General features: G+C 49.2%; 95 protein-coding genes, 1 rRNA gene and 1 pseudogene (2 of these 97 running past the window's edge). 16 read left to right on the top strand and 81 right to left on the bottom strand.

Going from position 1 to position 115,343, the window contains the following annotated elements:
• A protein-coding gene (locus M1L66_RS15390) for a bifunctional diguanylate cyclase/phosphodiesterase (protein ID WP_434693941.1) crosses the window boundary here: on the bottom strand, positions 1–969 show its start. 1,287 nt of this gene lie to the left of the window's left edge; only the first 969 of its 2,256 coding nucleotides appear in the window; it begins with the start codon at positions 967–969; its stop codon lies off the left edge, out of view.
• 270 nt (positions 970–1,239) lie between these two features.
• On the opposite strand from M1L66_RS15390, the gene M1L66_RS15385 reads away from it, so the two are divergent.
• Positions 1,240–2,412 carry an SH3 domain-containing protein gene (locus M1L66_RS15385; protein WP_187024527.1) on the top strand — a complete coding sequence of 391 codons (1,173 nt, stop codon included), beginning with the start codon at positions 1,240–1,242 and terminating at the stop codon, positions 2,410–2,412.
• A gap of 149 nt (positions 2,413–2,561) precedes the next feature.
• Here M1L66_RS15385 and M1L66_RS15380 read toward each other — a convergent pair whose 3' ends face one another.
• From M1L66_RS15380 to M1L66_RS15300, 17 genes are all read right to left on the bottom strand, one after another.
• A complete protein-coding gene (locus M1L66_RS15380) occupies positions 2,562–2,888 on the bottom strand; it encodes a hypothetical protein (protein ID WP_002604356.1) in 327 nt (108 codons plus the stop codon).
• A 145-nt stretch (positions 2,889–3,033) separates the two neighbouring features.
• Positions 3,034–4,380: an MATE family efflux transporter gene (locus tag M1L66_RS15375; RefSeq protein ID WP_434693938.1), complete on the bottom strand. Its 1,347-nt coding sequence runs from the start codon at positions 4,378–4,380 to the stop codon at positions 3,034–3,036.
• Between the two features lie 260 nt (positions 4,381–4,640).
• Entirely contained in the window at positions 4,641–5,684 is a 1,044-nt protein-coding gene (locus tag M1L66_RS15370) for a LacI family DNA-binding transcriptional regulator (RefSeq protein ID WP_187024530.1), read from the bottom strand.
• 164 nt (positions 5,685–5,848) lie between these two features.
• On the bottom strand, positions 5,849–7,366 hold the full coding sequence (locus M1L66_RS15365; RefSeq protein WP_434693936.1) for a sulfatase-like hydrolase/transferase: 1,518 nt from the start codon (positions 7,364–7,366) through the stop codon (positions 5,849–5,851).
• Positions 7,338–8,870: a sulfatase-like hydrolase/transferase gene (locus tag M1L66_RS15360; protein WP_187024532.1), complete on the bottom strand. Its 1,533-nt coding sequence runs from the start codon at positions 8,868–8,870 to the stop codon at positions 7,338–7,340. The genes M1L66_RS15365 and M1L66_RS15360 overlap by 29 nt, the downstream gene beginning before the upstream one ends.
• Before the next feature lie 26 nt (positions 8,871–8,896).
• Positions 8,897–9,739 carry a carbohydrate ABC transporter permease gene (locus M1L66_RS15355; protein WP_187024533.1) on the bottom strand — a complete coding sequence of 281 codons (843 nt, stop codon included), beginning with the start codon at positions 9,737–9,739 and terminating at the stop codon, positions 8,897–8,899.
• A 27-nt stretch (positions 9,740–9,766) separates the two neighbouring features.
• Positions 9,767–10,624: a carbohydrate ABC transporter permease gene (locus M1L66_RS15350; protein WP_187024534.1), complete on the bottom strand. Its 858-nt coding sequence runs from the start codon at positions 10,622–10,624 to the stop codon at positions 9,767–9,769.
• An 80-nt stretch (positions 10,625–10,704) separates the two neighbouring features.
• Positions 10,705–12,129, bottom strand: coding sequence for an ABC transporter substrate-binding protein (locus M1L66_RS15345; protein WP_187024535.1), 1,425 nt, complete (start codon positions 12,127–12,129; stop codon positions 10,705–10,707).
• Between the two features lie 410 nt (positions 12,130–12,539).
• Positions 12,540–12,824: a 4Fe-4S dicluster domain-containing protein gene (locus M1L66_RS15340; protein ID WP_187024402.1), complete on the bottom strand. Its 285-nt coding sequence runs from the start codon at positions 12,822–12,824 to the stop codon at positions 12,540–12,542.
• Entirely contained in the window at positions 12,811–14,763 is a 1,953-nt protein-coding gene (locus M1L66_RS15335; protein ID WP_434693933.1) for an FAD-dependent oxidoreductase, read from the bottom strand. Before M1L66_RS15335 ends, M1L66_RS15340 begins: the two co-directional genes overlap by 14 nt.
• Position 14,764: 1 nt before the next feature.
• Positions 14,765–15,733, bottom strand: a complete 969-nt coding sequence (locus tag M1L66_RS15330) for an ABC transporter ATP-binding protein (RefSeq protein ID WP_434693930.1) — start codon at positions 15,731–15,733, stop codon at positions 14,765–14,767.
• Positions 15,733–16,722 (bottom strand): ABC transporter ATP-binding protein, encoded by a 990-nt coding sequence (locus tag M1L66_RS15325; RefSeq protein ID WP_434693928.1) that lies wholly within the window; start codon positions 16,720–16,722, stop codon positions 15,733–15,735. Before M1L66_RS15325 ends, M1L66_RS15330 begins: the two co-directional genes overlap by 1 nt.
• Positions 16,723–16,734: 12 nt before the next feature.
• Positions 16,735–17,601: an ABC transporter permease gene (locus M1L66_RS15320; protein WP_434693926.1), complete on the bottom strand. Its 867-nt coding sequence runs from the start codon at positions 17,599–17,601 to the stop codon at positions 16,735–16,737.
• Positions 17,594–18,544, bottom strand: coding sequence for an ABC transporter permease (locus tag M1L66_RS15315; protein WP_434693924.1), 951 nt, complete (start codon positions 18,542–18,544; stop codon positions 17,594–17,596). The genes M1L66_RS15320 and M1L66_RS15315 overlap by 8 nt, the downstream gene beginning before the upstream one ends.
• Positions 18,545–18,576: 32 nt before the next feature.
• Positions 18,577–20,133, bottom strand: a complete 1,557-nt coding sequence (locus M1L66_RS15310) for an ABC transporter substrate-binding protein (RefSeq protein ID WP_187024407.1) — start codon at positions 20,131–20,133, stop codon at positions 18,577–18,579.
• Positions 20,134–20,151: 18 nt separating this feature from the next.
• Positions 20,152–21,468 (bottom strand): amidohydrolase family protein, encoded by a 1,317-nt coding sequence (locus M1L66_RS15305; RefSeq protein ID WP_434693922.1) that lies wholly within the window; start codon positions 21,466–21,468, stop codon positions 20,152–20,154.
• 19 nt (positions 21,469–21,487) lie between these two features.
• Positions 21,488–22,501, bottom strand: coding sequence for a M42 family metallopeptidase (locus tag M1L66_RS15300; RefSeq protein WP_187024409.1), 1,014 nt, complete (start codon positions 22,499–22,501; stop codon positions 21,488–21,490).
• A 196-nt stretch (positions 22,502–22,697) separates the two neighbouring features.
• Between M1L66_RS15300 and M1L66_RS15295 the strand changes: the two genes are divergently transcribed.
• Positions 22,698–23,375, top strand: coding sequence for a GntR family transcriptional regulator (locus M1L66_RS15295; RefSeq protein WP_434693919.1), 678 nt, complete (start codon positions 22,698–22,700; stop codon positions 23,373–23,375).
• Positions 23,376–23,449: 74 nt separating this feature from the next.
• Here M1L66_RS15295 and M1L66_RS15290 read toward each other — a convergent pair whose 3' ends face one another.
• Together M1L66_RS15290 and M1L66_RS15285 are read right to left on the bottom strand one after the other, a co-directional pair.
• Positions 23,450–24,955, bottom strand: a complete 1,506-nt coding sequence (locus M1L66_RS15290) for a sulfatase-like hydrolase/transferase (protein ID WP_434693917.1) — start codon at positions 24,953–24,955, stop codon at positions 23,450–23,452.
• A gap of 21 nt (positions 24,956–24,976) precedes the next feature.
• The gene (locus M1L66_RS15285; RefSeq protein ID WP_187024412.1) at positions 24,977–26,422 is read right to left on the bottom strand and encodes an arylsulfatase; all 1,446 of its coding nucleotides are present in this window, start codon (positions 26,420–26,422) and stop codon (positions 24,977–24,979) included.
• 261 nt (positions 26,423–26,683) lie between these two features.
• Between M1L66_RS15285 and M1L66_RS15280 the strand changes: the two genes are divergently transcribed.
• The 4 genes from M1L66_RS15280 (at position 26,684) to gnpA (ending at position 32,113) form a co-directional block, all read left to right on the top strand.
• On the top strand, positions 26,684–28,018 hold the full coding sequence (locus M1L66_RS15280) for an ABC transporter substrate-binding protein (protein WP_187024413.1): 1,335 nt from the start codon (positions 26,684–26,686) through the stop codon (positions 28,016–28,018).
• A 68-nt stretch (positions 28,019–28,086) separates the two neighbouring features.
• Positions 28,087–28,980, top strand: a complete 894-nt coding sequence (locus tag M1L66_RS15275; protein ID WP_187024414.1) for a carbohydrate ABC transporter permease — start codon at positions 28,087–28,089, stop codon at positions 28,978–28,980.
• Positions 28,981–29,042: 62 nt separating this feature from the next.
• Positions 29,043–29,918, top strand: coding sequence for a carbohydrate ABC transporter permease (locus tag M1L66_RS15270; protein ID WP_054356312.1), 876 nt, complete (start codon positions 29,043–29,045; stop codon positions 29,916–29,918).
• 32 nt (positions 29,919–29,950) lie between these two features.
• Positions 29,951–32,113 carry a 1,3-beta-galactosyl-N-acetylhexosamine phosphorylase gene (gene gnpA, locus M1L66_RS15265; RefSeq protein ID WP_434693913.1) on the top strand — a complete coding sequence of 721 codons (2,163 nt, stop codon included), beginning with the start codon at positions 29,951–29,953 and terminating at the stop codon, positions 32,111–32,113.
• Between the two features lie 95 nt (positions 32,114–32,208).
• Here gnpA and M1L66_RS15260 read toward each other — a convergent pair whose 3' ends face one another.
• The 5 genes from M1L66_RS15260 to M1L66_RS15240 all read right to left on the bottom strand — a co-directional run bounded on the left by M1L66_RS15260 (position 32,209) and on the right by M1L66_RS15240 (position 37,222).
• A complete protein-coding gene (locus tag M1L66_RS15260) occupies positions 32,209–32,490 on the bottom strand; it encodes a hypothetical protein (RefSeq protein ID WP_434693911.1) in 282 nt (93 codons plus the stop codon).
• Between the two features lie 8 nt (positions 32,491–32,498).
• Positions 32,499–32,933 (bottom strand): RbsD/FucU family protein, encoded by a 435-nt coding sequence (locus M1L66_RS15255; RefSeq protein WP_187024416.1) that lies wholly within the window; start codon positions 32,931–32,933, stop codon positions 32,499–32,501.
• A 13-nt stretch (positions 32,934–32,946) separates the two neighbouring features.
• Positions 32,947–33,633: a class II aldolase/adducin family protein gene (locus M1L66_RS15250; protein ID WP_434693908.1), complete on the bottom strand. Its 687-nt coding sequence runs from the start codon at positions 33,631–33,633 to the stop codon at positions 32,947–32,949.
• A 316-nt stretch (positions 33,634–33,949) separates the two neighbouring features.
• The gene (locus M1L66_RS15245; RefSeq protein WP_434693906.1) at positions 33,950–35,416 is read right to left on the bottom strand and encodes a rhamnulokinase; all 1,467 of its coding nucleotides are present in this window, start codon (positions 35,414–35,416) and stop codon (positions 33,950–33,952) included.
• A gap of 12 nt (positions 35,417–35,428) precedes the next feature.
• Positions 35,429–37,222: an L-fucose isomerase gene (locus tag M1L66_RS15240; RefSeq protein WP_434693904.1), complete on the bottom strand. Its 1,794-nt coding sequence runs from the start codon at positions 37,220–37,222 to the stop codon at positions 35,429–35,431.
• A 191-nt stretch (positions 37,223–37,413) separates the two neighbouring features.
• Here M1L66_RS15240 and M1L66_RS15235 point away from each other — a divergent pair, with 191 nt between their 5' ends.
• Positions 37,414–38,268: a helix-turn-helix transcriptional regulator gene (locus M1L66_RS15235; protein ID WP_187024420.1), complete on the top strand. Its 855-nt coding sequence runs from the start codon at positions 37,414–37,416 to the stop codon at positions 38,266–38,268.
• Positions 38,269–38,273: 5 nt separating this feature from the next.
• On the opposite strand, the gene M1L66_RS15230 is transcribed toward M1L66_RS15235, so the two are convergent.
• Complete coding sequence (locus M1L66_RS15230; RefSeq protein WP_434693901.1) at positions 38,274–39,470, bottom strand: MFS transporter; 1,197 nt, start codon at positions 39,468–39,470, stop codon at positions 38,274–38,276.
• Between the two features lie 42 nt (positions 39,471–39,512).
• The gene (locus M1L66_RS15225) at positions 39,513–42,947 is read right to left on the bottom strand and encodes a diguanylate cyclase domain-containing protein (protein ID WP_434693898.1); all 3,435 of its coding nucleotides are present in this window, start codon (positions 42,945–42,947) and stop codon (positions 39,513–39,515) included.
• Between the two features lie 232 nt (positions 42,948–43,179).
• Here M1L66_RS15225 and M1L66_RS15220 point away from each other — a divergent pair, with 232 nt between their 5' ends.
• Positions 43,180–43,803: a hypothetical protein gene (locus M1L66_RS15220; protein ID WP_434693897.1), complete on the top strand. Its 624-nt coding sequence runs from the start codon at positions 43,180–43,182 to the stop codon at positions 43,801–43,803.
• A gap of 209 nt (positions 43,804–44,012) precedes the next feature.
• Here the strand turns inward: M1L66_RS15220 and M1L66_RS15215 are convergent, their stop codons facing one another.
• From M1L66_RS15215 to M1L66_RS15100, 24 genes are all read right to left on the bottom strand, one after another.
• Positions 44,013–44,603: a GNAT family N-acetyltransferase gene (locus M1L66_RS15215; protein ID WP_434693894.1), complete on the bottom strand. Its 591-nt coding sequence runs from the start codon at positions 44,601–44,603 to the stop codon at positions 44,013–44,015.
• 1 nt (position 44,604) lies between these two features.
• Positions 44,605–45,195, bottom strand: coding sequence for a TetR/AcrR family transcriptional regulator (locus M1L66_RS15210; protein WP_187024425.1), 591 nt, complete (start codon positions 45,193–45,195; stop codon positions 44,605–44,607).
• Between the two features lie 126 nt (positions 45,196–45,321).
• The gene (locus M1L66_RS15205; RefSeq protein ID WP_187024426.1) at positions 45,322–46,545 is read right to left on the bottom strand and encodes an MFS transporter; all 1,224 of its coding nucleotides are present in this window, start codon (positions 46,543–46,545) and stop codon (positions 45,322–45,324) included.
• Positions 46,546–46,970: 425 nt separating this feature from the next.
• A complete protein-coding gene (locus tag M1L66_RS15200; protein WP_434693890.1) occupies positions 46,971–47,735 on the bottom strand; it encodes a DUF2310 family Zn-ribbon-containing protein in 765 nt (254 codons plus the stop codon).
• A gap of 474 nt (positions 47,736–48,209) precedes the next feature.
• Positions 48,210–48,584, bottom strand: a complete 375-nt coding sequence (locus M1L66_RS15195; protein WP_434693887.1) for a hypothetical protein — start codon at positions 48,582–48,584, stop codon at positions 48,210–48,212.
• An 87-nt stretch (positions 48,585–48,671) separates the two neighbouring features.
• The gene (locus M1L66_RS15190; RefSeq protein ID WP_434693885.1) at positions 48,672–49,322 is read right to left on the bottom strand and encodes a hypothetical protein; all 651 of its coding nucleotides are present in this window, start codon (positions 49,320–49,322) and stop codon (positions 48,672–48,674) included.
• 97 nt (positions 49,323–49,419) lie between these two features.
• Positions 49,420–50,850 carry an alpha-L-fucosidase gene (locus M1L66_RS15185; protein WP_434693883.1) on the bottom strand — a complete coding sequence of 477 codons (1,431 nt, stop codon included), beginning with the start codon at positions 50,848–50,850 and terminating at the stop codon, positions 49,420–49,422.
• Positions 50,832–52,076 (bottom strand): glycoside hydrolase family 88 protein, encoded by a 1,245-nt coding sequence (locus tag M1L66_RS15180; RefSeq protein ID WP_187024430.1) that lies wholly within the window; start codon positions 52,074–52,076, stop codon positions 50,832–50,834. Before M1L66_RS15180 ends, M1L66_RS15185 begins: the two co-directional genes overlap by 19 nt.
• An 86-nt stretch (positions 52,077–52,162) precedes the next feature.
• Positions 52,163–53,170, bottom strand: coding sequence for a PHP domain-containing protein (locus tag M1L66_RS15175; RefSeq protein ID WP_434693880.1), 1,008 nt, complete (start codon positions 53,168–53,170; stop codon positions 52,163–52,165).
• 29 nt (positions 53,171–53,199) lie between these two features.
• The gene (locus tag M1L66_RS15170) at positions 53,200–53,538 is read right to left on the bottom strand and encodes a hypothetical protein (protein WP_434693878.1); all 339 of its coding nucleotides are present in this window, start codon (positions 53,536–53,538) and stop codon (positions 53,200–53,202) included.
• The gene (locus M1L66_RS15165; protein WP_434693876.1) at positions 53,538–54,434 is read right to left on the bottom strand and encodes an MFS transporter; all 897 of its coding nucleotides are present in this window, start codon (positions 54,432–54,434) and stop codon (positions 53,538–53,540) included. The genes M1L66_RS15170 and M1L66_RS15165 overlap by 1 nt, the downstream gene beginning before the upstream one ends.
• Before the next feature lie 5 nt (positions 54,435–54,439).
• Positions 54,440–55,273: a carbohydrate ABC transporter permease gene (locus M1L66_RS15160; protein WP_002604406.1), complete on the bottom strand. Its 834-nt coding sequence runs from the start codon at positions 55,271–55,273 to the stop codon at positions 54,440–54,442.
• A 12-nt stretch (positions 55,274–55,285) separates the two neighbouring features.
• Positions 55,286–56,206 (bottom strand): carbohydrate ABC transporter permease, encoded by a 921-nt coding sequence (locus M1L66_RS15155; RefSeq protein WP_029466216.1) that lies wholly within the window; start codon positions 56,204–56,206, stop codon positions 55,286–55,288.
• Positions 56,207–56,290: 84 nt separating this feature from the next.
• Positions 56,291–57,721: an ABC transporter substrate-binding protein gene (locus M1L66_RS15150; RefSeq protein ID WP_434693873.1), complete on the bottom strand. Its 1,431-nt coding sequence runs from the start codon at positions 57,719–57,721 to the stop codon at positions 56,291–56,293.
• An 84-nt stretch (positions 57,722–57,805) separates the two neighbouring features.
• On the bottom strand, positions 57,806–59,668 hold the full coding sequence (locus M1L66_RS15145; protein ID WP_434693871.1) for a cache domain-containing sensor histidine kinase: 1,863 nt from the start codon (positions 59,666–59,668) through the stop codon (positions 57,806–57,808).
• 23 nt (positions 59,669–59,691) lie between these two features.
• Entirely contained in the window at positions 59,692–60,927 is a 1,236-nt protein-coding gene (locus M1L66_RS15140; protein WP_434693869.1) for a response regulator transcription factor, read from the bottom strand.
• Between the two features lie 233 nt (positions 60,928–61,160).
• On the bottom strand, positions 61,161–62,798 hold the full coding sequence (locus M1L66_RS15135) for a M56 family metallopeptidase (protein ID WP_434693866.1): 1,638 nt from the start codon (positions 62,796–62,798) through the stop codon (positions 61,161–61,163).
• Positions 62,795–63,166: a BlaI/MecI/CopY family transcriptional regulator gene (locus M1L66_RS15130; protein ID WP_002604418.1), complete on the bottom strand. Its 372-nt coding sequence runs from the start codon at positions 63,164–63,166 to the stop codon at positions 62,795–62,797. Before M1L66_RS15130 ends, M1L66_RS15135 begins: the two co-directional genes overlap by 4 nt.
• A gap of 210 nt (positions 63,167–63,376) precedes the next feature.
• Positions 63,377–63,898 carry a methyltransferase family protein gene (locus M1L66_RS15125; RefSeq protein WP_434693864.1) on the bottom strand — a complete coding sequence of 174 codons (522 nt, stop codon included), beginning with the start codon at positions 63,896–63,898 and terminating at the stop codon, positions 63,377–63,379.
• A 54-nt stretch (positions 63,899–63,952) separates the two neighbouring features.
• Complete coding sequence (locus M1L66_RS15120; RefSeq protein ID WP_434693861.1) at positions 63,953–64,513, bottom strand: YdeI/OmpD-associated family protein; 561 nt, start codon at positions 64,511–64,513, stop codon at positions 63,953–63,955.
• 34 nt (positions 64,514–64,547) lie between these two features.
• Entirely contained in the window at positions 64,548–64,910 is a 363-nt protein-coding gene (locus M1L66_RS15115; RefSeq protein WP_187024439.1) for a VOC family protein, read from the bottom strand.
• A gap of 155 nt (positions 64,911–65,065) precedes the next feature.
• Positions 65,066–68,254 (bottom strand): ATP-binding protein, encoded by a 3,189-nt coding sequence (locus M1L66_RS15110; protein WP_434693858.1) that lies wholly within the window; start codon positions 68,252–68,254, stop codon positions 65,066–65,068.
• Between the two features lie 489 nt (positions 68,255–68,743).
• Complete coding sequence (locus M1L66_RS15105; protein ID WP_434693856.1) at positions 68,744–70,639, bottom strand: heavy metal translocating P-type ATPase; 1,896 nt, start codon at positions 70,637–70,639, stop codon at positions 68,744–68,746.
• A gap of 92 nt (positions 70,640–70,731) precedes the next feature.
• The gene (locus M1L66_RS15100; protein ID WP_002604426.1) at positions 70,732–70,953 is read right to left on the bottom strand and encodes a cation transporter; all 222 of its coding nucleotides are present in this window, start codon (positions 70,951–70,953) and stop codon (positions 70,732–70,734) included.
• Positions 70,954–71,122: 169 nt separating this feature from the next.
• On the opposite strand from M1L66_RS15100, the gene M1L66_RS15095 reads away from it, so the two are divergent.
• Both M1L66_RS15095 and M1L66_RS15090 read left to right on the top strand, forming a co-directional pair.
• On the top strand, positions 71,123–71,422 hold the full coding sequence (locus tag M1L66_RS15095; protein ID WP_434694378.1) for a hypothetical protein: 300 nt from the start codon (positions 71,123–71,125) through the stop codon (positions 71,420–71,422).
• Positions 71,415–72,395 (top strand): helix-turn-helix domain-containing protein, encoded by a 981-nt coding sequence (locus M1L66_RS15090; protein WP_434693853.1) that lies wholly within the window; start codon positions 71,415–71,417, stop codon positions 72,393–72,395. The genes M1L66_RS15095 and M1L66_RS15090 overlap by 8 nt, the downstream gene beginning before the upstream one ends.
• Position 72,396: 1 nt before the next feature.
• Here M1L66_RS15090 and M1L66_RS15085 read toward each other — a convergent pair whose 3' ends face one another.
• From M1L66_RS15085 to M1L66_RS15040, 10 genes and pseudogenes are all read right to left on the bottom strand, one after another.
• Positions 72,397–74,955, bottom strand: coding sequence for a beta-galactosidase (locus M1L66_RS15085; RefSeq protein WP_434693850.1), 2,559 nt, complete (start codon positions 74,953–74,955; stop codon positions 72,397–72,399).
• Positions 74,956–74,963: 8 nt separating this feature from the next.
• Complete coding sequence (locus M1L66_RS15080; RefSeq protein WP_434693847.1) at positions 74,964–75,788, bottom strand: carbohydrate ABC transporter permease; 825 nt, start codon at positions 75,786–75,788, stop codon at positions 74,964–74,966.
• Positions 75,789–75,802: 14 nt separating this feature from the next.
• Positions 75,803–76,690: a carbohydrate ABC transporter permease gene (locus M1L66_RS15075; protein WP_434693845.1), complete on the bottom strand. Its 888-nt coding sequence runs from the start codon at positions 76,688–76,690 to the stop codon at positions 75,803–75,805.
• 18 nt (positions 76,691–76,708) lie between these two features.
• The gene (locus tag M1L66_RS15070) at positions 76,709–78,037 is read right to left on the bottom strand and encodes an ABC transporter substrate-binding protein (RefSeq protein WP_434693843.1); all 1,329 of its coding nucleotides are present in this window, start codon (positions 78,035–78,037) and stop codon (positions 76,709–76,711) included.
• Positions 78,038–78,230: 193 nt separating this feature from the next.
• On the bottom strand, positions 78,231–78,953 hold the full coding sequence (locus M1L66_RS15065) for a response regulator (protein ID WP_434693842.1): 723 nt from the start codon (positions 78,951–78,953) through the stop codon (positions 78,231–78,233).
• 11 nt (positions 78,954–78,964) lie between these two features.
• On the bottom strand, positions 78,965–80,407 hold the full coding sequence (locus M1L66_RS15060; protein ID WP_434693840.1) for a sensor histidine kinase: 1,443 nt from the start codon (positions 80,405–80,407) through the stop codon (positions 78,965–78,967).
• Positions 80,408–80,603: 196 nt separating this feature from the next.
• Positions 80,604–81,977, bottom strand: coding sequence for a putative bifunctional diguanylate cyclase/phosphodiesterase (locus M1L66_RS15055; protein WP_434693838.1), 1,374 nt, complete (start codon positions 81,975–81,977; stop codon positions 80,604–80,606).
• Positions 81,978–82,001: 24 nt separating this feature from the next.
• Positions 82,002–82,427 carry a hypothetical protein gene (locus M1L66_RS15050; protein ID WP_434693836.1) on the bottom strand — a complete coding sequence of 142 codons (426 nt, stop codon included), beginning with the start codon at positions 82,425–82,427 and terminating at the stop codon, positions 82,002–82,004.
• A 268-nt stretch (positions 82,428–82,695) separates the two neighbouring features.
• A pseudogene (locus tag M1L66_RS15045) lies at positions 82,696–83,575 on the bottom strand (tyrosine-type recombinase/integrase).
• 454 nt (positions 83,576–84,029) lie between these two features.
• Positions 84,030–84,482 (bottom strand): DUF3788 family protein, encoded by a 453-nt coding sequence (locus M1L66_RS15040; protein ID WP_187024447.1) that lies wholly within the window; start codon positions 84,480–84,482, stop codon positions 84,030–84,032.
• A gap of 185 nt (positions 84,483–84,667) precedes the next feature.
• On the opposite strand from M1L66_RS15040, the gene M1L66_RS15035 reads away from it, so the two are divergent.
• On the top strand, positions 84,668–85,351 hold the full coding sequence (locus M1L66_RS15035; protein WP_434693832.1) for a dihydrofolate reductase family protein: 684 nt from the start codon (positions 84,668–84,670) through the stop codon (positions 85,349–85,351).
• A gap of 93 nt (positions 85,352–85,444) precedes the next feature.
• Here the strand turns inward: M1L66_RS15035 and M1L66_RS15030 are convergent, their stop codons facing one another.
• From M1L66_RS15030 to M1L66_RS15020, 3 genes are read right to left on the bottom strand one after another with little or no spacing between them, the layout of a single operon-like run.
• On the bottom strand, positions 85,445–87,061 hold the full coding sequence (locus tag M1L66_RS15030) for an extracellular solute-binding protein (protein ID WP_434693829.1): 1,617 nt from the start codon (positions 87,059–87,061) through the stop codon (positions 85,445–85,447).
• A gap of 36 nt (positions 87,062–87,097) precedes the next feature.
• Positions 87,098–88,027 (bottom strand): carbohydrate ABC transporter permease, encoded by a 930-nt coding sequence (locus M1L66_RS15025; RefSeq protein ID WP_434693828.1) that lies wholly within the window; start codon positions 88,025–88,027, stop codon positions 87,098–87,100.
• A 37-nt stretch (positions 88,028–88,064) separates the two neighbouring features.
• Entirely contained in the window at positions 88,065–88,991 is a 927-nt protein-coding gene (locus tag M1L66_RS15020) for an ABC transporter permease (protein WP_187024451.1), read from the bottom strand.
• 195 nt (positions 88,992–89,186) lie between these two features.
• Between M1L66_RS15020 and M1L66_RS15015 the strand changes: the two genes are divergently transcribed.
• From M1L66_RS15015 to M1L66_RS15005, 3 genes are read left to right on the top strand one after another with little or no spacing between them, the layout of a single operon-like run.
• Positions 89,187–90,233, top strand: a complete 1,047-nt coding sequence (locus M1L66_RS15015; RefSeq protein WP_434693824.1) for a response regulator transcription factor — start codon at positions 89,187–89,189, stop codon at positions 90,231–90,233.
• Between the two features lie 15 nt (positions 90,234–90,248).
• Entirely contained in the window at positions 90,249–92,063 is a 1,815-nt protein-coding gene (locus M1L66_RS15010) for a histidine kinase (protein ID WP_434693821.1), read from the top strand.
• 18 nt (positions 92,064–92,081) lie between these two features.
• The gene (locus tag M1L66_RS15005; protein ID WP_434693819.1) at positions 92,082–93,464 is read left to right on the top strand and encodes an alpha-L-fucosidase; all 1,383 of its coding nucleotides are present in this window, start codon (positions 92,082–92,084) and stop codon (positions 93,462–93,464) included.
• Between the two features lie 86 nt (positions 93,465–93,550).
• On the opposite strand, the gene M1L66_RS15000 is transcribed toward M1L66_RS15005, so the two are convergent.
• The 10 genes from M1L66_RS15000 to M1L66_RS14955 all read right to left on the bottom strand — a co-directional run bounded on the left by M1L66_RS15000 (position 93,551) and on the right by M1L66_RS14955 (position 106,875).
• Positions 93,551–95,254: a phospho-sugar mutase gene (locus M1L66_RS15000; RefSeq protein ID WP_434693816.1), complete on the bottom strand. Its 1,704-nt coding sequence runs from the start codon at positions 95,252–95,254 to the stop codon at positions 93,551–93,553.
• Between the two features lie 23 nt (positions 95,255–95,277).
• Positions 95,278–97,758 carry a beta-mannosidase gene (locus M1L66_RS14995; protein ID WP_434693815.1) on the bottom strand — a complete coding sequence of 827 codons (2,481 nt, stop codon included), beginning with the start codon at positions 97,756–97,758 and terminating at the stop codon, positions 95,278–95,280.
• 11 nt (positions 97,759–97,769) lie between these two features.
• A complete protein-coding gene (locus M1L66_RS14990) occupies positions 97,770–99,335 on the bottom strand; it encodes an alpha-amylase family glycosyl hydrolase (RefSeq protein ID WP_434693813.1) in 1,566 nt (521 codons plus the stop codon).
• Between the two features lie 11 nt (positions 99,336–99,346).
• A complete protein-coding gene (locus M1L66_RS14985; protein WP_187024458.1) occupies positions 99,347–100,384 on the bottom strand; it encodes a LacI family DNA-binding transcriptional regulator in 1,038 nt (345 codons plus the stop codon).
• A 22-nt stretch (positions 100,385–100,406) separates the two neighbouring features.
• Complete coding sequence (locus M1L66_RS14980; protein ID WP_187024459.1) at positions 100,407–101,486, bottom strand: glycoside hydrolase family 130 protein; 1,080 nt, start codon at positions 101,484–101,486, stop codon at positions 100,407–100,409.
• Positions 101,487–101,507: 21 nt separating this feature from the next.
• Positions 101,508–102,338, bottom strand: coding sequence for a carbohydrate ABC transporter permease (locus M1L66_RS14975; RefSeq protein ID WP_002604455.1), 831 nt, complete (start codon positions 102,336–102,338; stop codon positions 101,508–101,510).
• A gap of 25 nt (positions 102,339–102,363) precedes the next feature.
• Positions 102,364–103,263 carry a carbohydrate ABC transporter permease gene (locus M1L66_RS14970; protein ID WP_187024460.1) on the bottom strand — a complete coding sequence of 300 codons (900 nt, stop codon included), beginning with the start codon at positions 103,261–103,263 and terminating at the stop codon, positions 102,364–102,366.
• Positions 103,264–103,319: 56 nt separating this feature from the next.
• Positions 103,320–104,726 (bottom strand): ABC transporter substrate-binding protein, encoded by a 1,407-nt coding sequence (locus M1L66_RS14965; protein ID WP_434693808.1) that lies wholly within the window; start codon positions 104,724–104,726, stop codon positions 103,320–103,322.
• A gap of 15 nt (positions 104,727–104,741) precedes the next feature.
• Complete coding sequence (locus M1L66_RS14960) at positions 104,742–105,689, bottom strand: DUF1861 family protein (protein WP_187024462.1); 948 nt, start codon at positions 105,687–105,689, stop codon at positions 104,742–104,744.
• A gap of 265 nt (positions 105,690–105,954) precedes the next feature.
• A complete protein-coding gene (locus tag M1L66_RS14955) occupies positions 105,955–106,875 on the bottom strand; it encodes an AraC family transcriptional regulator (RefSeq protein ID WP_434693805.1) in 921 nt (306 codons plus the stop codon).
• 171 nt (positions 106,876–107,046) lie between these two features.
• Here M1L66_RS14955 and M1L66_RS14950 point away from each other — a divergent pair, with 171 nt between their 5' ends.
• Positions 107,047–108,516: an alpha-glucosidase/alpha-galactosidase gene (locus M1L66_RS14950; protein ID WP_434693802.1), complete on the top strand. Its 1,470-nt coding sequence runs from the start codon at positions 107,047–107,049 to the stop codon at positions 108,514–108,516.
• 15 nt (positions 108,517–108,531) lie between these two features.
• Here the strand turns inward: M1L66_RS14950 and M1L66_RS14945 are convergent, their stop codons facing one another.
• From M1L66_RS14945 to M1L66_RS14925, 5 genes are all read right to left on the bottom strand, one after another.
• The gene (locus M1L66_RS14945; RefSeq protein ID WP_434693801.1) at positions 108,532–109,713 is read right to left on the bottom strand and encodes a MalY/PatB family protein; all 1,182 of its coding nucleotides are present in this window, start codon (positions 109,711–109,713) and stop codon (positions 108,532–108,534) included.
• A gap of 1 nt (position 109,714) precedes the next feature.
• Positions 109,715–110,569 carry a DUF3737 family protein gene (locus tag M1L66_RS14940; protein ID WP_434693798.1) on the bottom strand — a complete coding sequence of 285 codons (855 nt, stop codon included), beginning with the start codon at positions 110,567–110,569 and terminating at the stop codon, positions 109,715–109,717.
• Positions 110,570–110,635: 66 nt separating this feature from the next.
• On the bottom strand, positions 110,636–111,463 hold the full coding sequence (locus M1L66_RS14935) for a flavodoxin family protein (protein ID WP_434693796.1): 828 nt from the start codon (positions 111,461–111,463) through the stop codon (positions 110,636–110,638).
• On the bottom strand, positions 111,408–112,076 hold the full coding sequence (locus M1L66_RS14930) for a flavodoxin (RefSeq protein ID WP_187024467.1): 669 nt from the start codon (positions 112,074–112,076) through the stop codon (positions 111,408–111,410). The genes M1L66_RS14935 and M1L66_RS14930 overlap by 56 nt, the downstream gene beginning before the upstream one ends.
• Positions 112,073–112,564, bottom strand: a complete 492-nt coding sequence (locus M1L66_RS14925; RefSeq protein ID WP_434693794.1) for a cyclophilin-like fold protein — start codon at positions 112,562–112,564, stop codon at positions 112,073–112,075. The genes M1L66_RS14930 and M1L66_RS14925 overlap by 4 nt, the downstream gene beginning before the upstream one ends.
• A gap of 201 nt (positions 112,565–112,765) precedes the next feature.
• On the opposite strand from M1L66_RS14925, the gene M1L66_RS14920 reads away from it, so the two are divergent.
• Positions 112,766–113,653, top strand: coding sequence for a LysR family transcriptional regulator (locus M1L66_RS14920; protein WP_187024468.1), 888 nt, complete (start codon positions 112,766–112,768; stop codon positions 113,651–113,653).
• Positions 113,654–113,725: 72 nt separating this feature from the next.
• Here M1L66_RS14920 and M1L66_RS14915 read toward each other — a convergent pair whose 3' ends face one another.
• Positions 113,726–114,286, bottom strand: coding sequence for a hypothetical protein (locus M1L66_RS14915; RefSeq protein ID WP_434693791.1), 561 nt, complete (start codon positions 114,284–114,286; stop codon positions 113,726–113,728).
• A 259-nt stretch (positions 114,287–114,545) separates the two neighbouring features.
• A 23S ribosomal RNA gene (locus tag M1L66_RS14910) occupies positions 114,546–115,343 on the bottom strand (it continues 2,093 nt past the right edge of the window).

Below are 115,343 nucleotides of genomic sequence, written 5' to 3'. Positions count from 1 at the left end.
ACCGGTCAGGGAATCGCTGTAAGCCAGCTTCATCAAGGTCTTCTGATTCTCAGCCGCCATACGCCTCTGTGAGCTGATCAGCCAAATAAACAGCACACAGGCCGCCAGAATAATCGCCATGATGCCTCTTGCAGTCTCAATATAGCTGGAACGAAGCACCGCCACCGGAACCGTACTGACCTGGTACCACTGTCCTTCAATCAGAGGAAGGACAGTCACCATGTATTTTCTTCCTTTTTCGTCCTTTACAGTGAAGCTCCCGCTGTCTTCCTCCCGGATTCTTTCCGTGATCGCCTCCTGATTTGACGACAAAGCCGTCTCAGCCATGGAAGGTTTGCTGATTATTACAAAATCACCGGATTCATTCAGGATATCAGAATAGCCGGAATTTTTCAAAAGAGGCATATCGATAATCGCCCTTAATACATTCGTTGCATGGACTGCGCAGAGGACGCCTTCCGTCTCTCCGTCGCTGTTTAACACTCTTGTCGCGAAATAATTGACGTATCCTCCTGCCGCATTGGAATCCTCGAAGGTTGTGGATATACTCTTTTCCCCAGCCATCGCCCTTTGAAAAAAAGCTTCTCCCGCTATGGATATCACCTCAATATTTCCAGCCAGATCAACCATTTCCCCTTGTCCTGAGGCATCCGCATATCCCATGCGGATAAAGGCATTCTTATCGTTTACATCCGTCAAAATCTCCATAAGCTCATCCGTCCGGATATTCGCCAGGCTCTGCAGACTCACGGACAGTCCCTCCAGTGTCTGCCAGTCACCTTCTATCTGTTTTAAAAGGGCGGTTCTGGTCTGGTTCGCCGCGTTATACAAATCCGTAATGTTCTCTTCCTCACCCTTAACAATCATCTGAACAAGAAATAAAAGGCTGCTGGCAATAAAAAAAACACACACAATTACTGGCAGCAGCATCCCCTGCATTTCCTTCTTACCGCGTTCTGACCATCTCATCTCCTGTTACCTCTTCTGTAGTGTTACTCAAATCATAATATATTTGCGAAAATTTATCAAGCAGTATGTCTCCTTTATCCTTGTACTGTCAAAAGGAGACAGCGGCTGGCGATAGGCCGGTCCGGGGATCTGTAATAGGTGCAGCCACAGAGAAAGCTTGCAAATAGTGTCGAAACTTGACAAGTATGCAAAAAATTGTTATAGTATTTTTTGTAATATTTTTGTAACATTTATGAGAATAAATAATTTTACAGAAAATCAGAGGTTTTTATGAAGCATTCATGGAAAAATACCCGGAGAAACCGCACCGTAACGATCACTCGCACGCGCTGCGCACGAGTCACCGTGGCAATCACTGCGGCAGCCATTGCAGCAGCCTTTACTCTTACTGCGTTTTCATCACCGGGACACTTGACCCAGTCTCTGCCGGAAACGGCAAAGGAAGGTATTATCACCGACGGCGGTTCCGTAAACGTCAAAGCGGTTGCTGCGGTTCCCCAGGTCGGTATTGAGCGAAAAGAAGTTCCGGTAACCCACGCTCCTGCTGCCTCCGAATATGATAACAAGGCTGTCGCCAATGTCACCGACGTCCTCAATCTGCGTGCTGAGCCTTCACTCGACAGCAAGGTTCTCGGCAAATGCTACCGGGGAGCCGGAGGCACCGTTTTAGAAAAGAAAGACGGCTGGACAAAGATCCGCTCCGGCGGTCTGGAAGGCTGGCTGAAAAACGATTATCTCGTATTCGGCCAGGATATCAAGCCGCTGGCCAAAGAGCTTGGACTGTTCACAGCCAGGGTAACGACTCAGACGCTGCATGTGAGGGAGACGCCTTCCACCGACGCGGCGATCATCGGGCTTGCCGCGGCAGACGATTACTATCCGGTTCTCGAAGAGTCCGACGGCTGGATCAAGGTTCAGCTGTCCTCCGATACATCCGGCTATGTCTCCAGCCAGTACACGAAGGTGAGTCTCACTCCCGGCAAGGCAGTCAGCATAGAAGCAGAGCAGGCCGCTCTAAAGGCCTCGGAAAATAAAGAGCAGAAAAAGAAAGAGGAAGAAAAGCCGAAGTATGTGATCAATGCTTCCTCCGACGAAATCTATCTGATGGCGGCCTGTGTGATGATGGAATCAGGCAGCTACTCCTACGACGGCCAGCTGGCCGTGGCCAGCGTCATCGTCAACCGGGTGAAATCCGGACGCTGGGGAAGTTCCATAACAGATGTCATCTACGCCGACGGCCAGTTTCCCGGCGCCACGTCGGGCCTTCTGGATAAATACCTGGCAAAGGGACCTTCCTCCGAAGCGTTAAAAGCGACGAAGGCAGCGCTCTCCGGCTCAAACAACATCGGCGATTACCTATTCTTTAATTCTGCAAAACGGGCCGATTATAACAATTACTCCTCCTACACGGTTGTGGGCGGAAACTGTTTTTATAAAAAGTAAACTTTAATAGAGCGCAAAAGTGCCGGACTGCCGGGAAACAACGTGTTTCCCAGGCAGTCCGGCACTTTTCAGTGGTAACGCCGCCATGATTTGCATCGCATGCTTTCTATGCCTGATGCCGGCATTCCGTTTACCGCCTGTCTTCTGCTTCACTGCATGCCGCTCTCATCCTCACAGTAAATCTCTTCATCCAGAAGTTTCTGCAGACGGTGGTCACGCAGCTCCTCATGCAGCTTACTCCCATACCGGAGCCACATGGCGTCTTCCTGAAATATGTATTCACAGCTCTGCAGTTGTTCCATGTCTTCGGACAGGACCGTATAGATCTTCTTTCCCGCGGCGCACAGCTCTTCCGCGGACATCTCCGCTTCTGTCTCAGGCTTAAGCGCCGTTAAGTCCACCGCTCTGATATGGCCATCCGACAGGGCTATCACCAAAGCATCCTTCCGTTCTATCACATCCAGTAATTTTTCCATCTCCAGAATCTCCTCCTTGAAATCTGCTCCCTGACAATCATAGTACTATTATACAGAACACACGTTCTTTTATCAACTACTATTTTTTGCCATATTCTCCCTGGACGGAAAAAGCCTGGATTTTCAGGTTATAACACAATGGATTCTAATCTCTTGTCAGTTTCCTCATCCAGTTTCCATACCTCACTTCCAGGAAGGCCGGAACCACCTTAAATATCTGATCCGCGTTCAGGCAGCAGACTACCGCGACCGGAGATGCCTTTACGACAAACGCCATAAAAAGGGAGACCGGTATGACGATCAGCCAGATACTGATCAAATCCATCTTGACCACGAACATGGGATTTCCCCCACCGCGGATGATTCCGTTGTTGGTGGGCATCTGGTAGGACATTCCCACGCATACGACGCTTAAGATAATCAGGAACGTATTGGCCATATCCCGGGTCTCCGCCGACAAATCGTAGAGGCCCAGCACTGGTATCCGAATAAAGAACAGAATCGCACCGGATACAATCCCGATCAGGACAAAGACTCGCTGAAGGCTCCGCGCGTAGCTTCTGGCCAGTTCCCGGTCCCCTGTTCCCACCGCCTTGCCGATGATGACGGACGTAGCCGCGGCCGATCCCACCGCCATGGACTTCACCATCAGGAACAGGGTCGACGCCACGCTGTTGGCCGCGATGGCATTGGCCGTCATATGCCCCAGAATTACGGTCTGCAGCGCTGTGTTGACGCCCCAGAGCCCCTGCACGGTGAGCATGGGAATCGTAATTTTTAAGTAATCGCCGGTCAGGACACGATCCCATGCGAGATAATCCCGCCATCTCAGGTTGAGCCTCGTCTCTTTTTTCGCTATGTAGAGAATTAAAACAACGCATTCCAGAATCCGCGCGGCCAGTGTGCCGATGGCGGCTCCCTCCACGCCCATCTCCGGTGCTCCGAAATGACCGTTTATAAGCACGTAATTAATTCCGCAGTTGACGAACAGGGTGAGCACCGACAGCTTAAATGCGATCTTCACCGTCTCCACACTGCGGAGCGTAGCCAGCAGAATCTGGGTCACTGCAAAAAACAGATAGGTAAATCGAATGATATTGAGATATCGGGCGCCCTCTTCGATGATTCCGCTGTCGCGCGTGAAGATTCCCATGACGCGGTACGGAATCAGGCTCATGACTGCCAGCAGAACAGCCGAGAGAATCAGCGCGAAACGCATGGCCGACGACGCGAGCTTCTTCATGGGCTCTGTCTGATGCTTTCCCCAGTACTGGCTTCCCACAATCACCACACCGTCTCCCAGTGCGTGCAGGAGCTGCTGGTACACAAACTGAATCTGGTTGACAGCGGCCACCCCGGCCAAAGCCGTCTCGCTGTACGCTCCCAACATTAAATTGTCTGCCAGATTAACGCTCAGTGTCACCACATTCTGCAGCACCAGAACGACCGCCAGCGACAGAAAGCGGCGGTATAGTTCCCAGTCTTTTTTCACAGTCTCTTCCCCCGAATATCAAGAAATGCCGTTTTTCGGCAATAAAGTCCTATCCATTATACATCATCGGGAAAATATTTCCAAGAATAAAGAATCACAATAAAATATCCCTGCCGGGATCTTCATCACAAGATTATCCAATATATGGCAAATCTGTCTCTGCACACTGCCGCGCTGCCGTGATATACTAGGTTCAACTTCTCCTGAGTACCGCTTTTCCCCCAAAATGCGCGGTACTCTTTTATATTTGTCAGAGTGTCTCATTTTTGTGCGGCGGCCCATGCCTTTTTCACCAGTATAGCCGTACTGCTCTCCCTTTTAATCAGCTCTGTCGGAAACTCAATACTGATTGGCGACGTATGCCCTTTATTGATCCGGTCCAAAAGTATCTTCACCGCCATACGGCCCATCTCCCGCATCGGCACATTGATCGTCGTCAGCATCGGCGAGACAATCTGCCCCATCTCAATATTATCAAATCCCACTACGGATATATCTTCCGGCACTCGGATCTTAAGCTCCCGGCATGCCCGGATAATTCCGATCGCTATCATATCGCAGCTGCAAAAGTATGCCGTCGGCAGCAGTTCCCTTTCCGCCTGGAGAAAAGCACACGCCGCTTTATAGTCGATCCCGAAAGCCGACTTATAGATATGGATTATGGACTCATCAATCTTCATGTTATGTTCGGTGAAGAAATCAAAGTACGCGTCATACGCGGAAATGTCCTTTAATCCCGCGTAACCGATCCTGCGGTGGCCTAAATCGTATAAATGGCGGATTGCCTTTCCTGCCGCCTCGTATCCATCGCAGCGAACCCGGTCAAAGGGAACCTCATTCACATCGATTCCAACAACCACCACATTCTTGAATTTTTCCCGCAGCAGCCGGTCTAATTCAGCTCCCGGTTTTCCCAACACGACAACGCCATCTTTTTCCAGCTTGTTGATCCTTTCGCTCTGTATCTCCGAGATGTGCAGCATGGAAAAGGAGTAGCCGAGGGGACAACCCTGAACGAGAGCCTCCTGCTCCACCGCCTGGGCAATCGGTGAAAAGAACTGCTCCGCCACCGAGTTGTCGGTTCTGGCAAACAGGCAGGAGATATTTCTGTTCATAGGCCTTTTGAAGCCGCTCTTTTTCAGTTCCTTTGCCATCAGATTAGGAGTATAGCCCGAAGTCCGAACAATTTCCCAGACCTTCTCTTCTGCCTCCCGGGAGGTGCACTTATAATTTTCTTTATTGATGATTCTGGATACTGTCGAAACAGACAGTCCGGTTTCCCTTGCAATCTCTTTTAATGTCATGACTTCTCCTCTCTGATTAATCTGAGTCCCCCCCGTCGCAAGCAACGGGGGGACCCTCGCGGCAATCGCCAAATGGACGCGCCAGCGTGTCCGTTTGGCTCGTTACTCGCGGGAATAACGGAAAAATCCCCTCACCTGCGTCTGCAGAATCTGGCAAGTCCTGCTCACTTACATTCAGCAAAATCGCTTCCATCGAAAAATAAGATTTCGTCGCCGGTCGCGCTCTGCCATTCTCTTAATTTTTCTTCCATATCCCTCTGAACTGCACCGTAAGCCGGATCATCATACCGGTTTTTCAGTTCATACGGGTCTGCCTTCAAATCATACAGCTCATAGGCCTGTCCCAGAGTGGTGACCAGCTTGTAATTTCCATCCGTAACCGCTCTTGCCTTCACGTATTCCCCGTATCCCAGGCCATACGTCTCACTCACCGCATATTCTGGCGTCTTCTTTCCCATGCATATCGGAATCAGACTTTCTCCGTGCACGCTGTTTTTATACTCTAATCCGGCTGCGTCCATGATCGTCACAGGCACATCCACCGTACAGACCGGAGCGTCGATCTTAAGCCCTGCATCGATCCTGCCTTTCCACTTAATTCCCAGAGGAACCCGTAATACCTCCTGGGATAAATAGGATCCTTTGTCAAAATGGCCTCCATGGCAGGCGAGACCATCGCCGTGGTCAGCAGTCCAGATGATCACCGTGTTTTCTTCCAGTCCCAGCTCTTTCACCTTATTCAGGGTCCTGCCAATAGCTTCGTCGATCATCGTGATTTGAGCCGCACAGCATTTGAGCATTTCTTCGTAATCCTCCCATGCCAGCGCGTTGGGAATGACGATACGGTTGTCTTTCCCGATCGGAACATTCTTCTCTGTAAAATAAACCTCCGGCTTGCCCTCAAGTACGCTGTTAAAGCTGGCGTACGGTGGATAGGACACCGCCTTATACAGATCGTAATACTCCTGAGTCGGAAAATACGGCTGATGAGGTCCCCAGAAATCTACTCGCAGCGAAAATGGGGCATCGTTCCCATCCGTGCTCAATTCTTCCAGCTTCTCACACGCCAGTTCTGACAGGAAAAAGAATTCCAGCGTTTCCTTTGGAGTCACCGTAATTCCGTAAGCAGCTTCACAGCAGTGCCTGGGATCCTGAAGCTTAAAGATTTCTCCATCTCTGGGTATTTCATCGGGCGAACTTTTCTGATACGCCTGCTGGCTCTTGTCCTCCCAGAAAAAGACCCTTTCAATCCGGTGTGCGGCAGCCGGAAGGTTCCGCTTTTTCAAATAGTCTTTATACTCCTTTGTAACATACGGGTTCCCGTACTCCTCCAGTGACAGCCCCTCACAGTGATGGTCCAGCGCAGTTCCCGGACCGGCATGCCATTTACCAAAGAAGTAGTTTCGATAGCCTGCTTCGGCCAGCGAATCCAGATAGACTTCATCAGCATACGGCGGATTTGTCTCATTGTGATACTGCTTATGCGCATGCGGATATAAACCGGTCAGCAGGCTTCTTCTCGACGGCCCGCACAAAGGCGCAGCACAGCAGGCATGTGTAAATTCCGCCCCTTCCCTTACAAACTGTTCATAATACGGCCGATGCGGCTTATTTTCATAAAAAGTCCACTGGTGCAGCGCCTGATGGTCGCTGTTAATCATAATAACATTTGGTTTCTTCATTAGTATCTCCTCTAATTTCTTCCGAACATGATTCTATTCCGAGACGCTTCCACTGTTCCGCCGGCGCCTGGTATTCACGGAGTGCGGCACACAGCTTCCCGATCATCTCTGCCTCCAGCGCCTCATCCTTTAAGGGCCTGTTCTGATGCGGGTCAGACCAGATATCAAACAGAAGATTTTCCCGCACGTAATCCAGCCCTTCCGGGCATTCCGGATAATGGCCCTCCACCCGGAACCGGACCTTGAAGACGGGATAATCCGTGTACGGCAGAAACGCTCCAGCCTCATAATCTCCTGGCTTCACATCCCAATACTGTAAAAATGTGGTTGGCATGGCCCCATAGGTAAAGCACGGCTGATTATCTTCGGATACCGGCGCACGGAAATAGGTATGGGTTCCATCCGTCACATTGACCGCCTTTCCAAACCATCCGTAAATCGCCTGATCACGGACCGGCGTGTCATGGGGGATCACTGGCAGCAGGCTCTTTCCCAGCACCGTCTTCGGCGTCTCTATCTTAAAATGCTCCAGAAACGTCGGCATCAGATCGATATTCTGTGTCAGGCTGCTGATCCGTTTGCCCCCGTACGCAGAGCCGGGCAGGTGAACGAGCAGGGGAATATGAACCAGCTCCTGGTAGGCCGGCATGAAATTCTTCGCTGCAAACCCGTGTTCTCCCAGCATATGGCCGTGATCCGATGTCACGACAATGAGGGATTCCTCATAGATCCCCGTATCCTTAAGCTTCTGAATAAACCTTCCGAACCAGTGGTCCATCATGGTCAGCGTTGCCGAATACTCGTTTCGCAAATGTTCCATTGCCTCCGGAGTCTCCTCATCCAGCGCCCGGTATGACGGCCAGTCAAAATACGGTCCATCATACGTATCTGGATACAGTTCTTTATAATTTTCCGTACAGTCGAAAGGCTCATGAGGATCGAAGGCTTCGACCATCATGAAGTAGTCATCCGCGCCGCGGTTGCTGTCGATCCAGTCACACGCAGACCTAAAAGTTCTCGGCGTCGGGTACTCCTCCTCTTTCGTATAGGCCAGGCGGTTTAACTGGTTCTGGCTATTGACCTTACCATAATGCGGCTCGGGAATATCGCTTCCTTTTACTCTCGAGACCCAGACATCCCCCTCCTGTCCCCGTTCAAAGTTCCACGTATGGAACATCTGGCAGTAGTTTTCCCCGCCGATCTCAAAATAGTGGGGATGGTCGGTCGTAATGTGTGTGAAAATCCCATGCTCTCGGAGTGTACCGATGAGCGTAATATCAAATGGTTCCATGCCGCCCCAATTTCTCTCCAGAAAATTGATTCTTCCTGTAAAGATATCCCGTCTCGCCGGCATGCAGGGAGCGGAAGCCACGTAGTGGGAATCAAAGGTAATGTTTTCCTCTGAAAACCCGGTTAAGTGTTCTGCCGCCACCCTGGAAGCCGGATTATAGCACGGAAGAAAATGGCGGTTTAAACTGTCAATCAGAATTAAAAATGCTTTCATTTCAAGTGTTCCTTTCTATCCTGTCCCTATCCCTTGACAGAACCGGAGACCAGCCCATCGATGAAATAGCGCTGTGTAATCATAAAGAAGATAAGAACCGGGGCAATTAAGATCATGGCTCCGGCCATCATAATTCCGATATCCGACCCGAACTGTCCAGACATGCTGCGAAGCATCAGCGTCGCGGTGAAGTTTTTCTCACCCTGCAGAAAGGTCGATGTAATCAGGAACTCATTCCATGCGTTCAGTCCCACGATTACACTGACGGTCAGAAGGCCCGGAGACACAACGGGGGCCATAACATACCACAAGACGTGCCCCGTATTGGCTCCGTCGATTCTGGCAGCCTCCTCCAGCTCCTTGGGAACGTTTAAGAAAAACGTCCGCATCAGGAACAGCGCCAGCGGTATATTTCTGGCTGCGAGAATAAAGCTGATCGGTACAACCGTGCCCACAAGCTTTAAATAGGACATCACATAATAAAGAGGAAATAAAAACAGCTGAATCGGGATCGTCATAACAATCATGAAATACACAAGTGCCAGATTCACCACTTTTCCTCTTCTGGTGGCAAGCACATAGCCACCCAGAGTCGAGGTAAACAGCACGATGACAATCGTACAGGCTGCCAGAATAATACTGTTTTTAAACCCTATTCCAAACTTGGCATAGCTCCACGCGCTGCTATAGTTGACCGGTGTAAAACTCTCCGGCCAGGACAGCGGATTGGCGACAATCGCCACATGGGGCTTGAAGCTGTTAAGCACGACGAGCGCAATCGGAAACAGCGCCGTGAACACCAGCAGAATCAGGATCGCATGAACCGTAACCAGCGTAACGATCCGCTTTTTCTTACCCATTGCTGCCATATAAACTCCTTTCCGGCACTGCGGCCTCTATGACATGATCTCATTTTGTGACAGGTGGATGTAGACAAAGGAGGCGATCAGCCCGAAAAAACTCATGAAGAGAGCGATAGCCGCCGCCTTTCCAACCTGGAGAGACGCAAATGCGAACGTATACGCGTAGGTGCTCAACATCTCTGTCGAGTGCGCTGGACCTCCCGATGTCATTAAGTAGACGTAGTCATACGTCAGGAAGGAATTGATGACAGACATGATCATCATCAGTTTAAAGGTTGGAAGCATATTGGGGAAATAGACGTACCGAAACAGCTGCCATCCGTTACATCCTTCCACCTTGGCCGCCTCCACCTGATCCTCCGGCGTCTGTCTTAAGGAAGCTAAGTATACCACCATCAAAAATCCCCAATAGTGCCAGATATCTGTGGCGGCCACCGCATATAAAGCGGTCCTCATATCACTGAGCAGCGATGGGATATGAAAGCCCTGGCGGTTTAGATAGCCCACCAGTCCGAAAATCGGGTTATAAATAATATTCTGCCATACGGCCACGTTTGTCACAGGTGCAAGCACATAGGGGAATAAAAACAGCATCTGGTACAGTCCCTTGTGTCTGCGGTTCAGCAAAAGCACGGATGTCACAAGTCCGATCACCACAGGAATCGTCAGAAACAGCGCAACCCATCTCACATTGTCATAGATTGCCCTCCAGAATATCTTATCGCCGAAAAGCTCGGAGAAATTCCGCAGTCCTATGAAATGAAAATTCATGGATACGCCGTTCCAGTCCGTGAAGGACGCAAATATCGTCATCACACCTGGAATAAACACAACGGCCATGCTCAGCACAAAAGCCGGGAGAAGCAATAGATAATCTCGTCTGCGTTTCATTTTACCCTCCTTTGCAGCAGAGCCGGACATATAATACCCGTCCGGCTCTGTCTCCTTCTAAACTGATTTGCCTGCCCGATCTACCGTTCCGGCAGCGGGACTACCAGGCCATTTGCAAGTTCCTTCTCAAATTCTGCATCCGTTCTGTCTAAAACCTCTTCCGCACTCATGGTCTTGAGCCACACACCATCGATATCCTGCAGCGCGACATCCGTGGCCGGCGGACAGAAGCTGGTCGTATAATATCCGTAATTGCCTTCCTCGATCGCCTTTAAGGTATCGATCATAACGTCGCAGAATACCGCGGAGATTCCCGTCATGGTATCTGCCGGTATATCATACTGTTTCAGCGGAATTGCCCAGTATCCTGGCCACTCCTTCGTCAGCTTGACCATAAAATCGTTGGTCATGATCTTATCCAGGATCTCCGCGCACTCATCCTTGTAAGGAGAAAAAGCGTTGATAGACAGGCAGGAGGTAACCCCCAGCGTGTAGGTCGGATACTTTACCTTATCATTGGTGGCCGGGAATGGGAAAAATCCAAAATCGTCTTCCGTGAGTCCACGGAAATACTTTGGCGCCCACTGGAATACATTGGAAGGTCCGACGAAGAAAGGAGCCATGCCCATAGACAGAAGCTGGACACTCTCATCAAAGTTCAGATCCGTATAATTGTCTCCGCCGAGCCAGCCGTTCTGATACCATTCAGCCGATTTATTCAGAGCCTCCACCATATCAGGGTTGTTCCATTTGGCCTCGCCCTTCAGACATTCATATACCTTTTCCGGTCCCGCGATATGGTTTAAAAACAGGCTGGAATAGTTGGCATTGACAGGCTTCCACCCTTTATTGCCCGTTACGCTTCCGTAAAGGCCTTTCTCCTGGGCCGCCTTCATGATTGTCTCCATCTCCTCGATGGTTTCCGGAACCTCCCATCCATTGTCAGCGAGCACCTTCTTGTTATAGAAGACACCCATGACCATCAGGGAGTTTGACAGACCATAGAGCGATCCTTCATAAGTGCCCAGATTGTAGATTGGTTCCAGCAGCCGGTCGTTCCAGCCATACTTCTCCGCGTATCGGTCCAGATTCTCCAGCTTACCGGCCGATGCGTAATTGGTCACATAGGAAGGACCTGAAGTAAAGACGATATCCGGCCCGCCGTTAGCCGCCAGCGCTGTGGCGATATTCTGATCATTTCCCGCGTGGAATTCAATATTTAAAACGTAGTCATCCTGAACCGCATTGATATCATCCTCAATAATCTGTTTTAAGAGAACCTGCTGATCCGCCGGAGCACTCCAGAACCACAGAGAAATCTGCTTTTTCTCCCCTGGTGCTGTCTCTGCCTTCTCAGGAGCTGGTGCCGCTTCCGCCGTTGTGCTGCTTTCCGCAGAGGGTTCTGCAGCAGCCGGTGATGTCTGTTTCTGATCCGCAGACCCGCATCCGCTCAGCAGAGAGGCGGCCATTACCGCCGACATTAAAACTGATAAACACTTTTTCATCTATTTTCCTCCTTCTTTTGTAAACCCCGCAGCTGTCTTTTATGCTGCTTACGTACCATTTCTGCCGTTTCACAGGTTTAAACGCAGTGGTTTTCATACCTTTTGTCTTTTCTTACATAATTTTTACTTATCATGATAAATAATTGGTAATTATTATTGCAAATGTATTTTATCATGATTTTATCTTTTGTTAAAGGATTATATATGAGAACGATTGCACCTTTTCCAGTCTGTATATATCTTATATTTATCAATTGTTTATCTTTTATATACCCCTGCGTTATCAATGCGTTAATTATTCCTGTATATAAAGCAAATGCATTTCATCAGAAAAATAAGGAAGGCAGCAAATACTGATTTTATCAGTGTTCACTGCCTTCCGGCGATTCTAACTATCCTTACATTTGTATTTATATTTTTCGTTCTCTCACAGGCACGAACTTTGCCCGGTTCATCAGCGGATGCTCCAGTCTGACAGCCCCTTTTACCGGACAGGCCATGACGCAGGCGCCGCAGTAGTAGCATTCTCCCGGATACATAACAATGGGCGGTTTTCCCTTCGTTTCTGATGGAAGCAGGATATCGCACTGGCAGACCGATGCACACCGGTTGCATCCGATACAGAGGCTTTCATCGTAAATGATCGGCCTGGCGCTGCTTGCAACCGGCCTCACTGTAAATTCAGGCTTTTTCATGGCTGACCTCCCCCATATAATCCTGGTTGCGCCGTTCGTACTCCTCCTGAAGATTTCCGAAGAAATCGAGAGGAACGCTTCGCTCCCTTACCTGGCCGTCCTCCTGGCGGATGACGATATGACGCCGTTCCCCTTCCTGGTCCATCTGCGGATAATCACTTCTTTGAAAGCACAGCGGCTGCGAACTGGACCGCCGCCGCAGGCAGGCGTGAAGCACCAGCTGGGCCACGGTCAGAATATCCAGGACCTCATGGGTTCTCATGAGGTCGTGAGGGTTGGCGCACGACAGAGTTGGAACCACCTCCCGCTCATAGCTCTCCAGGAGGTCCAGCCCCTCTTTTAGAAGTTCCTCACATTTCACGCCGCCGCAGTAGTTCTGCATTGCCTTGGATATCGCCATGTTCAGTTCTTTCCAGTTGGTTCCATCCTTCACGTAAAGAGGCGCGTACAGCCTCTCTTTTTCCCGATCGGCCTCTTCCCTGCTAAAATCCTCAAACTCATGATCCGATGCGCAGTCTGCTGCCTTTCTTCCCGCGTAATATCCCGTGGCACAGGCAAATCCCGCGCAGTCAGAGGCATACAGCTGGTCTCCGGCCGCATAGACGCCATCGATGTTCGTCATTAAGTCCCAGTCGTGCATGATTCCGCCCGGCGCTCCAAAGAACTGGCGCTCCTGGTCCAGAAAGCTGGCGGACTGCCAGCCGGTGCCGTAGCTCTGGAGCATGTCCTTTTCCGGATCAAATCCCCGTTCGGTATAATTTTCCAGAATCGGAATTCTGGTCTTCGCCTCCTCGCCGACCATCATTCCCCAGATAACGCGGCGTTCATCCTCCGGCATACGGCTCAAATCCGCATAGAACGGGAGCTGGTATCCCCGGCGGATCAGTTCCTCGAAGTCCAGAGTTTCCGGCCCCCGGTATTCATACTTCGGATTGTCGATGACTCCGCCTTTTAGGAAGAATTTCTGGCCCCGGGCCGGATAGTACCGCTCGGATACGGTTTTCAGTTCCTTTCCGTCACGGTCCACGTATGGAATCTCCACGCCTCTGGCATCCACCATGGTGGCCGCGTACCAGGTATTGTGGTTATTGCCGGTTCCGTATGGGGGGAAACTTCTTCCTGCACTCGAAAATTCCGCGCGCACCGATTTCTCCATCATGGTAAATTCCACTCCGGCCCGCCAGCCCATGGCATGGCCGCTTCCGATGCTCTGCATGGGACGAAATTCGCATAAGCCCACCAGATCCGGATTAAACAGCCAGACTCTGGCCGGCCTGGACATGGTGAGAATCGTGGCCTTCGACCGGAAGATATAGAATTTTCCCGTATGGACATCCATTCCGCAGGCCCCGGCTCCCTTCTTCTTTCCGTCCTTTACCGCGGTAAGCAGGGCCGTGGCCTCCGTCCTCTCATACACCTTCACGCCCAGTCTCTTCAGTTCCCGCGCCAGGGCAGGCTTAAAGGTGGTCCCCCAGACGCGCAGGGTAAATTTGTTTTTATAGTCATAGGCAAACATCAGCTTCGTCTTCTCATCCCGAAACTCTGCGCCCTTAAATTCATCTCCGGTATCCCTCACCTTTCCGCCGAAAGACTCCAGGTCCAGGAGCCGGTCGTATCCCTCGCGGCATTCGATGTAGTGGGCGATTCCATTGCTGTACCAGTCCTGTTCATGGACGTAGGCCTCTGCGATCTCTTCGGGCGTCACCCCGGAACAGGGGTTGGTACAGGCTGATTCCCAGTGGTCAAAACCCGTTCCTGCAGAACCGCTTCGTTCCACGGCCCCCTTTTCCACCAGCACCACGGATTTTCCTTTTCTGGCCGCGGCTATGGCCGCAAAGCAGCCCGCCAGCCCGCCGCCCAGGACCAGGACATCGCTGGTTACGGTCTCCTCATCCCCAATCTCATTGGCATAGGGCCAGCTGTATGTTTCTGCACTCATTTTACTCCTCCATTCTGTCCACGCATCCCGGACATGCCGCAAAGTGTCCCGGGCTGACTTCTTCAAGCATAATCTCGCCGGTCCTGCATTCCTCTTTCACAAACGGGCACCGCGCCGCAAACCGGCATCCAGGCCCCGGATTCACCGGACTGGCCACCTCTCCCTGGAGAAGACTCCTCTTCTTGTTCCTCGATTCCGGGCTGGGATCGGGGATCGCCGCCAGAAGGGCTCTCGTATACGGATGGAGCGGCTTCCGGAAAAGCTCGGCCGACGATGCCTGTTCCACGCATTTCCCCCGGTACATGACCATGATCTCATCGGATATGTGTTTGACCACAGACAGATCGTGTGTAATAAACAGATACGTCAAGTTCATGCTGTCCTGAAGGTCCATCAGGAGATTTAAAATCTGAGCCTGAATCGACACGTCGAGGGCCGACACCGGCTCGTCGCATACGACAAAGGCCGGTTCCATAATCAGCGCCCGGCCGATTCCGATTCTCTGGCGCCGTCCTCCGTCCAGCTCGTGCGGATAGGCGCCCGCAAGGCGTCTGGCCAGGCCGACGGTCTCCATCATGGCATCCACCCGCGCCTCGATCTCCTTCTTATCCTTACAGACCTTATTGACGATCAGGGGTTCCGCAATCAGCTGCCGGACATTCATGCGCCCGTTTAAGCTGGAGTAGGGATCCTGAAAAATCATCTGCATTCTGGGGCGTATCCGTTTGAATTCCTTCTTTCCCACACTCTGAAGTTTCGTTCCCTCAAACAGGATCTCGCCGCCCGTGGGCTCGTCAAGGTATAAAAGCGTGGAACCCAGCGTGGATTTTCCGCAGCCGGATTCTCCCACGACTCCCAGCGTCGTTCCCCGCTTAACGGAAAAGCTCACATCATCCACTGCGTGAAGCAGACCGGAGGGCGTGTCAAAATATTTCTTTAAATGTTTTACATCCAACAGCAGATCTTCCATCACTCCTGCCCTCCTTTGTTATCGCGGTACAGATGGCAGCGGATCAGATGGCCGTTTTCCTCATATACGGCCGGTGCTGTCAGACTGCACGGCTCCATACACTTCGTACACCGGGGCGAGAATTTGCAGCCCCTCGGCAGGTTCGTCGGATCCGGCAGAATTCCCTCGATGGGATGAAGGCGCTTCGCCTCCTCCGTAAGGCTGGGAATGGATCCAAACAACCCTTCCGTATAGGGATGGTGCCTGCCGCCGTTAAAGATATCGCTCAGCGTTCCGTACTCCACAATCTCCCCGGCATAGACGATGGCCACCTTATCACACGTCTCCGCAACCACCCCCAAATCATGGGTAATCATGATTACGCTGGTTTCGTATTTTCTCTGAAGGTCACAGATCATCGTCAGTATCTGCGCCTGTATGGTAACGTCAAGGGCGGTCGTCGGTTCAGCCGCGATTAAAAGCTCCGGACTCAGAATCAGGGCCATGGCGATCACCACGCGCTGACGCATGCCGCCGGAGAACTGATGGGGATAATTGGCCTTCCGCTCTTTGGGAATACCCACCATTTCCAGAGTTTCCTCCACCCGCTTTTCAATCTCTTTCTTTGACAGACCGTCGGTGTTGTGAAGCTCTAAGGCCTCGGCGATCTGGCTGCCCACTGTGAGGACCGGATTTAAGGCCGACATAGGATCCTGAAATATCATGGATATTCTGGCTCCCCGGATTTTCTCCATCTCATGGGCGCTCAGTTTCCCAAGCTCCGTCCCCTCAAACCGGATGGTTCCTCCCGTAATCTTTCCTGTCCGTTCCGGCAAAAGACCCAGGATGGTCAGTGCCGTCGTCGTCTTTCCGGCCCCCGTCTCTCCCACCAGCCCCAGAGTCTCCCCTTTTCCCAGGGAGAAGCTGATTCCGTTTACGGCATGCACCGTCTCCATATCCGTCTCGTATACCACGGACAGATTCTCGATCTCCAGTATCGTTTCACTCATTGCGCCACCTCCTTAGTCCTTCAGTTTGGGATCCAGGGCGTCGGTAAGTCCGTCCCCCACCAGATTAAACGCCAGGGAAGCGAGCAGAATAAAGACACCCGGGAAAAACAGCAGATACGGTGAAGTAAACATATACTTCTGAGCACCGGAGAGCAGCGCGCCCCATTCCGGAGACGGCGGCTGGATTCCCATGCCGATAAAGCTCAAGCCTGCGGCCGATAAGATCATGCCGGAAATGCTCATTGTCGTGTTTACAATGATCGGCCCCATGGCGTTGGGCAGCACGTATCTGAAAATAATGCGCGCATTGGAGGTCCCGTAGGACTTTGCCGCCCGGATGTAATCCTGTTCGGCCACAGTCATGACCACCGACCGGATCAGTCTGACATTCCCCGGAATACACGATATGGTAATTGCGATAATCAGATTCTTTAAGTTCGTTCCCAGCGCCGCCACCACGGCCAGAGACATGAGAATCGGCGGCACGCAGATAAACACGTCCATGATGCGGCAGATGGTATTGTCGATCACTCCGCCGAAATATCCCGCGCTGGCTCCCAGCACGGCGCCGATCACCAGCGCCATTAAGCTGGTGGACACGCCGATGAAGAGAGAATACCTGGAACCGTGAACCACACGGGCAAATAAGTCCCGGCCGTATTCGTCCGTCCCGAAGAAATGCGCGGCTCCCGGCATCAGAAGTCTTGCACCCCCGTCCTGTTCGATGCATTTGGAATAGGGGACAATGAGGTCGGCAAACACGGCGATGGCGACGATCACCACCAGGATAACGAGGCCGAGCATGGCCGCCTTATTCTTCTTAAACCGGTACCAGACTTCGTTCCGGATGGTGTTCTTGCGTTTCTTTCCCTTAGCCACGGCTCTTCCCTCCCTCCTGGTATTTGGCCTTGATTCTCGGATCGATGAAGGCGTACAGGACATCGACCAGAAGAATGATAAGGCTGAATAAAAATGCCAGAAACAGGGTGGAGCCCATGACCACGGGAATATCCTTCTGCCGGATAGCCGTCGTGATTAAGGTTCCCATCCCCGGCATGGCAAACACGGTCTCCGCAATGATCGCGCCGCCTAAGGAGGCCCCGAAGCTGGTTCCCAGCGTTGTGACGACCGGCAGGAGGGCATTTCTCAGCGCATGGCGCATGATAATCCGTTTCTCGCCCGCTCCCTTGGCCCGGGCCGTCCGGATATACTCCTGCCTCACCGTCTCAAGCATGGCGGATCTGGTGAGGCGGAGCAGGCTGGCGGCCGACCCTAAGGATATGGTTATGGTAGGCAGAATAAAATGCTTCAGAGTGCCTGCGCCGTAGGATGGCAGCAGCCCCAGATGCAGGGAAAATACCAGCATAAGCATGAGCCCCAGCCAGAAGCCCGGTATGGAGGCAAACACCAGCGCCACAATCACGCACGTATGGTCCAGCACGGAATACTGCCTCACCGCAGAGACAATCCCAAGCAGTATTCCGATAAAAGCGAAAAGGGACATGGAAAATACGGTCAGAAGCAGTGTGTTCGGAAATCTGGCAACAATATCCTGTATGACCGGCTGCCGACTCTGGTAGGATACTCCCAGATTAAAATGGAATACGATATCCCCGATGTAGTTAAAAAAGCGGATCAGAAACGGCTTGTCATACCCGAATTCCGCGTTCAAAGCCGCGATATCCTCTTTCGACGCCGTGATTCCGAGGATAATGGAACCGGGATCTCCCGGCGTCATAGATAAGATGGAAAATACTAAAAATGCGACTCCGAGCAAAACAGGAATCATGTACAGAAGCCGCTTGGCCACGTATTTGGTCATGGAGAATGTCCTCCCTTCCACGGATTAAAGCCTTACCAGGCAAAATCATAGATGTAATACACTGCCTCGTACGGAATTTCCGGGCATTTCAGTGAAGAGCTGTATGCGAACAGCGTAAGCGGATTGGCCAGCGGAACGTAGATGGCTTCCTCCTGCGCTTTCGTAAAGATCTGGTTAAAGAGCTCCGCGCGCTCTTCCTTGTCGTTAGAAACCCGTGTCTTATCAAACAGCGCATCCATCTCCGCGTCCGAATATCTGGCATTGTTGGCAGTTCCGATGTAATCGCTGGCGAAGGCCATCTCCATCATCTGGGTATCTCCCTCCAGCGTCATATTCAGCGCGCTGATGGTATAGCTGCCGCTGGTCAGATCTCCAATATAGGAATTAAATTCCTTTACGGAAATCGTCGTCTCCAGTCCGACTGCCTTTAAATCATTCTGAATTACGGTGGCGAGATTGGAATACTTTTCGGCCACCAGCATTTCTCCCAGCTGATACGGCGTCGTGATCCCTGCCTCGGCCAGAAGGGATTTGGCCTTCTCCGGATCGTACTCGTATTTCGGCTGTTCCTCGGAATAGCCGAACCGGTTGGCGGAACATAAGTTGGAGTTTACCGTGGCCTCTCCGTCATAGCAGATCTGCACCAGATTCTCGCGGTTAATGGCATAGTTTAACGCCTGGCGCACTCTAACGTCATCAAATGGTGCCTTATCCAGGTTCATGCATACATAGGAGAAGCTGGAAGTTGGAATCTCAGCGATGGTGACATTCTTATCCGCCTTCAGCTGCGGAAGGCTGGCCGAGTCGATTTCCGCAAAATCCACCTCGCCTGTCTGAATGGCGATCGCCATGGTAGACTGGTCCGGAATGACCTCGAAGGTCACTTTTTTAATCGCCGCATCCCCGCGGTAGTAGCCGTCATACGCTTCCAGCGTTACACTGCTTCCCTTGCTTCTTCCCGTAAATTTGTACGGGCCGCTGCCCACCGGCTTATTGACAAAGTCGTCGGCCGATTTTTCATAATACGCCTCGGAAGCGATATGGACGGAACAGGCCCCCAGCAGGAACGGGGAGTACGGATTATCCAGATGGCAGACCACGGTGTGGTCATCTGCAGCTTCCGCGCTCGCCAGTCCCGTCACCTGGGAATTCTGGTACTGGGAATCCTTATACAGATTCAGGGAAAATACCGCATCCTTTGCCGTAACCGGCGTGCCGTCGTGGAAGGTGGCGTCCTCCCGCAGATGGAAGGTGTAGGTCTTTCCATCCTCACTCACCTCGTATGATTCCGCGAGACGCGGCTCCGGATCGTGTTCGCCATCCGGATTCATATACATCATCGTGTCATAGAGCTGGTTTAAAACCGTAAGTTCTGCGGTAGTAGAGTAATCCGACGGATGAAGCGTATCAATATCGGCGCCCATGGCCACCACCATATCGGTATTTCCGGAGCTGGACACACCCGCGCCCGTCTCCGATGATTGACTCTGTGTATCGTTCTGTGTATTGCCTGCGGTTCCTGAACCGCCGCAGGCGGTAAGCGACAGCGCCGTCACCGCCGCCAGAATAACTGCCATACCCTTTTTCATAATCTTGCTCCTCTCTCTTTACCAATGGATAAATTCGATCTCTTCTTTCTTCAGGAAACCCGCCTCACTGCCGTAGGCCCTGATGGTCTCCTCATCGTATAAATTCGTACCCTGGAATACCATGCTGACTTTTCTCACATTTCCAATATCGGCCAGTGGATTCCCAGCCAATACCACGATATCGGCATCCATGCCTTCACGGATACTTCCCTTCTTCTCTTCCAGGCCAATATGCGCGGCCGGATTGACCGTGGCCGCCTTCAGAGCCTCGAAAGCCGTGCATCCGTAGAGCTCTACCAGCTTCTCCAGCTCATCTGCCATGGAAAAGCCCGGGATAATTCCCGGATAAGCGCAGTCTGTACCGGCCATGAACCGGTCTGAATATTCCAGAAAGGTTCGTCCTCTGCTGATCACCACACGGATATCGGGGCGAACGCCCTGGCTGCGGTAGCTCTCGATGATTTTCCGGTTTCTGCTCTCCCAGCTCTCCCGCTCACATTCCGGGAGATCTTTAAAATGCTTCAGCTCCGGCAGCATTTTACCGTTCCAGACATAGTCCGGCAGCGTTTCGCATACGGCCTGTGTGGGAGTAAACCACATCCCGGCTTCGGCCAGATAGCGGATATCGGCCTTGTGGGACGGAAGGGAGCTGCTGTGCTCACAGCAGTAATAGCCGGCGTCTGCCAGCACCTTATCATCCAGCTTCTTGCTCATATGGCCGCATACGGGAAGCCCCTGCTGTCTCGCTCGTTTCAGCAGATACCGGTAAAGCTCCGGCTCAATAGACGGATACGTCTTAAGCCATAAGAACCCATTCCGGATCGTATACTCGATCGCCTGCTCCACGTCCGCCTCCGTGCGGATGATTTCATTGGAATTGTCCGGTATACTCGGATCTTCTCCGTCATAGATGGGACCGCTGGAATAGATATAGGGGCCTGTCCGCTTTCCCGCCAGCGTCTCCGCGGCATATTCAGCGTGGCGTTTGTACCCCCGCATGTTTCTGACAGAAGTAACGCCGCACGCCAGGAACATCTTTCCCATATAATCGGCGTCGTAGTGGCAGTGGCTGTCGATCAGCCCGGGGATCACGTACCGGCCGCTTATATCGAGGAACTTTGTTTCACCGTTTAATATATCTGCCTCGCATCTCCAGGCATCCGCTTCACCGTTTAATCCATTCACGAGTCCCGCCGCTTCCTGAGCTGCAAATGCAGTCAGATTCCGGCCGATTTTCTGTATTTTCCCGTCCCTGATCAGGATATCCGTATCGTATTTTATGGTGCGGTCCCTCATCGTCAGGAGGTTTCCATGTGTCAATATGTACTGTTTCACCCGACGCCTCCCATCCCACTCAGAAGCGGAATTCATGCTTTGAAATTGCCGTACATAATCTCGCTCCCGCCTCGATGTCATCCTTTGAGGCTACACAGCTCTGGCAGTGGGGATATCTGGTCACGACGGCGATTCCGCCCGCCCTGGCTCCGACACCGGACATATTCATGCTGGACGCATCCGTTCCGCCCTTGTCGATGACTTCGGGCTGCCATGCAATTCGTTCGCATTCACAGCATTCCTCCATGGCTGCAACCACTTCCTCGTCGCAGATTACCGACGGATCCGCGTATTTGATCGCAACGCCCTTTCCTACGGTATTGCTGCCTTCCAAATCGCAGGGATAATCGTGGGCCGGCGTGATGTCCACCGCAATGCCGATATCAGGACGAATCCGCTCTGCCGTCGGCTTGGAACCTCTGCATCCCACTTCTTCCTGCACAGTAAATACATAATAAATATCGTTTGGATACGTGCCGTCATTCTCCTTCAGCGCCTCCAGAAGCTGGTAACAGCCGATCCGGTCATCCAGGGATTTGGAACACACCAGATTGTTCTGCAGATCCACGTATTCTCCGTAATAGCCGCAGACGGAGCCGACTTTAACGTATTTTAATGCGTCCTCCTTAGATTTTGCTCCGATATCGATATAGAGCTTGCCCACATCGTTATGGGTATCCTCGATGGCTCCCATACAGCCAAAAACGCCGGTTACGCCGTTGCGGAACCGCACTCTGGCGTTGTAAGCCGAGGCCGCCCAGTTCCATCCCACGTTGCAGACACGAAGACGGCCGTCCTCCTCGATCTTCTTCACCATGAAACCGATTTCGTCCATATGGGCCGCAAACATGATCTTCTTCGACTGCGGGCCTCCATGTCCTTTCTTAATTACTATCAGATTACCGATCACATCCGTTATCATATCGTCCGCATAGGCTGCGGCTTCCTTCTCAATCAGCTCTCTCACTTCTTTTTCATAGCCGGCGATTCCCTGGGCCTGGGTCAGCCGTTTCAGTAATTCCTCATTTCTCATATGTCCTTCTCCCGTTCTCTGCTTTTTCGCTTTAACGCGTCACATAATTATTGTTTTAAGAATTGTACCATCTATGATTACATTTTGCAATATGCATTTTGCAAAATGTAAAATTATAAGGTTGACCAACTATTTTTTCTGTTGTAATATGAATATAAATGATGGATATGAGTTTTTTAATGAGGAAGGATACGGCATGGATTTAAATAAAACCACTCTCTCCGGGCAAATCTACGATATTCTCCGTCAGGACATTCTGACACAGAGAATCCGGCTTGGTGAGAAATTAACGCTAAAACACTTACAGGAACGCTTCGGAGTCAGCTCCACCCCGATCCGCGAGGCTCTGACCCGGCTTGCGGAGGAAGAACTGGTCGTCTCCTACTCCAACATCGGCGTCAATGTCATAAGTATCGGGGAACAGGACTTGAAAGAGCTCTATGAATTCATGGGGGATTTAGATGCCCTGGCCATTCTCTATACCTCTCACTATCCTGATCAGGAAAAGGTACAGAAGGCACTGGCGGAAAACATACATTATACGGAAAAGGTTTTAGAGACAGAAAGTCTCACGGAAGAGGAAATCAGGACATGGACAGGCTATTCCGATCATTTTCATCTGATCTTCTACGATTACTGCGCCAACAGCCGCCTGGCCCGCGCCGCCGGGAAACAGAGGAGCCAGCTGACGATCTTCTCCAACATGTATGAGACGTCTCTGCAGCACCAACGGGAAATAGAACGGGGACATTTAAAGATTTACGGGGCGTATTTACAGAAGGATTACCAGCTGGCCGCTTCACTGATGAAGGAACATCTGAATACTTCCCTGTCTTATGCGATGGAATATTTATTTCAATGCCACTGCCTATAATTTTCGACGACGCCTCTCCCAACCTCAACAGGTGGGAGAGGCGTCGTTATTCTTTGCAGAAAAAGACTGCTCTATTATCTCTTTAAATTCCTGGATATCTTCGTCCTCACCGCTTCCGTCATGGGCAGTCCGGTATCGTAGTCCAGCTGTCTTGGCTCATACTCTTCATTTTCCCGCTGTCTGGTATAGCCATCGTTGCTCCAGGTCGGCTCCTTGTCCGTGCGCCAGCTTCTGCAGGCCCACTGATATCCACGATAAGGGTCGCGGGTCCGGTTCATCTGCTCCAGGATTTTGTCATGCAGGGAATTGCGAATTTCGGAATAGTCTTCATCCTGGATCCGGTTGCATATCTCTGCCGGATCCTTTTCCATATCGTACAGCTCATCACTGTCCAGAAGATGGATCACCAGCTTATACCGGTCTGAAATGACGGCACGCATCATCTGCAGTCCGCCGAATCCGTCGTGGTCCGCTTCATACCGGGTGAATTCTGTATAGACCTCATCATTGATCCGGATATCGGTGCAGTTGATCTGAGGCAGCATACTTTTCCCCTCCAACATCTTGGGAATGGGAATGCCCATGTAATCCAGAATCGTGGGAGCCAGATCTATGTGGGAAGCCGGGTAATCCACCACCTTGCCGGCCTCGCCGCCTTTGATGATCAGCGGGATGTTGGCGACCTCTTTGTAGCAGGCAGCATTTTTAGAAGTAAGCCGGTGATTTCCCAGCATGTCTCCATGGTCGGAGGTATAGATAACCATAGCGTCAGGAGCCGTCTCCCGGATTTTGTCAAGGACTTTCCCGATTTCGTAATCTACAAACGAGTTGCATCCTAAAAACAGGGACAATTTTCCGGAAGGACAGTTGATTTCCTCCCTGGTTTTGTGTAAGTTCTCCCCTGCCCATAAGCGCTGCATCAGCGGTTTTTGACTTAAATCGTCCTCATAATTGGGACTGTCCTCAAAGCAGAATCCGTCATACATGGTGTTGTACGGTGCCGGACAGAGCGAAGGGCCGTGAGGCTCATCATAAGAAACGGCCAGGAAAAAGTCCTCATCTTTATACTCTTCCAGAAAGTCTGCCGCCCTTTTGGAACAACGGTGAGCATATGTAAACTCCTCTGTCATATCTTCATCAAAGGAGGTGGTGGATTTTCTGGATTTCAGCCGTTCCTCCTCCGTCAGTTCTTCCAGGTACCGGCGCATATCATACCAGTATGCCTCATCCCATCCCTCCGGGCAGATGCCATTGCCAAAATAGTCACCGCCGTCTAAATGCCATTTGCCGATATAACCGCAGTGAATACCGTTGTCCGTCAGACGCTGGCCTACGGTTTTTATATTATCTCCCATGGCTACACAGTTCGTCACCTCCCCATTAGTATGCGGAAAGGTTCCGGTAAATATGGCGGACCGGGCCGGACCGCAGACCGGCTGGCACGTATAGGCATTCTCGTACCGGATGCCTTCGGCGGACAGCCGGTCCAGATTCGGTGTGATCATTTTAGGATTTCCATAGCAGCCCAGCATATCTTTGCGTGTGGTGTCTGTCATTATAAGGATGATTTGTCTTTTCATATGCTATTCTCCTTTTCCGTTTTATGAAAGAACGGGCGGATAGGGGCGTCCAGGCACCAGTCTCCCATTTTCCACAAAACCTTCCCTGCGGTTTTCCAGGGATTCTATAAGATGTCCGCGAAGCTCCTGAATCCGTATCTTACAGGAATCTTCCTCAATCAGATCCGTGAGTTCATGGGGATCTTTTTCCAGATGGAAGTACTGCTCCTGACCGGTCTGTGAATGCCAGATGTATTTGTCTGTTTCGGTGACGATCCAGTGGTTGGAATACTCATCAAAGGAATGCTCTCCGTGTAGCCAGGGACGCACAGCCCGCGCCGGATCTTCAAGCAGAGGAAGGAGCGATTTGCCGTCCACTGTATCCGGAACAGGGGCGTCTGCCAAATCGAGCAGCGTGGGCATAATATCCCGAAGCTCCACTACACTGCTGCACCGGGAGGAACCGGCTCCTTTCGGCAGAAACTTCTTTCCTCCCGAGATGATAAGCGGGATGTGGCAGCTTCCCTCGTAAGGTCTGGCTTTGCGGAACATGTGGTGGTCACAGAGTTCCTCCCCGTGGTCTGAGGTAAAGATAATAATGGAATTATCGTAAAGCTCCTGCTCCTTCAGAGCCAGAATCAGCCGCCCTATCTGATGGTCTAAATGGGTGATGCAGGCGTAATATCCCACCTGGGCCTGGCGTATCAGCTCTGCATCAATGGGACCCGTCTTCGAATCATAGATCCGTCCGTCCCTTTTTAACAATTCGTCCGTCTCCCAGGTGCCTACATACGGTGGGCGCAGCTCCTGATCCCGGTATAAATCGAAGTAATGCCGGGGTGCGTCAAAAGGGGGATGGGGCCTGAGATAAGAAGCCATAAGGAAAAAAGGCTTCCCAGGATCACGCCGTCTCAAAAAGTCTATGCTTCTCTCAGTAACCCAGTTGGTGGGATGGTATTTCTCCTCATGCATCCAGGGCCTCGCCACATAACTGTTGCATTCAATCCCCGTATCTGTCACATCGGCGGAAATTCCCAGCTCATTTTTCAGCCAGTAGAAATAATCGTCGGCTACCAGCTGGGACTCGCGGTAGGGAATCGTTGCCCGCCTGGAATATCCCAGATATCCGTCATGAAGCTCCACATGATGAAAGCCCAGATAATTTCTTAAAGGATGGACATGCATCTTGCCGACGCACTGAGTGTAATAGCCGGCCTGGCCTAATTCCCCGGCCAGCGTATGCTCATATTCCCAGGGGACGCCATCCAGATAGCCTACACGGCCGTGATGATTCTGCCCCATCCCTGTATGGATGGCGGCTCTGGAAGCGATGCAGCTCGGGCAGGCGCTGTAGGCGCGGTCAAAGGCTGTACCGGTGGAGGCCAGTGTATCAAGATATGGTGTTTTTACATCAGGATGACCTGCATATCCCAGACAGTCCCCGCGAAGCTGGTCGGTCATAAGAAATATAATATTGGGACGGCTCATAAGAAAACTCCTTTGTTTTTTTATCATCATAATATAATAAAAATTAAAAAGCAAGAGTCCGCACGAAAAATTGTAGTGCAAACTGTTGATAAAAGACGGCAAATGTAGTTTTTTATTATAAATATGCTACAAAAAATAGCAAAAAACATAAAAAACAAAACAATATACTGATAGCTAATGAACGCTGGATCAGTATATAATTTACTTATGAATTTAAGATATTTCAAATGGGCAGTGCCCAACAAAAAGGAGGATTTATCTATGAAGAAAAAACCGATTAGCGTTCTGCTGGCTGCTGCCATGACGGCAGGTCTTTTAGCAGGCTGTGGAAGCAACAATGCAAAACCAGCAGAGACACCAGCCGAAACTCCGGCAGCAACAACTGCCAAAGCCGAGACCGGCGAAACAACTGCAGCACCAGCCGCGGCTGAGGGAGACAAGAAGTACGAAGGTGTTGAACTTACATACTGGTCCATGTGGACAAACAATGAGCCTCAGGGACAGGCACTTCAGCAAGCGGCAGAGGCTTTCGAGGCTGAAACCGGAGCCAAGATTAAGTTCGAGTGGAAAGGCCGTGAAACCAAGAACATCCTCTCTTCCGCACTGGAAGCTCAGGAAAAGTTTGATATGTTTGAAGACGACTACACCAGAATCTCCAAGAACTATGTCAATTATGTTGCTGATTTGACAGATATGGCAAAGGAAGCCGGATACGCTGACAAGAGCTACGCTGTATTCAACAATCAGGCGACTGAATGGGCCGGATTCCTTCCATGTGTTACCGAGCAGCCATCTGTAGGCGGCGTGTTCTACAATAAAGATATCTTTGATGACTGCGGCATCACTGCTCCGGCAACATGGGACGAGTTCATGACTGCCTGCCAGACCATGAAGGACAAGGGTTATCAGCCTCTGGCTCTCGACAGTACTTATGCCCCATTCCTGTTTGGTTACCATCTGTCAAGACATATTGGACAGGCGGCTGTTGAAGATCTGGCAACTAACGGCGGCTGGAGCGGCAATCCTGGCGTAGTAAAAGCAGGCCAGGAAATGATCGACTTCGTAAAAGCAGGCTATCTGGCAGACGGCGCTCCTGATGAGTATCCGGCAAGCCAGAACAAGATCGGTCTTACACAGAAAATCGCCATGGTAGTATGTGCAAACTACATCACTGCAGAAGTTAACGCCAATACAGGCACAGAACTCAATTGGGGGCTGTTCGCTTATCCGGCCGTAGAAGGCGGCGTGGACAATACCAGCACATTTGCAGGAGCGAACTCCATCGGTATCACCAAATACAGTGAGAATCCTCAGGCGGCATTTGATTTTGCTGTATTCTTAACCAGCGGCAAGCAGAGCCAAAACATGGCTGATTTGTCCAATAATATCCCAGCGGATCCAAGCAATACTCCACCTGCTGTTCAGAGCGGAACTAACGAGGTATTGATGAATACTACAGCTCCTCTTTCCTGGAATATGGGTCTGAACGCTAACGCAGACAAGATTTCCGTTATTCAGGAAGTAATTGTAAAACTGTATGAAGGAAGCTATGCAACAGGCGAAGATTTTGCAAAGGCTCTGGACGCTTTATATTAAAGAATGCTGGAAAACCGGAGGTGGCGCTTATAGCGTCACCTCATTTGGTCAGAAAGGTGAAATAAGAAATGAAAAAAAACAAATTGTTTATCGTTGGTTTTATAACACCTTGTATACTTGCTTTAATTGTCATGTATTTGTACCCGGTTGTCAGAACCGTAATCATGAGTTTTTTTAAGATTGAAAGCGTGACCTCCAGTGCATCTGAATGGAGTTTTAACGGTCTGGCTAATTATGCAAAGGTATTTTCCAGTCCCACCTTTCAGAGAGCGGCGACAAACATTCTGATTATCTGGTTACTGGGAGGCATTATTATCCTCAGTTTTTCACTGCTGTTTTCTGTTATCATCACCAGTGGAATCCGGTTTAAAAAATTTTTCCGTGCAGCGATTTATCTTCCCAATATTATCAGCGCCGTGGCTCTGGCTACCATGTGGATTCAGTATATCTACAATCAGGATTACGGTCTCATTAACCAGATTTTAAGGACGATGGGGCTGGAGGGGAAGAACTGGCTGGGAACCGACATGAAATTCTGGGCCATGCTGGCTGCCTTCACTTTTGGCGCGGTAGGCTACTATATGCTGATTTTCATCAACGGCATCGAACAGATTCCCTCAGATATCTATGAAGCTGCCACAATTGACGGGGCTAACAAAGTTCAGCAGTTTGGCAGGATTACCATGCCTTTGCTCCGCGGCATTTTTAAAACTAACATCACATTCTGGAGTGTAAACTGTGTTACCTTTTACTTATGGTCCAAGATGTTCTCACCGGTCAGCACAGAAGCTTCCACAATTACACCGGTGGTATACTTATATGACACGGTATTTGGTACAGTCGGCAATGTTCAGCGAGATGCAGGCGCCGGTGCTACCATCGGCGTTGTCATGGCAATCTTTATTGGAATTGTTTATTTCATTATGAACAGGCTGCTTAAAGATGATGATCTTGAATATTAATGTGTGAGAAACGTGGCGCAAGAAAGATACTTATCTGACATGTCCACAGAATGGAGTGAAAAATGAGAAAAAGGAACAAAGAAAACGTGTTTAGGAGCAAGGTGAACTGGAGAAAAGAGCTGACCCTTCTTCCGGGATATCTCATTCTGACCATTTGGGTTGCCTTTACAGCGGCCTTCCTGATCTGGATTCTGGGTGCCAGCCTTTCCACCTCCAGAGAAATCTTCACCGGCACGGTATTTAAGTTTGAATCAGGAGTTCACTTTGAGAACTATGCCAGCGCGTGGAAGGGCAACAATGTTTCTGTTTATTTTGCAAACTCTCTGCTTTATGCGGTATCTTCCTGTATCGTGGTTATATTGATCTCTGCTCCGGCCGCGTATGTGCTTTCGCGCTTTACATTCCTTGGAAATAAAGGAGTCAAGACAGGTTTAATCCTGGCCATGAGTATCCCGGAGGTTATGATTATCATGCCGATCTATTCACTGACGGCCCAGTATCACATCCGGGGAAGAATTTTACTGATTATTCTTTATATCCTTTTACGTGTACCCTTTACCACCACTTACCTGCTGAACTTCTTTGCCAGTTTGTCAAGAAGTTATGAAGAAGCAGCAGCGATTGACGGCTGTACACCCGCCAAGACCTTTTGGAAGATCATGTTCCCACTGATCCAGCCGGCTATCGTTACGGTTACCATCTTTAACTTTATGAGCGTTTGGAACGAGTTCTTCATGGCTCTTATCTTTGCAACGTCTACGGAGACCACTCCTGTCGGCGTAGGACTGCTCCAAATTGTAAATGCTATGAAGTACACCGGAGATTACGGCGGATTGTTTGCGGCAGTAATTATCGTCTTCCTGCCCACCTTCCTGTTGTATGTCATCCTCTCCGAAAAGATTATTGCCGGTGTTACAGGCGGCGGTGTGAAAGGCTAAAAATATTAACTTGACAGCAAAGGAGAACGAAAATGAAAAAGGATTTTATTGGAAGAGTTACAATACCCACAGACGTGGACGTAGTTCCGGAGACGCTGGAACTGCTGAAACGCTGGGGCGCCGACGCCATTCGGGACTGTGATGGTACCGATTATCCGGATGAATTAAAGAATGTGGATGCCAAAGTCTATTCCACCTACTACACCACCAGGAAGGACAATGCCTGGGCTAAGGCCAATCCCGACGAGATTCAGCAGATGTATATTATGACACCGTTCTATACGGCAGTAAAGGATGAGCTGTCTATTCATCTTATGAACCATTTACATACAGATTTATTGAAAGTGAACGACAGGGACGATATCAGGCGTTGGTGGGAAGTCATAGACAGAACCACCGGTCAGCCTGTTCCGGTATCTTCCTGGGAGTACAGCAGCCAGACCGGGGATGTGATTATCCACGGAGCAAAAGAATTCCATGACTATACAGTAAGCTTCCTGGCTTACATCATGTGGGATCCGGTGCACATGTACAATGCAGTCACCAACGGCTGGACTGATTTTGAAAAACAGATCACCTTTGATGTACGTCAGCCTAAGACACACAAGTTTTCCATGGACAGGCTCAGGAAGTATCTGGAGGCCAATCCTCACGTGGATGTAATCCGCTATACCACATTCTTCCATCAGTTCACTCTGATCTTCGATGAACTGGCAAGAGAAAAATACGTAGACTGGTACGGCTATTCGGCATCGGTAAGTCCCTATATCTTAGAACAGTTCGAGAAGGAGGCCGGCTATCCGTTCCGCCCTGAGTTCATCATCGACCAGGGATATATGAACAACAACTACCGGATTCCTTCCAAAGAGTTCCTGGATTTCCAGGCTTTCCAGAGACGTGAGGTAGCCAAGCTGGCTAAGGAAATGGTTGATATCACTCACGAATACGGCAAAGAAGCCATGATGTTTCTCGGTGATCATTGGATCGGGACAGAGCCTTTCATGGATGAGTTTAAGACCATTGGTCTGGATGCCGTGGTCGGCAGCGTAGGAAACGGCTGCACGCTCCGTCTTATCAGCGATATCGAAGGAGTTGACTACACCGAAGGACGCTTACTCCCCTATTTCTTCCCAGACACCTTCCATGAGGGCGGAGATCCTGTGAAGGAAGCAAAGATTAACTGGGTAACTGCCAGAAGGGCCATCTTAAGAAAGCCCATTGACCGGATCGGCTATGGCGGCTATTTAAAGCTGGCCTTACAGTTCCCGGAATTTATCAGCTATGTGGAGGACGTATGCAACGAATTCCGCACCCTGTATGACAATATCAAAGGCACGACCCCTTACTGCATAAAGACAGTAGCCGTGCTGAACTGCTGGGGCAAGGCCCGTGCATGGGGCAATCACATGGTTCATCATGCCATCTATCATAAGCAAAACTATTCCTATGCAGGGATTATCGAGGCTCTGAGCGGAGCGCCATTTGATGTGAAGTTTATTAGCTTTGACGATATCCGGGAGAACCCTGAGATTTTAAATGACATCGACGTGATCCTCAATGTGGGCGATGGCGACACCGCTTACACTGGCGGAGACAATTGGACGGATGAGACCATTATAACCGCAGTAAAAAGATTCATCTACAACGGCGGAGGATTTATCGGAGTCGGTGAACCGGCTGCTCATCAGCATGAGGGCCATTTCTTCCAGCTGGCTACGGTTATGGGCGTGGAAAAGGAAACCGGCTTTACGCTTAACGTGGACAAATACAATTGGGAACAGCATGACCACTTTATCAAAGAGGACTGTACCAGAGACATTGATTTTGGTGAAGGCAAGAAAAACATCTATGCCCTTGACGGAACCCGGATTCTGGTACAGAGAGACAAGGAAGTACAGATGGCAGTGAATGAGTTCGGACAGGGACGATGCGTCTACTTAAGCGGACTTCCCTACAGCTTTGAAAACAGCCGCATTCTGTATCGCTCCATCATCTGGTCCTCCCACGATGAAGACAACCTTTACCGCTGGTTCAGTTCCAACTTTAACGCAGAGGTACACGCCTACGTTAAAAATGGAAAATACTGTGTTGTCAATAACACCTATGAACCGCAGCATACCACGATATATAAAGGTGACGGTTCCAGCTTCGAACTGGACCTCGATGCCAATGAAATTATCTGGTATGAGATCTAACCGTCTGGATCAGACGAAATACGCAGCTTATTTAAGCGAACGAGACCCTCCGGAGCCGGTGCTCTGGGGGGTCTTGTTCTCTTATGATTTGTGATTTATATCTTCTCACGCTCTCCATAAATTGACACATATTCTTTTTTAGAGGTGCTGAGATAGGCAGTTACCTTTTCTTTATCCAGGGAAAAATATCTCTGTAGTTTCTGAATAATGATATCCTCCGGAACCTGTTTTTCCAAATTATCCATGATCAATGGTCGTATTCCTTCTTCGCGGACTTTTAAAAGTCCCTCTTCCCTGCTGATCTCCTTCTCGCTGGCTGCCGCCTCAAAAGAAGAACCAGGAATTATTTTCGGACATTCAATATGTGTCAATACCATGGTATTCTCTAAACCACGCCCTTTTGCAGCAGAATATTCGCATATAACGCCTTCTCTCCCGTAGCGATAACAGCATAGGCCTTCTTCGCTTCCTCATAAAATGCAAAACGCTCGATATGGCCTATTGCACTGCCCTCCAGTCCGCTGCGCCGCTTCACGATTTCCTCATACGTATCCCATATGGGAGTTTCAACCGTATCTCCGCTCATAACTTCCATCAGACTGACCGGCTGGCTGACATAGGAGTCCAATGGGAAGAGCTCCAATACAGCCTCCAGCACTTCCGGGGCGGAGTGTCCATCCATGCGGATCACGATCCCGCCCCTTCCTATGGATTCCGACGGGAAATTACTGTCAGCGATCACGAGGGTGTCACTGTGCCCCATCTCGCATAATACTTTGAGCAGCTGCGGGGACAGGATTGCAGGTATTCCTTTCAGCATAGTTCTACTCTCCTCACTTTCCGTATTTCCTGTAGCCGGGATGTCTTCCAGTCACCTGATAGCCTTCCCGCATGGAAATCAGGCGGTCAATATTCTCCCTTGAAATCTCTTTTGCCCCTCCCAGCAGATAGGCGTTGAGACTGATTTTCGCAAACAGCTCCAGCGTCTCCATCCGGTAATACGCCGTGATTAAGTCCGCTCCGACAGTCAGCGCTCCGTGGTTCTGCAGGAGAAGGGCGTCATGTTCTCCCAGATATGGCGCAATCCGGTCGGGCACTTCGTAGGTAGAAGGCGTTCCGTAAGGCGTCACGGGTATGGAGCCAAGCGCAATTACTGTTTCAATCATGGAATATTCGTCCAGAGGCTTATTGGCTACGGCATACCCGGTTGCAACGGGCGGGTGAGCGTGAAGAACAGCTCCCACATCCTCCCTCTCTTTATAACAGCGCAGATGCATTTTGATCTCCGAGGACGGTTTCAGCCCGGCTGGCGCATCCAGGACCTGACCGTCCTGATCGATGTGTACCAGTTTTTCCGGCGTGATAAAGCTCTTGCTCATCCCGGTCGGTGTTGCCAGAAATGTTCCATCCGGCAGTTTTACCGACACATTGCCGTCATTGGCCGCTACCCAGCCCAGCTGCCACATTTTATGGCAGATATCGCAGATATGTTCTCTCAATTCCATATACGTTAATTCCATGTTCTTACCTCCGGATTTTTAGTTACAATTCACGGCTGCTTTGTCCGTCCCCGCCGTCCGGTCCGCGCTGGTGGTTCGCACTCCGTTTCCTGTGACTTTGCAGGGTATTAGCGGTTCTTAACGCGCAGAATTTTTCGTTCAGGGGAAATGCCCACCTGTTTGAGCGCAGCGAGTTTGGGCATTTTCTCTGGCTTTTAGAAAAATACTGCACGTTTAGAACCGCTTATACCCGAAACCGGAACTGGAAACGGAGTGCGAACCACCAGCGCGGACCGGACGGCGGGGACGGACAAAGCAGCCGTGAATTGTAACGATTTTAAAGTATTTCCCTGTATCTTTCATAGGCCTCTTCCCAGATTTCCCGGTCGCACGGCTCGTAGACAACGGTATGCAGAGTATCCGCCAGCGCGCATCTCGCCTGAGTGAGGCCGTTTAACTCTCCCAGTGCCATGAACTGAGCCATGGTATTTCCATAGACGGTCGCCTCCACCGGTCCTGCCACTACAGGCAGGCCGCAGGCATTGGCAGTCATCTGACACAGCAGGCCGCTCTGGGCACCGCCGCCGATAAGATGAATGACCGGGTACTGCTTTCCCGTACATGCTCTGATCTCGTCCATGGCTTTCCGGTACGCAAGCGCGAGGCTCTGATCGATGCAGCAGACGGTTTCCCCCTCAGACTGTGGAACCGGCTGCCTTGTTTTCCGACAGAACTGCCGGATTCGTTCAGGTATATCACCGGATGGGACAAATTCCGGCGCGTCCGGATTAATCAGGCTTTTTAAAGGTTCCGTGCAGGCGGCCTTCGTCTCCAGTTCTCCAAATCCGTATTCCTTTCCTTCCCGTATCCACTGTCTTCTGCTCTCCTGAATCAGCCACAGACCGATGATATTCTTTAAGAATGCGTATTTGCCTTCCAGTCCGGCCTCGTTGGTGATATTAAATTTCTTTGACATTCCGCTGATGACCGGCTCCGGAAGCTCCGTTCCGAACAGCCCCCACGTTCCACAGCTGATAAACAGGAAATCCTCTTCCCGGGCCGGAATTGCCGCCATGGCGCTCTGGGTATCATGGCCAGCCACAGCGATCACCTCCATGGCCGGCACCCCCAGTTCTTTTTGGATTTCCGGACGCAGGCTTCCCGTTCTGACTGCTCCGGGGAGTATGTCACACATCATTCCTGCCTGGAGTCCAAGGGATTCCAGCAATCCGAAGGCCCACTTTCCCTGCCTCATATCCATCATCTGGGTGGTAGAGGCAATGGATTTTTCACTGATTTTCGCTCCGGATAAGAAATACTGGAACAGGTCCGACATCAGAAGGAGGGCGTCTGCCCTCTCGAGAAGCTCCGGCCTCCGTTCTTTTACAGCCATCAGCTGAAAGAGCGTGTTGATCTCCATCAACTGATTCCCGGTCAGTTCATAGAGAGGGTCTCTGCCGACCATTTTCAGCGTCTTTTCCATCATTCCGGCTGTCCGCCCATCCCGGTAGTGAACCGGATTATCCAGAAGCCTTCCCTCACGGTCCAGCAGACCGAAATCAACGCCCCAGGTATCCACGCCGATACCGGAAATCTCTCCGTAAGCCTTTGACTTTACGATTCCCTGTTTCATCTCGAAGAAGAGACGGAGCACATCCCAGAACATGGTATCTCCCAGTTTCACCGGATCATTGGGGAAACGGTGGAGCTCGGAAATGGTAAAGGAAGCCCCGTCAAACCCGCCCAGCATCACACGACCGCTGGAAGCTCCGTAATCAACTGCCAGTACCTGTTTTTCACTCATACTGCCACCGCCTTACCGGTACACAGGCCCGAACGCGGCGCAAGCGCGGTAATCCTGGCCCTCCGGATCCATGCCAAAGGCATTCCATGCGGCCGGACGGAAGATATTCTCCTCTGGTACATTGTGCATGCTCACAGGTATTCTGAGCATGGAACACATCGTGATCAAATCGGCGCCTATATGGCCGTAGCTGATGGCGCCGTGATTGGCCCCCCAGTGATTCATCACGTCGTATGCGGTGGCAAATGCTCCCTTTCCGGTCACTCTCGGTGCGAACCATGTACACGGCCACGTATAATCGGTTCGTTTCCAGAGCGTATCACTCACTTCTTCCGGCAGCTTTACGGTCCAGCCCTCTGCGATTTGAAGGACAGGTCCCAGCCCCTTCACAAGATTTAAACGAATCATGGTTACCGGCATCTCACAGTCGGTCAAATATCTGGATGAAAATCCGCCTCCCCGGAAATATCCGAAATCTGCTTCATTCCAGGTCGTGGCTGCCATGATGGCCTTCTGATCCTCTTCCGTCACCTCATACCACGGCTTCATCACAGAATTTCCGTCAGCGTCCTTCGCGCCTCCATTGGCATCGAGGCACGCCGCGCCGGAATTAATCAGATGAAGAAACCCATCCGCCTCCTTCGCCCGTCCTTCCAGCTCGTAGCCCGCCGCCCGTTTTACCGCGTCGCCGCTCCAGTAGGTCCGGACATCGGCAAATATCTGTGCTCTGCCTGTCAGCAGTTTCATGAACATCATGCCAAGGCCGTTTAGGACATCATTTTCCGTTGCCAGTATGTAAGGCTCTCTTGCTCCGTTCCAATCGAAGGAGGTATTCAGCATTGCCTCCGGGAAGTCACAGTTAGGGTAGAAATCGGTCCACTGGCGCTGTCCCTGGAAACCGGCGGCAATGGCGTTATGGCCCACCTTTTCCTCCTCACAGCCTTCCGGAAGGTTCGGGTTTCCATTCATCAGATCTTTGATAATGCACATCATTTTCGCCAGGAATTCCCAGTCCTTGTCCTTCTCTTCGCGGCTCTTTCTCACTTCCTCCGGATTCTTGTCAAATCCTTCCATACAATACTTCTTCGTCCAGGCCAGAGCCTTTTCATATTCTGCATGATCGTAGATTTCGTCTGACATTCTGCGGATGATCTCCACCTCATCGACCGACTCCACGCGCATTCCCAAGTATTCTTCTATAAAGGCAGGGTCAATGATGGAACCGCCGATTCCCATACAGATCGATCCGATCTGGAGATACGATTTCCCTCTCATGGTCGCCACCGCCACCGCGGCACGGCCGAAACGAAGCAGCTTCTCCTTCACATCCTCCGGAATCTCCGTATCATCCGCTTCCTGTACGTCGTGGCCGTAGATTCCGAACGCGGGAAGCCCTTTCTGCGCATGGGTGGCCAGGACAGAAGCCAGATAAACCGCGCCCGGACGTTCTGTCCCGTTGAATCCCCAGACGCCTTTGATGGTCATCGGATCCATGTCCATCGTCTCCGCCCCATAGCACCAGCATGGAGTCACTGTCAGGGTGATGTCCACGCCTTCTCTGCGGAACTTATCGGCGCAGGCCGCCGTTTCCCCCACTCTTCCGATGGTCGTATCCGCGATCACCACCTTCACCGGCTCGCCGTTGGAATAGCGTAAATGCTTCTCGAAAAGCTCTGCAGCCGCCTTCGCCATATTCATGGTCTGATCTTCTAAAGACTCCCGCACCTTTAAATACCCTCTTCTCCCGTCAATGGTCGGTCTGATCCCGATCACCGGATAGCTTCCCACTAATCTGCTCTCTGCCATGTTACATTCCTCCTTGGAAAATCGTTTATTCTTATGAGATCATAGTACCATCTCTTCGACGTATTTTCTTGTCTTATCATGGCAAATAGTTGGACAATATTCCGATTCATCCATTGCGCAATCCGCACCTGTACCGTATAATTGGAAATTATATAGAATAAAATTCATGTTTGAAGTTGGTGATTTTAGATATGCATTATATAAAATATAAAGAAATGAAACATCATGGAACTGCAGATTTTCCGGCAGGCTATTACCATGTCACGGAAAGTCATCCGCAGTATGCCATGCCCTACCACTGGCACGAGGAACTGGAGCTGATTCATATCATAAGTGGCACGTTCCACGTGACGATCAATGAAACCACACGGACTGCGGCCGCCGGCGACATTCTGCTTGTCAACAGCGGCGGGCTTCACGGCGGAACGCCCTATGACTGCGTCTACGAATGCCTTGTATTTCCTGTCGGCCTTCTTTTCAGCCAGACCTTTGACTCTGATTTTTTAAAGCGGCTGGACAGACAGGATTTGATCCTGGAGGAATATTTCCCGGCTGGGGAAGATACCGCGATTCACAGTCTGCTTAAGCGCCTCTTTGCGCTCATGCAGAATTCGGAGGAAGGAGGAAAGCTGCAGTGCCTGGGACTGCTCTGCCAACTTATGGGACTGCTCTGCCTGGATAAGCGGTATACCGTCTCTGACAAATCGGACTTATCCAGCCACAGGAATCTCTATCTTCTAAAGAATGTACTGAACTACATCGATGCCCATTATACCGAGAAGATCACCTTAAACGAACTGGCCCGCACGGCCGGGATGTCACCGAAATACTTCTGCCATTTCTTCTCCGAAATGACCGGGCGGACGCCCATCGATTACGTCAATTACTACCGGATTGAGAGGGCCTGCTGCCTGCTGGCGGGCACAGACAGCCAGATCACGGATATCGCCATGCTCTGCGGCTTTAACGATGTCAGTTATTTCACCCGGGCGTTTAAAAAATATAAGGGAAAATCTCCGGGGCAGTATTTAAAGGCTCCTCTGTAATTCTGTTACCGGTTTCTTCTCCTGTCCACTGTCTGGTTTAACTTCTCCGACATAACAAACAGAAGGACCGTCAGGATGAGTATGTAATACGGAAAACTGCTGATATTGATGCTGGAGGCCATAAATCCGAACAGGGGCGGCATAAATGTCGTTCCGATATAGGCGCTGGCCATCTGTACGCCTATAATGGACTGGGAATTTTCCCTTCCGAAATTATAGGGTGTTGCATGGATAATCGCTGGATATACAGGAGCACAGCCGAAACCGACTACAACCAGACCGGCAAGAACCAGCATATTGGTTTTTACCGGAGCCGCAACAAGAATCAGTCCCGCCACGATCATCGCGATACCGATACGGATCAGCCCGCGGTCTCCCAGCCAGTCGGCTACAAAACCGCCTAAAAAACGTCCAAATGTAATACCGAAAAAGAACAGGGCGGAATATCCTGCAGCCAGATTCACGTCGATTCCCCGATACTGCACCATGTAGCTGCTCGCCCAGAGCATCGTCGTCTGCTCCAAAGCGCAGTAAGAAAAGAATGCCGCCATCACCAGCGGAACGCCCTTGATTTTCATGGTCTGAAGGAGGCCGAGAGCCTTTACAGGGCCATTCTCTGTGCCGTCTTCCTGTGTATGGCTTTTCTTTCCCCCATTCACCTGTTTCCAGAGCGGCAGGCTGATGAAAAGTCCGGCCGTCAGAACAAACTGTATGATGGAAACCGTGCGGTACCCGCTGTGCCAGCCATAGCCGCCGGTCAGGCAATATCGCATGATATAGGGACTGGCAGCGGCGCCGAGTCCCCAGAAGCAGTGAAGCCAGCTCATGTGGCGGGAAGCATAGTGCAGAGCCACGTAGTTATTAAGCGCTGCATCGACCGCTCCCGCGCCAAGGCCATAAGGGATGGCCCACAGGCACAACAGGACAAAGGAATCGGATACGGAAAATCCGAATAATGCGGCTGCCGTCATGAATACGCTGACGGCGGTCACCAGACCAGCACCAAACTTCTTCGTGAGACGGTCGGAAAGAAGGCTGGAAACAACGGTGCCAGCCGCAATCACCATGGTAATCATACCTGCATAGGAAACCGGAACATTCAGCTCCGTATGCATCACAGGCCAGGCAGAACCCACCAGTGAGTCCGGCAGTCCCAGACTGATAAAAGCCATATAGATGATAACAAGCAAAAACGAATACATAATCTTCTCCTCCTGAGTAACCGGCAGTATTTCCGCCGCGCCCTATTTCTTCAATCCCATGCATTTTCCCAGAGTCTCCAGCATCTGATCCACCTGGATCGGCTTTGAGAGATGGCTGTTCATGCCGCTGGCCAGCGACTTTCTCGTATCCTCGTCGAATGCGTTGGCCGTCAGGGCGATAATGGGAATTCTGCGGGCATCCGGACGCCCAGAGGTTCGGATACGTCTGGCTGACTCCAGTCCGTCCATGACCGGCATGCGGATATCCATCAGAATCACATCAAACCAGCCGGGCTCTTTCCCGCAGTAGATATCCAACGCTTCCTGACCATCGGCCGCACAGACCACGGCGAAGCCGTTCATCTCCAGAATCGTCTGCGCTATCTCCTGGTTCAGTTCATTATCCTCGGCCAGAAGAACACGACTTCCCTGGAAATCAGGAATGTCCACGTTCTGTTCCTGCACATGGATCTCCTCCGCATCTTCGCAGGCATATTCCAGGCTCAGGGTAAAGAAGAACTCCGATCCCGTTCCCGGTTCGCTGCGTACTTCCAGGGTACCGCCCATCATCTGCACCAGGCGGCTGGATATGGACAGTCCCAGTCCCGTTCCTCCGTGGCGGGAAGCGGTAAGCGCGTCCGCCTGCTCAAAGGCATTGAAGATTCTTCTCATGGCAGCCGGTTCGATGCCGATTCCCGTATCCGTGACAGAAAAACGAATCAACGCTCTCGGCTCTTCCTCCAGTACTTTAACCCGGACCGCAACGCTGCCAAGCTCCGTAAATTTTACGGCATTTCCAATAATATTGACCAGAATCTGGTTAAGCCGCAGGCTGTCTGCCCGGAGCGGCCGTTTTTTCCTGTAGTCATTTTCAAAGGTCAGCTCCAGATGCTTCTCCTCGGCCTGGGCGCGGAATAAGGACTCCAGATTGGAGAGCTGCTGTTCCAAATCTATGGATTCATAGCTTAGCTCCATCTTACCGCTCTCGATCCGCGACATGTCGAGAATATCATTAATCAGCCCCAGCAGATAGGTGTTGGCCGACTCGATCTTCTCTAAACAGTCCAGCGCTTTCTCACGGTCATCCAGCACACTCTTGGCGATAATCGTCATACCGCTGATGGCATTCATCGGAGTACGGATTTCGTGGGACATACGGGACAGGAAATCTGTTTTTGCCTGGCTCACGGCGTCGGCTTTGGATTTCATGATAAAAGAGGGAATAATTTTCACCAGCTCTTTTAAAAGCTTCCTCTGTTCCCGGGTCCACTGATAGTTTTCCTGATCGACTTCAAAGCTCATGGATCCCACGTACTCCCCATAGTTCCAGATCGCGGCATGAAGACAGGAGGCGATATGGGAGATTCCGTCTCTCACATTGTGATCGGCCAGGCCATCCTCATCATACATGTTGGCGCAGATTTCAAAATCCTCCTCCGAGGCATAGAAATCCTGTCCAAGCTGCAGATCCGAATGGTGACGCGCCCACTGGTAGGAAAAATGGTAGGACAAAAAGGCTTTATCCGCCTCAATAATCGATACCCGGTCGAAATGGTAGTTCTTTCCGATACGAGATAGCAGCAGAAACACGGCGTCGTTGATATTCTTCGACCGCCCCAGCAGTTCCAGTGCAAAGGAAACGAGATCCTTCTCCGGATGCAGAATCTCCCGGTCAACCGTATTTACCTGGAACTCATCCGGATACATCTGTGTAAGCAGCACGCCCACCTCCCTGGAGGTATCCAGATAACAGGCGGCGTTACCCCTGCCGTGATCCTTGACGTATTTCAATGTACTCTCGGCACAGCAGTACAGCGCGTTATATTCGTCCGTCACTTCGGTACTGCACATACCGATGCTGGCTGCAATCCGGATATCCTTTTCCGTGTTGAGGATGATATTCTGTATCATGGCAGCGATGCGCGGACCGATGATCCCGGCTTCCTGTTTGTTGCAGTCTTTCAGAAAAAGCATAAACTCATCTCCGCCCAGGCGGGCTTTAATGCTCTCCTTTTCCGTCACCTGCCGCAGAACATCCGCCACCTCCTGCAGAACCGCATCCGCGAAGATATTGCCCTCTTTCTGATTAATATCCTCAAAATCGTCCATATCCAGAAGCATCATGACGCCATGCTCCCCCGGCTCTCTTCCTGAGGCCAGGTACTCCTGAATCAGACGGATCCCGCTCTCCTTATTGTACAGTCCGGTCAGGCTGTCGCGGGATCTGGCTTCTTTCAGCGCCGTCTCCATCTCCTTCTCACGGGTAATGTCTTCCACAATCCCTATGACAAACTGCGGATTTCCTTCTTCATCGCTGAGTATCACAGACATGGTCTGGCGGCTCCAGTAACGGTTGTCCTTCCCGCGGAATTCGCAGGTAGCCGTCCGTTCTCCGCGGTGAATCTGATCGTACATCGCATAGAAGGCTGGATAATACGCTTCATCCACCTGTTCCTCTGCAAAACTGTGCGGCATATTTTCATACCGGCTCCGGCAGTGATATGCCTCGTAAGTCCGCTCCGGAACCTGACACTCACAGGTCTGCGGATAGTAATAAAATTCACAGGTGGTGGTATGCTCAAGAGCCAGATGTATGATTTCATTGCTCGCCTCTACCTGTCTGGTCAGACGCAGTTCATTCAGTTCCGCCCTCTTCCGGGCGTTGATATCGATAAATACGCTCTGGATAATCTGCTCTCCGTCGCTGTCCAGAAGGACTTCCGCGCTGCCGATGATCCAGCATGGGATTCCATCCTTCTGAAGCAGTCGGTATTCAAAATCGGACTTATCACCGGTCTCATGCAGCGTATCGATCTCTTTTAATACAGTCTCCCGGTCTTCCTCCATAATCAGCATCGGCAGATCCCAATCCTTTTTTTGCCAGAACTCCTCCGGTTCATAGCCGAATATACGGATCGCCTCCCGGTTGGCATTTTTAAATTCAACGCCCATACCGGTCAAACGGTACTGCACAATGCCGCAAAGCATGGACTGAAAAAGATGGTCATACTGGTTCGCCTGCCGCTCCCGCTCCAGTTCATACCGGTCCAGCGTGGATTTCGGAAGATACTCGCCTTCTTCCTGCTGTCTTTCGGGTGTCGATGCGTGAATCGATGCGATTCTGCATCCCCCATCCTCTCCCTTGACACAGGCGGCGCTCACCCGAAACCAAAAACCGGGTTCTTCACTCCCCGGCGGATATACATCAGCCGTGAGAAGCACGACGGCACACTGGTCGGAAACAACCGTCTCTTCGAAACTGTCATACTCTATTTTCATCGGTTCCGGCGCCTGGGCAAATTCCGTATGCAGCGCCTGTTCCGTCTGGTCCCGTCCCTTTGACAGTTCAGACTTTCCAGTTCCCACCCAATGCACGGTATCTGTCACACAATCCAGCGTGTCCTTCACATTCCGCCGGATCAGATACGCATCAAAAAAAGAACGGACCGTTTTGCCAGCCTCGCCCGGTTGTATCATAACTCCACCTCTTTCTGTACTTTATCATAAATACAAGATTGTATCACGTTCTGACTGTTCGCTTGTTCTGATTATTCTTAAATTATAAAGCAGATCAGGGAAAAACTCAATCGAATAAGTCAGATAGATTACAACCGCCGCGCAATCTCCTTCATATGTCTCCCATCCGTCTTCGGACAGCCTGTAACCTCACACAGCTTCCCCGCATAATTTATACAGAGGAGGAGACACCATGAAAAAACTACTTTTTTGCAGAAAATGCCTCTGTGCGGCACTCAACAGAATTCCTCTGGTCGATAAATGCCTTCTTGTATTTTTCCTTGTACTGCTGACCCAGTCCGCATACAGCCTGTTTTCCCACAACGGAACCGGTTCGGAAATTGAGCATATCGATGTGATTGTGCGGACATCCTCCGCCGCCATATTCGGCTATATCTTAAGCGCCAACTTTATCCTGCAGGCCGAGGGGAAATCCAGGCAGACCAAAATCAGGCAAGCCCCCCCGGATAATGGAGACGAACACTTTTCTTCACAGAGTGTCCCTTCCTACGATTCCACAGAGGATGCAGGCCCCGGTTTTGAACCGGAAAAGGAACAGTTCGGAACCGGAGACGCGGAAAATGACGATTCAGAATCCCTCCCGGCAAAATTTCTGACCGGCAGGCTGCAAATCCTGATTGCCACATTCATAGGATTATTCTGCCTGATTACCCTGATCCTTCTGCGCAATGTCAACGCCCTTAACTCCGACCTGCTGTCTTCCTCTTCGGTGGCAGCCACAACAGCGCAGTTCAGGGATTTCGTATCGGGATGTGTGGGATTTTTAATCGGATGCCCCACGGAGAAACAGAGTTAAACAGAGCTCATAAGAAAAGGTACGGCCAGCAGACTCATGATAGTCTGCCAGACGTACCTTTTCTTCCGCATACTTATCCGTATTTCGGACTCTGAAGCTCAAGGGTCCTGCGGAGTCAGTGTTCCGCTGTTCAACAGTAAATATTTGTTCCTTTTCCAGTCCCCTTCATCTCTTGCAGGCACTCTGCCTGCGACTGCCGGTCTTATCCATTATCTCAATTTCTTTTTCATAATGTACATCGCCTTTATACCAGCCAGGCGCATTAAGATACTCCTCTTCATGGTCTCTGTTCTGTACCCCATCTTCTCATAGAGTGAGACAGCCGGCAGATTATCCATCAGCACGTCGAGATACAGCTCATCAAAATCCAAACCGGCCTCGGCAAACGTTAAAAGCTGCCCTCCCACTCCTTTCCTCCTGTATTCCGGTGATGTCGCTATAAAATCAACGTATCCGCTTCGTTCCCCTTTCACAGCGGGTATGCTAAGCATTTTGCCCAGCTGCCACGCAAGTATCTTCCCTTTTACCGGACCGAATACAGAGACACACGTCTCCTCATTCATCACGATGGCCCTTCTCCTGGAATCAGAGACTGCGATCAGGCCGGCTACCCGGTCCTCCTTTAAGAGCACGTAAATCAAATCCAGCTGCATACAGGGTGTAAAAAGTCTCTGCAGAAGCTCCCGTTCCTTCGTTATTCCCTTAAACATAGAGAAAAAACTGTCCACTAACAGCGCGGCTGTCTGCTGAACATGTCTTGCCTCCAGCTGGTTTAAGCACCTTATCTCTGCATTTTCCATACTACGCGGTCCCCTCCGTCCCTTTTAATATGCTGACGATCCATTCCGCCTGCGGAAATGGAGTCTGCGGATATACAGCAAGCTGTTCCGCGATTCCCTGGATACTGCACCAGAACGTGCAGGCCAGCGCCTCAGGATTCCCTCTGCGGATATCTCCCGCCTCCTGCCCCTTCCGGATCAGTTCCACGGTTTTAGCATAACGGGTCTCCTGGGACGCCAGAATCTGCGTGATCCGTTCCGGCGTCGTGCTGCTTCTCAGCGCCTGTGCAATCAATACAAAGAATTTCGCCCCCTGCGGATTCATGCGAATCATATCCAGGATCTGATTTGTCACATTCGTAAAAAAGTTCAGCGGCGATCGCTCATCGGTCTCCATCCACGCCTGGGAGGATTCTGTCCCGATGCGGATAAGCTCCTCGTACAGTCTCTCTTTCGTCGCAAAATAATGAAACAAAAGGCCGTCGCTCATATTTACCGCCTTTGCGATATCGCTGGTCTTCGTCGCCGCATACCCCTTTTTTACAAACAGATCCAGGCCTGCAAGTAAAATTTCTTCGCGCCGTTTCTCTTTTTTCTGGTCACGCGTATTCATAAACAGGATCCTCCAGTTCATTCATTAAGCTTCTATTCATTGAGTATTTACTTAATAAGTTTAATAGAAGTCATACCGAATGTCAAGGAAAATCACCGTTTTTACATTCATAGCTTTCGCATACGTTTAAATCGTCTCTGATTTTTCACTTACAGAGTATCCCATCTGGTAAAACGCCAGGCTGAACACCAATATGACGCACAGGACGGCGAACATCATGGAGGCAGTCGCCTCTTTCAGCAAATATCCGCACAGGACCGGTGATATGGATAGTCCCAGAACGATCATATTCTGTGCGCCGAGGTATACCCCTCTCTGCTCTTTTGGAGTAATCTTTATAATAAATAAGTACTCCGCCGGCACAATGGCCACTTCGCCAAAGGACAGCAACACAATCGCCGCAGTAAGCCACAGCATGTCCGACCGAAAGATTAAAATTATCAGGCCTGCCATCATGGACCCGACAGCGAACCGCACCCATCTCATGATTGTTTTCTTCCTGATAACTGCGCTCACAAAGTACTGCAGTCCCATCACAATTGCGGCATTCAGCGCCGAAATATAGGCCACTCTTCGATACGCCTCATCATAGGGCAATACGGAAGAAAAGAACAATGACATAAATGTAACCAGCGCTCCGTATATCATCATGGACAGCACGCCGCCAACTGTAAAATAAAGCAGCCGCTTATCCTGTACCAGCAGCCTCATGGTCTGCCTGATTCCCAAATCTTCCGTTTTGCCCACATCAATTTTCCCATTGACCGGACTGCTCACCAGCGCCTTTGAATAGACAAAGAAAATGAGCGTTATCAAAACCAGGCTTGCAGATGCCACATAAAACGGAAAGCGAAGATCAAGCTTCACCAGTACCGTACCCAGTACAGGCCCCACCATAGCGCCGATGTTCTCCAGAATGTATTTAATGGAAAATGCTTTCGTACTTTCCTCCTCTGACAGCATTATGGAAAACCAGGCATTGGTAACAATAGCCAGGGATGAGGACGCAATGTTAATCACTATTAATACTCCAAGAATAAGGAATCCATTTGACATTCCCGGAAAGATTAAGTAACTGACTGCCATCACAGAGAGTGACAGCGAAAAAATCTTTTTCTTATCACAGCGGTCTATGAGAAATCCGCAAAAAATGCTCATAATCGTCCCCGATAAACTGCCCAGTCCGATCAGATATCCGCTGTTCTCTACGCTGATTCCGAGACGGTTTCCCAGATACATGGGCAAATAGGGCGTCAGCGCCCAGTATGCCACCGCTTTAAAAAATGCACACAAAATAATTACACAGACTGCCTTTGGAAATTTCGGCAGTATTCTTCCAGTTACTTTCATTTTCCCTCTTTCCTGCAGCCTTTCTGTGTATTCTGAATAACAGTGAAACCCATCATTCAGCGCCATGTTTTTAGCATTAAAAAAAGTGCTTTTGACAAATCAAAAGCACCCACTGATCGACTATAAGAGAAAGGCTACAGAAAACTCCCGATCGTAAACAGCATGACTTTTTGATTTATCAATAATCTCTTATTCGTCATGATATTCACCACCCTTCCTGATTTCTTTAAGTGTACCATAAAGGCTGCTGCCTGTAAAGCAATTCTTATTCGCCGCAAACGATTAATTTTGTAATCCCGTTCCGATCCATGTATACTTCCTGGCATCCGCCCAGCATACCTTTGGAATAAAACATTTCCATCTCCGTTCCCCCATTTCTCAACGCCAGATCCCCCTCGTTCTCCGGTCATCACCCGTTATTTTCTTCAGGAGTTAGGATCATCGGCTACGAGTCTGCATTGATGGCAGACAAAATCATACCGTATCTTACGGGATATCACATGATTCTGATTAACCCACGGTTCCCCGCACTTTGGGCAGACCGGTTTATTCTTTTTGTAATAAGTAAACAGAAAATAATAAAATGGCTTTCCCGTCTTTTCTTCCATGATACTGCAGTATTGAAGCGCTTCCTTCGATAAAAGGCTGTTCGGGTCGTGCATCATTTTATAGCCATGCCGCTCTCCGATTCCTTCATAAAATTGCCGGTCACAGGCCCGGTAAGCTTTTTGCCATCCTAACAGGTCGAAATACTCCGTGCCGTCATAGGTTTTCGGAAACTTGTAGAGCGGTACCGGGCATTTACAATCACCGCAGATAATCGGAGATGCAACCCACAGGCACTCCGAAAACAGGATATAATGGCTGGGAACTTCACACGTACAGCTGTCCTCCACATCATAATTTTCTCCGATATAGAGCAGCTCCGGCGGCTTTGCAGAGTCTTTGCATACATCCTCAAAAAACTCCCGGGTATACCGGTTTCCATACTTTTCACTCAGAGAATCCCGTTCCGGCGCTACGATTCTGCAGGCAAAATATTCTGCGCATTTGACTGTATTTTGAAATTCAGACAAAATCTGGCCATTCTTATACAGACAGGATATAAACCACTGCATATTATCAATAAACACATCGAGTTTCTCCGGTTCGAATGACCGGGGATAAAAGCGGTATTCATATGTATACATTGGGATACCTCCCTCTTATATTCCAATTTTCTCATGATCAAAACACGTTTCTGCTCTGCAGAAGTTCCTTCAGAACCACCATCTCACCGGCCGTCACCGTCACGCCTTTTCCATACGCCGTATGGTCCTCGTTCCACGTTCTGATATCATAGACGGGTTCCCGGTCATCCCAGCCTCCCGTTCCATGAAGTACGAAGTAGACAGGGGATTTTTCTAAAGAAAGGTCAATACAAAATGGATCTGCGTTTCTGTCCGCTATGACAAGATAATCTTTTGTGCAAGTTACTCTACTGCATGATCAGAGGCGGCACTGCCAGACAATTTCACTTGGTTCACAGAGAATCTGCAAACAGGCAAGGAAGAATGAACAGAAATCGGTTATAGATTCCCGGCCCAACTTCATTGCCTGCTTAAGTTTTGATTATGAATTTACTGCAATAAGTACACTCATAAGATTCCCCTTTACTGCAGTGATCATCTCAACTCACGTTCTATAGAAAGTAAATATGAGTACGGATTTTCCTGCAAAAGAGTTTTTTTATCTACATTACAGGAAACAATCGAAGCTATCATAGATACTCCCACTCCGGCAAAAATAGAGTTTTTCAGAGGCAATCCTAACAGTGCCATAGGTACTCCCGTCGCACTTGCATTAAATAATGATACTTTGAGAAGATTATCGGTAATCCATTTGATTTTTGAACTCGTCAGAGCCGCTTTGAAACTATTTAATGCTGGTAAGAATTCATTAATATATAAGTCCTTTACCTCTTGCTGCATTATCTCAATTGGCTTTTCTTCAACGAAATTCTGTGTAAACGCCGCAAGTTGTGTTCGAAATCTCCCCAATTCATCTTTGTGATGATTTCTAAAACTGACTAAATCTTTAAGGTTCGTATTTGGTGAAATTGAAATACTGCTTATAATGAGATTTAGTCATAAGCCTTGTTCCAGTTGATGATCTTTTGGGCGCCTGCTACGAAAACGATCTTCAGGCCTCATCCCCGTTCGATGGCCGTATTTAACTGTATTACCTGCTTTAAAGCACGATTCATGATCTGTAACCATACCCAACGAGTGATCTTCACACAATTTATTGGCCAATACTATCATGTAGATATATGCTAATTCACTATCTAAATAATAAATTTCATTTTTCTCCAAATTTTTACTAAGATATCGTATTTCATCCTGTATTTTCCAAGACATCTTTTTGCTGTAAATGCCGCTATTGGGTAAATTTTCAAGGGATTCCCTAACCCCATAAGATCTTTCACTGACCAATTTTCCGCCATACTTTTTAGTATTTGCTGTAAAAAAGGTTTCTTTGAATTTAGGCCTATTCAATAATTTTATTATGTCATTTTCTATGCCAACAACAGACCTGTCATCAGAATTCACATAAAGAGGTTTTAAAAATCCAATATCTGCCAGATATTGGGTATCCGGCTGCACATAGGGTTGATCAAGATCCTCCGGAACAATGGTAGATATAGAGTCCCAGAAAAGAATAGCAGTTTTTAACCAGTTTGTATCTCTTATATCAATCGATGGATAATACAAAGCATTTGAAAATGCAGGCCGCATAGTAAATCTCCTCTCCGATTTTGATCATCTAAACTTATTGTACCATATTATTACAAAAAATCAAAGCCAGGTATCTGTCGTATACAATGTTCGCCTCTCAATACACCCCCAAAAACCGAATCACCGGAGCGACCCGGCTCTCCAGAATCTCCACCCGAATTTCATTCGTTGTCACAGACTCAAACACCGCGTTCTTCCGGCAGCCAACCGTCTTCCCCTCGCAGAGCACCTGACGCTCTTCGCCGCAGACGCTGGTTATCCGGTATTTTTCAATTCTCTGGCTGAACCGGATGTCCTCCCTGATCACTACCATGGATACTTTAACCGGCTCCTCCCAGGTCAGACGGATCTCACAGCTTCGGATACCATCGGGAGTCTTATAACTGCCCTCTTCATCTGACTGGAGATTTGCCGCGTCGTGACCTGGCTCAGACCCGGTGGCAGTCATCTCCGCTTCCTCCACCAGATTATGGGCCTCGCGCCGTCTTAAATACGCCCCCAGTTCTCTCAGCCTCTCGGCATCGCGATCATGGATCAGCCCCTCTTTAGTCGGCGGGACATTCAGCAGCATCGTGCTGTTGCCGCCCACAGAGCGGTCGTAGATGGATACCAGATTCTCCCGGCTCCTCACCTGATCGTCCTCGGACTCATGATAGAACCAGCCCGGTCTTATGGAGAAATTCACCTCGGTGGGATACCAGACCAGATCGTTTTCTCCCTCCAGCACTGCCCGGCTTCCAAGATCCTGGTCTCTGCTCGAAAGGGTTCTCTGCCGAAACTCCGTCTCATCACTCTGCTGGCTGTTTTCCCTGATTTTTTCTGTATCCCGGAGCCGTCTGGGCACTACGCTCCACTCCTGCTCCCTGGTGTCTCCGGCTTCGTTGCCGCACCAGCGGATATCGGGGCCGCAGACGGAGATACAGGCTTCTGGCTGCAGACGTCTGATTACCTCATAGTACCGCTCCCAGTCGTAGCTCTGTACGTTACCATCAGGCCCCTCGCCACAGGCGCCGTCAAACCAGACACAGAAAACATCGCCGTATCCTGTCAGCAGCTCCGTCAGCTGTCCCACAAAGAAATCGTCGTACTGCGTTCCTTTTCCATAGCATGGTTCGTGACGGTCCCAGGGCGATAAATAGATGCCAAACTTTAAATTGTATTTTCGGAGGGCCTCTGACACCTCACGTACCACGTCGCCGTTTCCGCCCCGAAATGGGCTGGCGGCTACCGTATGAGCCGTATACCGGCTAGGCCAGAGACAGAAGCCATCGTGGTGCTTGCAGGTGAGAATCGCGCCTCTCATACCGGAAGACGCAAGAGTCTCCGCCCACTGTTCCGCATCAAAATGCTCCGGACAAAAAACAGAGGGGGATTCTGTGCCATCCCCCCACTCCCTGTCCGTAAAAGTATTTACGGTAAAATGGAGAAAACCGTAAAATTCCAGCTTCTGGTGACGCATCTGCCGCTCGGAAGGCACCACCCGGACCAGCTTTTTTTCCTGATCACCAATTACCAATATCGTTCCCAATCCTTTCTCATCCTCATAAGGGCTTCCATATAGAAGTAGTCCCCCCACAAGTTGAATTCATCCACGCCCGACTGATTGACCCCATTCTCCTTCGACCGTTTCGCATACGTTCCGTGAAGCAGAATTCCGGCTCCGGGCGCGCCATCTCTCAAAAGGCAGCGGTCCGTCAATGCCTTCATCAGCTTAGATGCCATGGAAATGAGCAGGCCTGCCTTTTCCTGCTCCACATAGCGGGCCATTTCCAGGAGGCCGCAGGCGGCGATGGCCGCGGCGGAGGAATCCCTCGGTTCCGGGCTTCCGTCATTAAAATCAAAATCCCAGTAAGGGATCAGATCAGACGGCAGATTCTCCATAAAACAGGCCGTCACGCCGTCAAAGAGGCGCATATACTCCGGGTCGTGGAAATAGCCGTAGCTCAGGGCGGATCCATAGATTCCCCACGCCTGGCCTCTGGCCCAGATGGACCCGTTGCGGTTGCCCTGCTGGGTGATTCCCTTCACGGGAGCGCCCGTCTCCGAATCAAAGTAATAGGTGTGATACGTGGAGTAATCGTCTCTCACCACATGGGCCATGGCTGTCCTGATATGGCACTCCGCCTTCTCCCGGTAAATGGGATTGCCGGTTACTTCTGATGCCCAGAACAGAAGGGGCATATTGAGCAGACAGTCGATAATCAACCGGTATTCTTTTGGATCGCCTGCCGTCCCCCACGCCTGGAAAAAACCGCCTTTCTCCTGAAATCTTCCCATCAGGTTGTCGGCCGCGGCCAGAGCCGTCCGTTTCGCCTGCTCTATGGCGGCGTCATTCGTCACGTTTTCGTGCTGCTCCTCTCCCATGGCTCCTTCTCTCTTTAAGAGGCGCCAAGCCGCCACACACGACGGGCTGAACAGGAACCCCATATCATGGTGGTCCACCACCACCCGTTCCTTCATGCGCCGTTCAAAGTCTGCCACCGAGGCCAGGGCTTCCCGCTTAAAAGCGGGATCCCCCGTCTCCTCGTAAGAGAGCCACATCTCTCCGGTCCAGAATCCGTCGGTCCAGTCGTCACTCTCCGTCTTCGGATAGATTCCATCCACACTGGCTGCCGCCGGAACGGTGCTGCCAAAGTATGCCATGTTCCTTTTTACAGTTTTCACACAGACGGCAAAGGCGTCATCTGCCTCCCGGGCCGTCATCTCCGGCGCTTCCGCCAGCCGGTTCGTCCTTTCATATCGCTTATTTTCCATATTTTTTCTCCCTATACTCCGATTACGCTTCAAACCACAGAATACCGTTAGCCTGTCAGAAGAAAGGCTGAAGCCCAGATAGCATTTTACAGTACACGCATGTCATACCTGCGAAGCACCGGTTCTTTTCCGTTCAGCTCATACGCGTTGGAATCGGCATGAAGTCCTCTTCCGTCCTGGCAGGTCACCCGGATATACGTCTCGCTGCCCGCGAGCTCAAAGGAGGCTTCCGTTACGGTCTCTCCCGGTTTTGCCGCCTTCTTATAGCAGTTGCGGCCTTCCATCAGCACATATATCTTTTCCACCGGACTGGTCTTCACATGAAGAACGCCGTCTTCCACATACAGTTCCTTTATCTCCGGCCCCATGGAGCTGTAAAAACTGCCATTTAAGAGAGCGTCCACAATGCTGTCGTAAGTCAGTTTTTCCGCCTTAATCATGGTAAATCCACCGAAGGAATCACAGAGGGGATCTCCGAAGGGAAAGCTGTTGTGATTATCATCCGTAGAAACACAGAACAGCCGGTTGCCCAGACGCAGCATCTCGTCATAGCTCTGCGGATTATAGCCGTACAGTCCGTCGTGCTCACATCCATAGTTGTAGATCTCCATGCCCCAGAAGCCGCGGAGATTCTTATAATCGTCGTAGTTCTGCAGGGACCAGTAAGGGTGGTTGTAGCAGGCGAAGAAGCCGTACTCCTTCATGTGATCGATATATCCGTTAATATAATGGTAATCGCCGTAACGGCTCTCCGGAAGGGGGCTCTCTTTCTTTTCCTCCTGAAACTCCTCCGGCTTCGAATCGTACAGGTTGATATGATACGTCCTTACCCTGGAGAAATCCCCAGGCACTTTAAAGTGCTCGTTTATGTCCACCTCATAGGCGGCCAGCGCCACGAAATTATCATCCATCAGCTCCCTGTGCCACTGATATCTGCGGTGGTCCGTGTAGGCTACCACGGAATACCCCTCGTCCATATACGCTTTTTTAACCTCCTCCGGTGTCAGGCGGCCATCGGAATGGATGGTATGACAGTGAAGGTTTGCTTTGTAGAAGGTACCTGTTTCCGGGATTAAATAAATTTTGTTTGACATTGTTTTACTCCTTCCAGGATGTGAAATTTCTAAATTCGCAGAACTTCTTTCCGGTAAGCAATCCATTTCCGGACTGTCAGGAAACAGATCGCCGCCGAAACCGCCGCCATGAGAAACCAGATTACGATGGTGGCGTTCCAGCCCAGGGCCACAGACAGCGCTCCGATTCCGTAAGTGGAGACGGCGCCGCCTGCGTAGACCGAGGAATTTAAAAGACCTGATACGGAAGAGGCTCTTCCGATCACGCCAAAATACGATGGGAGCACCGCAATCAGCATGGTGTTGACCGCCATCATCGCCGTCGTCGCCAGCGCCAGCATCAGAAATGACACCGCCATGCTCCGCCCCGACACCAGACGCAGCACCATTATTGCCGCCGCGCTGACAACGAAAAATGCTCCCGCTGTCCGCACCTCATTCCGAAACCAGTGAAGATTGGCAAAGGAGGCCATATAGACCCCAACAGGTTAAAAACAGGAATAACCATGGTGCTTGTGATTGCCATAATGGCGCTCAGTCCGTAGGTCTCGCTGATATAAGTCGGCACCCAGGTGGTCACGCCGTCCTTCAGCGCGCCCTGGACAAAGAGGGCCATCATCAGAAACAGAAATCCCGACTGGATTAAAAGACTCTTCCAGTTTACGGCAGCTTTTGCCGAACGGTCGGGCTCACCAGAGGGTATTCCCGTCATTTTCCCGGATTCTGCCGCATACCGCTCTACCCGCTTCATGCCTGTAATCCAGAACAGCGAGGTAACGGTCAGCACCGCGCCCGCCAGAACGAACATGGCCCTCCAGCCGGACAGCCATATTACAAGCGCCGTCAGGCCGTAGGCCGCCATCGTTCCGATGGGAACGGAGCTGTTTAAAGATACACACGCCTTCATCCTCGTTTCCGTCTTATAATACTCATACATCAGCCGGATCATGGGCGACCAGATAAACGCCTGGAACAGGCCATTTACGCACCAGACCGCCGCCATCAGCTCCGGACTTTTCACACCGGCCATTGCCAAATTGCAGAAACCGGATACCATCAGCCCCGTGAAGACCATTTTCTTCGGGGCCAGGCGGTCGCCTAAAAAGCCGCTGACAAACTGCCCCGCTCCATAAGCGATAAAGAACGCCGTTCCGATCATCCCTGCCTGACCTTTCGAAAATCCCTCCGAAGTGATGATCTCCGTCAGACCGGCTGAATAATTCAGCCTGCCGATATACGTAGAAAAATATGTAATCCAACACAGCCGGAACAGAAGCTTTTCCATCCTCACTACCCTTTTACCGCGGAGGAGTTGACTCCCTCCACGAAGTATTTCTGCGAGAATAAAAACAGCACCAGCACAGGCATCAGGACCAGCGTCGCAGCGGACATCTGAAGCGCAGGATCCGTCACCGTGCCTTCCGTAAACAGCTTAATACCAACAGACAGCATCTGCTTCTCCAGGCTGGAGATGAAGATGTAAGGCCCCATATAATCGTTCCAGGACCACACGAACGTAAACAGAATCAGCGTCACGATAGATGGCTTCGCCAGAGGCAGAATGATCCTTGAATAGATCTGGAAATGGCTGCATCCGTCGATGCGGGCCGCCTCGCTGATCTCCTCCGGGATGCCGATAAATGCCTGACGCATCATAAATACAAAGTAGATATCGAAGGTAGCCGGCAGCACCAGAGACCACATGGTATCCAGGATGTGAATCTGCTTAAATATAACATACCTCGGAATCAGCATAATGTCACTAGGAATCATCAAAGAAGTCAGAAGAACCAGAAAAATTCCGTCCCTTCCCTTGAAATTAATCTTGGAAAATGCGTAAGCCGTGATGGAAACCACGAAAACCTTGATGACAATGGTGGTAACCGTCATCACGATGGTATTGATATACCACTGTCCAAAATCGTAGTATGGGTCACCGAACAAGTCCGAATAGTTGGAAAAAATGATCTGATCGGGAATCAGCTGAAGCGGCTTCGTGAGCACGTCACCTGAAATCTTGAAGGATGATGACACCATGAATAAAAACGGGTAGATGCAGACAAGGCCGATGGCAATCAGAACAATCGTCCAGCCCCATGACATCTTTTTATCTTTCTTAAGCATAGCTCTTCCTCCTTAATAGTTGACCCATTTTTGCTGTCCGCGCCACTGAATCAGAGTGATGATTAAGACGATGATAAACATCACAAGAGCCTGTGCACTGGCATAGCCTGTCTGGTAGTTGGTAAATGCGGTTCTGATAATGTTGATGGACATAACCGTGGTTGCCTGTCCCGGACCGCCTCCGGTCAATGCCTGAATAGTGGTGAAGTTCTGCAGGGATGTGATCACAGAACTGATCATTAAGAAAAATGTGGTCGGGGAAATCATCGGGATCACAATATTCTTAATTCTCTGCCATTTGCTGGCGCCGTCGATCTGAGCGGCTTCCAGAAGATCCGCGGATACGTTCTGAAGCGCCGCCAGATACGTAATGAAGTTAAGGCCGATGCCTTTCCACACGGCGATGCACACTACCGTCGGAAGCGCGGTATTTAAGCCATACAGCAGATACGGCGGGTTCTCGCTGCCGAGAGCCGAAAGGATGTACACTACCGGACCGTCGGGACCAAGCAGCAGCTTGAATACGACGGCTACTGCCACCATGTTGGATACGTAGGGAAGAAAGAACATGGAACGGACCAGGTTCTTGCAGTGGATTCCCTTGTTTACCATATACGCGATGAAAAAGCCGCATACCATGATTAACGGCACATACATCAGGGAGTAAAGGCCGGTGCGTCCCAGGGCCTTCATGGTATCCACATCCGTAAACATGCGGATAAAGTTGTTGATACCAACAAAGGACGCGTCCTCCAGCTTGCTGATATAACGGACATTGGTAAAACCAAGGACCACTGCAATCAAAAACGGCAGCCCCTGAAAAATAACGTAGCCGATCAGATACGGAGCGATAAAAAGAGCCCCTGTAAAATTCTCCTTTTTCTGAGCAATGGAGGTTTTCACTTTTACTTTTGCATTGCCATTACTTTTCATAAACACACCTCTTTACTTTCTTTTGGCACAAAAAGGGCAGCCCCTAAGGTTTCCCGAATGGACTGCCCGTCAGGTCAGACTAGATTACTGCTTATCTTCTTCGATTGCTCTGTTTGCCTTATCCTGAATCTTGGTTACTGCGTCATCGATGCTTTCCGCACCCTGGCCGTAAAGCTGGCCCTCTTCAATAATTGCCTGAGATATGGCTGCGTCGCCGTCGCCAATGATTTTTTCAGAAAGTGCCTTGCGGCTGCTGTCAAACCATGCGGTCTTGAAGTCTTCCACAGTGAGACCATCAAACTCAAATGGCTTCGCCAGAGAGTTCTCAACGTACTCATTGATCTCTTCGTCTGTCAAATCAATTCTTGCAGGTACACGGCCCATGCCCAGCGTGTACTGGTTCTCAGCCATGCAGGCTGCCGCTGCGAAAGCCGCGTCCTTGTTCTTACTGGTAGTAGGTACTGCGTAGCATCCCGGTACAGTCAGAGTAGACGGATCGGTTCCCTCCGGATAAGGCATCGGAAGCAGACCGACTTTCCAGTCTCTCGGGTACTTGTCAAACTGATTTAAGATGGAAGTTACCCAGCCGCCGCACATGAACATACCGTACTTTCCGGTGGTTGCAAATGCATTCCACGGTGTGTTGGAAGCCTTGAATTCCAGAATAGAAGGCTGAATCTTCTCTGTATTGCCTAAGCCGTAATAGAACTCCAGGCTCTCTTTAAATAACGGATCGTCGAAGTTGGCTGTGCCGTCGGCCTTGTATGGCTCCCAGCCCTTCTGTAACGCGTACATGTAGTTGTAGCAGTCATAGTCCAGCATTAAGGATCCATATATTCCCTTGGAGCTGTCTGTCAGCTTCTTCGCTGTCTCGATGTATTTTTCCCATGTCCAGCCATCTGCTGTCGGGTAGTCAACACCTGCATCGTCGAATATCTGCTTATTATATAAGGTGATCCAGATATCAGAGAATGCAGGAAGACCGTATACGTCTCCGCCAAATTCCGGAACGTAATCGCCAAAGGTTCCGGCGATATCGTAGCCTGCCGTCTCAGCAAGCGCGTTCATCGGCTCTAAGACGCCCGCGTTGTAGAACGCCTTTAAGCCTGGCTTTGTGTTGTAGATCAAATCAATCTCATCACCAGCCATCAGGCTGACCAGAGTCTTATCCACTTCACCGGATTTCGCGTTCGGAATCACGAAGAACTCAATATTAATACCGGTTTTTTCCTTAACCAGTTCGATTAACTTCTGGTTCTCTTCTCCAGTACTGGCTGTCTGTGTGGTCGCATACTTTAGGGTCACGCCGTCGAATGGCTTGTCAGAAGCAGCCGCCCCCTCTGTTGTCTCGCCCTCTGCTGCCGTCTCACCTCCTGCTTTTGTGGTGGTTTCTGCTGCCGCTGTTGTGGTTGTATCCGCCGGTTCCGCCTTCTTTGAAGAGCAGCCGGCCAGCGACCCTGCTGCCATTGCCGCGCAGAGCGACAGGGAAACAACACGTTTTATACTTTTTTTCATTGTGGTAATTCCTCCCAGCTAATTTATTTGATGCTCTAATTGTAGCGTGAAACCCGACCCGAATCCATAGTTGGAATTTTACCTTTATTGGTTATTCTTGTCCTTTGCCGATATTTTGGGAACTGTAATGATTACGATCGTTCCGGCTCCCTGTCTGCTCAAAAGCCGCACGCTGTTCTGGTATCCGGTATAGATGGCGATTCGCTCCTTCACACTGTAAAGGCCGATTCCGGTCCCTTTTCGTCTTCGTTTCCCCGGCTCTGTCTCGCTTCTGACCGCCCCCGTCTCAATCTGGCGGCGCACCTCCTTTAACTGACTTCTCGTCATGCCGCAGCCGTTATCCGCCACGCGGAACCGGATCACCTCCGCCTCCTCCCGGATATCGAGCCGGATCTTCAGCACCCGGTCGATCCCTTCCATGCCGTACATAAAACAGTTTTCCACCACCGGCTGCAGGGTCAGCTTGATCATGGCATAGTTATACAGCTGATCGTAATCGACGGTGCTGTCGAATTCAATCCGCTCCTTATAGCGGTTCTTCTGGATATTCACATAGGCCATGACGTGTTCCACCTCCTGCCGGATGGGGACGATCGTCTCACCGTTTCCGATGGACAGCCGGTACAGCCGCCCCAGCGCCGCCGCAATCCGCCCGATGTCAGGGCGTCCCACCTCATTGGATTTCCAGACGATATTTTCCAGTGTGTTATAGAGGAAATGGGGATTGATCTGTCCCATGAGCACTTCCAGCTCCAGTTCCTTTTTCTTCTTCTCGCTCTCCACCTGTTCTTTTATATAGTGGTTGATCTGCACCAGCATGGCGTTGTAGTACATCATCATGCTCTTGATCTCCCCCTGGTACGCCTCCGGTTCCACGTATGCCTCCAAATTGCCGTCGTATACCTCCTTCATGGAAGCGTCCAGCACCTCCACCGGCTGAAGAAACCGCCTGGAGATCCAGTTGATGATGGCGATACATGCAGTTACACAGACCACCATGGCCGCAATAATCTCCTTGAACAGGCGGTCGACGGGCTCGGTAGCCGCGCTTAAGGGAACCACGGTAAAGATCTGCCAGTCCGCGTTGCTTAACGGGCTCAAATCTGTAATATATGGCTCATCGTTATACTTAATCTGATGGCTGCCCTCCGCCGCCGCTTCTGCAAGTTCCATGATACGCTCCGGCATCCGGCACGTCTCGACAGCATTCTGATCCGACGAAGAGACCAGACGGCCGCTGCCATCCACGATGTAGACGGTCCCCTTCATTTCCTCGGCCGACGCCTTATAAAGCTGATAGACCTGATTCTCCTCCAGCACAAAAAACTGGGTATAGAGCCACGTCCCGGTAAACGGATGCAGAATCCGGCGCATACAAGTGATCACCTGATCTGTCCTCCCATCCCCTTTTTTCGTCATGCTGAGGAAATTACTCTTCAGGGGCTGCCACTGAAACATGGACAGCATCGTCCGGTCCTCGGCGCCCATGTCAATCATGATCCGTTTGATATCCTCTCCCTGAAAATAGGGATCCAGGAAATTATATACTTCCTTGTTATTTCCGTAAATGGCGCTGATCCGCTGGCTCTTACCCAGCGGGTCCGTCTTCAGAAAGTAGTTGTTCATTTCATAGATATCCCGCTGCTTTTCGATGGTCGCTCTGTCATAATCCCTGTCCAGAAAAGCCTCGATCTCGGCGTCATAGGCAAATTTATCCGACACCAGCTGCACATTATAGAGCAGCTCGTCTACCTGTGCGGCGATGGCGTCGGCCCTCTGGCGGATATTTCCGATTGCCTGATTCTTCATTTCCGTCCGTGTCTTTAAAAACAGTACGGACGCAACCATCGTAAAGGGCAGAAGAACCCCTACCACCAGATAGAAAAACAACTGCTGTCTTAAGCCGCGGTCCATATAATTGCAGAGCCGTTTCCACAAATCTCTCATCCTGTCTGTCCCCTTCGTTTCCATCAGTTGTGGAGTCCCCGGTATTCATTCGGACTCATGCCGCAGTGCTTCTTAAATACTTTAATGAAGTTAGAAGCATCGGCGTATCCGGTCATCTCTGCGATCTCGTAGATTTTTAGTGACATGTCCCGCAGCAGCCGCTTGCTGTGAACCATCCGCTTCTGTGTGATATAATCGCTGAAATTAAATCCGGTTTCTTTTTTTAATACCTTCGATATGTAAGCCGGGTTTTTCCGAAAATGTTCCGCCGTTGCCTCCAGTGAGACGAGATTGGAGCAGTACTCCCGGTCCAGATACTCACGAATGGAGGTCACCAGCAGCCCGGTCTTCTTCTGGCCTGCCGACAGATCCGGCGCCATGGAAGAGACGTGCTTCACCGTGTTCCCGTAGATTTCAGGCAATTTTTCCTCGCTGCCGCACAGGCCGCTAAGTCCTGCCAAAAGGGCCAGGCCGTAGATGTCGCCGATCTCTACCTGAATCTCTTTGATGCAGCGGCCTATGGCTGCCAGTTCCCCGTCGCTGCCGTCCTTCAGTGTGATAATCCCTACCACCTTCCGGTCCCGGTTTAAGAAGAAATGTTTCTCCCAGACCATCTCCCGGCTGTTGCAGTACCGGATAATCTGCTGCTTCAGCTGGTAGTGATCGTCTCTCTCCCCATTTCCCACAGGCTGGGCATCCAACACCGCCATCATACAGCAGCCAAAATTCATACCGGCGTCTTCCATCTCCTCCTTCCAGCCGTACTCTTCCTCTCCGCCCACATACCCGTCCAGGAGATTACTGAGAACTCTGGCATAGGACAGTTCTTTATTCTGCATGGCCGAAACCTTCAGCGACTCCAGTTCCCGCCGTCTGACCCCCTCTTCGTCCAGTTTCTCCTTCAGCCGGTGAAACAGCGTCTCAAACTCATCGATATCCGTGGGCTTTAAGAGATACTCCGTGACCTGGTTGCGGATAGCCATGTTTAAATACTCCACATCGTTGTATCCGCTGAGAATGATGATCTTAATCTCCGGATTATTTTCATGGAGGTACTGCATCAGCTCGATCCCGTCCATCTTTGGCATTCGAATATCGGACAGCACCACGTCCGGATGCTTTTCCCCAATAATGCGAACAGCCTCTTCCCCGTTCTCCGCCTGCCCCGCCACTTCAAATCCCCATTCATTCCACGGAATCCCCCGTGCCATCCCGCGGCGGATATCTTCTTCATCGTCTACGATCAGTAACTGGTACATGGCTGTTTCCTCCTTGTCGTATTTTCATGCTGCATTTTACCATTTTCTGGATACTTCTGTCATTTATTGTATAACGTCTTTTGCTTCCTGACAATAAAAAATGTTTTGGGCGCGAAGAAAAACGAGCATGGTCTACATTTAAGTATACTCTGCTCGTTTTATCCATTCTTATTATTTGTCTTTACATCTTGATGGAGGTTTTTCAGCCTCTTTCCTACTCCCCATCGTAATAATCAGCCTCGTCCTCCAGCTGAAACACCTTGTTTCTTCCTATACCCTGCAGCAACCTCCTGTGCCCGTTTCTCTGCCCGTCTCTCAATATCCTGCTCATCCACCTCACTGTTCTTAAGATAGTTCTGTGCCTCTTCCTTTGAAATAGATTCAATGCCGGTAATCTGTCCGGCCGAGTCCCGCACGACTGACAGATCAGCCGTTCCGGTCTCATCCACCCAAAACGCAGGGTACCAGCCGTCAGTCTTATCAACGAACAATCTCGCTTTCTGTCCATTATAGTACAGGGCGTTTTCATTCGCACGAAATGTTATTCCGTAAGCGCCGTAATACATATTATATTTCTTTCCGTTTTCCAGAGGCTCCGGATTGGAGTAATTGGTCTCATCTGCATAAAAAGCGTCGTAGTATTTCTGCGCTTCCTTCTCGGATATTGCGCTTATACCAGTGATTTCTCCGGCTGAACTGCGTACAGCCAACAGATTCACTGTGCCGTTTTTATCATAATAGAACGTTTCATCAGAATATGCATCATTGAAAAGCCTTATTTTCTGTCCCTTGTAGAGAAGTGATGTGCCATCATTGGAAATCGTAACGCCAAAGGAGGAATACTTCGCATAAATTGAGGGGTCGGGCACAAACCTGACTGCAATATCTTCTTTAATATAGATGAAATCATCCGGAATTCCTGCTGCGGCAGCGGAGGTAGCTAATGTACTTCCCACACCAGCCACAACAGCGCAGGCGATTACCATGGAACAAACCGTTGTCTTTTTTATCTTCATAATTGCTTCGATCCTTTCTTCAATTGCATTTTTACTGAAATGGTTGCATAAAGGGGTAAGTCCGCTCTTCTTTTCCTCCATGTCAATTAGCGTAAGCGCATAGGCTGATTTCATGGTTTCTCCGAACATCCGCACAACCCGTTCATCGCAGGACAGTTCCATATCCCGATTTGCTAAGGTATACATGATCCACACCAGGGGATTAAACCAGTGAATACACAGTGCGGCAGTCAGTAAAATCTTCGTCGCGCCATCAAAACGCCGGATATGCACGTACTCGTGTGCGAGGACGTATTGCAACTTTTTCGAATCTGTCCAGTCCGTTTCTGCCGGCATTAATATGACAGGCCGGAAGATTCCATAGGTAAGCGGAGCCGTTATACCGCTGGTCTGACGAATTGCAATGGAACGTCTGCACTTATGCTCTGCCAGCCATCGGATCGTAAATTCGTTTTCCACCAGCTGGGAAGTCATGAACTCGAAGCGGCATCTGACATAAGCTATGGTAAAATACAGCGTACAAAACACCAGTCCGATGCCCCAGATCCAGCCCACTGGTGTCAGCCCCACGACCGCGGCAGTGTTTTGTACAGCTGCCGGCGCGGTGGTGACCGGGATAACAGGCAGTACGTTTGCGATTGGAACGCCGCTGATCTGTTCTGCTCCCGAATACTTTGCAAGAGAGTAGACGCTGAACGGCGAGGGCCAGGTAAACGGCACCAGCAGCCGCGCCAGGACAAGCCCCCATAAGGCAGGGAACGTCTTTTTAGGCAGCCGGTTGATGGAAATCGCCCGAATGGCGGTTATAACAAAGATCATCACTGCAGCAGAAATACTCATTTGAATCAGGCTCATGCTCCATCCTCCCCCAGCTCCTCAACCATCTCTTTCAGCTTCTCCACCTGTTCCGCAGTCAAATTCCTTCTGCCCAGCAGAGATGCAAACAGCTTATCCACCGAGCCGTCGAAAACCTTATGCAGCAGTTCGTCTGTTTCCTGTGCCTGCACCTGTTCCTGTTTAATAAGCGCATGGCAGACAAAATTGGGATCGGTCCGTTCCACGGCTCCTTTTTTGATGCACCGCTTTAACAGCGTATAGGTGGTATTGACATTCCAGCCGTACCGCTCTTTCATCACATCGGCAACATGCTTTGCCATGCTGTCCCCCTCTTTCCAGAGAACGTCCATAACCTTTATTTCACTGTCAACCAGTTTCATATCCATTTGATTCACCTCTTTTCCTTTCATTTATAAGACTGGAGTAGTATCCATACCCATATACTACTCCAGTCTTACAAGAATGTCAATACTACAATTGTCTTATTTTTAATTTGTTTCAGAAAAAAGGAACGGACCGCTGACAGCAGCGAACCGCTCCTTCTCTCCTCATACATACTCACGCTGCAGACTCCAGATTTATCCCGTCTTAAAACGTCAAATATAACGTCTGACCGTCTTCATATACTGCCGGTACGCATCACCAAACGTTTCCATACACCACCGCTCTTCCGAGAGAATAATCCAATGAGAGGCGATCTGGAATACAACGACAATGCCGCACAGAATTACAGACCGGGTCAGTATCACACAGCCGATAAAATAGAGAAAATACGACAGGTACATCGGATTGCGTGAAAACCGGTAGAGTCCGTTCTGATTAATACCGTCTTCGGATGGGGAGGCAAAATCTTTGATTGTAGCTGCACAAAATGTCAATCCCAGCAGATAAAACGCCGCTCCTGAAAAGAACTGCCAGGAGACCTCTGGTTTCACCCTGAGAAAACACAAGTACACAAAGATTGCGGAATTGGATATCTGGTAGACCCAATATGCGAACACTTCATTTCCCGACAATGGGGCGAAATGGGCCGCACGTTTTACTGCCTCGCTGCTGAATCGCGCCAGGAGGCCAAATCTTATCAGGATAAACGGGATTATCAGAAAAAAGCCATTCATTTGCAGTCCGCCTTTCCGCCTCACTCCTGCCCTGTCCGGAGCGGTTATGGATCATCACATCGGTTTTAAATTCTTATTGAGCCGGTCCACAATCCACGAGAGACGCTTTACCCGCCCCTCCTCGGTTTTGGGGTCCAGAAATGCTTTCGTATACGTCTTCTTCACGGATAAGGACATCGCCTGAAAATTCGTACAGGCCGGTTCAAACGCCTGGAGGGCAGCCGCTAAGGAAGCGATCTGCTCCTCTGTAACCGGCTGAGGCTTAGGGGCGTCCCACTGACCGTTTTTCCTGGCCTCCTCGATTTTCATTCTGCCGTAATCAGTCATCAGCCCCTGTTTTTCAAGGGCTTCCGTCAGCTTCTTGTTTTTCTCCGACCACTTGCAGTTCGCTCTGCGCAGAGAAAAATACTTTTTATAGGTTTGATCGTCGATACTCTGCATCTGCCCGTCAATCCAGCCAAAACAAAGGGCTTCTTCGAGAGCTTCCCCCGCCTTCACCGTTTTGGGGCCGCCTGTCTTGCCAAACAGCAGCCAGACGCCTTCGCTCGACAGGCAATTGGCTTCCAGCCATTTCCTAAAGTGTTCTCTGTCAGGAAATTCCATTACCTCGTTCATATTCTAACCTCTCCTTCTGGTAAACGGCTTTTTCCTACTTCTTTTCAATGATCTCAAGATTCACACCATCCGGATCGAGGATGAAGAAAAAGCGGGTATTGGGGTTCGGCTGGAATGGTCCGCTGACGATCTCCACGCCCTGTTCTTTCATGTGCTCCATCGCCTGGTCCAGATCTTCCACGGAAAGCCCCAGTGACGGACATTCTCCATATACAACAGGCTCTGCCTCCGTATTGCAGATTAATTCAATCTCCGCCGGACCGTCTGCCATAAATGCGATCTCCGTGTTGGGGCCGCCAGGAAATCTGCGTGCCAGCTTCATCCCCACTATGTTTTCATAAAACTGAATGGATTCTTCCAAATTTTTTACGTGCAGCGTTGCAAATATGAATTTCATAATTTTCCTCCAAAGTATATAGTCAGAACGTTGATGTCGCTTCTGCCTGTTATTATATCGTATCCGGCGGCTTCTGTCACTTTCTTTTGAAACCGTCTTCAGCCCGGTAAGATTGCAAATCAAATCTGCATTTTCAACCAAAACAAAAGGGCGTTCTAACGGCATATACATTTCTGAAGCGCTGCCAGCAGGCGGTCAAAATCAATCGGTTTTGTGACGTGATCGTTCATTCCCGCGGCCATCACCTTCGAGATATCCTCTGCAAATGCATTGGCAGTCAATGCGATGATCGGGACAGTCTTCGCCCCCGGATGGCTGCTGCCGCGGATCTCGCTTGCCGCCGTATATCCGTCCATCACCGGCATCTGCAGATCCATGAGAATCGCGTCGTACGTCCCCGGTTCTGAATCGTTGAAGAGCTTCAGCGCCTCATACCCGTTCTCCGCCCTGTCCACGATAAAGCCCGCGTCCCGCAGCAGCGTCTCCGCGATTTCCATATTCAGTTCATTATCTTCCACCAGCAGAAGCCGAAGCCCCTGGAGACTTGTCTCCAGCTTTCTCCCGGTATTGCCTGACAGCGCCCGCAGAACTGCCGCCTCGTTGCCTTCCTCTTCCAGAGTTCTGATGGTAAGTGTGACAATAAAGCGGCTGCCCGCGCCCTGTTTGCTTTCCACCCGGATACTTCCCTGCATGGCCGTCACGATGCCGTGAGAGATGGACATACCAAGGCCGGTGCCCTGAACCTTTCTCACATGGCAGTTCTCCTCCCGGGCAAACGGAACAAATATATGATCCAGGAACTCCTGGCTGATGCCGATCCCGTTGTCCTCAACCGTAAATACAAAGCATCCCACCCCCGGAATTCCCGACGTCATCTCCTTGGTAGTGACGGTGATTGTACCGCCATGGGGAGTATATTTGATGGCATTGTTGATGAGATTGATCAGGACCTGGCGGATCTTGCCGGCATCTCCCAGGAGATTGTCATGGATGATATCTTCTGTCAGGAAATGCAGGGCCTGTCCCTTTTCCATCGATTCATTATAGACGATGCCGCCGATCTCGTGGAACAGGCCTTTTAAAGAAAACGGCGCTTCGGTCAGCGTGATCTGCCCTCTCTCGATCTTGGACATATCCAGGACCTCGTTAATCAGATGCAGCAGATGGCTGCTGGAAAGACTGATTTTCTGAAGACAGTCCTTCACGCGTTCTTCATTATCCGCCTGACCCATGGCGATCGCCGTCATTCCGATTATGGCGTTCATCGGTGTCCGGATATCATGAGACATCTGCGCCATGAAATTACTCTTGGCCTCGTTGGCATTCCTGGCTGCCTCATACGCTGCAAACAGCGCCTGCTGGCTCTGCGCCTCCTGCTCCTTTTCCTTCTCAACATTGTGAGAGGCTAAAATAATCTTGATTGGAACCCCGTTCCTGCTCTCTGCCAGGATGATGTGAATCCGCATCCAGCCATAGTAACCGCTGTAATCCCTGCGATACTCCAAATCATAGATCGTTTCGCCTTCCTGCACCCGTTTCTTAATCGCCGTCAGACACATTTCCTGCTTAAAACGTTCCTTGTCCTCCTCGTGAATCAGATGTTCATGGTAGATTTCAAACAGCGCCCCATACTCATCTGAATGGTTCAGCCGCTCTGCAACATCCTTCCGGATGACGAAGGTCTGGAAGGTCTCTTCCACCAGGTCCACATAGAAAACAGAGTGGTAGAAAGCGGAAAGTCCCTTAATGATATTCTGAGATTCGAAATACAGCTTCTTTTGCTGTTCTTCCATTAACTCCGTCAGCTTCTGCTCGTTGATATCCATGCTGGCAAAAATCACCCTGGTGAGGACGCCATCCTCAATTTCCGCTATGCTGAACCGGGCGCGGACCCATCGGATACAATCCGGATAGAGTCTTCGGAAATCGACTTCGTAGACTGGCTGCTCCACGGACAGGGTCTGACGCAGGAAATCAATACTCCCTGCTCTGCGCATTTTCTCCTGATCTTCCGGGTAGACGTAGTGTTTCACAAACTTCTCATAATAAACATCGAGCGCCCCTTTGGGGAACTCTCTGTTTTTTTGAATGAAGTCCTCCTGCCAGATCGCCTCCTCCGTGTTGTTCACATAGTCGAACAGGTAGATGGAATAGTAGCACTCGCACAGATTGGCCAGGATGGCTTCCCGTCTCTGAATCTCATGCTTATCATCCACATTCCTCACAGTCATAAGAATCCTGTCTTCATAATTCTGACTGATGAGGGCGGAATAATAGCTGTAGGCATGCAGTCTGCCCTCCTGATCGTACATGTGCAGCATGCCTTCCCTGTATTCACCGGCGCCATAATTTTCCGCATCAAAAATGCGTTCAAACTCCCTCCGGTCTTCCGCTGGCATAATTTTTACAGCCTGCTCCCGGAAATCCGGATACCGCCCTCGTCTGGAAAGCTTTAACAGTTCTCCCGAATAGTAAATGCAGTTATACTCTGCCTTTTCGCAGTCCACACTGATGAGCAGCGTATAAATCTGAGACACCGCAACCTGCGCGCTGGCCTGATCGATCCGTTTTTCCATCTCGCCATCCTGCTCCTCCATGGCTGCGATAACCCAGGGATATGCCTCGGAGTACTGCTTTAGGGGAACCACCTTAATTCTCCGCCACCGTTTTTCCTTCGTCCTGTAAATCGCTTCCATGCCGGAACTGTCCGCATGAAATCTTTTTTGGATATACTCGGGATTGACGGCATTCAGAAACAGTTCACGGTTTTGCCGCACGATCTCACGTTCCGCATAGTTATGGAAAAATGTCTCAAAGTCCGCCGCCCCTTCGCCAAACGCTTCCAGCTGCTCGGTGGCTTTTATAATTCTGTATTCACCTGTATGGAGGTTACACAGGATGATCCCCTTAAAATTCTCATTCAGTTTTTCCAGTATGGTATCATACTCCTGCTTCAGCATAACCGTGTTGGTGATATTCTGGTGGTATCCCAGCAGACAGGTGCCCTCTTTATAGTTCTTATCTCTGATCCCGCCGCAGCGCACATAAATCTGCCCCCATAACGGGTGGTGCCACGGATACTCCACCTCGGCCCTCTCATCGGCACACATCCGACGGACCACATCCTGGACCATGGGATAGTAATCCGCATCGATCCGGTCATACCATCCCCGGTAACACTCCTCCGGAGACGGCTCGCCGGTAAAGCCAAGAAGCTCCAGCATGGCCTTATCCGCGTACATTCTCGGTTCCCGTCCCTCTTCCAACTCTATCGCCCACAGACCGGTCTGAGCCTCTTGCAGTATTTCCTGAATCTTCTCTATATCTCTAAAGTGTTCCGCCATTCGCCTTATCCCCCAGCTTCCAATAGTAACCCGGCGATTTTCTCACCAATTCCGGTCCCCTGATCTTCCCTCATACTGTACTTCATTTTATCAGATTCGGCCTCGTATTACAACTTATTTACACTTGCTGGTTGTATGAAAGTTGCAGTTCACAGCCCCGTCGTCCTCTGCTTCCCGGTCTGCCCCGTCTGGCTTATGCGTGGTTTCCAGTGACTTTGCAGGGGATTAGCAATTCTTAACGCGCAGGATTTTTCGTTCAGGGGAAATTCCCACCTGTCTGAGCGCAGCGAGTTTGGGAATTTTCCCTGGTTTTTAGAAAAATTCTGCACGTTTAGAAGTGCTTATCCCCGAAACTTGAACTGGAAACCACGCATAAGCCAGACGGGGCAGACCGGGAAACAGAGGACGACGGGGCTGTGAACTGTAACGTATGAAAAAGGAGTTACAACAAACAGCCCGGCTTATCACCAGGCTGCTTGTTTGTAATCTCTATACCTCTGCTGTTTTCTGAAACGCTTTCCCATTACCGACTCTGTCGTCTTTCGTTACCTGGAGAGCCCGGACTGCATTTAAGATGGCAATGACGGAGACACCCACATCCGCAAATACTGCCGCCCACATGCTGGCAAATCCAATGGCACCCAGGATCATCACGATCGCCTTGACTCCCAGTGCAAAGACTATATTCTGGTGAACGATGCGCAGAGTCTTTCTGGATATTCTCATGGCCGCCGCAATCTTGGACGGCTCATCCGTCATAATGACCACATCAGCCGCTTCAATGGCCGCATCGGAGCCGAGTCCGCCCATGGCAATGCCGATATCGGCACGCGCCAGAACCGGAGCATCGTTGATGCCGTCGCCCACAAATGCCAGCTTTCCTTTTTCACTGGTCTGAGACAGCAGCTGCTCCATATGGCTTACCTTATCCGCGGGAAGCAGCTCTGTATACACTTCATCCAGGCCCAGCCGCTGCGCTACATTCTCGCCCACGGCCTTTGCGTCGCCCGTCAGCATGACGGTCTTCCTGATTCCCGACTGTTTCAGTTCCCGGATCGCAAAGGCCGCATCCTCCTTCACTTCATCCTCGATCAGGATGGCTCCCCTGCTGATTCCGTCCTCTGCCACGTAGACAACCGTTCCCGTCTCTCTCACCGGTTTGAATTTGATGTGATTTAGATTCATCAGCCTGCTGTTGCCAGCCAGTACGGTCTTTCCGTCTAAGGATATGGAGATTCCATGGCCGGCAATCTCCTGAACGTCAGCCACTCTGGAGGCATTCAGTTTTTTTCCATAAGCATTTACTATGGATTTCGAGATCGGATGGTTGGAATCCTTTTCCGCGTAAGCGGCCAGCTCCAGAAGCTTCTCCTTCGTAATCTTTTCCGGGAAGCACCCGCTGACTGCAAACGAGCCTTTTGTCAGCGTACCCGTCTTATCAAAGACAACCGTTTCTGTTTTAGCAAGCGCTTCCAGGTAGTTGCTGCCTTTGATCAGAACGCCGCATTTGGAAGCGCCGCCGATTCCGCCGAAGAAACTGAGCGGTACAGAGATAACCAGTGCACAAGGACATGAAATAACCAGGAAGGTCAGCGCCCGCTCAATCCAGACCGCGAACGGCTGTCCTGCCAGGAGCGGAGGAAGTACTGCAAGAAGCACTGCCGCAGCTACAACGGCCGGCGTATAGTATCTTGCAAATCTGGTGATAAATGCCTCGGATTTCGATTTCTTGCTGCTGGCATTTTCCACCAAATCGAGAATTTTGGCCACGGTGGACTCGCCGTATGGTTTCGATACCAGGATTTTTATGGTACCGCTCTGATTGATGCAGCCGCTTATCACATCGGCTCCCGGTTCCACCTCCCTTGGCAGGGATTCCCCGGTCAGGGCCGAGGTGTTCAGGGCTGAACGGCCTTCCAGAATGGTTCCGTCGAGCGGTACCCGCTCTCCCGGCTTTACCACGATCACTTCGCCGACAGCCACCTCATCGGGATCGACGGATACGATCCCGTCTTCTCTCACCACATTTGCGTAATCCGGCCGGATATCCATCAGCCCGGATATGGATCGGCGCGACTTGCTGACCGCGTAGGACTGGAACAGTTCACCCACCTGGTAGAACAGCATGACAGCGACGCCCTCCGCGTACTCGCCTAAGAACATGGCACCCACGGTCGCCACCGTCATCAGAAAGTTCTCATCGAATACCTGGCCGTGTAGAATATTCGTAATGGCCTTCCAGATGATATCCCATCCAATCACCACATAGCTCAGCAGGAATCCGGCCAGTTTCCACGTTGGATTTAACGGAAGGGCCACGGTAATCAGGCAGATCGCTGCTGCCGCAAGAATCCGGTATAACTGTTTTTTCTGTTTTTTTGTCATATCATTTTCCTCTTCGTCTGCGGCGGCGGGATTATGCTGTGCCGCCGCGCTTTTATAGATGCAATTGTCTCTCGCTTACACATGATTCTCAATTAAATCTTCTTAACGGTTACATCCGGTTCTATCTTCTTTATCAGCTTTACGGCTTCTTCCGCAATCTCCTGGAACCGGTCATCGGCTGCCTCCAGAACCATCTTCTGGCTCAGGAAGTTGACCTCCACATTTGTAACTCCGCTTATCTTCTTAACAGCGCCCTCAATCTTCGCAGCACAGTGTGCACAGTCTAAATCTAACAGCTTAAATGTTTTCTTCATAAGGAATATCCCCTTTCAATTTTTGTTTCATATGAATACTTGTTCATATGTTCATTTGTATTCTATAATAGATTAAACGATTCGTCAATGGATAGAGCTATACTTTGTCCGTTTGGATCAAAATGCTGTCTTTTTGGAGCCATTCGGGCTCTATTCAGGTCTTTGGGGAGTGTACAAAAGAAAGATTATCTGGTTTATTTTAAACTTTGGTCCACAGGGGTATACTTCGGATATGGCGGCCAGCTTCGGGGCGAAGCTCGGTTCTCTTCCGGTTCCGCTGTTGGCTCCGGTCGGCCTTGGCTTCTGGCAGATTGTCGTAGCGCTGATTGCGGGTATTTCCGCAAAAGATGTGGTGGTTCCAGCTTTATTGTCCTCACCGGAATCTGACGTTTTTTATTTCGAAGCAGAATATTTCTTCCAACTGTGTTACAATAGCAGTAAACAGACGAGGAGGCTTTCCGATGGATGAAGTAACAAAACCGCGCTATCAGATCTATTATAATCAAAAGCCGCTGGCTCCGCAGGTTTTCTCCGATCTGCATGTCCAGTACCAGTATGGGAACCGCGAAAATCCCGGAAGTATGGATGTATTTACCATATTTCCGGGAATCGAACTGATCTATAATGACTTTTCCATGGTTTACTGTGACAGCAGCCTGAAGACCGAGAGCGAACTGCTTGAGATAGATTACTGCTACCAGGGCCGCAAAGAATGCCAGTGGCTCTGCGGCGATTACCTTTACCTGGGCGAGGGCGATTTATGCATTACCCGCATGGAGGATGGCACTCCCGGCCTCTGCTTTCCCACGGGCTGTTACTTAGGGATTACGATTGTGCTGGATCTGGGAATTCTAAAAGACCATATGCCCCCGCTTCTGGACAATGAAAAACTGCGGCTGCAGGAATTCGGCGACAGATTCTGCCCCGGCAGTCACTTCCTTGCAATCCGTGCCATCCGGCAGATCGGTCATATATTTGGCGAACTGTATCAGATTCCTCAGGAGTTCCGCCATGACTATTATAAGATCAAGGTTCTGGAACTCCTCCTGTTCCTGAGCATGATCGATCCGGAACAGGAACGCGCCCTGGACCGTGTCACCAGGAATCAGATCGACATTATCCGGCAGGTACAGCGCCGGATCACGCAGAATCTCCACGAAAATATAACGATCGATCAGCTGGCAAAGGAATTCTGCATCAGCCCAACCTCCTTGAAAAGCAACTTCAAGCAGGTCTACAGCACGACCATCAGGGACTACTTAAGAAGGGAGCGCATGGAGCGGGCCTCCGCCCTGCTTCTGACCACCGGCAGCACCGTGGCCGATATCGCGGCTTCCCTGGGGTATACGAATCAGAGTAAGTTTTCCGCCGCGTTCAAGGCAGTCCATGGGCTGACACCGGTGGAGTATCGCAGGAAGTGCCGGCATGAGCCGAAGGATTGATTCATGTATCACACACAGAGCTATAATAACAGACTTTCACCTCTAGAAGCTCCGGTTCATTTCCAATTGTCTGACACCAGATAACCGTTTTCTCTGCTCCCAGCCATTCCTCGCTGATATAAGCAGTATTCCGGCTTCCTCCTCTTACCTCCGGAAATGAACCGTTTGGAAGGACCAGTCTGCTGATTACTCTGTGATTGTTTACAATCGTCAGTTTTATATCCTTTCCCTGGAAAAACAGTTTCATTTCCTTCCCGTCTTTTCTTTCCAGCGGCAGAGTCATCATATAATTTTTTCCCTTCAGAAGCTTTATGGGATACGTCGTTTGAACCGCCTGCAAAGGCATCTTAAACGTTTCCACCGGCAGCATACCGTACTCACAGTCCGTCTGTGCATTTCCTGCAATTAATGTAACGTTTCCTACCCGGTCAGTGGAAAATTTACGTTCTGTTCTCAGACACACCTCAATCCGGTCATTTTTTGCATAGCGGCTGATATCGACGACAGGATCATCCTTCAGCACATCTGCCTCTAAATGCCCATTTACGTAAACATGAACGATGCAGTCCGCCCTGGAAAAATGAAGATACAGTGAATCCGCATTATCCGGCACAGTAATCCATTTGCTGTAGACGCCTCTGACAGGACTTACCGCCCTGCTGTAGGAATCAATTCCCATTATGGTATTATAATTGGAGTGACGGAAAAAGTACCATTCGCCCACCGGCTGTTCATCCAGATCAAACAGCCAGTTATCGCTGATATCCTCTCTGCCATTGATGCGAACAATTTTCCCAATCCCCTTCAGAGAATTCATTCTCAGAGACTTACAGCGTATATCATCGAAGTTACTGTGTCCCCAAATTTCCGTATATATCTGGTAAATTCCAGGCTGTAACTGACGAAATATGCTGTCTCCTCTCCCATAGATCACATCTGTCTGCTCTCCGTCCCGGCATATGGTAATAATATCTGCCGCTTCCTGGAAAAGAAATTCTCCGCCCTTTTCTACCGAAAAACGGTAACAGCCGATTCCTCTGTACTGCGGGATCTTCTCCATTGGTTGTACTGGTGTTTTCTCAAATTTCATTGCCGGTAATACTGCATCAGCTATGGACAGATGGGATATCACCCGTTCCTCCGCCTGCTCCTCCAGCTTCCCCTTCATATCAGGCAGACCGGGAATCGGCATCACAGCAATCTCCTTCGGCGATCCAACAATCAGGTTAAAAGACTCATCCTGATACCCGCCGTTTACTGTCTTTATTTCTCCGTCCATATCAAGTACCGCAATAAAGTCCCCATAGCCATACATTGCTGTTGTAGTACGGTCCTCTTTTTCCTCAACAAAGCCAATCTCATAACTGCTGTATAAGAGGGTTATCCTCTTTTTGTCTGAAAGCACAACATTGACCGGCAAAAGTCTGGTCTCCAGAGACGCCATTAACAGGGTCAGTTCAAAGTCACGATATTGCAGACGAATGGTATCCTTGCGGTCCAGATTGGACAATTCCAGGAAATCTCCCCGTGTCGTATGAAGCAGGGGAATCACCGCGTTTACCGGCTGGCTGGATTGAATCACCATACCTTCCGCCTTCATTGGAACCGCCTCCGCAAACTCTGTCGGAAATGAATTCAGCAGGCCGGACAGAAGCCTTGATTCGTAGAACTGATCATTTACCTCTCCGGCAGAGCCAATCATGGAATCAAAATCATAATCAGCAGCCATCAGCGCGATGGGATTCTCACGTGTTCCCCAGTTGGTAATTCCATTATACCACTCCATCGTATTACCGGCAGTCTGATTATAAGGTCCCAGCAGCTTTGCACCACACGCCAGCAGACGCTTTAAGTAGCTGTGCTCCCGGTTTGTCTCTGAGATTAAAAACGGCATATTCCGATCAGACACAGTAGAATAAAGATGAAGTGCTCTCTCCTCCGTCCCCGGAGAGTTAGAATCTGAATATACATTAAATGCGGTATAAAGTCCCGGTGTCAGCCCACCCGCACGCAGTAAATCGTTCTGGCCGCAGCAGTAAAAAAGCGGGATTTCAATACCATGGCCTGCTGTCATACTCATGAGCTTCTCCATATAGCTAACAGGGCTCTTGCAGTCAAAAAAATCCAGTTCATTCTCAATCTGCATGCAGAGTACGGTTCCTCCCCTGCTTATCTGAAATGGTTCCAGAACAGGCAAAATGTGATCATACCATGTTCCAATCTGCTTCAGAAACTCTTCGTCGTCCTGTCTGACAGAAACGCCGTCTGCAGCCAGCCATGCAGGAAGTCCGCCTCCATCCCATTCCGAACAAATATATGGACCCGGCCGTGCAATCACAAAAAGCCCATGCATCTTTGCCAGTTCCAAAAAAGCATATACATCACGATTTCCTGAGAAATCCCATATTCCCGGTGCTGTTTCATGATAGTTCCAGGGGAAATAAACATCAATTGTATTATAGCCGGCCGTCTTAAGAAGCTTCATTCTTTTTTCCCATTTTTCTCTTGGGATTCTAAAATAGAACAGGGAAGACGCCAGCAAAATATTAGACAGTTTCATTATATTCTTTATCCTTTCAGTCCGCTGTGTACCATACCGTTTGTGATTTGTTTTTCAAATATAAGATATGTAATGATAATCGGGATCAGGGCGCATACGGTTCCCGCCATAATGACAGTATACTGCATCGTATGTTCCGACTGGAAAAAGGTAAGTCCCAGCTGAATCGTGTACTTTTCCTTTGTATTTAAATAGATTAGCGGCGCTGTATAGTCATTCCAGACCTGCACAAATGTAAAAATAATCAGTGTAGAGAGCGCCGGCTTCGCCAGCGGGAGCATCACCTTCGCAAATATGTCCCCCTCTCCGGCCCCATCTATTCTGGCTGCTTCCATAAGTTCTCCGGGTACTGTGAGAAAAAACTGTCTCAGGAGGAAAATACCGAAAGCACTGGCCAACTGCCCCAGAATCAGGGCTGCATGAGTATCCGTCAGTCCCAGTCTGCTGATGAACTGATACTGTGGAATCATAATTGTATGCCACGGTACCATCATAGTTGCCAAATAAAGTGAAAATAAAATATTCTTTCCCCTAAATTCAATGGAGGAGAATGCATAGGCCGCCATTGCACTGATAATTACCTGGCCCGCTGTGGCAAATACTGCTACCACTACCGTATTTTTATAATACAGAAGAAATGGTTCTTCCACCCAGACCTGCGTATAATTCGATAAGTTGACCGGATCAGGTATCCACTCAACAGGCACCGTAAACACCTGGGTATCAAATTTAAATGACGTTGAAACCATCCACAAAAAGGGAAATATCATGGTAAGAGACAGGGCGCTCATAAGCACATAAAAAGGCACCTGCCATTTTTTAGATTGTATCATATCCGTTCTCCTCCCTAATCATAGTGAACCCAGATTTTCTGCATCAGGAATTGAACCGCTGTAACCGCCAGGATCAAGGTAAAAAGAAAATACGCGATGGAAGACGCATAGCCCATATTCATCCGCTTAAATCCCTCATAGTAAATCCGGTATGACAACACATTGGTACTCATACCGGGACCTCCCTCGGTCATTACATTCACCAGGTCAAATACCTGAAATGAATTAATTGTTACCAGAACCATATTCAAAAAAATACTTGGCGTAATCATGGGAAGCGTAATCTTAAAATATCTTTTGAGGCTACTTGCTCCGTCGAGAGCGGCAGATTCGTACAGACTATCGGGTATGTTCTGCAGCCCAGCCAGGAAAATCACCATGTAATATCCGCACGATTTCCATACAGAGACAATAATAACTGCGAATAACGCCCATTTTGTTGATGCAAGCCACTGCGGCGGGTTGGCTGCACCTATTTGCTGCAAAATCGTATTTAAAGGGCCGCCCGCCGGATTAAAAATCATTTTCCAAATAACGGCTACAGAGACCATGGAAGAAATATAGGGCAGAAAAAACAATGTTCGAAACAGCTTTCTAAACTTCGTAAGCTGATTTAAAAGAGATGCCAGAATCAGGGAAATAAGCATGGTCATCGTAGAAAACAGCACTGCATAAATGATGTTATTTTTAATAGACACTTTAAAATAACGATCAGAAAACAGCTTGGCGTAATTGCCAAAACCGATAAAATCATAGGATTTCGAGAGTCCGGTATAGTTTGTCAGACTATACCAGAATCCCAAAATAATCGGCAGAAACATAAACAATGTAAAAACAATCAGGCTTGGCAGGACAAACATCCAGCCTGTCCATTCCCTCTTTCGTCGGCTGCTCTGCATCATATAACGCACGCTCCCCTCTTAAGAATTTAATTCCGCTCTGCGTTCCTCAAAATTCTTTACCGCCTCATCAAGGGGTTGTTCTCCAATCAGGTACAGCTCCAGTTCCTCCACATAAATGTTGGTGATGTCACTGTATCCAGGTATAAACAGAGTTTCTGAAACCTTGCTGATATCCAGCATATTGCCCGCTCCATCTACACCAATCGACTCTTCAAAGGCATTTATGACATCATCGTCAATATAAGCAGGAATTGCGCCGTAAGAAGCCGTGATCAGGGCAGCCTCTTTGCCAGCCATAAACTGAACAAAGTCAAAGGCGGCTTCCTGCTTCTCCGAGGCAGCATTAATGCCGACAAAGGTACTTACGCCTCCTATCGTGAGCTTCTCCCCCTCCTTATCAACCTGTGGAATCATGGCAATTCCCAATTCGAAGGTATCCTTAAGCTGCGGGTTCTTCTTAAGCATTGCCAGCGCGTCACTGATGGACCATTCACCGCCGGGATACATGTAGCAGTTACCAGTAGTAAAGAAATTAATTCCATCGGTTCCGCTGCTTCTCATATCAGTAAAACTCATATGGGAATTATCGATATTATAGTATTGGTTCAACCGTTCCATCCAAATTTTTAAAGGAGTGAGATCATCGTCTGCAAGATTGGATCCCTTCTGGAGTACTTCATAAGTACAGCTGTTCCAATCAGGAATATAGCTTCCGTAAATTTTATCTTTCCCTTCACCTTCGGTCAGTTCCATAGCAAGCTTACCGTATTCATCCCATGTAAGATTATCCGGATAAGCAATTCCTTTTTCGTCAAACATTTTCTTATTGTAAAACAGTCCATAGGAAGAAGACCGATAGGGAAGCACATAGAATTTACCATCATACATTGTTTCAGCAAAACCGGTGCCGTATATTCCCAGGTCCAGCCCACTGTCTTTGATATTCTGGGAAATATCGACCAGATTTCCTGTTGATGCCATATCACTGGCCATCGATCCCGAACGAAGGTTAAATATATCGATATCATTTTTCCCTGCCAGCATCGTGAACAGCTTATCTTCATAGTCATTGCTGTTTACCTGAGTCATCTTCACTTCTGCCACTGTACTCTGTGCATTGTAAGCGTCCACAATATCCTGGAGATAATCGCCCTCGCTCCATGCATAGTAGTTCAGCTTTACCTTACCGGAACTGTCTCCTCCTGAAACGGTATCCGATTGAGCTTCAGACTGCGTTTTCTCCTGTGTTCCTGCCGGTACACTCTCCTGTGTTTTTCCTGCGCAGCCTGCCAGTGCTGCGGCCGCCATAAGTGCTGTAAAAGTCATTGGTATCATGCGTTTTGTCATATTACTTTTCCTCCCTCTCCATTTCGATTTCTAATCAGTTTTCCAGGGTACTAACCAACTTCCCTGCGATAAAGCGATTATAGATGATTTTTAACAACTCTTACAAGCTGGTCTTTTCTCTGCAAATCCTTATAACGAAAAAACGATTAGATTTTCTAATCGTTTTTCGTCATTATGCCTAAACCCCTCATTTCTATTCTAATGGCTGATTCTTCTGAGCCTGCCTTTCCTTCACTTTTTCCATATAATAAAAAAAGCCGCTGGAATCTGCCTTCTGCAATACATCCTCAATCGATTTGCACTTCATTTTTTGAAGAATATTCCGTATATGGGTCTTCATCGTCGCCGTACCGATATAACGCTGTTTACAAACATCCTTCTGAGACAAACCCTCATGCAGTGCACTAAGTATATCCCGCTCGGTATCCGTAAGCAGCTGAATCAGATAAAGATTATAGATCAAACTTTCCTCCTGATCTTTAATCCTCTTAAATTCAGTCCTGATCTTTCTTGCAACCTTCGGCTTCATCACGGACCGGTCGTAATAGGCATCCCTGACGCACTGAATCATGTTCGCGCTGGTAGCCGTCTTCTGAACGTAATCACAGGCACCGGCCTGGAAAGCCGCATAAACCATTGCATCCTCTTCATAAACCGTCAATATGATTATCTTTATCTCCGGAAGTTCAGATAAAATCTGCTGCGTAGCTGTGATTCCTGCATACCTGCTTTCCATTTCTATATCCATAAGGATGACATCCGGCCTGGTGACTGCACTCTTTAATACAGCCTCATATCCATTATGTGCGACAGATACCACTTTCATATCTTGCGTATGTTCAAAGATATACTGATATCTGTGGCAAAGGGACGGAATATCATCTACAATCATCACTTTTATCTCTTTATCTTCCATATATCCTCCATTTATTCTACAATCGGAAGATAAACTGAAAAAACAGCTCCTCCGTCAGCAGAATTTTCCACTTCTATTTTCCCATTGTGACTCTGAATAATCCGTTTTACAAAGGAAAGACCGATTCCCCAATTATGCTTTGTCGATTTGGTTGAAATAAATGGTTCAAATAAATTATCCATAACAGACGGGCTGATTCCAGGCCCTGAATCTTTAAATTCGATTTTTATCTGCCTGTCATAAAGCATCGTAGTCACAGTAATCGTTCGTTCTCCTACCACCTGATCTTTCATTGCATCAACTGCATTGAGAATCAAATTCTGGAAAACCTCTTCCATGTAATGGGCATCGCAAAACACTTTCACTTCTTTATTTTCAGCAGTATCAATCACATTGATTTTATTTTCTGCAAACAATTCTTTATTCTTTTTAAGCGTATCCGCCAGAATCATCAAAATATTATTTAAGGACTGATTTAATACGATACGGTTTGCATTCTGCTGGAGCAGATCTAAGCGTTCATATACCTCCAGACAGCTATTACGAATCGTTTCCAGACCTTCCCGGTGTTCTTCCGGAGCCTTCATCACCCATTCCGCTTCCGACAAAATACCCAGCATTTCATTTTTTATATAGTGGCTGAATACCCTGGTGGATATTTCTGAAGAAGCAGCAATGGTTGAAAATACATAATCTTTCTCCCTGAGTTTTCTTGCCGCACGGTCATATCGGTAAGAACTCAACAGAAGAAACAATAAAAAAAGAATCACAAGATAGGGAATCATTCTCATGAAACGAATATAAGGAGGCATATCCAGGGATTTATAAGCGGTATAGTTAAGCGCTCTGGACATCCACAAAAACGAATCCGGTAAAGAAAAATACATATAAAAATAAAGAATACAGATGCCCGCATTCATTGTAGTCAGCGACCACTTCATAACTCTTAAATCCTTTATCGGTTCTTTTCTGGCAGCGTTCCTGACCATATACACAAATGACATTAATATAGTTAAAAAATTACCGCTTACCGTTATCCCATGAAATACTTGATACACATGTCGAAAAACTATTGGATCCGGAAAATAGCCAAGGCCTCCATAATAGAAAAATCGTACAGAAAAAGGACTATACAGAATAACCTGGGCCAGCCAGAAAATTACCAGTCCCATTCGCAGTCTCCGCGGCTGCCTTGGCCAGTCAATCTGTGACAGCGTGTAATTACAGATTAAAAACAGCAGACTGCTCATATTCATTCCGCATACCAGAACCGACTTGCTGATATCTATGTAAATCAACTTCCCAAATAGCTCTTTGCTGATATTAAAATATTGAAATATCGTATTGTTAAAATAATTATCCTTCGCCATATAGATCATGGAAAACAGAGTTACACAGATGAAAGAAAATAACATTCCAAACACAAGAAATATTTTGGTTCTGCTTTTGCCCATCGCATATCCCCCGTTTCTTCAATATCCTGTTTATTATAGCATAGAACTGAAACAGCGGCTACGCTGATAAATTCTCATATGGCTGTAAACTTTATCCAACAACCTTTTATTTTAAACTTAACGGTTTTCCCAGTCAACCATATTGAAAGCCCCTGGTCCAATCATTGTTGAACCAGGGGCATATCTATAATTTTTATCATTCCGACATCCGGTATATATACCTTCTTTCATATTCCTCCTGCGGCATAGGCTTCGCATAATAGTAGCCCTGGACGTAATCGCATCCAACGGTACTGAGGAAATCTCTCTGTTCCTGCGTTTCTACGCCTTCCACAATCACTGGGATTCCAAGGCGGCCGGCCATCTGGATCACCGATGAAAGTATGATCTTCCCCTTCTCTGCCGCCATTCCTCCGGAAAGGAAATTCATATCCACCTTGAGGACATCTACGTCGATATCCTTCAGCATGTTTAACGAGGAGTAGCCGCTGCCGAAATCATCCATCATAGTCACAAAACCGGCGCGCCGCAGCGCATGGATAGCCGCCATGATCTGTTCCGGATCGGAGGCGTAGGCGCTTTCGGTGATTTCCAGATTCAGCATGGATACGGGAACGTGATATTTCTCTGTCAGCTTCCACAGCACTTCGACCAGTTCCGGATCAAGGAGAGTAACCCTGGAAAGGTTGATGGTGATGGGATTAAAGTTTTTTCCATCACCGCGCCATTTCCCGATGATCCGGCATACATGCTCTGCCACATAGTAATCAAGCTGGACGATGAAGCCGATTTTCTCGAATACCGGGATAAATTTACCTGGCGGTATCAGACCGGCTTTGGGGTGGTTCCAGCGCACCAGCGCCTCGGCGCCAAAGTCCTTATCTGTGGAAAGGGCGAATTTCGGCTGAAAAAAGATGATAAACTGCTCCTGTTCCATCGCCCGACGCATATCATTCATGATTGCCGTCTCTTCCGCTTCCCTCTCTTTTTCCCTTTCATCATAAAATCCAAGACAGGAAGCATACAGATGTTTGCACTTTTTGCTTCCGATGAAGGCTCTGACGTACATTTCCTCAATGGACAAGTCCGGCTCCGTCACGACGTAGGCGCCGACCGTAGGTTCCAGCAAATAATCTATCTGATATTCGTTTAAGTATTCTCTCAAATCCTTTATCTGCTCATCCAATATATCCGGATCAAAAGGCTGGCAGATGCAGAATGTGTCCGCTATGATTCTGCCATATGTACACATTTCAAAGCGTTCTGCGTTTTTCCTTATAATCTCAGCCAGGAAAATAAGCAGTTTATCGCCTTCCACCTCGCCGTATAGAGAATTGTACAGCCGGAACCGGTCGATATCAAACCGCAGCAGTACGAATCGCGTATCCCGGTGCGCGTCGATCATGCGCCGCGTCTCTGCAAACATCTTGCCCCGGTTGTATAAGCCGGTCAGCGTATCGTGCTGCATCAGAAACTCCATGCGGCCGGGCAGCACCCGTTTCCTCTTCATCCATCGTTCTCTTCTGCCGGCGGCTCCCCCCGGCATGGTTCTCTTTCTTTTTCTCTTCATCACAGTCACCTCTGTTCCGGGAAATTATGCAGGCAGACATTCACAGATCATGCGGAGCACCTCCATCCCGCTTCTGAAGCAGGCACTCCCCCTGCTGTTTCTGATGACGCCCTGTATGCTGGCGTTCTGTCTGGAATATATCGTGACAGCAAATACATTTTCCCTGGTATTCAGGCGGTTTCGAATTGGGCAAAACTTCACTGTACGCGGAACCGTTTCGGCATCCGTAATGATTTTCGTTCTCTTTTTCACCAGATCCATCTTTACCAGGTGACGGCGGTCTCCGCTGTCCACTGGCATTCCTTCTCTGTCCAGAATGTATTCCATCAGAAGCAGCATGTGATCAAGCCCGTGAAAGCAGAACGATTTTTCCTGGTATAAAGACTGCAAATATCCGCTTTTCGTCTGATTTTTGCAGTTTTCAATGACAATTATCAATACCGCTCTCATATGATTCCCTTCTCTCATTCGTATGGGCCGCCTGATACCACAGAATAACTATTCTGTGGTATCAGCAGTCCGAAAATCACAGAGCGCGCTCTCCATATCTGCTATTTTTCTTCCATTCAGGATAATAATGGGTTCTATACTGCTACGCGACCAGACCGGCAAGAATCAGCGTTCTCTCCGGCCTGTTTATTGTGGGCAAAACCATAGATATGTACATTGACTCCCCATATTTTTTGTTGTAAAATAATTAGAGTTTCATTTTTTAACTTTAAATAAGGCTTTTTGATACCACAGAATAGTTATTCTGTGGTTATTTTGTCTAATCCGATTCTCATCCGGTTCATGACTTTTTCATACTGTCTCGTACTTGTCGCTACATAAATGCGCGTAGTCTCGATCGATGAATGGCCAAGAATATCCGCCAGATGGGCCAGATTCTTTTCGATAGAGTAAAAAGTCTTCGCAAACAGGTGCCTGAAATTATGGGGAAACACCTTTGACGGATCCACTTTTGCCCCCTTGCACAGCTTCTTCAGAGAATGGCAGATATTGCTCCGGTCCAGGTTTCTGCCGCTTTTCGTTCGAAAGATACAGCCGCTCTTTATTTTTTCGTTTCTGATAAATTCCTTCAGCTTCTTAATCAGATTTCTCGGAAAGATAATCAGGCGGCATTTTCCCTTCATATAGATCTCTGTTTTCCCCCGACAGACCGCTTCCACGGTGACGTAGGGCAGCTCGCTGATTCTGATGCCCGTGCTGTAGAGTACCATCATCAGATAATAGAGCTGAGAGTTTCCCATTCTCCCCGCACTGTCCAAAAGCCTTCGGTAGTCGTTCTCCGTCAGTTCCCGATCCTCATCGATATAAGCCTTTTTCTGAACCTTCAGGAATTTCACCTTGCACATATCCAGATTCATAAATTCCAGATACGAATGGATGGCCGACAGCTTACCGTTGACGGTTCCTGCCTTATACTGGCTGCTGAGATACCGCCGGTACTGCAGGATCGCCTCTTTGCTGATCTCGGCTTTATCCATATAGGCAAACAGCTGTTCCACCTCGTGTAAATACTTGCTTATGGTGGAATCGGCTTTTTCCTCATTTTTCAGATAGTCCTCATATCGTTTGATATTCATTGCAATTTCCATAACAGGCCTCCATTTTTCTAGTCAGATGTTTTTAAGTGGTTGTATGGCAAAGCCACAGTACACCGAAACGGTGTTCTGTGGCTCAAGCAGCCTTTTTTAGTTTCCTTATAATCGGGCAGAACTATACATCGGTTTTGGGACTTATGATGAATGATATGAAATAGAAACAATTCACGAAACGTGCCTTTGCGTTACATCAGAAGAACGCACAGGCTGTACTAGAAAAGCCGGCATTGAAACGATGCGTTCAATACCGGCTTTATATCCACTGATACGTCATATTTATGACCCTGATTCTGCCCCTGATCAAAATCAGGGCCGATCTGTTTCCATTTTCTGCAGTATAACATACACATCATCGTAAATCTGGCCGTTTGCAGGCCAGCATTTAGGGGCTTCCCCTGCACTAATTGGTTTATATTTCCAATTATTATAATGGATACAGTAACAAATCTCAACTTACCTCGTTCGACTTAATCATGGACCGCTGCGCAGACAGCGAACATTTTACAGTCAATAGTTTCTGTATATCGTCAAAATTTTCCTTACATACAACTCGATACTGAATCCAGCCGCCGTCTCCGCAGGGATACTTTGTGTCGATGTACTCCCTGGAATATGGATGCAGCTGGCTGTAGACGGAATCATACTGCTTATCAGACAATCGGACCATGACTGTAAATCCATTGTTTTCGGCAAAAATATTGCATACCAGTTTTTGCTTCAGCCGGTGAGCGATCCCCCAGCCGTACTGATTGCCATAGGGAAAGACAACCTTCTGCTCTGTCGCAAATGTCCGGGACAGCCATTCGTTCAACAAGGTAAAGAATCCGCCGTTTTCACCGCAATACGCGGTCATCTCGGCAATTGTTGGTTCTTCTTTTTTATTCAGCATTCTTTCGTACATAGCGGCCTCCGTATGTTCTAATGATACGTTCGATTATAGCATAATTCAGGCTGTTCGACCAGTTTTTACGTAAGTTCTCTGTCCGCGTAAGTTTCCGGGTCGTCGGACAAAAAATACCAGAGAAAGACAGGTATTTACCCCGGATAGATGATACAGTTGATTTATAAAGATTGGGGGGGAACAATATGAAGAAAAGGCCAGTCACAACACTATTTATGCTTAGTTCTGTGGATGGAAAAATAAGTACGGGAAATTCTGATCTGCTGGATGTGGACAGCGATTATCCCGCGATGGACGGTGTAAAGGAAGGGCTTCATCAATACTATGAGATTGAACAGACAACGGATCTTTGGTCCCTGAATTCAGGGCTCGTACAGGCCAAGCTCGGCGTAAACCAAAAAGAGTATCCGGACAAAACACCGGTTTCTTTCGTTGTCATAGATAATAAGAATTTAACCGATCACGGTGTAAGATATTTCTGCAGACGGGCGAAGACGTTTGTACTTGTCACCACGAATTCGCAGCATCCAGCGTTTTCTGTACAGAAAAATAATCTGCATATCTTCTGTCAGCAGAAATTAGATTTAAGGGCAGTGCTGGAAGAATTGTACGCGGTATACCATTGTGAAAGAATTACCATACAAACGGGGGGGATGCTGAACGGATTGTTTCTCCGGGAGAAATTGTTTGATTACATCGATATCGTTGTCGCTCCGGTTCTGATTGGCGGAAAAGATACCGCTACACTGATCGATGGAACATCGATTACGGGAAGGGAGGAATTGGGGCTGTTGGGAGTTCTGAAGCTTGTGAGGTGTGAGGTGATGGAGGATTCTTATTTGCGATTGAGGTATGAAGTTGTAGGATAATATCAGCTGAAGCAGACCTGCCAGTGAGCCGCAAGTCTGCTTCAGAAGCATTTCATCTGTTTTTGATATCCTAACGCAGGCCATACTCTGTTTTTACTGATATCCTTTTTCTGTAAGCTGTTTATTAATTTCTGCCAGCAAATCCTCGACTCCGTTCTTGTTCAGTGCATCTAAGAACTGTGGTATATAGACTTCAGGGTCTACCATACCGGACTCCAGCGCTTTGGCGTTCTCATCCACCACGTTGGAGATAGCCGCTATCTCGGTTTCCACCGGGCTGTTATCCAGCGTAAAACCATTGTGAGGAGCCGTTATGGCCTTCGCATTATATTCCTCGAATAACTGTTCGATATTATCCGGGTAAGAGATATCCCACTTCTGGTTGAACGGTGTGCCGAACTGCCATCCATAGGTATAATTAACATAGCCGTTGTCCTCGATCTTCAGCGTTCCGCCCATTGTGCGGTCCACCCGGTTATCGCCTACCGCGCTGTAGTGCTGGCCTTCAATGCCGTGACGGATCAGGGTTCCTACGTATTCGTCGGTATTTAACAGGTTGATGAACTCCAGTGCCTTATCCGGATGTTCGGAAGCAGAAGAAATAGCCAGAATTCCTCCGCGCGCGTTCTTTGTCTCAAAGAGCGGGTCCATGAGCGGAACGAAGGTCACGCCGTGCCCTGTCTTAGCCGCCTCAGCCTCAGCCGCTCCCGGAGCGTATGAAATGATATAGGAGAACAGCTTGCCGTTCTTAAAATCATTGTCGCGGTTGGCAATGTCGGTATCATAGTTTACCGGATCCTTGGACATGTACCCCGCCTCATACCAGCTTCTCACCAGTTTACAGTAATCCATGTATTCCTGTGTTGCATACTGATTAAACACTCCCGTCTGATCTTTAAAGTACTCGTATCCCGGCACTGCGGCCGCACCTGGAAGTGCTCTGGAGCCGGACAGACTCTCGTAGGGATACAGCATGTTGAAGGAGCCGCCGGAGCTTCCAAGGCCGGAAAGTCCGATGACATCCTCTCCTGCCGCATCAGCCTTTTCCTTGACGGTCTTTAACACTTCCGTATAGTCCTCCAGTGTCTTTACTGCGGTTAAATCAATGCCATACTTTTCTGCCATGGTAGAGTTTACGAAGAAACCGCTCTGCCAGCCCATCTCCTTATAGGAGGGAACGCCATAGATCTTTCCGTTTACGGAAACAGCCTTCCATAAGGACTCAGGAATGAACTCATACGTCTCAGGAGCGTACTGCTTCACTGCATCCGTAATATCCATAAATGCATCCTTGGCCACAAACTGCACGTAGTTAGTAGTCCAGTCTGCGGTAAAGCAGATATCAAAATACTCGCCGGAGTTGATCAGGGTCGGCATCTTTTCCTTGTAATCGGGATTGGCGATGACTGTGTAATCGATCGTCACACCGATCTTTTCCTTCGTATACTCATTCAATGCCGCAATAACCTTATCGGTATCCGCATCCACCGGATTCAAGGACATATACCATTTTAAAGTAACAGGCTCATCCGCCGTCTTCGAAGCCTCTGTCTCAGCTCCCTTCGAAGCCTCTGTCTCTCCTGCTGCCTTCGTATCCGCCGAGGCTGCCGTACCGCCATCCGTCGTCTTTGAAGGGCCGCAGCCTGTCATCAGGCTGGCTGCCATTGCCGCGCTCAGCACCGCGCATGCCCACACCTTTCCTTTTCTCATTTCTTACTTCCTCCTTCTACATAAATTTATAACAGCTTACCCTTTGACTCCGCCGATTGTAAGTCCCTTCACAAAATATTTTTGGAAGAAGGGATAGGCGCAAAGAATAGGCAGTACTACCAGTACGGTCAAGGCCATTCGGCCGCTGTTGGTCGGAGCGTTGTTTGCCATCTCCGCGTACTCCAGCGCGTTAGCCGAGCTCTGTTTCAATGACTCCAAGCTGTTCTGCATACTCCATAAGAACGTCTGGATCGGGTAATTTTTCGTCTCGTAAATGTAAAGCATGCCCAGAAACCAGTCGTTCCAGTAAGCGATCATGGTAAACAGGCCAATGGTGGCGATTCCCGGTTTAGACAGCGGAAGAACGATCTTCAAAAAGGTATTGAATTCCCCTGAACCGTCGATGGTAGCTGCCTCCACAATCTCCATGGGTATGCTCTTAAAAAAGGTCCGCAGCACCACCACATAAAACACATTGAGCGACATGGGTAAAATCAGCGCCCAAACAGAATCCCGAAGCCCTAAAAGCTGTGTGTTGACCATATAGCTGGGAACCAGGCCGCCGTTAAACAGCATCGTAAAAAGCAGCAGCAATGTCAATGGCTTTCCATACCGGTAATCCGACCGCGAAAGTACATAAGACAGAAGCGTCGTCACCGCCAGGCTGAACACCGTTCCCACAATCGTGACAAACAGCGTAATTCCGTAGGAACGAACCACCTGATCCCCCATTTTTAAGAAAAGCCGGTAGGCCTCCAGACTCCATTCACTGGGGAAAAATGTATAGCCATTTTCAAAAATGCTCTGCTCACTGCTGAAGGACACGATAATGACCAACAGAACCGGCAGCACGCAGGCAAGCGCCATCAAGGTCAGAATCACGTTCATGATCCCGTTCGTCTTCTTACTGATATGATTGACGCAGGAATCCGCTCCGGCTTCCTCGTCTCTATATTTCTTTTTCATGGCAATTCCCCTTTCCTGACTAAAACAACCGCAGATGTCAGAACAGCGCGCTGTCCTTGTCGATCTTTCGCACAATGAAATTAGAGCCCAGCACCAGAATAAAGCCGACTACAGACTGATATAAGTTGGCAGCCGAAGCCATTCCGATGTTGCCGCTGACCTTTAGCGCCCGATAAACATATGTATCGATGACGTTGGTGATCGGGTAAAGGGGGCCTGAATCCCTTGGCAGCTGATAGAATAGCCCAAAATCAGAGTAGAACATCTTTCCGATCGCCAGTATGGTCAGTACAATCATCATGGAACGCATACAGGGAAGCGTAATATACTTAATCTGCTGCCACTTCGTTGCCCCATCCATAATGGCCGCTTCGTAATAATCATTGGAAATCCCCACCAGAGAGCCTAAGTACATGACAGTCGAGTAACCCACGGTCTTCCAGAGCTGGCAGAATACCAGGATAAACGGCCAGTACTGTTTCTGTGTATACCACTGAACCTCATCTTTTCCAAAAAAGCGGAGAATGTGGTTCAATAACCCGTTATCCACACTTAAGAATGCAAACGCAATAAAGGAAACGACAACCCATGACAGAAAGTAAGGCGCCATGAAGATCGTCTGGAAGAGCTTCGCTCTTTTCTTATTTAACAGTTCATTGAGCACGATCGCCACGGTAACCGCGACCACCAGATCCAGCACAATAAAAACCAGATTGTAGCATATGGTATTGCGGGTGATGATCCATGCGTCGCTGGTCTTAAACAGGAATTTAAAGTTTTCCAGCCCGTTCCATTCGCTTCCAAATATCCCTTTTCTAATGTTGTATTTCTTAAAGGCCAGGACAATGCCGGACAATGGCAGATACTTGAATAAAATCATCAGGATAATTCCCGGCAGGGCCATGAGTGTGAGCGGCAGGTTTTTCTTAAAATAGAACCATTCACTTTTTTGCTTTGTTTTCATTTCTTATTCCCCTGTTTCTTCACATCTCTTGTTGCTTTGATGTTTTCTGGCATAATTATACCTTTATGGGATTCCATTCCACAAGGAGACTTTTTTTATCTCAGGTGTACTTTTATTTCGGAACGCTCCGAACCGATTGCGCGGCTGACCTTCATGCTCTATAATCATCTACATAGAAAGTGAGGGAAACAAATTATGAAGGTTCTTCTTGTTGACGACGAGATTTTTGCAGTCAGAGGTTTAAACTCTATGCTGCACTGGGAAGCATTTCACGGTGAGCTTGCCGGAACTGCTGCCAACGGGGAGGAGGCGATGGAATATATGGCAGTCACTCCTCCGGATGTCATTATTTCCGATATCAAGATGCCGCGTATGGACGGACTGAGGCTGGCAGAGCTGGTACACGCACAGTCTCCCGCCACCCGCATGATCCTCTTAAGCGGCCACGGGGAGTTTGAATATGCAAGACAGGCGCTCAAGTACGGCGTTGCAGACTACATCTTAAAGCCAATCACACGAGAAAAGGTCAATCAGATCGAAAACCTCCTGGTTAAGTTTTACAAGGAAAATGAGGAACGAAAGCAGCGGTTCTTAAATGCCTGGGATTCCGGTCTGGAAGAGAAAATATTATCAATACTCCACAATCAGAATATGGAAGCGCTGGATCAGTTTTTCCGCTCTTCCTATTTTGTAAGCACCATGCACAGCAGCTCTGCCAATCCTCTGGGAATCCAGCTGATCAATTACTTATACGCCTATTTTTCCCAGATCGATATAAACCGGACGGTCATCACCGTCTCAAGGGAGCGCGCTATGGAACAGTTCTGGGACTCTCCGGGCACCCAGGAAAAGATCAACTTCATCATAACCAGCTATTACGACGTTCTGACCGGGATGAATCAGAAAAAGCAGGCATACAGCGAGTCCTTTATCACCTATGCGAAGGAGTATATCGGCGAACATTACTCTGACCCGGAGTTCAACATCTCCGTCCTGGCAGACAGTATGCACGTATCGCTGTCCTACTTAAGCTCCCAGTTCAAGCAGGCCACCGGTTCCAACTTAATTTCCTATGTGACCGCAATGCGTATGGACTACGCCCGCCGTCTGCTGGCCGACCGCCGTTACTCCATCGGGGAGATATCCGCGATGTCGGGCTACGAGGACGCCAAATATTTCGCCAAGCTGTTCAAGAAAAAGACGGGTTTTACCCCCAGTGAATACCGGAATCTGAAAATATAAAAAAGGAGGGGTCCCATGGCAATCCGTAAAAAAATATCTGGTCTGTTTCTGGCTATCATCCTCTTCTTTCTCTTAACCTTCTACATATTTATGTACTTTTATTTTCACAATACGGTAACGGACGCTGTGGTGGAACGGCAGGAGGCACAGGTCATGGCAAACCGCCATCTGGCCTCTAATTTTATGAATAATCTGAGACAGATCACCATCCATTTTATCAGCGACCGCGCCATCGGCAATCAGCTCAGCTGCACCTCCACCGAGCCCATGGAACAGCTGCAGGTCCGCGCCGCCCTGCAGTCCCAGTTCTCTCACTACTCGCTGCTTACGATGTCTCATGATGTCAACAGCTACCGTTATACCCTGTTCCTCAATGACCGGCTTCCCATCTCATCGATGTTTGAGGCCAGGACCCTGAGCACGAATCCTTACAGTACAGCCAGCAGCATCTTTACCAACACCCTGGTGAAGGACGATCTGTGGTATAAAAATACTCTGGAGGCCTCCAATTACACCTGCGTATTTAATAATGAAAGTTCCGGAGAGCTATGCCTTGCCAAAAAGATCCAGAATACCAGCTATACTGGGCCATACTATAAGGATGGGCAGGCCATCATGGTCATAAGCATTAAAATGCCCTATATTGATTCTGTTTTCGGCGGGATTCCCCCCACCCCCAACAGCGGCTACGCCCTTCTGGACAAAAAGGGGCAGCTTCTCTACGCCAGCCCCAGCGGCCCGGATCACAGCTTCTACACAGAGGCACTTGCAGAGGTCAGCGGGAATACCTCCTTATACCAGGCCGGAACCGGTTCTCACCACGTAATCGGCGGGGAGCCTTACCTGGTAAACTTTGACGATTCCGATCAGGATATCACCCTTCTGTCGCTTACGCCCTACTCCGATATCAACCGTACAGTACGTCCGGTAATGGTACGCTTTTCCGTGATCTCTCTGCTGATTACACTATGTGCCATGGCTGTTATTTTCACGGCTTCAGACCGCATCACACGGCCGATTATCCTCCTTTCTGAGGTGATCGGTTCCATCACCGATACGAGAACCTTTGACTTAAAGAGCCTTCACGTATCGAAGGACCGGGAAATCGTCAGTCTGGAGGAAAGCTTCACGAAGCTGATTATCAACAACAACCGCTTGATTCATGATGTCCAGGCGCAGGAAATCAGGCAGAAAAACTCGGAATTAAAGGCACTGCAGGCACAAATCGATCCCCATTTTATCTTCAATGCAATGGACGCGGTCAACTGGATTGCTCTGACCCGCAATCAGGATGATCTGGCGGAGATCCTCGCCTCCATTGCCAATCTCATGCGCTACAGCATCATGGAGGCCGACCAGCTCATCCCCTTAGCGAAAGAGCTTTCCAATATAGGAGAATATATTGCGATCTACAAGCTCCGGCATCAGGGAGATATCAGGCTTTCCGTTCCTTCGGAAGACGCCTCAGCCGATACTCTGATTCCAAAATTCGCGCTTCAGCCCCTGGTGGAAAATTCCATCCGCTACGGCGGCCAGCCGACGGGAACGGCGATCGAGATCACGGTCTCTGTAACACATGAGGCGGACCGTTTCATTCTGGAGGTATCAGACAACGGCCAGGGCTGTGACCCTGATCTGCTCAATGAGTATCTGGCTTATAAAACGAACAACTTAAAGGTGACCAACGGCTTTGGAATACGCAATGTGAACGACCGGATACGCCTCCATTTCGGACCGGAAAGCGGACTTAAGTACTACGTTGATGATAACAACCGGCTTACGGCACGGGCAGAATTTAAATACAGGGAAGCTTCCGCTGCTAAATTATAATAAAAGGAGAACTTTGATATGGAAAAGAAAACGATCGTTAAGAATGAAATTGTAAAGAATGGAATTCACGGCTATTCGGCGGCAGAGACCTACATAGCTCCAAAAGAGCCCGCCGTAAAAGAGCATCTCGAATGGTTCATGGGATTAAAGCTGGGCCTGATGATGCACTGGGCGCCTGGCTGCCAGATGGGGACCTATGAGTCGTGGCCCCTCTCCGACGGAGACGGCAGCTGGTCTCAGAAGGATGTGGACTGGACCGATATAGAGACCTTCAAGCAGGAGTATATCGACTGCAATAAAACCTTTAACCCGGTTAAATTCCGCCCGGACCGCATGGCAGAATTTGCAAAAGAATGCGGTTTTAAGTACCTTTTATTCACCACCAAGCACCACGACGGCTTCTGCATGTTCGATACGAAGACCACCGATTATAAAATAACAGATCCCTCCTGCCCCTTCTCCTCTCACCCGGATTCCGATATCACCGGGGCTCTGTACCGGGAATTTAAAAAGCAGGGACTGGCCATCTCCGTCTACTTCTCCAAGCCGGACTGGCACAGCGATGCCTACTGGCATAAGGCATTCGGCACCGCGCCCACCAGAAATATCAACTATTCCGTTACAGACTATCCAAAGCTGTGGGAGGAATTTGTAAATTATACCCACGCCCAGCTTCGCGAGCTGACCTCCAACTATGGAAAAGTAGACGTGCTGTGGCTGGATGGCGGCTGGGTCAACGCCGGGAACGAGGGCCAGGATATCCGTCTGAATGAGATTGTCAAAGAGATACGCGGCACCACACAGCCCCATCTGATTGTCTGCGACCGCACCGCAGGCGGCGAATATGAAAATATCATCACACCGGAAAAGGAAATCCCGGACGCGCCGCTCTTCGTGCCGTGGGAGACGTGCACAACGGTCGGTGAAAAATTTTCCTTCCATTACACAGACTGCTTTAAGTCCGGCCGTCAGCTGGTACACCTGCTGCTGGATGTCGTATCAAAAGGCGGAAATCTGGCGCTCAATGTGGCCCCGCAGCCGGACGGACTTCTGCCGGCGCCCGCCATGTCCTCTTTAAGAGATATGGGCAAATGGCTGTCCGTCCATGGAGAAGGCATCTATGAGACAGAAATCACGGCGCCCTATTATGAAAACCGGGTAAAGTATACGGCAAAGAAAGATACCGTTTATGCATTCTACCTCTACGAAGAGACCGCGTCCCTGCCTTCGAAGCTCTGCCTTCACCTTCCGGAGCCAAAAAAACAGATTGCCTCGGTAACGCTCATGCGGACTGGAGAACCGGTGGACTATACCACCGAATTTGGCGCACTGATCCTTCATCTGCCGCCGGAGTCAGCCACAGGCGGGGAATATGCGGACTGTTTTGTTATACGCTTTTAACTGCTGATGGTATTCTGCGGCGGAAGGAGGCCGGGAGCACAACTTCATGCTCCCGGCCTCCTTCTGCCGCGGTGTTTTCGCACACGCTAACTCCGCTTTTCCTCCAGTATTTTCTCTGCTTCTTCCCATATTGCGCCAAGCCGGGTTTCCGCTTCTCTCTCGTCCTTTCCTCTGGTCCCTATGTAAATCTTAATTTTAGGTTCTGTTCCCGACGGTCTGATACAGAGCCAGCTGTCGCCTTCGAGTTCAAAATACAGCACATCTGATATTGGAAGACCAGTATCACCGTTAAGATAATCACGAACCTTGACGGTCTTGAGACCTCCAAGCGATTTTGGGGGATTATTCCTCATATTTTCCATTAAGCGATTCATGAATGCCGCGCCATCCGTACCCGTTTTCACAATGGTATGGATACTTTCTTTATAATACCCGTATCGTTTATAGAGCTTCTGCATCTGGTCCCAAAGGGTCAGCCCCTTCGTCCGGTAATAGACTGCAGCCTCACACAGCGCCATAACAGCCCCTACTGCGTCCTTATCTCTGGAATAAGTGCCGACGAGGCAGCCATAGCTCTCCTCAAAGCCAAAGAGATATTCATAAGTACCCTGTTTTTCAAAAAGGCGGATCTGTTCCCCAATATATTTAAAGCCGGTTAATGTTTCAATGAGCTTTACCCCGTATTCCCGGCAGACAGCACCTGCCATCTTCCCCGATACAATTGTCGTAACCACCGCACCGCATTCTGGCAGCGTATTTCTCTCTTTTCTGTGTTCCAATAGGTAATTGCAGAGAATCATTCCAGACATATTGCCGGTAAATGCCATATAATTTCCAGTCCCTTTATCTCTGGCATATACGCCAAGGCGGTCTGCATCCGGATCAGTCGCCAATACAACATCTGCATCTGTCTCCTTAGCCAGCTCAAGCGCCATGGCAAACGCCCTTTTATCTTCAGGATTCGGCGATTCTACGGTTGGGAAATCACCATCCGGCTGCATCTGTTCCTCTACCACATATACCGATTCAAATCCCAGTTCCTTTAAAATTCTTCTGACCAGAACATTTCCTGTACCGTGAAGGGGCGTATATACAATCTTCAGTTCCCGTGCCCTTTCTCTTAAAAGCTCCGGCTCCTGTACAAGCTTTTTAAGCTCCGATAAGTAGCGGCAGTCGATTTCCTCACCAATAAAATGTAAGAGTCCGCCGCACACGGCATCTCTCTGCCCCATATATTTCACAGAAGCAAAGTCGCTTACCGCCTTAACTTCACGCATAATATCCGCATCTCTTGGACAGGTAATCTGAGCGCCATCCTCCCAGTATACCTTATAGCCGTTATATTCCGGCGGATTATGGCTGGCAGTCACAACAATTCCTGCCATACACTGGAGTTCTCTGACGGCAAAAGATAATTCCGGCGTGGGACGGAGGCTGTCAAATAAATATACCTCTATGCCATTTGCGCAGAGACAGAGCGCCGCTTCCATGGCAAATTCCGCCGAGTTATGGCGGGAATCATAGGCAATGACCGCCTTTCTATCCGTACGCTCCTGACTGTTTATGTAGTTTGCAAGCCCCTGCGTCGCCTTCCTCACCGCATAGCGGTTCATTCGGTTCAGCCCCGCCCCCATGATTCCCCTCAGTCCGCCGGTTCCAAATTCCAGTTCCCTGCAGAAACGGTCCTTGATCTCTTCCTCGCTGGTAAGGGCTTTCAGTTCTTGTCTTGTATTGTCATCAAAATACGAATCTTCGCACCATCTGTGATACTCATCCCTGTAATTGGTCATTTCTTATCTCCTGTTTCCTTATATCAGTCTGTCCGGCATATAATTGTACCGTGGTACGGCATCAATGAATACATACTGCGCACATACAGCCCTTCCATACTTCCCTGCAGCACCTGCACACGTTTCTCCCCTGCAACCATATCAAAATAGTTGTCGGAAAGCAGCAAATCACCAGCCTCGTTTCCGATTTCAACCCCTTTGGCGAAGGCTGCTGCATAGATCAGCAGTGTCTCCCCCTCCCTGCGCAGTTCCAGCTTCGGGTCTGCGAACTCAAAATGTTTTGGAGGAACAAATAAGCTGACGCCATGCGAAACCATTTCTCCATGAAGCCAGAGTTCATAGGACAGATAATGGTTCCTGATATCTATATCCGGAAATTCAATCCATGGATAGCTGCAGACTGAAAGTGCTTCCACCTCCACACTGTACTGTCCCTGCCGGCAGATGTCAGACGCCGCATCCTGAATGCTCCATTTGATAAATCCGCTTACCGGCTCCCTTGTCTCATTGGTCACACAGAATCGGGCCGCTTTTCTGATGCAGCGGTTCTCCTCATTTACATTCATGGAGGAACTCAGAGCGCCTTCTTCCTCACAGGAAAGCAGGACCGGAGCAAAAAAGCGCCTGGCGAAATATTGAAGCGCCTTCCATCTGCCGTAGTAATCAATGGAGGACCAGGATGCCACCGGCCAGCAGTCATTTAACTGCCAGTAGACACAGCCCATGCACCGCCCCCGGTTCCTCCGGAAATGTTCCACACCATACCGGACAGCCTCTGCCTGCAGCAGCTGCGAAACGTAAATAAGAAGCTCCAGTGATTCCGGATACGGATACATCTGGCTCATATACTGAAGTATCTTTCCATTAGCCCCGGCATTTCTCTGATGTTTTTCCATCACATAGGAGAAAATATTTCTGTCCTCCGGCTCAGTAAACTGTTCAATGGTCTTTACCGCAGGAAATGACTGGAACCCAAACTCAGAGAGATAGCGGAAATAGTATTTCCTGTAATCCGTAAACGGAACGCCTCCATGCCACACTTCCCAGTAATGGGCGTCTCCGCGGTTCTCATCGTTGGGATGATCGAAATCCCCGCCCGATGACGGACTGGACGGCCAGTAAAAGGTATCCGGATCAAGCTGCCTCAGTAATTCCGGTATGATTCTTTCATTCATAATCAAATATTCGGTCTTCTGCAGCGGCTTTCTCACCCATTGATTTTCCGCAAGGAACATTTCCATCTCATTGTTGCCGCACCATAAGCCCAGGCAGGCGTGATGGCGGATGCGCCGTACGTTATCCCGGATTTCCGCCGCTGTATTTGCTTCAAACTCCGGCGTCAGAGGATAAACCGCACAGGCAAACATGAAATCCTGCCATACGATCAGACCCATTTCGTCACACAGGTCATAGAAAAAGTCATCGGGATAGGATCCGCCTCCCCAGACGCGGATCACATTAAAATTACAGTTTCTGCAGTGTTCCAGAAGCGTTTTTGTCCGTTCCCGGCTGACGCGGCCGCGGATGCAGTCCTCCGGTATGTAATCCGCTCCCATGGCAAAAATTTCCACACCGTTCACTTCATGGGCAAACTTATTCCCATACTCATCCGCCTCCGTATTGACCGTCATCGTTCGGAGGCCAATCTTTCGGCTCCAGCTATCCTGAAGCTCACCATCTGCAGCCACCATGACTTCTACCTGGTATAGAGGCTGTTTTCCATAACCATTCGGCCACCACAGCTCCGGGTTTTTTATTGTCACAGCTTTTGAAAACTGATACTTTTCGCCTTCCATCTGGTACGAGATACTCATCCCCTGCGGATCCGTGATTCTGAGCAGGCAGGAGCAGGCCGCATCATCGGCCGCCTCCACAGTGGTAGTAAGGGACAGGATCACGATTCCTCCGCTGTGCCTCTGTCTGATATGCACATCGCAGATGGAGGCCTGATTCACGCCAATCAGGGATACCTCCCGGAACAGACCGGCGTCCGGAAGCCTCGGTCCCCAATCCCATCCAAAGGAGCAGTGGCTCTTTCTTAGAAGCGGAAAGCCCTGCATAGCCTCGGGCGCACCGTCATAAGGAGTCTTTTCATAGGCTTCTCTGATAAAGGACAGCGGCGAATACAAATGTACCTTGATTTTATTGGTCTCTCCTATCAGTGATTTTACCGGATACTCCCATATACGGTGCATATTATCCGCATGTCCAAGATGAACCCCGTTGAAGAAAATATCCGCCAGAGTATCAATTCCTTCGAATCTCAGCCGGATATCCCTGCAGCCCATCACAGCTTCATCAGGCGACAGGGAAATCTCATATTCGTAGTCCCCATCCATCATGGCCAGCGCGGCCTCCTCACAGTCTCTCCAGTAAGGGTCCTTCATCGCTCCATGCTCCAGCCAGGTTCCGTATACGGTTCCCGGTACTTTCGTTTCAAAACTCTGGCCAGTGGAACAGCTTTTGAGCTTCCAGCCATCTGTCAGTTTCTGTATCATCTTCATTTACCTTATCCTCATATTTCCAGAATCACACAGTTTCCGCCAGGAACCAGCATTTGGACCATTCCGGGCTTCACACAGTCTTTTCCGTTCTTTTCCCTTGATCTGCTATCCGGTACGCTGTCTGAAGCGTATAGGATTCGCCAGCTGCCTTCAACAGGGACCGTCACCCCGCAATCCGAAAAATTAATCATAATGCGAACCCGGTCCATTCCCAGCGCTCTCTCGATTTCTATCAAACCGTTCCTCAGTTTTCGCAGCTCCATAGTTCCTTCTGTCAGCACCGCAGTTCTCTCTCTCAGTTCAATGAAATTTTTGACGAAATTCCAGATCGAGGACGGATCCTCTCTCTGTTTTTCAGCCTCGTCCCAATCCATAGGATTGCGGGAGGCATCCCGTGATCGTTCATTCAGAATCCGAACCGCTTCCTCCCTGCTTTTTCCCTCTTTAAGAGCCGACTCGTAGGCCAGTATTCCCTGAACATCCTTTGCGTCGTCCACAGAATTCAGAATACGGCTTTTCATTCCGATTTCATCTCCAAAGTACAGAAACGGGATTCCCCTGCAGGAAAGCATCAGCGCCAGCAGGCATTTCGTTTTCCCTTCCGAAAATCCGAACCGGTCTGGAAAACGCCTCATATCGTGACTTCCAAAAAACAGAGTTGGATATTCTGAATCCCCGTACAGTTCCTGCATGCGCTTTAATTCTTCATAGATCTCGTCGAGCTGAAATATTTCCCTGCTTCCCAAATTAAAATTAAAAGTCGTGTCCAGGCTCCCGACGCTCGTATAGGAATGAATTCTGGTTAAATCGTCGCTGCTGATCTCTCCAACCAGAAATGCATCTGGCTTCTTCTCCCTGATCCTGCCTGCCATCCGTTTGATAACCGCCTGAACCCCCGGTTGATTGACATCATTTTCATGAAGCTGCTCCCCGTTTCCCGTGACCGGATTATCCACCATAGAGCCGGACACCGATAAGTTGTTAATCACATCAAAACGGAAACCGTCCACGCCTTTCAGAAGCCAGAAATCCAGAACCTGGTAAATGGCCTCCTCCACGGAAGGATTCTGCCAGTTTAAGTCTGCCTGCTCCTTTGCAAAGGAATGGTAATAGTACTGTCCCGAATCCCCATACGCCACATACTCCCATGCGCTTCCACCAAAAAAGGACTCCCAGTTATTCGGCTCCCCTCCGTTAACGGGATCCTTCCAGATATACCAGTCTCTCTCACTGCTGTCTTTGGAGGCGGCTGATTTTATAAACCACGGGTGCTGGGTCGATGTATGATTCAAAACCATATCAATGATGACCCTGATACCATGCTTATGGGCTGCCTTCACCATTTCCTCAAAATCATCCATTGTTCCGTAATCCGGATCCACACCGCAATAATCGGAAACATCGTATCCGTTATCTACCTTTGGAGAGGGATAAAAAGGAGTGAGCCAGATTCCGCCCACTCCCAGTTCTTTCAGATACGGCAGCTTCGAGGTGATCCCCCGGATACCGTTCTTCCCGTTCTGACCGGTGTCGCAGAAGGATCTTATATATATTTCATAAAAAACCGTATTTTCCACCACTGATTCATTTATAAGAACTCCCTCACAGAATCTCTTTCAATCAGCTGGACATCCAGCACCAGCTTTTCCACCTTTTCTTTCGGCCGTTCCATACATTTTAGAAGCCGTTCCATAGCCTTTTTTCCCATTAGGACCTTGTCCACCCGCATTGTCGTAATGCGGGGATTCACCATATTGCTCAGTTCAATATCATCGAAACCAACAACGCCGATATCTTCGGGAACCTTGAGGCCGCACTGCGACAGAGCCTTGCACATGAGGATTGCCATCTTATCGTTGGAACAGATCAGCACTTCCGGTGTTTCCTCCAGTGACTGGTAATACTCCGCAAGGCTTGACGCGTCCTGATGAATCACTGCGTCCTCCACACTCTTTAAAGCAGAATACCGTCTAATATAGGCGATCCCTTCTTCAAAGGATGGAAATTTAAGATACTGCTGCATGGCCTCCTGATATCCCCAGAAACGTTCCCGAATGCTGGGGGTATAGGAGAGATCACCAAAAAATCCGATTTTCCGGTAGCCCTTATCCAGCAGATACTTTGTCAGCTTATAGGCGCCCGCCACATTATTGGTCATCACACAGTCAGTAGGTGTCTCCACAGATTCGTGATCCAGAAGCAGAACCGGTATGGAGTAGCTCTTTAAACGCTTCAGATACTCCTCATCAATCTTACCAACGACTATCAGCCCCGACACCTTCTGCTGTTCCACACAGGCCGGTATCTCCTGATTCTTCTCGAAGGAATTGATAAACAGATCATACCCGGCCTTCTTTGCCGCTTCCTCTAATCCCAGCAGAATCCGTCCATAGAACTGCATATCCTTAAAGAAACGGTCCTCCAGAAGGATACAGATGTTCTTATTGGAGTAAGCCGCTGTATACTTGGTACTCTGGTCCAGATATCCCATCTCTTCCGCAGCGTTTAAAACAAGTCTTCTCGTCTCTTCGCTGACCCCCGCCCGGTCATTCAGCGCCAGGGATACCGCATTGACAGAAAGGTTCAGCCTTTCCGCTATTTCCTTCATGGTAACCCGCTTCTTCATTCTGCATTCCACCTTTCTGACTTTATATGGCCTTCATCCCGGCCAGTAATTGGGAAACCGAGAAATCTGCTCTGCATATCTTATCGTCCGCGGCGCCGTAATAGAGAGACACACAGTCTCCGTCCACCAGACAGCCACAGGTAAATACCACATTTCCGAAGAAGCCTTCTGTCTCATATGAAGCTTCCGGTTCCAGAATCGGTGCTTCCGTCTTTGCGATCACCCTGGAGGGATCACTTAAATCCAGGAGAAATGCCCCCAGGCAGTACCGGTCATTCCTGTCGGCGGCATGGTAAATCTTCACCCAGCCCTGTTCCGTTTTAAATGGGACGGCTCCGCCTCCGATTCTCCCGTTATCCCAGCTGTCCGCATCGGATATGCCGCAGAAATGCTTCTGATGTCCCCAGTGTATCAGATCTGGTGACTGGGCCAGCCACATCTCAGGGTTGCCGATTCCGCCTGGTACGGGACGGTTAAACGCCATATACATACCATTAATTTTTTCCGGAAATATGGTAACATCCTTATTTTCCGGTGCAAATATGATTCCATGCCGCTCAAATGTCTCAAAATCCCTTGTACTGATTAACGAGGTAGCCGCTCCATTTTCCGTCACAGAAGTATAATTAATGTAATACTCGTCCCCAATCTGAGTAATTCTCGGATCCTCCATTCCCCAGCTCTCCTCTTCCGCACAAGGAAAAACAGACGGGGTATCTTCCACAGTAAAATGAATTCCATCCTTTGATCTGGCCACTCTTAAATGGGACAGAGATGTCAAATACACCGTTCTCTTCCCCTGCCTCATCATCTTATTAATCGTTCTGGAATCGGTAAAATCGAGCTCCGGATGTTCCGCTTTTCTCAGACTGAGCACTGTAATCTCATCTTTTCCACTGATCTTTTTCACAACAGGGATCCGTACTTCTCCCTCTTCTGCTCCCTTGACGGACTCGGCCACCCGGCACAGCAGGATCACCTCATCTTTATATTTTGCGACTCCGCAGTTAAATACCCCTTCGACTTTAAAATCTTCTCGGCTGGGTTTTACATTTTCCGGGATAAGAAGCGGATTTTCTCCGCATCTTTTTACTTCCAGCATGTTGTTCCTCCTCATTTTCCATTATTTAAGCATAAAGCTGATTCCCTCTTTGAAGTATTTGGAAAAGCATAAAAACAGGATAATAATCGGCAGAGTCAGAATAACAGACGCCGCATACATCGGTCCCGGAAATGCCCCCATCGGTTTGAACTGAGTGGAAATCAACACATTAAGCGTCTGCATCTGAATGTTTGGCGCGATCAGCATATCCCACATCAGCTCCGACCATCGCTGCATAAAAATAGACAGAAACACAATTGTGGTAACCGATTTTGTTATGGGAAACGCAATGTAAAATATAATGCGCAGTTCTCCGGCGCCGTCTATCTTTGCAGCCTCAAAGACCTCATTAGGCAAGGTTTTAAAATAGTTGATATACATGAAAATAGCCCAAATGGAAATGCACATGGGTATGATCATTCCGCCGTACGTATTCGCCATAGGCTTTGCAATCATATATCTGGGCACCAGCAGGATTATGGTTGGGAAAAACATCTGAAACAGCAGGGAGTCCATAATGAAACGTTCTCCCTTAAATTTCAGTTTACATACGGAATAACCGTTGCACAGTCCTATGATGACCGATATCACTGCGGTAGGAAATGCTACAAGGAATGAGTTGATCAGGGCTCTGACCCACATCATGGAATTCGTCGCTCCGCCCTTTCCTATCAAATATTCATAGCTTCTTAACGTAAAACCGTGAGGCACCATCACCTTATCGACCTGATCCCAGGAGGTAAAGGACTGAAGCACCATATAATAATAGGGAAACAGGGATATCGCAAGCAGAGTCAGGGTGACTGCTGTAATAATATATGTTTTAACACTTAATTTCTTTTTTCTTCCCATATTCTTTTCTCCTCGTTATCGTTGCCTACCATCCGAATCTTCTGTTCAGCCGGTCCGTTACGGCGTTGATGATCCTTAAAGTAATAAAGATCTGAACCGCACTGGCAATCGCCATGGCCGCCCCATATCCGGACTGGAATCTGGTAAAGGACGTGTTGTAGATTTCCAGCTGCCATGTAGTCGTCGTCATGTTAGGGCCGCCGCCTGTCAGCAGATACGGCTCTGTAAAGACGCCGAATGCCAGGCCTGTGGCCAGTACAATTACGGTGGTCAACGTAGGCATAATCATCGGAAGCGTAATGTGCAGGAGCTTATGCAGTCCGGTCGAGCCGTCCAGCATCGCCGCTTCCGTCACATCGTCACCAATGCTTTCAATGCCTGAGAGAATAAATAATGCATAATACCCCGACATCTTCCAGACAACAATACCCACCATAACGGCAAATGCGTATCTCTGGTCTGTCAGCCAGTTTATATTCAGATTGAACTGTTCTCTCAAAAACGTATTGAACGCAGAATTATAATTAAAAAAGTACTTTACTACTACACTCGTCGCAACTCCGGAGGTCAGATAAGGGATAAAGAATAAAACCGCCACCAGACCCTTGATTTTATCCGGCAGATTAGATACCAGAAGCGCGATGATCAGCCCTCCTGCAAAACACAGCACTACAATGGGCAGAAGGTAGCGGTAAGAGTTAATAAAAGCCGCTTTTACCCTGCTGTCGGAAAAAAGGCCGGCAAAATTCCTGATCCCTACAAACGTCTTCTGTTCCGACATCAGGTTCCAGTCCATGGTAGAAAGCCAGAACGCCCAGATCAGCGGAATCAGAAAGAAAATAAGGGAATAAATCAGGTATGGCCCGTTAAGCAGCCAGCCCATGAGGCCAGCCCTTTTATTTCCCGTAATACTCTTTCTTTTCATAAGTCCCCTCCTTTTTGGGAGGGACAGGAAAACGATTCCTGTCCCCGATCAACAGCCTATTCCAGACCACCCGCCTGCTTCATGGCCTCCATAGCCGCCTCTACATATGGAGTGGCATCCGGTGCATTTCCAGGCTCTGCATTCATAACTTCATTCATATACGGCGCTGTTCCGCTCTCGGTCAGTGCTGTCTGTATATCAGTTACCTTTTCTGTCGCAATACTCGGAATCGCATACGGCACAGCTTCCGCCAGTGCAGCTAACTCCGGATACTCTTTCATAACGTCGGCAAACATTTCATTGTCATTTAAATCACCTCTGACCGGAAGCATCGTCGTGGCATTCAGCCAGTCGAGATCGGTCTGTGCAGAATTTTCCTTGTTATAAACCCACTTTACGAATTCCACTGCGCCGGCATGTTCCTCATCTGTAATACTCTTATTTTTATAGAAGACAAGACCTTTGGAATCAGCAAAGTTATAAGGAATATCACCTTCATTCTTCACAATTGCCTGTCCGTAAATATAATCTTCTCCGTAGACCTTATTGTTTTCACGATAGAGCGAAATCTCCCATGGTGCGTTGATTGTCACGAGTACGGAAGGATTTGCCTCTGTCCAGATGCTGGATATTTCGCCGGATTGGATTGAATTGCCAAAGAGGCCAATCAGTTCAAACGCTTCGACTGCGCCTTCCTTATCGAGTACCAGTTTATTGCCCTCTACCCACGGTTTTCCCCCTGTCAGAGCTTCGTAAGGCATCTGAAAATCATACCATCTGTCCCACCACTGATCCGGACGGGTTAAGGACGGACGGTAGAAGGAATGGGTAACCCCCATCTCTTTCATGGTGGTATCACGTTGTGCGGCAAATTCGGTAATAACGGCTGTAAATTCAGCCACGGTCTTCGGTGCAGAATCAAACCCCAGAGCCTTTAAGGCTTTCATATTCCACTGCCATATCATCGGATTGACATAGACCGGAAGCACATACTGTTTCTCCTCAATCGCCCAGTTTGTGATCGTATCTTCCATCTTTCTGGCCTCAATCATATCTGTAAACCATGTCTCGCCAGACAGGTCATAGACTGCTCCGGAAGCCGCCAGAGTTGCTGCGAATCCCCGGTTGATATTTTCCGATACAGCCGGTACGGTCCCTGTTGCAATTGCATTCTGAATTCCGGCTTCTGAAGATGGGGATTCCGGCATCTGCTGGACCTTTACCTCTATCTTTTTTCCATCAACAGTGATGCCTGCTTCGTTAAACGCCTGTGCCTTGGATTCCCAGAAGTTATACTGAACCTGCTGAGGCGCCGTCCAGAAATCAACGGAAACCACCTCTCCAGAGGCTCCTCCATGATTGGCTGCCGGCTCATTACCTCCTGATTTTCCGCATCCTGTCATCACGGATGCTGTCATAGCTGCCGCTGCTGCAATCGCCACTACTCTCTTCATTCTTTTCATAAGTCTCTTCTCCTTCTATCTGTTTTCATATTCATCAAATGGATCGTCGATCAGCACCTTTTGTCCTTCTGCATCGCTGACTCCGCAGTACAATTCCGCTTTTCCTCCCCCGAGCCTCACAAGCCCGCCGGAAAATATAACATCTTCCAGATCCGGTCTTTTACTTGGTCCCGGCTGGAAATTTCTTCGCTCCGCGATCATTTTCATAGGACCGTACTCCCCTGTCTCAGGATTGAAGCAGAACGCCGTGGAATAATAATGCCGGTTTCCTTCCGTGTCAAATCCTGCGATATGGGAGAGCACTCCGATTTTCCCGCCAGATAAGCGGTGGAGTTCATTTGCTCCGCCCCATTCCTCTGGTATAAACTGATGTTCCATAAGCGTCGCCTGCTGCAGGCTTTCTGCATCTAACTCGTCCAGACTTTCAAAGAAACGGTAACCGATCTTTCCGCGTCCACCCCGTTCCCCCTGTGGCCTGGTAAGTACCAGAATCCTTCCCTCCTCCAGCTCACAGAGGCGGATATCTTTCATCCGGTCTGGCCCCACAGCAAATCTGCTCAAATCAAGGATTCCATCACCCCGGTAAAATACAGTTCTGTAGTTTAAGTATCCCGGCCGTTCCTCATCATCGAATACTTCCACGCCCCCAAGGACCAGTTTCCCTCCGATCCTCGTCACAAATGGATCCTGAAGGTTTAAGGCTTCCCGTTCTGTTTCCACCCACTCGCCTTCGCTCTCTTCGAAAAAGCCAATCCTGGAATACTCACTGTCTCTCGCCTCGACCCGTCCTGCAATCCAGGTCTTTCCATCCGCCAAAAATGGTGCCGTAATATTATAGACGTCTTTTCCGGTCTGCTTGAGAGAGAACTTTATTTTACTTGAATTTACTTGAATTTCTTCTTTACGAAATTCAAGCAGCAGTTCTTTGCACGTGCGAAGGGTATTATCTTTTTGTTGTAACATATGTCTGTTTTTCTCCTTTCTTATTATATTTTTCTAATATTTTTGTCTTATATGTCTTGTCTATGGCATTATATTATTCCTGCTTTTACTTGAATTCAATTATAATTTACTTGAATTTTGCAATTATATTTTAAAGTGCCAAATCGTGATGCTGTCCCCTATCCATTAAGCAACAAAAAGAAGGCGGTTTTCACAAAATGTAAAAACCGCCTTCATACCTTCAAATCATTTTATGGCTGCAGCTATCTCGAGTAATAACAAACCATTAACTCAATCGGTTCGCCCCCGCCGCCTCCCCATTTTCCCTCAGACTCTTCTGCCATTTTCCTGTATCAGCCGCAATATTCTGTCCCTTCAATTTTCTGTATTGTTTGGGGCTTAAGCGGTACTTCTTCTGAAAGGTATACCCAAAATGCTGCCGGCTGTTGAACCCGGCCTCAAAGGCAATGTCCACAATATTCATGCTGCTGTTTTTCAGCAAAAACTGAGCCCGCTCCAACCGCTGGTTATTGATATACTCCATGATTCCGCATCCGTAGGCTTTGCTGAACAGAGTCTGCAGATATGAATGATTGAGGCTGACGTATTTCGCCACATCCTCCACCCGGATATCTTCCCGAAAGTGCTCCCCGATATATTTCCGGGCTTTTTTCAGATGAACCATGCCCGTTACCCCTTCATTATCCTGAGTGCACCTTGACCACTCCATCAGCATTCGTTGAAAGATCAGATCCAGTAAATAACTGTTTCGATCCCGTCTCTCCAGCTCGGAAATCAAGTCCTTCAATACGTATTCCATCTTTCCGTAGTCGGTGAGCAGCAGATACGGCTCCGGGGATACCATCAACTCCGCAAAGCCGGCGTCCTTTTCGGCCAGGCTGTTCAAATCCGTTCCGCCCATCTTATCCAGACAGGAAAACTCATAATTTAACAGTACACTGCGCTCTCCCTGATTGATTTCCAGCCTGTGCGGAATCCCCGGACGGATGCAGATGAACTGCCGTTCCTCCATTTCCACCAGAACGCCTTCCACCTCAACCCGGCACGTACCGGTTACCAGATACATGATCTCCCACTGGTCATGTCTGTGTGCTTCCATCTGAAAATAATCCAGCGCCACCGCATAATATGCGGCCGGATATGCATAACGCGGATATGCATAACTCGCCATTGTATTATCTGCCATAGCCTTCCCTCTTTTTCCGTAACATTCCTTCCTTTTATTGTAGCATATCGTTATCTATTCAGCCAACAATTTATTGCATTTGAGAAAAAGGCGTTTCAATTTCATGCGCATCCTCTTCGAAGAATCTGTATACTACAATCAAAGCTTAACTGAGAAAGGGGATACAAACATATGAAATTTAAAATTGCTTTTATCGGTGCCGGAAGTCTGATTTTTACAAGGACACTGTTCACAGATATCATGTCAGTTCCGGAGTTTCGGGACATCGATATCGCGTTTACAGACATCAGTGAGGACAACTTAAAAAAGGTCACCGACTTATGCCAGAGGGATCTGGAGGCAAATGGAATTGCAACAAAGATTCAGTCTACCCTGGACCGCAGAGAGGCCTTTCAGGATGCCAGATATATCATTAACTGTGTCCGCATTGGTGGACTGGAAGGGTTTGAAACTGATATTGAAATACCGCTGAAATACGGTGTTGACCAGTGTGTCGGCGACACGCTCTGCATCGGCGGAATCATGTATGGGCAGCGCGTCATTGCCGCCATGCTGGACTTCTGCAAAGACATCCGGGAAGTAGCTGCCCCCGGCGCCGTCATGCTCAATTATTCCAATCCAAACGCCATGGCTACATGGGCCTGCAACAAGTACGGCAAGGTAAAAACCATCGGCCTGTGCCACGGTGAGATTCACGGTGAGCAGCAGATCGCCGAAGTACTTGGCATTCCCAGAGATGAGCTCGATTTCGTTTGTGCGGGAATCAACCACCAGACCTGGTACATATCCATCAGCCATCATGGGGAATCCATGCTGCAAAAGCTACTTCCCGCCTTCGAGGCTCACGAAACCTACCGGGAGGAGGAAAAAGTCCGCATCGATATCTTAAAACGGTTCGGGTATTATTCCACAGAATCAAACGGCCACTTATCCGAATATGTGGCATGGTACAGAAAACGGCCCGATGAAATAAAGGACTGGATCGATTTAAGCCGTTGGATCCACGGAGAGACCGGCGGATATTTACGGGTAACCCGGGAAGAACGCCGCTGGTTTGAAACCGATTATCCAAAAATTCTGGCTGAGCCGCCGAAAAAATACGACGGCTCCGACCGTGGCCTGGAACACGGCTCCTACATCATCGAATCCCTGGAAACCGGACGCATGTACCGCGGCCATTTCAATATGATGAACGAAGGCTGCATATCCAACCTGCCCTATGAATGTGTGGTCGAGGTTCCCTGCTACGTAGACGGAAACGGTATCAGTGTACCGAAAATCGGTGATCTTCCCCTCGGCCCTGCTGCCGTGTGCTCCCAGTCCATCTGGGTACAGCGCCTGTCGGTGGAAGCCGCGGCTGCCGGAGACGTCACCCTCCTAAAACAGGCCGCCTTAATGGACCCGCTCACCGGCGCCGTCTGCAATCCGCCGGAAATCTGGCAGATGGTTGACGAAATGCTGGCAGCTCAGGAGCAGTGGCTCCCACAGTACAAAGACGAAATAGCGCTTGCAAAAAAACGTCTCTCCTCGGGAGACCGGATTCCTACCAGAGACGGATACCGTGGTGCGGTGCGTCTCCGCGAAAAGTCTCCGGAAGAGGTTGCCAGCGCAAGGGCACAAAGGGATTTGACTGCGAAATAGATGACAATCGTCGATTTAACAGCATTCCGCTGTATACTGTTCATAAGCGTCTGTTCCCGCTTTCAGGCGCTTTAGCCCCTCCTCCACTCTCGACGCGGGGCAGGCAATATTCATACGGAGGAACTGGTTTCCATGGCCGCCGTATACGGCGCCGGCCGACAGGTAAAGGCCCGTTTCCCTGCGGAGATAACGGCATAGCTCCGCCGCGCCCCCAAGCACTCTTGTGCAGTCCAGCCAGAGCAAATACGTTGCATGGGACTGCACAAGAGAAACATTGGGCAGTTCCCGTTCCAGAAAGCTTCTGACGATCCGGCGGTTTTCTGCCAGATAGCTTCTCAAATCGTCCAGCCATTCCTCTCCCTGTGTAAATGCGGCAATCGCTGCGTCAATGGCAAATGCGTTCGGTTCCGCCACCTCATCGTTGTTTAATGCCCGCTCCATCTTATGCCTTAAGTATTCGTTGGGCACCGCAACCGCCGCAGTCTGCAGACCGGCCAGATTAAACGCCTTTGTCGGTGCAATGCAGGTAATACTGTTCTGTGCGCATTCCTCTGATACCGATGCAAATGGAATATAGTCGTATCCCGGCTCGGTTAAGTCACAGTGAATTTCATCGGAAATCACCGTAACGTGATTGGCGGCGCACAGTTCCCCGATTCTTCCCAGCTCTTCTCTGCTCCAGATGGATCCGGTAGGATTTTGGGGATTGCAGAGAATCATCAGTGCAGTCTGAGGATCCTTAAGCTTGTTCTCCAGGTCCTTCCAGTCTATCCTGTAACCCTTACCATCGTATAAAAGCCGGTTTTCTATGACCCTGCGGCCATTGTTGCAGATGGAATTATAGAAAATGTTATAGACCGGAGGCTGTACCAGCACAGCTTCCCCCGCTGTCGTCAGTTTACGGACCGCGCTGGAAACAGCGGGGACCACACCGGTGCAGAATACAAGCCAATCCCGAGCCATTTCAAAGTTATGACGCCGCTGCCACCATCCGGCGACCGCCTCCCTCCATGCCTCCGGCACCATGGTATAACCGAAGATTCCGTGCTCCGCCCGTTTTTTCAGCGATTCCGTAATCTCCGGTGCGGTTTCAAAATCCATATCCGCCACCCACATGGGCAGTTCCCGCTCCGTGATATCCCATTTTAAAGAGTTACTTCCACGCCGGTCTGTCAATTTATCAAAATCATGGGACATCTTACACCGCCTCTCTCAGTTCCTGCATCTGAACAGCAGTTTTTGTCACATCCACTCTGGACGCCTCCATAACCAGCTCTTTGATTCCCTGCGCCTTTATTCTGCCGCCGCTGGGATTTAAGACACTGTCAATCGTATTGTTTATCTCCGCGTCCACGGTGGAGTATTCAAAGGCCAGCGTCGTATTTAACAGACGACAGTTTTTCATGACCAGATTGTCAATGTAGCACATGCCCTGACTGCTCTCAACCGTGCAGTTAATCAGGGTAAGATTCTTTGCGTTCCAGCCTAAATACTCACCGGAGATAAAGGAATCATAAACGGTTACATTTTCACTGTTCCAGAACGCATCCTTTGAGAGCAGCCTGGCGTTATGGATCTCCGTCTGTTTCACACCGTCAAAAGAGTAATTTCCTGTCAGTTCAAAGCCGTCTATCACCATATTCCTGCTGTTCATGGCGAAGTAATCGCCTCTTGCCGTCACCTGATTCATGGTAACCCGGTCACAATTCCACAGTGTCTCTCCTGCGTTCGGCATGGTTACATGGGTGAGCCGGATATCCGAAGCACGGCGAAATGTCTTTGGTGCATCGATGGTACAGTTTTTCATGGAAATATTCTCGGTATACCAGATCCCGGCTCTTCCCATCTCAAACAGTACACAATCCTCCATCTTAATGTCACGGCTGTACCACAACGGATATTTCCACTTAAACATGCTTCCATACAGTTCAATATTTCTGCTCTCCTTCAAAGGGGATTCCCCATCGGCAAAGGTCGTATCGCAGATTTTCAAGTCCTTCCCCTGAAATAACGCCCTTTCACCCGTTAAAAATTCCTGTTTTATTACTTTCATCCTGTTTTCCTTTCTTTCTGTCACCTGGTTCTGTCACCACGTTATCTCCGGATTAGCGACTGCTGTCTACACATTCCTTCCAAACTCATAAGCAGAGTTTAGGGCCTCCGGTACATTTTCAATTTCTCCTTTTTTATCGGCTCCTGTCCCCCGGATCACACCGGCTAAGTGTGCCTGCTCAAAGCAGCTGATCCAGCCTTCCAGTCCCTTTACCGCCCCATCCATGGAAGATGCCTCCTCATCTGCCGAAGCGGCCAGCAGATATATATCATGAAATGCATACTCTCCTGGAAACAGGGGATTGGTCCGGTCCAGAAGAGTTTTCATCTGACCTGACATTTCATAAAAGTAGATGGGGGTTGCAAATACCAGTACGTCAGCCTGGCGCATCTGTTCCACAATCACTGCCGCATCGTCCCGAATGACGCATGCTCCCGTATGCTGACAGGCCAGACAGCCCTTACAGAATTCTATTTTCTTATCATAGAGATGTATCTTCTCCGCCTCATGGCCTGCTTCGGCCGCTCCTCTTATAAATGCATCCGCCATCATCTCAGAATTTCCGCCCATTCGCGGGCTGGTTGACAATACCACAATCTTTTTACCCATTTTCTTCTCCATCTGACAGACCAGATAATCCAGACACTCAATCTTCTTTTCATTCTTATGTATCTCTTCCAGAAGGTTACTTCTATGCTTTTCCAGCATTTTGAGTTGTCTTTTTCTCTCGCCTGTCTTTATCAATTTTATAAACTCCTTTACCAGAGTTTCATCACACCCGGCATCTTTCAGGTTCCGTTCGACCGTAATAACGTTATCCAGATAACCTTTCATACCATCACCGTTCTTGTCTGCCCGGAAGATCCAGCTCATGAATCCACTCAGCCACATCATCCGCGGACACCGCGCTGCCAAACCGGATTCCATCGTACCAGACTGCGCTGTCAGAGCAGGAACCTTTGAGATTTTCAGCACTTAAACCGATCCCGCTGCTGGCAGAGGTACAAAACGGCACTACAGTTTTCCCCGATAAATCATAGCTTTCCAAAAATGTATTGATAATTCTGGGAGCCTGGCCGTTCCAGATGGGATACCCCAGAAATATAACATCATATTCTGACAAGCTTAAGTCAGCGCTGCCTGTCGTATCCTGCCCCATGAGTCCACCGGTGGAAATAGCCGGACGGACAGAAGCATCCTTCTGTTCCAGGCTGGTGCGGCTGGTGTTGTCACGATAGTTTAAATCCGCTTCCGTATAGGGCTTTGCCGCCTTTATCTCATAAAGATCAGCTCCCAGAAGATCCGCAGCATATTCTGCCGCCTTTTTCGTTGTTCCTGTACAGGAAAAATACGCAATTAGAACGCTTTTTTCTGACGGTTCATCTACCTGTGTTACCGTAGTCTCCCCCTCAGTCTCGCCCGCCGCTGTATCTTTTTGGGGACTACATGCCGCCAGAATGCACATCAATACAAATATCAGACCGATAACAGCCCTATATTTTTTCATTCTTCCACCTTCTCATTTTCTCCCGTAATTTCAACACTCCCTGATAAAGCTTCTATAAACTCCTCACCGGATATCACCATTCCCAGTTCATATAAATTGCTGCTCTTCCCGAAATGATCATAAAACATCACCACATCTCCCCACGGTGCATAATAGGCCAGGGTACCTTTCCCTTCATCAGCTACAGGAGCGTCAGAAGCATCAAGCTTTTCAGACGGGTAAAATATTTTTTCGTTCGTGCTGTAATCTTCCACTTCAATGGTCAGGGGAAGCTGTGCATATAAATCCTTCGCCGCCTGGCTGTCATTCAGCCCATAAACGATTGTATTTCCATTTGATGTAACATAAATTCTCATCTGCACCTCTCCTTTATCCGCCGATCCCTCTTCCTGAACAATAGGCTGCGAATCAGCCGCTTCTGCCCTGCTGCATCCGCATGCGGCGAAAACCAGCATAAGCGTACACAAAAATACTGCTGTATCTCTCATCTTATGATTACGCCCCCTTTCTTAACTTGTTGGCAACGATATGTAGTGAATGGCTATCTGTATCATAGAACAGTTCTCATTAAATATCAAATAGTTATGCAGAATGTTTTTCCATAGCTAAAAGGAATGGTATTTTATCTTCTGCAGATAGTTGACTGAAATGGTATTTTCCTGCTATGATGAAACAGAAGAGGTGATTCCATGATTGAAATAAGACTGCTTTCCTATTTCCTTGCCATAGCAAGAGAACAGAGCATAACGAAAGCCGCCGATGCTTTGCACATTACCCAGCCGACGCTTTCCAAGCAGATGATGGAGCTGGAAGCACAGCTGGGAAAACAGCTGCTCATACGAGGGAAGAAAAAGATTACGCTTACAGAAGAAGGCGCCTATCTGCGAAGCAAGGCGCAGGAAATGATAAATTTGATGGAAAAGACAGAATCGGCATTTCACACGGATGAGGAGCTGACCAGCGGTGATATCTATATGGGATGCGGGGAAACTCCGGCTATGGAATTTATCACCGGAATATTCAAGGGAATCCAGAATGACTATCCGCACGTCCATTTTCACATATTCAGCGGAGATGCCGAAGCGGTAATGGAACGGCTGGACAAGGGGCTGTTGGATCTGGGACTTCTGCTGGGGCCCATGCAGCATGAAAAATACGATTATCTGAATCTGGCGAGAAGTGACAGCTACGGACTTCTGATGCCGAGAGACTGTCCGCTTGCGGAGAAGGAGACCGTATCCTTTGACGATTTACAGGGGCTTCCGCTTATTGCTTCCGCACAGGCCTACAGCGGCCGCCAGCGCCTTGAGCTGTTTGGAGAGATATTTGACACACTGAATATTGTGGCAACCTACAGCCTTATTTACAACGCTACCTTCATGGTCGAGCAGGGAATGGGCTACGCGCTCTGTCTTGCTAATCTGGTCAATACGGAAGGAAGCCGTAATCTCACCTTCCGTCCTCTGTCGCCGGCCTTAAAAGTGGATCTCTTTATTGTCACAAAAAAATACCAGACGTTTTCTCCGGCTGCGAAACTCTTTTTCAATCGGCTGAGAGATGAACTGGAAAAGAAATAAGACTGATCATGAAAATCACAATTCCCCGGAAAAGCATATTATATAGGATTATGACATCCAATATGCCCTATCCTAAAGTCCGTCCGTTATGACTATGTTCGTAATCTTTTCTTCCTCGTCCAGATTAAGGCTGATCCAGATTCCACCGCCATCCGCGATCACATGGTCTTTTCCCAGAATAAAACCATACTCTCCCTTCATAATCCGCTCATAGCGGTATACCCGATCAGCCTCGTTTTTATCTGAGCCGATATCTAGACTGCCCCTTAAATGAATTATCCCTGGTGCCTTTACACCGATCTTCACAATAGTTCCCTCCACAGAATCTCCCAGAATCCCAAAATCATAGGCACCGTAATTCAAAAGAATATAATCGAGCTGATCCTTTGGGTCGTCATTCCGAAAGAAATACCGTATTTCCTCCGGATTCCCCAGCTGAGCAATTACATCATCACCGCTGACAAAACGCCCATTGAGACCAAACTGCCCTATGTAGTAGTTAAATTCGCGATCTCGATAAAAGTTGTGGCTCCATACGGTATATAACAGACATAATGCCGCTCCCAGAGCCATTACCGTCGGAAAAATATATGGCAGTTTCTTGACTAACGGTTTCCATTTTGTCCTATGCATATGCGCTTTCTCCCCCTATAATTCACAAAATGAAACATACGAAAAAAGTGAAAATCCTTAACAACAGGATTTCCACTTTTCTTTTAGGCATATACCCTCAAAACCACATATTGTACATATCTTTTCATCCGTTCTTACTTCCTCTGCCATTTCTGACAGCCAAAACACTAAGTTCGTGAACAACCTCACTAAGTGTTTTGACATGCCTCGCACTAAACTCGAAACTACCTCGTTAAGTGCTCTGGCAACCTAAACCAACTTGGTTAAGCCCTCGACCTATTAGTGACAGTCAGCTCCACATGTTGCCATGCTTCCACCTCTGCCCTATCTACCTCGTCGTCTTCAAGGGGTCTTACTCTTGCGATGGGATATCTCATCTTGAGGGGGGCTTCACGCTTAGATGCCTTCAGCGTTTATCCCTTCCCGACTTGGCTACCCGGCCATGGGTTTGATACCCAACCGGTACACCAGAGGTCAGTCCATCCCGGTCCTCTCGTACTAAGGACAGCTCCTCTCAAATATCCTACGCCCACGCCGGATAGGGACCGAACTGTCTCACGACGTTCTGAACCCAGCTCGCGTACCGCTTTAATGGGCGAACAGCCCAACCCTTGGGACCTACTTCAGCCCCAGGATGCGATGAGCCGACATCGAGGTGCCAAACCACTCCGTCGATGTGAACTCTTGGGAGTGATAAGCCTGTTATCCCCAGGGTAGCTTTTATCCGTTGAGCGATGGCAATCCCACTTTATACCACCGGATCACTAAGTCCTACTTTCGTACCTGCTCGACCCGTCAGTCTCGCAGTCAAGCTCCCTTATGCCTTTGCACTCTTCGAATGGTTTCCGTCCATTCTGAGGGAACCTTTGAGCGCCTCCGATACTCTTTCGGAGGCGACCGCCCCAGTCAAACTCCCCACCTGACATTGTCCCCCGGCCAGGTCATGGCCGCAGGTTAGAAACCCAATATCGCAAGGGTGGTATCCCAACAATGGCTCCGGTAAGACTGGCGTCCTACCTTCTTAGCCTCCCACCTATCCTGTACATGCGACACCGAA

The sequence above is a fragment of the Hungatella sp. SB206 genome (assembly GCF_051132295.1).
Lineage (GTDB): Bacteria > Bacillota > Clostridia > Lachnospirales > Lachnospiraceae > Hungatella > Hungatella effluvii.
This window is presented reverse-complemented; position numbering and strand designations above follow the sequence as displayed.

What these genes read in the sequence shown, in the direction of transcription:
- M1L66_RS15385 (WP_187024527.1), top strand. Translation starts at nt 1,240, where the DNA reads ATGAAGCATTCATGGAAAAATACCCGGAGAAACCGCACCGTAACGATC.
- M1L66_RS15380 (WP_002604356.1), bottom strand. Translation starts at nt 2,888, where the DNA reads ATGGAAAAATTACTGGATGTGATAGAACGGAAGGATGCTTTGGTGATA.
- M1L66_RS15370 (WP_187024530.1), bottom strand. Translation starts at nt 5,684, where the DNA reads ATGACATTAAAAGAGATTGCAAGGGAAACCGGACTGTCTGTTTCGACA.
- M1L66_RS15365 (WP_434693936.1), bottom strand. Translation starts at nt 7,366, where the DNA reads ATGAAGAAACCAAATGTTATTATGATTAACAGCGACCATCAGGCGCTG.
- M1L66_RS15360 (WP_187024532.1), bottom strand. Translation starts at nt 8,870, where the DNA reads ATGAAAGCATTTTTAATTCTGATTGACAGTTTAAACCGCCATTTTCTT.
- M1L66_RS15355 (WP_187024533.1), bottom strand. Translation starts at nt 9,739, where the DNA reads ATGGCAGCAATGGGTAAGAAAAAGCGGATCGTTACGCTGGTTACGGTT.
- M1L66_RS15350 (WP_187024534.1), bottom strand. Translation starts at nt 10,624, where the DNA reads ATGAAACGCAGACGAGATTATCTATTGCTTCTCCCGGCTTTTGTGCTG.
- M1L66_RS15345 (WP_187024535.1), bottom strand. Translation starts at nt 12,129, where the DNA reads ATGAAAAAGTGTTTATCAGTTTTAATGTCGGCGGTAATGGCCGCCTCT.
- M1L66_RS15340 (WP_187024402.1), bottom strand. Translation starts at nt 12,824, where the DNA reads ATGAAAAAGCCTGAATTTACAGTGAGGCCGGTTGCAAGCAGCGCCAGG.
- M1L66_RS15335 (WP_434693933.1), bottom strand. Translation starts at nt 14,763, where the DNA reads ATGAGTGCAGAAACATACAGCTGGCCCTATGCCAATGAGATTGGGGAT.
- M1L66_RS15330 (WP_434693930.1), bottom strand. Translation starts at nt 15,733, where the DNA reads ATGGAAGATCTGCTGTTGGATGTAAAACATTTAAAGAAATATTTTGAC.
- M1L66_RS15325 (WP_434693928.1), bottom strand. Translation starts at nt 16,722, where the DNA reads ATGAGTGAAACGATACTGGAGATCGAGAATCTGTCCGTGGTATACGAG.
- M1L66_RS15315 (WP_434693924.1), bottom strand. Translation starts at nt 18,544, where the DNA reads ATGACCAAATACGTGGCCAAGCGGCTTCTGTACATGATTCCTGTTTTG.
- M1L66_RS15310 (WP_187024407.1), bottom strand. Translation starts at nt 20,133, where the DNA reads ATGAAAAAGGGTATGGCAGTTATTCTGGCGGCGGTGACGGCGCTGTCG.
- M1L66_RS15300 (WP_187024409.1), bottom strand. Translation starts at nt 22,501, where the DNA reads ATGAGAAATGAGGAATTACTGAAACGGCTGACCCAGGCCCAGGGAATC.
- M1L66_RS15295 (WP_434693919.1), top strand. Translation starts at nt 22,698, where the DNA reads ATGGATTTAAATAAAACCACTCTCTCCGGGCAAATCTACGATATTCTC.
- M1L66_RS15290 (WP_434693917.1), bottom strand. Translation starts at nt 24,955, where the DNA reads ATGAAAAGACAAATCATCCTTATAATGACAGACACCACACGCAAAGAT.
- M1L66_RS15285 (WP_187024412.1), bottom strand. Translation starts at nt 26,422, where the DNA reads ATGAGCCGTCCCAATATTATATTTCTTATGACCGACCAGCTTCGCGGG.
- M1L66_RS15280 (WP_187024413.1), top strand. Translation starts at nt 26,684, where the DNA reads ATGAAGAAAAAACCGATTAGCGTTCTGCTGGCTGCTGCCATGACGGCA.
- M1L66_RS15275 (WP_187024414.1), top strand. Translation starts at nt 28,087, where the DNA reads ATGAAAAAAAACAAATTGTTTATCGTTGGTTTTATAACACCTTGTATA.
- M1L66_RS15270 (WP_054356312.1), top strand. Translation starts at nt 29,043, where the DNA reads ATGAGAAAAAGGAACAAAGAAAACGTGTTTAGGAGCAAGGTGAACTGG.
- gnpA (WP_434693913.1), top strand. Translation starts at nt 29,951, where the DNA reads ATGAAAAAGGATTTTATTGGAAGAGTTACAATACCCACAGACGTGGAC.
- M1L66_RS15260 (WP_434693911.1), bottom strand. Translation starts at nt 32,490, where the DNA reads ATGGTATTGACACATATTGAATGTCCGAAAATAATTCCTGGTTCTTCT.
- M1L66_RS15255 (WP_187024416.1), bottom strand. Translation starts at nt 32,933, where the DNA reads ATGCTGAAAGGAATACCTGCAATCCTGTCCCCGCAGCTGCTCAAAGTA.
- M1L66_RS15250 (WP_434693908.1), bottom strand. Translation starts at nt 33,633, where the DNA reads ATGGAATTAACGTATATGGAATTGAGAGAACATATCTGCGATATCTGC.
- M1L66_RS15245 (WP_434693906.1), bottom strand. Translation starts at nt 35,416, where the DNA reads ATGAGTGAAAAACAGGTACTGGCAGTTGATTACGGAGCTTCCAGCGGT.
- M1L66_RS15240 (WP_434693904.1), bottom strand. Translation starts at nt 37,222, where the DNA reads ATGGCAGAGAGCAGATTAGTGGGAAGCTATCCGGTGATCGGGATCAGA.
- M1L66_RS15235 (WP_187024420.1), top strand. Translation starts at nt 37,414, where the DNA reads ATGCATTATATAAAATATAAAGAAATGAAACATCATGGAACTGCAGAT.
- M1L66_RS15230 (WP_434693901.1), bottom strand. Translation starts at nt 39,470, where the DNA reads ATGTATTCGTTTTTGCTTGTTATCATCTATATGGCTTTTATCAGTCTG.
- M1L66_RS15225 (WP_434693898.1), bottom strand. Translation starts at nt 42,947, where the DNA reads ATGATACAACCGGGCGAGGCTGGCAAAACGGTCCGTTCTTTTTTTGAT.
- M1L66_RS15220 (WP_434693897.1), top strand. Translation starts at nt 43,180, where the DNA reads ATGAAAAAACTACTTTTTTGCAGAAAATGCCTCTGTGCGGCACTCAAC.
- M1L66_RS15215 (WP_434693894.1), bottom strand. Translation starts at nt 44,603, where the DNA reads ATGGAAAATGCAGAGATAAGGTGCTTAAACCAGCTGGAGGCAAGACAT.
- M1L66_RS15210 (WP_187024425.1), bottom strand. Translation starts at nt 45,195, where the DNA reads ATGAATACGCGTGACCAGAAAAAAGAGAAACGGCGCGAAGAAATTTTA.
- M1L66_RS15205 (WP_187024426.1), bottom strand. Translation starts at nt 46,545, where the DNA reads ATGAAAGTAACTGGAAGAATACTGCCGAAATTTCCAAAGGCAGTCTGT.
- M1L66_RS15200 (WP_434693890.1), bottom strand. Translation starts at nt 47,735, where the DNA reads ATGTATACATATGAATACCGCTTTTATCCCCGGTCATTCGAACCGGAG.
- M1L66_RS15190 (WP_434693885.1), bottom strand. Translation starts at nt 49,322, where the DNA reads ATGCGGCCTGCATTTTCAAATGCTTTGTATTATCCATCGATTGATATA.
- M1L66_RS15180 (WP_187024430.1), bottom strand. Translation starts at nt 52,076, where the DNA reads ATGGAAAATAAGCGATATGAAAGGACGAACCGGCTGGCGGAAGCGCCG.
- M1L66_RS15175 (WP_434693880.1), bottom strand. Translation starts at nt 53,170, where the DNA reads ATGTCAAACAAAATTTATTTAATCCCGGAAACAGGTACCTTCTACAAA.
- M1L66_RS15170 (WP_434693878.1), bottom strand. Translation starts at nt 53,538, where the DNA reads ATGGTGCTGCGTCTGGTGTCGGGGCGGAGCATGGCGGTGTCATTTCTG.
- M1L66_RS15165 (WP_434693876.1), bottom strand. Translation starts at nt 54,434, where the DNA reads ATGGAAAAGCTTCTGTTCCGGCTGTGTTGGATTACATATTTTTCTACG.
- M1L66_RS15160 (WP_002604406.1), bottom strand. Translation starts at nt 55,273, where the DNA reads ATGCTTAAGAAAGATAAAAAGATGTCATGGGGCTGGACGATTGTTCTG.
- M1L66_RS15155 (WP_029466216.1), bottom strand. Translation starts at nt 56,206, where the DNA reads ATGAAAAGTAATGGCAATGCAAAAGTAAAAGTGAAAACCTCCATTGCT.
- M1L66_RS15150 (WP_434693873.1), bottom strand. Translation starts at nt 57,721, where the DNA reads ATGAAAAAAAGTATAAAACGTGTTGTTTCCCTGTCGCTCTGCGCGGCA.
- M1L66_RS15145 (WP_434693871.1), bottom strand. Translation starts at nt 59,668, where the DNA reads ATGAGAGATTTGTGGAAACGGCTCTGCAATTATATGGACCGCGGCTTA.
- M1L66_RS15140 (WP_434693869.1), bottom strand. Translation starts at nt 60,927, where the DNA reads ATGTACCAGTTACTGATCGTAGACGATGAAGAAGATATCCGCCGCGGG.
- M1L66_RS15135 (WP_434693866.1), bottom strand. Translation starts at nt 62,798, where the DNA reads ATGAGCCTGATTCAAATGAGTATTTCTGCTGCAGTGATGATCTTTGTT.
- M1L66_RS15130 (WP_002604418.1), bottom strand. Translation starts at nt 63,166, where the DNA reads ATGGATATGAAACTGGTTGACAGTGAAATAAAGGTTATGGACGTTCTC.
- M1L66_RS15125 (WP_434693864.1), bottom strand. Translation starts at nt 63,898, where the DNA reads ATGAATGGCTTTTTTCTGATAATCCCGTTTATCCTGATAAGATTTGGC.
- M1L66_RS15120 (WP_434693861.1), bottom strand. Translation starts at nt 64,513, where the DNA reads ATGAACGAGGTAATGGAATTTCCTGACAGAGAACACTTTAGGAAATGG.
- M1L66_RS15115 (WP_187024439.1), bottom strand. Translation starts at nt 64,910, where the DNA reads ATGAAATTCATATTTGCAACGCTGCACGTAAAAAATTTGGAAGAATCC.
- M1L66_RS15110 (WP_434693858.1), bottom strand. Translation starts at nt 68,254, where the DNA reads ATGGCGGAACACTTTAGAGATATAGAGAAGATTCAGGAAATACTGCAA.
- M1L66_RS15105 (WP_434693856.1), bottom strand. Translation starts at nt 70,639, where the DNA reads ATGACAAAAAAACAGAAAAAACAGTTATACCGGATTCTTGCGGCAGCA.
- M1L66_RS15100 (WP_002604426.1), bottom strand. Translation starts at nt 70,953, where the DNA reads ATGAAGAAAACATTTAAGCTGTTAGATTTAGACTGTGCACACTGTGCT.
- M1L66_RS15090 (WP_434693853.1), top strand. Translation starts at nt 71,415, where the DNA reads ATGGATGAAGTAACAAAACCGCGCTATCAGATCTATTATAATCAAAAG.
- M1L66_RS15085 (WP_434693850.1), bottom strand. Translation starts at nt 74,955, where the DNA reads ATGAAACTGTCTAATATTTTGCTGGCGTCTTCCCTGTTCTATTTTAGA.
- M1L66_RS15080 (WP_434693847.1), bottom strand. Translation starts at nt 75,788, where the DNA reads ATGATACAATCTAAAAAATGGCAGGTGCCTTTTTATGTGCTTATGAGC.
- M1L66_RS15075 (WP_434693845.1), bottom strand. Translation starts at nt 76,690, where the DNA reads ATGATGCAGAGCAGCCGACGAAAGAGGGAATGGACAGGCTGGATGTTT.
- M1L66_RS15070 (WP_434693843.1), bottom strand. Translation starts at nt 78,037, where the DNA reads ATGACAAAACGCATGATACCAATGACTTTTACAGCACTTATGGCGGCC.
- M1L66_RS15065 (WP_434693842.1), bottom strand. Translation starts at nt 78,953, where the DNA reads ATGGAAGATAAAGAGATAAAAGTGATGATTGTAGATGATATTCCGTCC.
- M1L66_RS15060 (WP_434693840.1), bottom strand. Translation starts at nt 80,407, where the DNA reads ATGGGCAAAAGCAGAACCAAAATATTTCTTGTGTTTGGAATGTTATTT.
- M1L66_RS15055 (WP_434693838.1), bottom strand. Translation starts at nt 81,977, where the DNA reads ATGAAGAGAAAAAGAAAGAGAACCATGCCGGGGGGAGCCGCCGGCAGA.
- M1L66_RS15050 (WP_434693836.1), bottom strand. Translation starts at nt 82,427, where the DNA reads ATGAGAGCGGTATTGATAATTGTCATTGAAAACTGCAAAAATCAGACG.
- M1L66_RS15040 (WP_187024447.1), bottom strand. Translation starts at nt 84,482, where the DNA reads ATGTACGAAAGAATGCTGAATAAAAAAGAAGAACCAACAATTGCCGAG.
- M1L66_RS15035 (WP_434693832.1), top strand. Translation starts at nt 84,668, where the DNA reads ATGAAGAAAAGGCCAGTCACAACACTATTTATGCTTAGTTCTGTGGAT.
- M1L66_RS15030 (WP_434693829.1), bottom strand. Translation starts at nt 87,061, where the DNA reads ATGAGAAAAGGAAAGGTGTGGGCATGCGCGGTGCTGAGCGCGGCAATG.
- M1L66_RS15025 (WP_434693828.1), bottom strand. Translation starts at nt 88,027, where the DNA reads ATGAAAAAGAAATATAGAGACGAGGAAGCCGGAGCGGATTCCTGCGTC.
- M1L66_RS15020 (WP_187024451.1), bottom strand. Translation starts at nt 88,991, where the DNA reads ATGAAAACAAAGCAAAAAAGTGAATGGTTCTATTTTAAGAAAAACCTG.
- M1L66_RS15015 (WP_434693824.1), top strand. Translation starts at nt 89,187, where the DNA reads ATGAAGGTTCTTCTTGTTGACGACGAGATTTTTGCAGTCAGAGGTTTA.
- M1L66_RS15010 (WP_434693821.1), top strand. Translation starts at nt 90,249, where the DNA reads ATGGCAATCCGTAAAAAAATATCTGGTCTGTTTCTGGCTATCATCCTC.
- M1L66_RS15005 (WP_434693819.1), top strand. Translation starts at nt 92,082, where the DNA reads ATGGAAAAGAAAACGATCGTTAAGAATGAAATTGTAAAGAATGGAATT.
- M1L66_RS15000 (WP_434693816.1), bottom strand. Translation starts at nt 95,254, where the DNA reads ATGACCAATTACAGGGATGAGTATCACAGATGGTGCGAAGATTCGTAT.
- M1L66_RS14995 (WP_434693815.1), bottom strand. Translation starts at nt 97,758, where the DNA reads ATGAAGATGATACAGAAACTGACAGATGGCTGGAAGCTCAAAAGCTGT.
- M1L66_RS14985 (WP_187024458.1), bottom strand. Translation starts at nt 100,384, where the DNA reads ATGAAGAAGCGGGTTACCATGAAGGAAATAGCGGAAAGGCTGAACCTT.
- M1L66_RS14980 (WP_187024459.1), bottom strand. Translation starts at nt 101,486, where the DNA reads ATGCTGGAAGTAAAAAGATGCGGAGAAAATCCGCTTCTTATCCCGGAA.
- M1L66_RS14975 (WP_002604455.1), bottom strand. Translation starts at nt 102,338, where the DNA reads ATGGGAAGAAAAAAGAAATTAAGTGTTAAAACATATATTATTACAGCA.
- M1L66_RS14970 (WP_187024460.1), bottom strand. Translation starts at nt 103,263, where the DNA reads ATGAAAAGAAAGAGTATTACGGGAAATAAAAGGGCTGGCCTCATGGGC.
- M1L66_RS14965 (WP_434693808.1), bottom strand. Translation starts at nt 104,726, where the DNA reads ATGAAAAGAATGAAGAGAGTAGTGGCGATTGCAGCAGCGGCAGCTATG.
- M1L66_RS14960 (WP_187024462.1), bottom strand. Translation starts at nt 105,689, where the DNA reads ATGTTACAACAAAAAGATAATACCCTTCGCACGTGCAAAGAACTGCTG.
- M1L66_RS14955 (WP_434693805.1), bottom strand. Translation starts at nt 106,875, where the DNA reads ATGGCAGATAATACAATGGCGAGTTATGCATATCCGCGTTATGCATAT.
- M1L66_RS14950 (WP_434693802.1), top strand. Translation starts at nt 107,047, where the DNA reads ATGAAATTTAAAATTGCTTTTATCGGTGCCGGAAGTCTGATTTTTACA.
- M1L66_RS14945 (WP_434693801.1), bottom strand. Translation starts at nt 109,713, where the DNA reads ATGTCCCATGATTTTGATAAATTGACAGACCGGCGTGGAAGTAACTCT.
- M1L66_RS14940 (WP_434693798.1), bottom strand. Translation starts at nt 110,569, where the DNA reads ATGAAAGTAATAAAACAGGAATTTTTAACGGGTGAAAGGGCGTTATTT.
- M1L66_RS14935 (WP_434693796.1), bottom strand. Translation starts at nt 111,463, where the DNA reads ATGATGTGGCTGAGTGGATTCATGAGCTGGATCTTCCGGGCAGACAAG.
- M1L66_RS14930 (WP_187024467.1), bottom strand. Translation starts at nt 112,076, where the DNA reads ATGAAAAAATATAGGGCTGTTATCGGTCTGATATTTGTATTGATGTGC.
- M1L66_RS14925 (WP_434693794.1), bottom strand. Translation starts at nt 112,564, where the DNA reads ATGAGAGATACAGCAGTATTTTTGTGTACGCTTATGCTGGTTTTCGCC.
- M1L66_RS14920 (WP_187024468.1), top strand. Translation starts at nt 112,766, where the DNA reads ATGATTGAAATAAGACTGCTTTCCTATTTCCTTGCCATAGCAAGAGAA.
- M1L66_RS14915 (WP_434693791.1), bottom strand. Translation starts at nt 114,286, where the DNA reads ATGCATAGGACAAAATGGAAACCGTTAGTCAAGAAACTGCCATATATT.